Source organism: Enterobacter sp. IF2SW-B1 (assembly GCF_001743375.1).
GTDB lineage: Bacteria > Pseudomonadota > Gammaproteobacteria > Enterobacterales > Enterobacteriaceae > Enterobacter > Enterobacter bugandensis.
The window spans coordinates 114,364-229,446 of record NZ_MJAA01000003.1 but is presented as its reverse complement, the minus strand read 5'-3'; the positions used below and the strand labels follow the sequence as shown (position 1 = coordinate 229,446).

Annotated in this window: 115 protein-coding genes and 4 pseudogenes (2 of these 119 cut by a window edge); 39 read left to right on the top strand and 80 right to left on the bottom strand. The window is 52.1% G+C overall.

What is annotated here, in order from left to right:
• Both nifJ and ompC read left to right on the top strand, forming a co-directional pair.
• On the top strand, nt 1-1,079 hold the 3' end of the coding sequence (gene nifJ / locus A6013_RS08730; RefSeq protein WP_069732878.1) for a pyruvate:ferredoxin (flavodoxin) oxidoreductase. 2,446 nt of this gene lie to the left of the window's left edge; the window shows 1,079 of its 3,525 coding nt (coding positions 2,447-3,525); its start codon lies beyond the left edge, outside the window; the stop codon is at nt 1,077-1,079.
• A 389-nt stretch (nt 1,080-1,468) separates the two neighbouring features.
• Complete coding sequence (ompC, locus tag A6013_RS08725; protein ID WP_028013315.1) at nt 1,469-2,608, top strand: porin OmpC; 1,140 nt, start codon at nt 1,469-1,471, stop codon at nt 2,606-2,608.
• Between the two features lie 332 nt (nt 2,609-2,940).
• Here the strand turns inward: ompC and A6013_RS27575 are convergent, their stop codons facing one another.
• From A6013_RS27575 to A6013_RS27570, 6 genes and pseudogenes are all read right to left on the bottom strand, one after another.
• Nucleotides 2,941-3,018, bottom strand: coding sequence for a hypothetical protein (locus A6013_RS27575; RefSeq protein WP_223239581.1), 78 nt, complete (start codon nt 3,016-3,018; stop codon nt 2,941-2,943).
• 68 nt (nt 3,019-3,086) lie between these two features.
• The gene (locus A6013_RS08720; protein WP_041909734.1) at nt 3,087-3,509 is read right to left on the bottom strand and encodes a GFA family protein; all 423 of its coding nucleotides are present in this window, start codon (nt 3,507-3,509) and stop codon (nt 3,087-3,089) included.
• A gap of 3 nt (nt 3,510-3,512) precedes the next feature.
• Nucleotides 3,513-3,710, bottom strand: a complete 198-nt coding sequence (locus A6013_RS08715; RefSeq protein WP_028013317.1) for a hypothetical protein — start codon at nt 3,708-3,710, stop codon at nt 3,513-3,515.
• A 64-nt stretch (nt 3,711-3,774) separates the two neighbouring features.
• Nucleotides 3,775-4,203, bottom strand: coding sequence for a VOC family protein (locus tag A6013_RS08710; protein ID WP_028013318.1), 429 nt, complete (start codon nt 4,201-4,203; stop codon nt 3,775-3,777).
• Between the two features lie 95 nt (nt 4,204-4,298).
• Nucleotides 4,299-4,643, bottom strand: coding sequence for a DUF1294 domain-containing protein (locus tag A6013_RS08705; RefSeq protein ID WP_048999946.1), 345 nt, complete (start codon nt 4,641-4,643; stop codon nt 4,299-4,301).
• Between the two features lie 79 nt (nt 4,644-4,722).
• Nucleotides 4,723-4,860, bottom strand: a pseudogene (locus A6013_RS27570) (hypothetical protein); the annotation flags it as partial.
• On the opposite strand from A6013_RS27570, the pseudogene A6013_RS27565 reads away from it, so the two are divergent.
• Nucleotides 4,858-5,028 (top strand): annotated as a pseudogene (locus tag A6013_RS27565) (site-specific integrase); the annotation flags it as partial. The pseudogenes A6013_RS27570 and A6013_RS27565 overlap by 3 nt on opposite strands.
• A gap of 298 nt (nt 5,029-5,326) precedes the next feature.
• Entirely contained in the window at nt 5,327-6,004 is a 678-nt protein-coding gene (locus A6013_RS08700; protein WP_049136369.1) for an SOS response-associated peptidase, read from the top strand.
• Between the two features lie 26 nt (nt 6,005-6,030).
• Here the strand turns inward: A6013_RS08700 and A6013_RS08695 are convergent, their stop codons facing one another.
• The 29 genes from A6013_RS08695 to A6013_RS08565 form a co-directional block, all read right to left on the bottom strand.
• The gene (locus tag A6013_RS08695) at nt 6,031-6,705 is read right to left on the bottom strand and encodes a hypothetical protein (RefSeq protein ID WP_049136370.1); all 675 of its coding nucleotides are present in this window, start codon (nt 6,703-6,705) and stop codon (nt 6,031-6,033) included.
• Nucleotides 6,706-6,789: 84 nt separating this feature from the next.
• Entirely contained in the window at nt 6,790-8,058 is a 1,269-nt protein-coding gene (locus A6013_RS08690) for a Y-family DNA polymerase (RefSeq protein WP_049136371.1), read from the bottom strand.
• Between the two features lie 2 nt (nt 8,059-8,060).
• Nucleotides 8,061-8,480, bottom strand: coding sequence for a translesion error-prone DNA polymerase V autoproteolytic subunit (locus A6013_RS08685; RefSeq protein WP_049136372.1), 420 nt, complete (start codon nt 8,478-8,480; stop codon nt 8,061-8,063).
• A 219-nt stretch (nt 8,481-8,699) separates the two neighbouring features.
• On the bottom strand, nt 8,700-10,259 hold the full coding sequence (locus A6013_RS25165) for a tail fiber domain-containing protein (protein WP_049136373.1): 1,560 nt from the start codon (nt 10,257-10,259) through the stop codon (nt 8,700-8,702).
• A gap of 58 nt (nt 10,260-10,317) precedes the next feature.
• Complete coding sequence (locus A6013_RS27560; RefSeq protein WP_022648875.1) at nt 10,318-10,551, bottom strand: hypothetical protein; 234 nt, start codon at nt 10,549-10,551, stop codon at nt 10,318-10,320.
• Between the two features lie 111 nt (nt 10,552-10,662).
• The gene (locus A6013_RS08670) at nt 10,663-11,343 is read right to left on the bottom strand and encodes a hypothetical protein (protein WP_226857659.1); all 681 of its coding nucleotides are present in this window, start codon (nt 11,341-11,343) and stop codon (nt 10,663-10,665) included.
• Nucleotides 11,340-11,642: a hypothetical protein gene (locus tag A6013_RS08665; protein ID WP_016063576.1), complete on the bottom strand. Its 303-nt coding sequence runs from the start codon at nt 11,640-11,642 to the stop codon at nt 11,340-11,342. The genes A6013_RS08670 and A6013_RS08665 overlap by 4 nt, the downstream gene beginning before the upstream one ends.
• Nucleotides 11,642-15,091, bottom strand: coding sequence for a host specificity protein J (locus A6013_RS08660; protein ID WP_049136374.1), 3,450 nt, complete (start codon nt 15,089-15,091; stop codon nt 11,642-11,644). Before A6013_RS08660 ends, A6013_RS08665 begins: the two co-directional genes overlap by 1 nt.
• Before the next feature lie 50 nt (nt 15,092-15,141).
• On the bottom strand, nt 15,142-15,744 hold the full coding sequence (locus A6013_RS08655; protein ID WP_049136375.1) for a tail assembly protein: 603 nt from the start codon (nt 15,742-15,744) through the stop codon (nt 15,142-15,144).
• Between the two features lie 94 nt (nt 15,745-15,838).
• Nucleotides 15,839-16,450, bottom strand: a complete 612-nt coding sequence (locus tag A6013_RS26780; protein ID WP_127353563.1) for a hypothetical protein — start codon at nt 16,448-16,450, stop codon at nt 15,839-15,841.
• Between the two features lie 36 nt (nt 16,451-16,486).
• Nucleotides 16,487-17,200, bottom strand: a complete 714-nt coding sequence (locus A6013_RS08650) for a C40 family peptidase (protein WP_049136376.1) — start codon at nt 17,198-17,200, stop codon at nt 16,487-16,489.
• 1 nt (nt 17,201) lies between these two features.
• On the bottom strand, nt 17,202-17,957 hold the full coding sequence (locus A6013_RS08645) for a phage minor tail protein L (protein ID WP_049136377.1): 756 nt from the start codon (nt 17,955-17,957) through the stop codon (nt 17,202-17,204).
• Nucleotides 17,954-18,301 (bottom strand): phage tail protein, encoded by a 348-nt coding sequence (locus A6013_RS08640; protein ID WP_049136378.1) that lies wholly within the window; start codon nt 18,299-18,301, stop codon nt 17,954-17,956. Before A6013_RS08640 ends, A6013_RS08645 begins: the two co-directional genes overlap by 4 nt.
• Nucleotides 18,302-18,637: 336 nt before the next feature.
• Nucleotides 18,638-21,550: a phage tail tape measure protein gene (locus A6013_RS08635; RefSeq protein ID WP_049136379.1), complete on the bottom strand. Its 2,913-nt coding sequence runs from the start codon at nt 21,548-21,550 to the stop codon at nt 18,638-18,640.
• Entirely contained in the window at nt 21,547-21,810 is a 264-nt protein-coding gene (locus A6013_RS08630; protein ID WP_049136380.1) for a DUF1799 domain-containing protein, read from the bottom strand. Before A6013_RS08630 ends, A6013_RS08635 begins: the two co-directional genes overlap by 4 nt.
• A 47-nt stretch (nt 21,811-21,857) precedes the next feature.
• The gene (locus A6013_RS08625) at nt 21,858-22,169 is read right to left on the bottom strand and encodes a phage tail assembly chaperone (RefSeq protein ID WP_025913015.1); all 312 of its coding nucleotides are present in this window, start codon (nt 22,167-22,169) and stop codon (nt 21,858-21,860) included.
• Between the two features lie 64 nt (nt 22,170-22,233).
• Entirely contained in the window at nt 22,234-22,905 is a 672-nt protein-coding gene (locus A6013_RS08620) for a phage tail protein (protein ID WP_049136381.1), read from the bottom strand.
• 69 nt (nt 22,906-22,974) lie between these two features.
• Nucleotides 22,975-23,385 carry a DUF4128 domain-containing protein gene (locus A6013_RS08615; RefSeq protein WP_049136382.1) on the bottom strand — a complete coding sequence of 137 codons (411 nt, stop codon included), beginning with the start codon at nt 23,383-23,385 and terminating at the stop codon, nt 22,975-22,977.
• On the bottom strand, nt 23,382-23,966 hold the full coding sequence (locus A6013_RS08610; RefSeq protein ID WP_049136383.1) for a hypothetical protein: 585 nt from the start codon (nt 23,964-23,966) through the stop codon (nt 23,382-23,384). Before A6013_RS08610 ends, A6013_RS08615 begins: the two co-directional genes overlap by 4 nt.
• A gap of 1 nt (nt 23,967) precedes the next feature.
• On the bottom strand, nt 23,968-24,318 hold the full coding sequence (locus A6013_RS08605) for a hypothetical protein (RefSeq protein WP_046887755.1): 351 nt from the start codon (nt 24,316-24,318) through the stop codon (nt 23,968-23,970).
• 1 nt (nt 24,319) lies between these two features.
• On the bottom strand, nt 24,320-24,802 hold the full coding sequence (locus A6013_RS08600; RefSeq protein ID WP_062934626.1) for a DnaT-like ssDNA-binding protein: 483 nt from the start codon (nt 24,800-24,802) through the stop codon (nt 24,320-24,322).
• 36 nt (nt 24,803-24,838) lie between these two features.
• Nucleotides 24,839-25,117 carry an Ig-like domain-containing protein gene (locus A6013_RS27290; RefSeq protein WP_175437382.1) on the bottom strand — a complete coding sequence of 93 codons (279 nt, stop codon included), beginning with the start codon at nt 25,115-25,117 and terminating at the stop codon, nt 24,839-24,841.
• Between the two features lie 2 nt (nt 25,118-25,119).
• On the bottom strand, nt 25,120-26,073 hold the full coding sequence (locus A6013_RS08595; protein WP_069732877.1) for a major capsid protein: 954 nt from the start codon (nt 26,071-26,073) through the stop codon (nt 25,120-25,122).
• An 11-nt stretch (nt 26,074-26,084) separates the two neighbouring features.
• Nucleotides 26,085-26,855, bottom strand: coding sequence for a hypothetical protein (locus A6013_RS08590; RefSeq protein ID WP_069732876.1), 771 nt, complete (start codon nt 26,853-26,855; stop codon nt 26,085-26,087).
• 80 nt (nt 26,856-26,935) lie between these two features.
• Nucleotides 26,936-28,033: a phage minor head protein gene (locus A6013_RS08585; RefSeq protein ID WP_069732875.1), complete on the bottom strand. Its 1,098-nt coding sequence runs from the start codon at nt 28,031-28,033 to the stop codon at nt 26,936-26,938.
• Nucleotide 28,034: 1 nt separating this feature from the next.
• Complete coding sequence (locus tag A6013_RS08580; RefSeq protein WP_069732874.1) at nt 28,035-29,423, bottom strand: DUF4055 domain-containing protein; 1,389 nt, start codon at nt 29,421-29,423, stop codon at nt 28,035-28,037.
• 1 nt (nt 29,424) lies between these two features.
• Nucleotides 29,425-30,732 carry a terminase large subunit domain-containing protein gene (locus A6013_RS08575; RefSeq protein ID WP_045344288.1) on the bottom strand — a complete coding sequence of 436 codons (1,308 nt, stop codon included), beginning with the start codon at nt 30,730-30,732 and terminating at the stop codon, nt 29,425-29,427.
• Nucleotides 30,710-31,711, bottom strand: a complete 1,002-nt coding sequence (locus tag A6013_RS08570) for a terminase small subunit (RefSeq protein WP_069732873.1) — start codon at nt 31,709-31,711, stop codon at nt 30,710-30,712. The genes A6013_RS08575 and A6013_RS08570 overlap by 23 nt, the downstream gene beginning before the upstream one ends.
• Before the next feature lie 78 nt (nt 31,712-31,789).
• Nucleotides 31,790-31,963 (bottom strand): GnsA/GnsB family addiction module toxin, encoded by a 174-nt coding sequence (locus A6013_RS08565; RefSeq protein WP_065421364.1) that lies wholly within the window; start codon nt 31,961-31,963, stop codon nt 31,790-31,792.
• A gap of 269 nt (nt 31,964-32,232) precedes the next feature.
• Here A6013_RS08565 and A6013_RS26775 point away from each other — a divergent pair, with 269 nt between their 5' ends.
• Nucleotides 32,233-32,481, top strand: coding sequence for a hypothetical protein (locus A6013_RS26775; RefSeq protein ID WP_127353564.1), 249 nt, complete (start codon nt 32,233-32,235; stop codon nt 32,479-32,481).
• Between the two features lie 126 nt (nt 32,482-32,607).
• Here the strand turns inward: A6013_RS26775 and A6013_RS27285 are convergent, their stop codons facing one another.
• The 13 genes and pseudogenes from A6013_RS27285 to A6013_RS08515 all read right to left on the bottom strand — a co-directional run bounded on the left by A6013_RS27285 (nt 32,608) and on the right by A6013_RS08515 (nt 38,547).
• A complete protein-coding gene (locus A6013_RS27285; RefSeq protein WP_164724261.1) occupies nt 32,608-32,745 on the bottom strand; it encodes a hypothetical protein in 138 nt (45 codons plus the stop codon).
• A gap of 28 nt (nt 32,746-32,773) precedes the next feature.
• A complete protein-coding gene (locus tag A6013_RS27775) occupies nt 32,774-32,905 on the bottom strand; it encodes a hypothetical protein (RefSeq protein WP_256099411.1) in 132 nt (43 codons plus the stop codon).
• 270 nt (nt 32,906-33,175) lie between these two features.
• The gene (locus A6013_RS26770) at nt 33,176-33,373 is read right to left on the bottom strand and encodes a hypothetical protein (RefSeq protein ID WP_127353565.1); all 198 of its coding nucleotides are present in this window, start codon (nt 33,371-33,373) and stop codon (nt 33,176-33,178) included.
• Between the two features lie 409 nt (nt 33,374-33,782).
• Nucleotides 33,783-34,244 (bottom strand): lysis protein, encoded by a 462-nt coding sequence (locus tag A6013_RS08555; protein WP_049136391.1) that lies wholly within the window; start codon nt 34,242-34,244, stop codon nt 33,783-33,785.
• On the bottom strand, nt 34,241-34,735 hold the full coding sequence (locus A6013_RS08550; protein WP_049136392.1) for a lysozyme: 495 nt from the start codon (nt 34,733-34,735) through the stop codon (nt 34,241-34,243). The genes A6013_RS08555 and A6013_RS08550 overlap by 4 nt, the downstream gene beginning before the upstream one ends.
• A complete protein-coding gene (locus A6013_RS08545; protein WP_049136393.1) occupies nt 34,713-34,937 on the bottom strand; it encodes a class II holin family protein in 225 nt (74 codons plus the stop codon). Before A6013_RS08545 ends, A6013_RS08550 begins: the two co-directional genes overlap by 23 nt.
• A gap of 612 nt (nt 34,938-35,549) precedes the next feature.
• Complete coding sequence (locus A6013_RS08540) at nt 35,550-35,741, bottom strand: hypothetical protein (protein WP_049136394.1); 192 nt, start codon at nt 35,739-35,741, stop codon at nt 35,550-35,552.
• Nucleotides 35,742-35,932: 191 nt separating this feature from the next.
• Entirely contained in the window at nt 35,933-36,766 is an 834-nt protein-coding gene (locus A6013_RS08535; RefSeq protein WP_049136395.1) for an antitermination protein, read from the bottom strand.
• Complete coding sequence (gene rusA / locus A6013_RS08530) at nt 36,763-37,125, bottom strand: crossover junction endodeoxyribonuclease RusA (RefSeq protein ID WP_049136400.1); 363 nt, start codon at nt 37,123-37,125, stop codon at nt 36,763-36,765. Before rusA ends, A6013_RS08535 begins: the two co-directional genes overlap by 4 nt.
• 2 nt (nt 37,126-37,127) lie before the next feature.
• On the bottom strand, nt 37,128-37,328 hold the full coding sequence (locus A6013_RS08525; protein WP_049136396.1) for a hypothetical protein: 201 nt from the start codon (nt 37,326-37,328) through the stop codon (nt 37,128-37,130).
• Between the two features lie 4 nt (nt 37,329-37,332).
• Nucleotides 37,333-37,934: pseudogene (locus A6013_RS08520) on the bottom strand (DUF1367 family protein).
• A 39-nt stretch (nt 37,935-37,973) separates the two neighbouring features.
• Nucleotides 37,974-38,216, bottom strand: coding sequence for a hypothetical protein (locus A6013_RS27875; protein ID WP_224065701.1), 243 nt, complete (start codon nt 38,214-38,216; stop codon nt 37,974-37,976).
• A 106-nt stretch (nt 38,217-38,322) separates the two neighbouring features.
• Nucleotides 38,323-38,547: a DinI family protein gene (locus A6013_RS08515; protein ID WP_038419647.1), complete on the bottom strand. Its 225-nt coding sequence runs from the start codon at nt 38,545-38,547 to the stop codon at nt 38,323-38,325.
• Between the two features lie 352 nt (nt 38,548-38,899).
• On the opposite strand from A6013_RS08515, the gene A6013_RS27370 reads away from it, so the two are divergent.
• Complete coding sequence (locus tag A6013_RS27370; RefSeq protein ID WP_214551156.1) at nt 38,900-39,064, top strand: YnfU family zinc-binding protein; 165 nt, start codon at nt 38,900-38,902, stop codon at nt 39,062-39,064.
• Nucleotides 39,065-39,202: 138 nt separating this feature from the next.
• Nucleotides 39,203-47,785, top strand: a complete 8,583-nt coding sequence (locus tag A6013_RS08510; RefSeq protein WP_069732872.1) for a glycoside hydrolase family 94 protein — start codon at nt 39,203-39,205, stop codon at nt 47,783-47,785.
• Between the two features lie 17 nt (nt 47,786-47,802).
• Here A6013_RS08510 and A6013_RS08505 read toward each other — a convergent pair whose 3' ends face one another.
• Nucleotides 47,803-48,036: a hypothetical protein gene (locus A6013_RS08505; RefSeq protein ID WP_069732994.1), complete on the bottom strand. Its 234-nt coding sequence runs from the start codon at nt 48,034-48,036 to the stop codon at nt 47,803-47,805.
• 152 nt (nt 48,037-48,188) lie between these two features.
• Between A6013_RS08505 and A6013_RS27870 the strand changes: the two genes are divergently transcribed.
• Nucleotides 48,189-48,365 (top strand): YnfU family zinc-binding protein, encoded by a 177-nt coding sequence (locus A6013_RS27870; RefSeq protein ID WP_217498535.1) that lies wholly within the window; start codon nt 48,189-48,191, stop codon nt 48,363-48,365.
• Between the two features lie 537 nt (nt 48,366-48,902).
• The gene (lpxP, locus tag A6013_RS08500; protein ID WP_069732871.1) at nt 48,903-49,811 is read left to right on the top strand and encodes a kdo(2)-lipid IV(A) palmitoleoyltransferase; all 909 of its coding nucleotides are present in this window, start codon (nt 48,903-48,905) and stop codon (nt 49,809-49,811) included.
• A 665-nt stretch (nt 49,812-50,476) separates the two neighbouring features.
• Here the strand turns inward: lpxP and A6013_RS08490 are convergent.
• From A6013_RS08490 to A6013_RS25150, 4 genes are all read right to left on the bottom strand, one after another.
• Nucleotides 50,477-51,163, bottom strand: coding sequence for a replication protein P (locus A6013_RS08490; RefSeq protein ID WP_069732869.1), 687 nt, complete (start codon nt 51,161-51,163; stop codon nt 50,477-50,479).
• Nucleotides 51,160-52,077 (bottom strand): replication protein, encoded by a 918-nt coding sequence (locus A6013_RS08485; protein WP_069732868.1) that lies wholly within the window; start codon nt 52,075-52,077, stop codon nt 51,160-51,162. Before A6013_RS08485 ends, A6013_RS08490 begins: the two co-directional genes overlap by 4 nt.
• A gap of 84 nt (nt 52,078-52,161) precedes the next feature.
• The gene (locus A6013_RS08480; RefSeq protein ID WP_069732867.1) at nt 52,162-52,713 is read right to left on the bottom strand and encodes a toxin YdaT family protein; all 552 of its coding nucleotides are present in this window, start codon (nt 52,711-52,713) and stop codon (nt 52,162-52,164) included.
• 2 nt (nt 52,714-52,715) lie between these two features.
• On the bottom strand, nt 52,716-52,943 hold the full coding sequence (locus A6013_RS25150; RefSeq protein ID WP_083264079.1) for a YdaS family helix-turn-helix protein: 228 nt from the start codon (nt 52,941-52,943) through the stop codon (nt 52,716-52,718).
• Between the two features lie 99 nt (nt 52,944-53,042).
• Between A6013_RS25150 and A6013_RS08475 the strand changes: the two genes are divergently transcribed.
• The 9 genes and pseudogenes from A6013_RS08475 to ttcA all read left to right on the top strand — a co-directional run bounded on the left by A6013_RS08475 (nt 53,043) and on the right by ttcA (nt 61,306).
• A complete protein-coding gene (locus A6013_RS08475) occupies nt 53,043-53,435 on the top strand; it encodes a helix-turn-helix domain-containing protein (RefSeq protein ID WP_059311998.1) in 393 nt (130 codons plus the stop codon).
• A gap of 366 nt (nt 53,436-53,801) precedes the next feature.
• Nucleotides 53,802-53,957 (top strand): annotated as a pseudogene (locus A6013_RS27550) (hypothetical protein); the annotation flags it as partial.
• Nucleotides 53,950-54,114, top strand: a complete 165-nt coding sequence (locus A6013_RS27280) for a YdaE family protein (RefSeq protein ID WP_049138224.1) — start codon at nt 53,950-53,952, stop codon at nt 54,112-54,114. The pseudogene A6013_RS27550 and the gene A6013_RS27280, both read left to right, overlap by 8 nt.
• A 140-nt stretch (nt 54,115-54,254) precedes the next feature.
• Complete coding sequence (locus A6013_RS08465; RefSeq protein ID WP_069732866.1) at nt 54,255-57,428, top strand: RecE family exodeoxyribonuclease; 3,174 nt, start codon at nt 54,255-54,257, stop codon at nt 57,426-57,428.
• Between the two features lie 9 nt (nt 57,429-57,437).
• A complete protein-coding gene (locus tag A6013_RS08460) occupies nt 57,438-58,523 on the top strand; it encodes a RecT family recombinase (RefSeq protein WP_049138228.1) in 1,086 nt (361 codons plus the stop codon).
• Nucleotides 58,524-58,561: 38 nt separating this feature from the next.
• Complete coding sequence (locus tag A6013_RS08455) at nt 58,562-58,804, top strand: DUF4060 family protein (protein WP_020882485.1); 243 nt, start codon at nt 58,562-58,564, stop codon at nt 58,802-58,804.
• Between the two features lie 64 nt (nt 58,805-58,868).
• The gene (gene xisR, locus A6013_RS25145) at nt 58,869-59,081 is read left to right on the top strand and encodes an excisionase family protein (protein ID WP_014884030.1); all 213 of its coding nucleotides are present in this window, start codon (nt 58,869-58,871) and stop codon (nt 59,079-59,081) included.
• A 1-nt stretch (nt 59,082) separates the two neighbouring features.
• Nucleotides 59,083-60,321 carry a site-specific integrase gene (locus A6013_RS08450; RefSeq protein WP_049138231.1) on the top strand — a complete coding sequence of 413 codons (1,239 nt, stop codon included), beginning with the start codon at nt 59,083-59,085 and terminating at the stop codon, nt 60,319-60,321.
• 49 nt (nt 60,322-60,370) lie between these two features.
• Entirely contained in the window at nt 60,371-61,306 is a 936-nt protein-coding gene (gene ttcA / locus A6013_RS08445) for a tRNA 2-thiocytidine(32) synthetase TtcA (protein WP_028013348.1), read from the top strand.
• 42 nt (nt 61,307-61,348) lie between these two features.
• On the opposite strand, the gene dbpA is transcribed toward ttcA, so the two are convergent.
• The 4 genes from dbpA to A6013_RS08430 all read right to left on the bottom strand — a co-directional run bounded on the left by dbpA (nt 61,349) and on the right by A6013_RS08430 (nt 65,486).
• Nucleotides 61,349-62,722, bottom strand: a complete 1,374-nt coding sequence (gene dbpA, locus A6013_RS08440; protein WP_047368661.1) for an ATP-dependent RNA helicase DbpA — start codon at nt 62,720-62,722, stop codon at nt 61,349-61,351.
• 27 nt (nt 62,723-62,749) lie between these two features.
• Complete coding sequence (locus tag A6013_RS27545; RefSeq protein ID WP_305143948.1) at nt 62,750-62,914, bottom strand: hypothetical protein; 165 nt, start codon at nt 62,912-62,914, stop codon at nt 62,750-62,752.
• Between the two features lie 291 nt (nt 62,915-63,205).
• On the bottom strand, nt 63,206-64,189 hold the full coding sequence (zntB, locus tag A6013_RS08435; RefSeq protein WP_069732865.1) for a zinc transporter ZntB: 984 nt from the start codon (nt 64,187-64,189) through the stop codon (nt 63,206-63,208).
• A gap of 154 nt (nt 64,190-64,343) precedes the next feature.
• On the bottom strand, nt 64,344-65,486 hold the full coding sequence (locus tag A6013_RS08430) for a methyl-accepting chemotaxis protein (protein WP_069732864.1): 1,143 nt from the start codon (nt 65,484-65,486) through the stop codon (nt 64,344-64,346).
• A 454-nt stretch (nt 65,487-65,940) separates the two neighbouring features.
• On the opposite strand from A6013_RS08430, the gene A6013_RS08425 reads away from it, so the two are divergent.
• The 3 genes from A6013_RS08425 to A6013_RS27275 all read left to right on the top strand — a co-directional run bounded on the left by A6013_RS08425 (nt 65,941) and on the right by A6013_RS27275 (nt 69,610).
• A complete protein-coding gene (locus A6013_RS08425) occupies nt 65,941-68,070 on the top strand; it encodes a bifunctional diguanylate cyclase/phosphodiesterase (RefSeq protein WP_069732863.1) in 2,130 nt (709 codons plus the stop codon).
• Between the two features lie 92 nt (nt 68,071-68,162).
• Complete coding sequence (locus tag A6013_RS08420) at nt 68,163-69,395, top strand: sensor domain-containing diguanylate cyclase (protein WP_063942379.1); 1,233 nt, start codon at nt 68,163-68,165, stop codon at nt 69,393-69,395.
• A gap of 74 nt (nt 69,396-69,469) precedes the next feature.
• Nucleotides 69,470-69,610, top strand: coding sequence for an Ecr family regulatory small membrane protein (locus A6013_RS27275; protein WP_032644880.1), 141 nt, complete (start codon nt 69,470-69,472; stop codon nt 69,608-69,610).
• Nucleotides 69,611-69,800: 190 nt separating this feature from the next.
• Here the strand turns inward: A6013_RS27275 and A6013_RS08410 are convergent, their stop codons facing one another.
• The gene (locus tag A6013_RS08410) at nt 69,801-70,700 is read right to left on the bottom strand and encodes a LysR family transcriptional regulator (protein ID WP_069732862.1); all 900 of its coding nucleotides are present in this window, start codon (nt 70,698-70,700) and stop codon (nt 69,801-69,803) included.
• 142 nt (nt 70,701-70,842) lie between these two features.
• Between A6013_RS08410 and A6013_RS08405 the strand changes: the two genes are divergently transcribed.
• The gene (locus A6013_RS08405) at nt 70,843-71,772 is read left to right on the top strand and encodes an aromatic alcohol reductase (protein WP_069732861.1); all 930 of its coding nucleotides are present in this window, start codon (nt 70,843-70,845) and stop codon (nt 71,770-71,772) included.
• A gap of 100 nt (nt 71,773-71,872) precedes the next feature.
• Here A6013_RS08405 and A6013_RS08400 read toward each other — a convergent pair whose 3' ends face one another.
• A complete protein-coding gene (locus A6013_RS08400; RefSeq protein WP_069732860.1) occupies nt 71,873-73,489 on the bottom strand; it encodes an ABC transporter substrate-binding protein in 1,617 nt (538 codons plus the stop codon).
• A 185-nt stretch (nt 73,490-73,674) separates the two neighbouring features.
• Here A6013_RS08400 and mpaA point away from each other — a divergent pair, with 185 nt between their 5' ends.
• Complete coding sequence (gene mpaA / locus A6013_RS08395) at nt 73,675-74,388, top strand: murein tripeptide amidase MpaA (RefSeq protein WP_069732859.1); 714 nt, start codon at nt 73,675-73,677, stop codon at nt 74,386-74,388.
• Here the strand turns inward: mpaA and ycjG are convergent.
• Nucleotides 74,379-75,344 carry an L-Ala-D/L-Glu epimerase gene (ycjG, locus tag A6013_RS08390; protein ID WP_069732858.1) on the bottom strand — a complete coding sequence of 322 codons (966 nt, stop codon included), beginning with the start codon at nt 75,342-75,344 and terminating at the stop codon, nt 74,379-74,381. The two genes, mpaA and ycjG, sit on opposite strands and share 10 nt — an antisense overlap.
• A 108-nt stretch (nt 75,345-75,452) precedes the next feature.
• Between ycjG and tpx the strand changes: the two genes are divergently transcribed.
• A complete protein-coding gene (tpx, locus tag A6013_RS08385) occupies nt 75,453-75,959 on the top strand; it encodes a thiol peroxidase (RefSeq protein WP_041909703.1) in 507 nt (168 codons plus the stop codon).
• A 275-nt stretch (nt 75,960-76,234) separates the two neighbouring features.
• Complete coding sequence (locus A6013_RS08380; protein WP_069732857.1) at nt 76,235-77,443, top strand: aldose 1-epimerase family protein; 1,209 nt, start codon at nt 76,235-76,237, stop codon at nt 77,441-77,443.
• Between the two features lie 33 nt (nt 77,444-77,476).
• Here the strand turns inward: A6013_RS08380 and tyrR are convergent, their stop codons facing one another.
• The 3 genes from tyrR to A6013_RS08365 form a co-directional block, all read right to left on the bottom strand.
• The gene (gene tyrR, locus A6013_RS08375) at nt 77,477-79,018 is read right to left on the bottom strand and encodes a transcriptional regulator TyrR (RefSeq protein ID WP_028013361.1); all 1,542 of its coding nucleotides are present in this window, start codon (nt 79,016-79,018) and stop codon (nt 77,477-77,479) included.
• A 112-nt stretch (nt 79,019-79,130) separates the two neighbouring features.
• Nucleotides 79,131-80,183, bottom strand: a complete 1,053-nt coding sequence (locus A6013_RS08370) for a YcjF family protein (protein ID WP_069732856.1) — start codon at nt 80,181-80,183, stop codon at nt 79,131-79,133.
• Nucleotides 80,180-81,577, bottom strand: coding sequence for a YcjX family protein (locus A6013_RS08365; RefSeq protein ID WP_045260646.1), 1,398 nt, complete (start codon nt 81,575-81,577; stop codon nt 80,180-80,182). The genes A6013_RS08370 and A6013_RS08365 overlap by 4 nt, the downstream gene beginning before the upstream one ends.
• Nucleotides 81,578-81,732: 155 nt before the next feature.
• Here A6013_RS08365 and A6013_RS08360 point away from each other — a divergent pair, with 155 nt between their 5' ends.
• The gene (locus tag A6013_RS08360) at nt 81,733-82,743 is read left to right on the top strand and encodes a LacI family DNA-binding transcriptional regulator (RefSeq protein ID WP_041909694.1); all 1,011 of its coding nucleotides are present in this window, start codon (nt 81,733-81,735) and stop codon (nt 82,741-82,743) included.
• A 33-nt stretch (nt 82,744-82,776) separates the two neighbouring features.
• Here the strand turns inward: A6013_RS08360 and A6013_RS08355 are convergent, their stop codons facing one another.
• The 15 genes from A6013_RS08355 to pspA all read right to left on the bottom strand — a co-directional run bounded on the left by A6013_RS08355 (nt 82,777) and on the right by pspA (nt 97,203).
• Nucleotides 82,777-83,691 (bottom strand): OmpG family monomeric porin, encoded by a 915-nt coding sequence (locus A6013_RS08355; RefSeq protein WP_048959131.1) that lies wholly within the window; start codon nt 83,689-83,691, stop codon nt 82,777-82,779.
• A gap of 67 nt (nt 83,692-83,758) precedes the next feature.
• A complete protein-coding gene (locus A6013_RS08350; RefSeq protein WP_041909689.1) occupies nt 83,759-84,841 on the bottom strand; it encodes an ABC transporter ATP-binding protein in 1,083 nt (360 codons plus the stop codon).
• 13 nt (nt 84,842-84,854) lie between these two features.
• Nucleotides 84,855-85,520 carry a beta-phosphoglucomutase gene (pgmB, locus tag A6013_RS08345; protein ID WP_069732855.1) on the bottom strand — a complete coding sequence of 222 codons (666 nt, stop codon included), beginning with the start codon at nt 85,518-85,520 and terminating at the stop codon, nt 84,855-84,857.
• Entirely contained in the window at nt 85,510-87,789 is a 2,280-nt protein-coding gene (locus A6013_RS08340; RefSeq protein WP_069732854.1) for a glycoside hydrolase family 65 protein, read from the bottom strand. Before A6013_RS08340 ends, pgmB begins: the two co-directional genes overlap by 11 nt.
• Nucleotides 87,783-88,841 (bottom strand): Gfo/Idh/MocA family protein, encoded by a 1,059-nt coding sequence (locus A6013_RS08335; RefSeq protein ID WP_102863694.1) that lies wholly within the window; start codon nt 88,839-88,841, stop codon nt 87,783-87,785. Before A6013_RS08335 ends, A6013_RS08340 begins: the two co-directional genes overlap by 7 nt.
• Nucleotides 88,842-88,852: 11 nt before the next feature.
• Nucleotides 88,853-89,641, bottom strand: coding sequence for a sugar phosphate isomerase/epimerase (locus A6013_RS08330; RefSeq protein WP_045260650.1), 789 nt, complete (start codon nt 89,639-89,641; stop codon nt 88,853-88,855).
• Between the two features lie 17 nt (nt 89,642-89,658).
• Entirely contained in the window at nt 89,659-90,711 is a 1,053-nt protein-coding gene (locus A6013_RS08325) for a zinc-binding alcohol dehydrogenase (protein WP_041909681.1), read from the bottom strand.
• 29 nt (nt 90,712-90,740) lie between these two features.
• A complete protein-coding gene (locus A6013_RS08320) occupies nt 90,741-91,583 on the bottom strand; it encodes a carbohydrate ABC transporter permease (protein WP_045630526.1) in 843 nt (280 codons plus the stop codon).
• Entirely contained in the window at nt 91,570-92,451 is an 882-nt protein-coding gene (locus A6013_RS08315) for a carbohydrate ABC transporter permease (protein WP_028013373.1), read from the bottom strand. Before A6013_RS08315 ends, A6013_RS08320 begins: the two co-directional genes overlap by 14 nt.
• A 22-nt stretch (nt 92,452-92,473) precedes the next feature.
• A complete protein-coding gene (locus tag A6013_RS08310; protein WP_028013374.1) occupies nt 92,474-93,766 on the bottom strand; it encodes an ABC transporter substrate-binding protein in 1,293 nt (430 codons plus the stop codon).
• A 12-nt stretch (nt 93,767-93,778) separates the two neighbouring features.
• On the bottom strand, nt 93,779-95,476 hold the full coding sequence (locus tag A6013_RS08305; protein ID WP_069732853.1) for a sugar phosphorylase: 1,698 nt from the start codon (nt 95,474-95,476) through the stop codon (nt 93,779-93,781).
• A 184-nt stretch (nt 95,477-95,660) separates the two neighbouring features.
• Nucleotides 95,661-95,885, bottom strand: a complete 225-nt coding sequence (gene pspD / locus A6013_RS08300) for a phage shock protein PspD (RefSeq protein WP_028013376.1) — start codon at nt 95,883-95,885, stop codon at nt 95,661-95,663.
• Nucleotides 95,886-95,897: 12 nt separating this feature from the next.
• A complete protein-coding gene (gene pspC, locus A6013_RS08295) occupies nt 95,898-96,257 on the bottom strand; it encodes an envelope stress response membrane protein PspC (protein WP_028013377.1) in 360 nt (119 codons plus the stop codon).
• On the bottom strand, nt 96,257-96,481 hold the full coding sequence (gene pspB, locus A6013_RS08290; RefSeq protein WP_028013378.1) for an envelope stress response membrane protein PspB: 225 nt from the start codon (nt 96,479-96,481) through the stop codon (nt 96,257-96,259). The genes pspC and pspB overlap by 1 nt, the downstream gene beginning before the upstream one ends.
• A gap of 53 nt (nt 96,482-96,534) precedes the next feature.
• Nucleotides 96,535-97,203: a phage shock protein PspA gene (gene pspA / locus A6013_RS08285; protein WP_028013379.1), complete on the bottom strand. Its 669-nt coding sequence runs from the start codon at nt 97,201-97,203 to the stop codon at nt 96,535-96,537.
• Nucleotides 97,204-97,354: 151 nt separating this feature from the next.
• On the opposite strand from pspA, the gene pspF reads away from it, so the two are divergent.
• The 7 genes from pspF (at nt 97,355) to A6013_RS08250 (ending at nt 104,791) form a co-directional block, all read left to right on the top strand.
• Nucleotides 97,355-98,347, top strand: a complete 993-nt coding sequence (gene pspF, locus A6013_RS08280) for a phage shock protein operon transcriptional activator (RefSeq protein ID WP_162497080.1) — start codon at nt 97,355-97,357, stop codon at nt 98,345-98,347.
• A gap of 88 nt (nt 98,348-98,435) precedes the next feature.
• Nucleotides 98,436-100,076: an ABC transporter substrate-binding protein SapA gene (gene sapA / locus A6013_RS08275; protein ID WP_028013381.1), complete on the top strand. Its 1,641-nt coding sequence runs from the start codon at nt 98,436-98,438 to the stop codon at nt 100,074-100,076.
• Nucleotides 100,073-101,038 carry a putrescine export ABC transporter permease SapB gene (sapB, locus tag A6013_RS08270; RefSeq protein ID WP_041909670.1) on the top strand — a complete coding sequence of 322 codons (966 nt, stop codon included), beginning with the start codon at nt 100,073-100,075 and terminating at the stop codon, nt 101,036-101,038. The genes sapA and sapB overlap by 4 nt, the downstream gene beginning before the upstream one ends.
• The gene (gene sapC / locus A6013_RS08265) at nt 101,025-101,915 is read left to right on the top strand and encodes a putrescine export ABC transporter permease SapC (protein ID WP_028013383.1); all 891 of its coding nucleotides are present in this window, start codon (nt 101,025-101,027) and stop codon (nt 101,913-101,915) included. The genes sapB and sapC overlap by 14 nt, the downstream gene beginning before the upstream one ends.
• Nucleotides 101,915-102,907, top strand: coding sequence for a putrescine export ABC transporter ATP-binding protein SapD (sapD, locus tag A6013_RS08260; RefSeq protein WP_028013384.1), 993 nt, complete (start codon nt 101,915-101,917; stop codon nt 102,905-102,907). Before sapC ends, sapD begins: the two co-directional genes overlap by 1 nt.
• 1 nt (nt 102,908) lies before the next feature.
• Nucleotides 102,909-103,715, top strand: coding sequence for a putrescine export ABC transporter ATP-binding protein SapF (gene sapF / locus A6013_RS08255; RefSeq protein WP_028013385.1), 807 nt, complete (start codon nt 102,909-102,911; stop codon nt 103,713-103,715).
• Between the two features lie 161 nt (nt 103,716-103,876).
• Nucleotides 103,877-104,791: an ATP-grasp fold amidoligase family protein gene (locus A6013_RS08250; RefSeq protein ID WP_069732852.1), complete on the top strand. Its 915-nt coding sequence runs from the start codon at nt 103,877-103,879 to the stop codon at nt 104,789-104,791.
• Nucleotides 104,792-104,805: 14 nt separating this feature from the next.
• Here A6013_RS08250 and A6013_RS08245 read toward each other — a convergent pair whose 3' ends face one another.
• Both A6013_RS08245 and A6013_RS08240 read right to left on the bottom strand, forming a co-directional pair.
• Nucleotides 104,806-105,870, bottom strand: coding sequence for an ATP-binding protein (locus A6013_RS08245; RefSeq protein WP_069732851.1), 1,065 nt, complete (start codon nt 105,868-105,870; stop codon nt 104,806-104,808).
• On the bottom strand, nt 105,867-106,571 hold the full coding sequence (locus tag A6013_RS08240) for a response regulator (protein WP_028013388.1): 705 nt from the start codon (nt 106,569-106,571) through the stop codon (nt 105,867-105,869). Before A6013_RS08240 ends, A6013_RS08245 begins: the two co-directional genes overlap by 4 nt.
• 271 nt (nt 106,572-106,842) lie before the next feature.
• On the opposite strand from A6013_RS08240, the gene A6013_RS08235 reads away from it, so the two are divergent.
• From A6013_RS08235 to pdeR, 6 genes are all read left to right on the top strand, one after another.
• Nucleotides 106,843-107,229, top strand: coding sequence for a hypothetical protein (locus tag A6013_RS08235; protein ID WP_028013389.1), 387 nt, complete (start codon nt 106,843-106,845; stop codon nt 107,227-107,229).
• A 136-nt stretch (nt 107,230-107,365) separates the two neighbouring features.
• On the top strand, nt 107,366-110,461 hold the full coding sequence (locus tag A6013_RS08230; RefSeq protein WP_069732850.1) for a multidrug efflux RND transporter permease subunit: 3,096 nt from the start codon (nt 107,366-107,368) through the stop codon (nt 110,459-110,461).
• 270 nt (nt 110,462-110,731) lie between these two features.
• Nucleotides 110,732-111,520, top strand: coding sequence for an enoyl-ACP reductase FabI (gene fabI / locus A6013_RS08225; protein WP_003856831.1), 789 nt, complete (start codon nt 110,732-110,734; stop codon nt 111,518-111,520).
• Nucleotides 111,521-111,674: 154 nt separating this feature from the next.
• Nucleotides 111,675-112,661, top strand: coding sequence for an oxidoreductase (locus tag A6013_RS08220; protein WP_069732849.1), 987 nt, complete (start codon nt 111,675-111,677; stop codon nt 112,659-112,661).
• An 88-nt stretch (nt 112,662-112,749) separates the two neighbouring features.
• Nucleotides 112,750-114,684 carry an exoribonuclease II gene (locus A6013_RS08215; protein WP_045260657.1) on the top strand — a complete coding sequence of 645 codons (1,935 nt, stop codon included), beginning with the start codon at nt 112,750-112,752 and terminating at the stop codon, nt 114,682-114,684.
• A 320-nt stretch (nt 114,685-115,004) separates the two neighbouring features.
• Nucleotides 115,005-115,083: the start of a cyclic di-GMP phosphodiesterase gene (gene pdeR, locus A6013_RS08210; RefSeq protein WP_028013393.1), read on the top strand. Its footprint extends 1,913 nt past the window's final position; 79 of the gene's 1,992 nt are visible here — the first part of the coding sequence; its start codon is at nt 115,005-115,007; its stop codon lies off the right edge, out of view.

The window sequence follows — 115,083 nt, the reverse complement described above, 5'->3', positions numbered from 1 at the left end:
CAGGTGCCTGCTCAGGCTGCGGTGAAACGCCGTACATCAAACTACTTACCCAGCTGTATGGTGACAGGATGCTGATTGCCAACGCCACCGGCTGCTCGTCTATCTATGGCGGTAACCTGCCCTCCACGCCGTACACCACCGATGCGAATGGGCGCGGTCCGGCATGGGCAAACTCCCTGTTCGAGGATAATGCCGAGTTTGGCCTGGGCTTCCGACTCACCGTTGACCAGCACCGCGCGCGTGTGATGCGCCTGCTTGAACAATTTGCCGATAAGATCCCGGCTGAACTTAACGCGGCGCTACACGCAGAAGCCACGCCAGAGGTTCGTCGCGAGCAGGTAGCTGCACTTCGCAGCGCACTCAAGGGAATTGACGGCGCTGAACAGCTTCTGACCGACGCTGACGCCCTGGTCGAAAAATCGATCTGGCTGATTGGCGGTGACGGCTGGGCCTACGACATCGGCTTTGGCGGGCTGGATCATGTGTTAAGCCTGACCGAAAACGTTAACATTCTGGTTCTGGATACGCAATGTTATTCCAATACCGGTGGGCAGGCATCGAAAGCCACGCCGCTGGGCGCCGTCACGAAATTTGGTGAACACGGTAAACGCAAGGCACGTAAGGATCTCGGCGTGAGCATGATGATGTACGGCCACGTTTACGTCGCGCAAATCTCGCTGGGGGCGCAGCTTAACCAGACGGTGAAAGCCATTCAGGAGGCTGAAGCGTATCCGGGGCCGTCGCTGATCATTGCCTACAGCCCGTGCGAAGAGCATGGATACGACCTGGCCCTCAGCCACGATCAGATGCGTCAGCTGACGGCCACCGGCTTCTGGCCGCTCTACCGGTTCGATCCGCGCCGTGCGGACGAGGGCAAATTACCGCTGGCGCTGGATTCACGTCCACCGTCAGATGCCCTGGCAGAGACGCTGATGCAGGAACAGCGCTTCCGCCGTCTGAATGCGCAACAGCCTGAGGTGGCAGAACAGCTCTGGAAAGACGCCACCGAAGATCTGCAAAAACGGTATGACTTCCTGGCACAAATGGCGGGTAAAGCCGAAAAATCAACCAGCGACTAACTCCACTGCCCGGCTTGTCCGGGCATTTTTTTGGCATAAAAAAAGCCCGATGTCTTCACATCGGGCTAATCCAGATAATTAATGAATCTCTCTTTAGTTTCCCAAATGACATTCACGATAATTATGGATAAATAATCTTAAAGGCATATAACGGGGCAGAGATTACCTGATTCAACCGCTGATTAATAATTTTTATTTAATATGAATCATTTTCAATCATTCACCACAACAATGATCATTTCCGCGGATTTATTCATTTGAGATTTTACTCAATTAGTAACAATTATATTTTATTACTCTTTCGCAGGAGTGATTTAGCATGAGACAACTTTCTTATCCGGGAAGTTCAACAGGTAATCAAATAAAAACAACTGCAAAGGAATATCACGATGCAAAGAAAAGTACTGGCTCTGATGATTCCAGCTCTGTTAATGGCTGGCGCCGCGCATGCGGCAGAAATTTATAATAAAGACGGCAACAAATTAGATCTGTACGGAAAAGTAGATGGTCTGCACTATTTCTCCGATGATGCATCAAAAGACGGCGATCAAACCTACATGCGTCTGGGTTTCAAAGGTGAAACGCAGATTAACGACATGATGACCGGCTACGCGCAGTGGGAATATAACATTCAGGCGAATAACACCGAAGGGTCTGATAATCAGTCCTGGACGCGTCTGGCCTTCGCGGGTGTTAAAGTGGGTGACTACGGTTCCTTCGATTATGGTCGTAACTATGGCGTGCTGTACGACGTGGAAGGCTGGACCGATATGCTGCCTGAGTTTGGCGGCGACTCTTACACCTATGCGGATAACTTTATGACCGGCCGCGCCAACGGCGTGGCAACCTACCGCAACACTGACTTCTATGGTCTGGTGCAGGGTCTGAACTTCGCGCTGCAGTATCAGGGCAACAATGAAGATGCCAGCAACAATCAGGAAGGCACCAACAACGGCCGCGACATGCGTTATGAGAATGGCGACGGCTTCGGTATTTCAACCACCTATGATTTCGGCATGGGGTTCAGTGCCGGTGCCGCTTACGCCTCATCTGACCGTACAAATGACCAGGTAAGCGCAGGTACTGGCGCTGCGTCTCAATATGCGGGTGGTGATAAAGCGGATGCCTGGACTGCAGGCCTCAAATATGACGCAAATAATATCTACCTGGCGGCGATGTATTCTGAAACCCGTAATATGACGCCGTACGGTTCAGGTGATAGCAAATCAGGCGGCGGTATTGCCAACAAAACTCAGAACTTCGAAGTGACCGCACAGTACCAGTTCGATTTCGGTCTGCGTCCGGCCATTTCTTACCTGCAGTCTAAAGGGAAAGACCTGGGCAACGGTCAGGGCGATCAGGACCTGGTTAAATATGCGGACGTAGGCGCGACCTACTATTTCAACAAGAACATGTCCACCTACGTTGATTATAAAATCAACCTGCTGGATGAAGATGACAGCTTCTACAAAAACAACGGTATCAGCACCGACGATGTCGTTGCATTAGGCCTGGTTTACCAGTTCTGATGGTCAGAGCCCGCAGCGTCATGCGGGCTCTCCTTTTTTTGATGTTTGTCTCACAACAGCGCTTTATCGCGATATTGTTGAGGATAAGTTGAAAGAAAGCGGGTTAGACTGCGCCGATATCCCCCTCTTCATTAAGGATACCTGCGTTGTTTGGTCGTATATCCGTTACCATTCTGACACTTTTAGCATGCTTGTGGATGGCGTTAATCTTTGATTTTCGAGATATTGTCGGGCATCTCGGCACGCTGCTAAACCATCTGGATCACCATTAACAGTGAATCCCAGAAAAAAGCCACCAGCAGTGCCGGTGGCGGTCATACGCATTTCGAGCGTTATTTTTTCACGGGTTGAGGTTTTTTATCCCCTGATTCCGGGGCCTCACGCGGATCGTCTTTTTCTACACAGAGCATAATTTCTCCTGTTTTAGAAACCCACTTCCCACTATAGCCAGGCTGATAAAAAAAAGGCCAGGCGGTAATTAATCTTGATTGGTCTCTTTTTTGCGAAACGAGAGATAGCCAAAAACGCCGCTTTCGCCGTCGCTCGGATGGTTTACGCCATCCATCACCGTCACTTCTGGGAAATCAAACGGCGACACATTTTTAAAACAGGCCACATTGACGCCGTATTCATTTGGGTTAGAGCGACGCTGATGGAACGTGTAAATCCCGCAGACCGAGCAGAAGAAATGCCGCGCCGTCCCCGTGTTGAACCGGTACTCCGTCAGCTTATCCTCACCTCTGGTCACGGTGATACCCGACAGCGGTGCAGAGACCACAACCGCGCCCCGCATACGGCAAAAAGAGCAACTGCAGCGCCGCGCGGTATTCAAGCCGTCAGTCAGTTCGACGGTAAAAGCCACCGCACCACAGTGGCACTGTGCATGACGAATGTCAGCCATTGGCTATACCCCTTTTCTTACCAGTTCGGCAGCTTTGAGAAAAACCTCATCTTCTACACCATCGCCTTTCTGCCTGCCCAGCCTGACAAGTTCGTTGACAATGCTGTCACGATCGATCGTTTTTTGCGATGAAACCAGCCCTATAACGGCGGCCCCAATCGCCAGCCCCACTAATCCTGTTTGTTCGTCTTTGTTCTTCATACTCATGCTCCTGATACAACAAACAAGCGTAGCAGGATTTTTCAGACCGTTTTCAGGCGTTTTACTATTTCGCCTGGATCGCTGTTATTCCGACACGCTGGCCGTATGAGAGCTCTAAGGTATTACCGTCAGGATCGGCAAAAAATACATAATAACCGACGGGGTCACCCAGATCTTCCGGCGCTTTCCTCAACACCCCTTCTTTAGCGGCCATCGCAGTTTTTCTGTCAATTTCTTCGCGCGTGGCGCAGGCAATCCCAAGGTGGCCAAAATGCCCCAGCGGCGTATCGGTCACGGTGTCCGCCTGCACCAGAACCAGCGCAAAAGGACGCGTATGGTCAGTTAGCCACGCCACTTTACGGGCAGTTGGAAGATCGGGCTCACGCGAATGGATGACGTCCATCCCGGCATATCGGCGATAGAAAGCAAGGCTCTTCTCCAGATCCCTGACCATAAACGCAACATGAGTGAATCCTACATCAATGTCTTTCATTTTAAGATGTTACTCCTGTATCAACATGTCGTAGCCATCTTAAAAGCTCAAGTTAACTTGAGGTCAACGGTGAATTTGTGCGGTCCTGATGATGTTCAAAAAAGAATAAAGGGACAGAAATGATAAAGCGCCGCCGTGGCTGAAATATTCACGACGATGCTCAGCAAAAACCAGGTTTTGAAGGGTTGCTTCTGCGTTTTATGGCGAAAGAGCTGTTGGCCCAATATGGCGCCTGGCCACCCTCCCACAGTACCAAACGTCAGTAAAGTGACTTCCGGTATCCTGCGCATCGCTTTTCGTGCCGCCGTTTTGTCGACACCATAAATCGCTATCGTCAGCATATTAATCAGCAGAAACCACATGGCAAAAGGATACGAGGAAAAAAAGCTGCCGATCGCAGTGAAGATCAGCAGAATAAAACAAAAGCGATTCAATGTCATAGGGTCAGTCACAGAATATGTAAGCGTATGTCGGGAAAGCATTATACGCTATCTTATGCAAGTATCCGGTCAGGTGCTATCAGCCCGCTTTTGCATGCGGCCTCAAAATGAATGACCTCTTCGACGCACCGAATTGCATTTTGTGAAGCTTCGCATACGCGCCATCATGAGCAAGCAGTACCTTATGGCTTCCGCGTTCAACGATAACGCCAGTTTGTTTTGGTCCCCCCTCCCGAATGGCGAACAGAAAGCCGACTACGCTTTATTAGCTATTGCGCAGAGTGTAAAACGTGCTGGCATTCGCCGCCGGAATCCGTACCATACGCGGCATACTTTTGCCTGCTGGCTATTATCTGCCGGCGCTAACCCGTCTTTCGCCGCTACTGGCTCCGAAGGTAGTAATAAATGCAAGAAAATCAACAAAATACAAAGAAAGAGCAATACAACCTGAATAAGCTACGCTGATTTTGACATCCCATTGATGTCATTTAATTTATCATCTAATTCAATTAGTTATAGCATAATAACTTCTCCCTAAAGCTACCCAGAACTACATTTTTTGTGCCCTTTTTTTGCCCCTATTTCACTTTTTTGCCCCTAAATTTGCCCCTAACTTTAGCCAGTGCTCCCCCCTTCTTCTCCCTGCCCTATACTTTAATTCTGACATCTGGCTGGAGGTTTCTATGTGTGGGCGTTTTGCACAAGCTCAAACGCGTGAAGAATACCTGGCTTACCTGTCCGATGAAGCCGATCGCGACATCGCATACGACCCTGAACCTATTGGCCGATACAACGTCGCGCCCGGCACCAAAGTGCTGCTGTTGAGCGAACGCGACGAGCAGCTGTATCTTGATCCGGTTTTCTGGGGTTATGCGCCCGGGTGGTGGGATAAGCCGCCACTGATTAACGCTCGCGTCGAAACCGCGGCCGCAAGCCGAATGTTTAAACCTCTGTGGCAACATGGCCGGGCTATCTGCTTTGCTGATGGCTGGTTCGAATGGAAAAAGAAAGGAGACAAGAAACAGCCTTACTTTATTCATCGGGCCGACGGTCAGCCTATTTTTATGGCGGCGATCGGCAGCACGCCGTTCGAGCGTGGAGATGAAGCAGAAGGTTTTCTCATCGTGACGTCCGCAGCCGACAAAGGACTGGTCGACATTCATGACCGTAGGCCACTAGTTCTGTCGCCTGAAGCGGCCCGGGAGTGGATGCGTCAGAGTATAGGTGGGCAAGAAGCTGAGAAGATAGCGGCCGACGGTGCCGTGCCGGCCGACAAGTTTATCTGGCACGCCGTGTCGCGCGCCGTGGGGAATGTTAAGAATCAAACACCAGAACTGATAAACCCAATTTTAAAATCATAAGAAAAGGATTTTATTGATAAAAGTAATCAACGACCCTTTGCATCTCCAAACATCTCATAATCATGACTAGTTGAAGGAGACCATCCTTTTTTCAAACTATATGTCTCGGTGCCATCTAAATTATAAATTTTAAATAACCACCCTTCGTACATACCACTTTCAACAAGTTTAACAGCATCCCAGGAGTCTATAAAGTAATTATAGAAAACAATCACCACATCTACCTGACCTTTCAAAGGCTCATTTAGATGCAATGTGGTTTTCCCTCTTGAATAATAATCACTATATGTTTGGCCGGTGCTAATGCCATTTGCACTACGATAGTTATTGGCGAAAGCTACAACATCAGCTATCATAGTTAGCTTCTTAGTAGGCTCAATCGCTTTTACTTGAGCTCTAAAATAGTTTTTTGTTTCTTCGTCAAATTTACCAGATTTATCTGCAAGTATATCACCAACAGTGTAACTGTGTGTTTTTGCATATTCATCGATTTTCGAAGAATAGACTTTCAACTTCTCGATATAAGCTGCCTTGTCTTGGTTCTCATTATATATCAAGATGCTATAACCTACCCCACATAAAACCAATATGGCTATAATCATGCTTGCAAAAATCTTCGCAACTCTTTTCCCTGGCTTAAGGAGCTTAACAATCACGATGACAAGTAATAATGCTACTAAAAATAATACTAAGTTTAACATTTTGGCTATTTCCTTATTGAACTATTGTATCTTACCAGTACAACGCAGCTCATGTCATATAGCCCTTATGAAATATCGTGCGAATCACTTTACCCGCAGCAGATCAGATATCCTTGTTGTATAACGCGGAGAAAGCATTTCCCGCTTCATCTGCCACTGCTGCTGAACGCCCTGGCCTGCAAAGTAGAGTGTGCCTTTTCCATCTTTAGCGTTCAGGTGATCGAGTACCTCCATCAGCCGGTCACTTCCTGCGCGCGGTGCGTTTTCATCAAAAAGGTTGAGCTGAGCCACCCCTTGGCTGAAGAAGTCGCCCAGCATAATGCCAGCCTTTTGATAGCGGTGACCATCCTTCCAAATTTTGTCCAGGCACTTGACTGCAGCGTTAATGATGTCGCGGGAATCCTGTGTAGGTGTCAGAAGCTTCATTGACGCACTGTTGCCATAATAGGGCTCGTTAAGCGCAAATGGAGAGGTTTTCACGAAGGCAGAGATAAAACGGCAATACTGATGCTCGCCGCGAAGCTTTTCGGCGCCACGCGCCGCATAGCTGCAAATAGCCTGACGCATCTGTTCGTACTCGGTAACGCGTTCGCCGAATGACCTACTACAGACGATTTCCTGCTTTGCAGGCGCAAATTCCTCCAGCTCGAGACAGGGCTCGCCGCGCAGTTCCCGGACAGTTCGCTCCAGGACGACATTGAAGTGCTTTCGAATAATCCACGTACTCTGCTCTGAGAGGTCGAGAGCCGTTTTGATGCCCATGGCGTTCAGCTTCTTACTGATGCGCCTGCCGACTCCCCAGACGTCCTCCACCGGAACCAGAGCAAGCAGTCGGCGCTGGCGATCGATATTGGATAGGTCCACTACCCCGCCCGTTTGCCGCTGCCATTTTTTGGCGGCATGGTTTGCGAGCTTCGCCAGTGTCTTTGTCTGGGCAATGCCAACACCGACCGTCAGGTGCGTACGCTTCAGAACTGTAGCGCGGATCTCTTTCCCGAAGTCTGTCAGGTCACGACAATTTCGAACACCAGTCAAGTCACAAAAAGCTTCATCGATACTGTAAATTTCGACGCGGGGGCTCATTTCCTCCAACGTTGTCATCACCCGGTTGGACATGTCAGCATAGAGCTCGTAATTACTGCTGAAGCAAACAACACCAGCGCGCCGGAATAAGTCCTTTTGCTTAAAGAACGGCTCGCCCATGGTGATTCCAGCCGCCTTGGCCTCGGCGCTGCGCGCGATTACGCAGCCGTCATTATTCGAGAGAACAACCACAGGCCGCCCTTTCAAATCGGGCCGAAACACCGTCTCGCATGATGCGTAGAACGAATTCACATCACAGAGCGCGAACATGTTCAGCTCGCCGATTTAACAATGAAAGTCACGACGCCGAATACGTCGAGCGTGTCCTCACTCCCGACAATAATCGGCGGGTATGCGCTGTTCATCGGTATGAGTTGGACGGTTGGACGAAGCTGCAGACGTTTAACAGTGAATTCCCCTTCCACTGCGGCGATGACAATGTCACCGTGCTCAGCTGTGCGTGAACTGTCCACCACCAGCAGATCTCCATCGCTGATCCCGGCTTCGATCATTGAATCCCCCGCGGCTTTGACGAAATATGTAGAGCTCGGGTGAGCGACAAGTAACTCATTGAGATCGATACGCTGTTCAACGTAATCAGCTGCGGGGCTTGGGAAACCACACTGTACTAAGTCACTGAAAAGCGGAAGAGCGATAATTTCTCGCAGTTCTGTTGGCCTGATGAATTCCATTGCACACACCTCAAAATACTGTTTTTATATACAGTAGTTTTATTTGTAAGTGTCCGCAAGATACAGGCCCTATCGTCACTGCTTAAAGCTTCACCGTTTCGTTTCTAAGTTTCTATGTCGCTTCGAATTATGAGTTTTGTAAATTTTATGGCAATAGCCCTTTGCGAGCAGATTTTAGCCGCCGCCCATTCTTGCATACTATGGGCAGCGGTTTTCTCATTATGAACCAGCAAAATTATTTCTAAGGTCTGCAAGTTCTTTCTGTGTAGCTTCCAGCTGCTTAATGACGTAATTCAGCGCCAGTATCGCATCAACTAACAGGACGTTGTTATCCAGCGCCAGGGTTGATGGCTTTTGTGTCTCGGTGCCATCATCTTCAATTTCAATCCCTCCTGGCACCTCTTTCACGTAGTCCGGGTCAATCAGCATGATATCCTGGGCGATCACACCACGGCGAACGCGCTCCTTTTCATCGTTTTTGTAGATAAACGTAGTCGGTTTCATGGCTTTGATGTTTTCGACCGACGCTTTGCCGTCTGTGTAAGTGATCTCTTTTTTCAGGTTGGCATCAGATGTCGCTGATTTATTAAACACATAGTCACCAGCGAAACCGCCTGTTCCTGATACGTAGATATCGCCGGACACAAGATTAAATTGCCATGCTCGAGTACCTGCATTACCACCGTCTCCCAGAGTCATCATAACGATACTCGGCCAGGCTGATGTCCCATTCGCTACAGAACCGATTGCAGTCACAGCATGATATCCACCGGATGCACCTGAATGCCAACGCAGAGCAGGAACATATCCAGCGTCGTTGTTCTGTGTCAGGTTAGGACGGCTAAATGAAATATTGGTGTTGTCGGCGTTGGCTATATCCATATACCCCCCGCCACCGCCAACTCCAGGCGCCTGAACTGATTTACCACGGAATCGGCCATCAGCGTACCAACGATAATCGGAATTTGATGAAATGCCGTCGAAGATATTCATCTGTACGCGGTTTAAGTCTGTACCAGCTCCCCGAATAGCGCCTATTCGCCATACGCCCGCGTAATAGTTACCAGAAAGCCAATTAACATAATTCTCGGCCGGACCATCGGAGCCAACGTTTCCTAAAGTAATGGCTTTATTACCCCCACTACCAGTAGCAATACCGACCTCATTACCTGCGGTTGAGATAATGCTTCCTGTAACAGTACCGCCTAACTTTCCTTCAATTGTGTTAAGACGCGAATCATCGCCGGCAGCTACGGTACCAGCTGCCTTTCCGATGTCCTTCGTCGCTGATGTTCCTAAACCGAGGTTTGTGCGACTGCCTTCTGCCGTTGTTGCTCCGGTACCGCCCTGGACCATGGGGATAGCACCATTGGTACCTTTCTGAGCCAGTTTACCGATGCCCGGGATAGTTACGGAGGCGCCATTGATCGTAACGGTAATACTCTGATTGGCTGAGGTGGTGGCGAACGTCTCCCACGCGCCAATGTTCTCGTCATACTCTTTGATGAGCTGCGACATGGCCTGTGCCAGTCCGTCGACAGAGATATTGTCGGACACCAGGATTCCATACTTCTGGCCGCTCAACGCCGGGGAAGCAGCTGGCGTAACCGTCATTGACGTGGCGCTGTTCACGGATGAAATCTGGAACATCTGAACCGGGTTAGACATGACGATAATCGTCTGGCCAGCGCGAACCTGGCTGGCCGGTGCCGTCCAGTTCGTGCCCGTGCCGGTGGCGGTGTTTCCGTTAATGGCGATGGTGCCAGTGTTATAAAGCATATTTTCTCCAGGCAATAAAAAACCCCGCCGAGGCGAGGTTTGCATTCAAAGTCGTGAGTTATTTACATGTCGTGCTTGTGAATGTGTTCGCACTTACCCAACGCCAGTTGAAGGGATATCCGGCCCGGTATTGAGTCTGGTTGTTTTGTTTTCTAACGCCGTAAATCATAACGGTATTCTCATGGTCACCCATATATGCCGTGCCGCTGCAAATAGGTTCCTGTTTCTCAAGTACACCAGCACAACCAGACAGCATTAAAGCGATCGCCATGCTGATAATTAGCCTTTTCATTTTGAAAGTATCCAGAGGAATTCAGTAGGTTCGAAGATATCAATACAAAATCGATGGGTATAATTGATTATGTAGATCAATTATTTGTTATTGATCGCTCAAAACGATCAATCAGTCATAGGCTGCGGTGTTGATGGCCGTCAATGCTATTCCTGTGGTTGTCCCTCCCGCTGCAGAACCAGTAGCTGTTGTCGAAGGCGCGGCATTTATCCTGGTCGACGAACCGTTAAAGCGGCAGCCTGCATAGGCTGTTATATTCACGATTGTTGGAGGCTTGGTATTGTTGTTCTGTACGATTTGTGAGCCCAGAATTGCAGGTGCTACCGCATAACTACCCTGCAACGTAACATCAATGTTAATCCCTCCCGTTGAGGCTCCTGGTGTTCCGACAGTAACGAGGTCAGTAAGCACGCGGCTTTCGTTTGTCAGTACCAGCTTTCCGGCTTCATCCCAGACAGCAAATCCCCAGTCGGGCAACGTTTGTGGAAAGATGGCAAAGATGTACGCCGTCAGAGTGTGTGACTGACCATAAGCGTTGCTTGAACCAACAAGAATGTTTCCTCCTGACCGGGTTGCCCCGACTGTAGTGGGCTGGGCTGTATCACTCGTTTTGCAAAAAACCATCGCCGGATAAGAAGCATCCAGAGCTACCGTCGCAGAAGCACCGTGGTATGCCCCATTTGCCACTGAGTTAACCACTACCTTTCTGTACAGACAAAACGGCGTTGACTGAGGAGTAATAAACGGATTTCCGCTTTCCAGCGCAATCAGTGCACCATAATCTGCCATCATGCATTCTCCACGAAGACCACCAGTTCACATTCCGAGGCCGGATAATTACCAATACCAACTTCGCTGGCAGTGCTGAGAGTGATGGTGTTCCCGTTAGCGATAATGCGTCGACCCACCGAGACCGCGCCTTTATCAAGGGACACCGCAAATCCGACCTTCATCCCCGCCGGAATGGTAAAGGACCAGTTGCCCGAGGTTTGCCCCTCGGAAAGCTGAATACGCCCTACCACTGATACGGGTTTGATACCGTAGTTGTTCGGGATGCCGTTGGCGTCCCAGGTCTGAATACCCCAGGCCATTAAAACACTCCTGTAAGTTTGCCTATCTGAACACGGAGCCTGTTAGCATCCCGAATGCTGATGGTGACGTTAGTCTGCTTCATGCCTCCGGAACTGTCGCTCCCGTAGTTCTGCATCGTTCCGTCTTTACCCCAGCGCCAGCCAGCGCTTCCGGCAACATAATTATTAGACTGCAGAGAATCCGTAATTTTGCCGAACTGGATACTCGCATCACGGAAGAACGCATCATTGATGAATGTCTGCCCGTTCTGGATAACAAATGGCAAAGAAACAGTGCTGCCAGCTTGGGAGGTAACGGCAAAACGGTCGGCCAGGAAGATAACCTGTGACTGCATCCCTGATGGCGTATTCTCCACCCCGATCCCCATTCCTGCAGCGTAATACTGGCCATTACTCGTTACCCCAACTTTGATGTTGTACATCGCGCTGAGCTGGCCGTTTACGTTCGCAATGGCCTGGGCGTTCGTGGTGATAGAGGCAGTATGTCCATTGACTGTCGCCGTAATAGCATTTATCTGCGTGGCTGTAGACTGCTGATAATTCGAAACCGTATCGCTCAGGCTGTTGATGGATGCCGTATTACCGTTGACGTTCGTTTGCAGACTCAGCAATGCGCGTGCCGTTGCCTCCCTGTCATTGACGATCACCTCATCAATGCGGTCTAGCTGCGCGCTGTTACCGGCAACCGAAGCCGACAGGGTTTTACGTGTGGCCACCTGAGCGAGGTTGGCCTGGATTATCGCAATTGCCGAGTTCTTCACGCCTCCTGTCATGCCGTCCATCGAAACAGAAATCTCGTCTATCTTCACTTCGGCCTGCGCCAGCCCGTCAGCGTTCTCCTGGATGTCTTTCGCCTGCTGCTCGAGCTCGTCGGCATGCTTTTTAATGTCATCCGCCATGCCTGCAACTTTTTCGTTGCTGTCCACTGCGTTCTCGATCAGGTCTTTGAAGGTATCAGAGTCTTTCATTCCCTCCAGAATCACATCGGTGATGTCAGAAACATCGATACTTGCCTGTCCTCGCACCCATTCTGTGTACCCTGATTCGTTGCCGCTGCGGTCCACCAGCTGCGCGCGGTACCAGAAAATCTGCCCAGCCTTAAGGCCCATCTGCTGATATTTGCGCTGCGGGTAAGGCACATCGGCCAGCAGCATCGCATCTTCTTCGGTACCAGTCAGGCTGTACTGAATTTCCGTCTTCAGCGTGTCGTCGGTATTCGCCGGGAATCCCCAGTTGAGCTCGATACCGAATACCACGCTTTCAGAAGCGATGAAGCCAACCGGCTTCGGTGGATTGCCCACTTTACCCGTCAGCGTTTTCTCTTCTGAATAGCCCCAGCCTGACGAAATTTCGGCAGCATTGATGGCGCGCACGCGCACCAGGTAGCGCCCGGCATAAATCCCCGGGACGTCGAATGATGTGGTGGAGCTGCGCGGCACGTTAACCCAGTTCCCGTCGTTGCGGCGCCATTGCGCTTCATAGGCGATAGCGTTCTGCGCCTGGTCCCAGCTCACGCGCATCGTTTCGACACTGATATTTTGCTGCACCACAGAAAACGAGCTGATGACGATGTTCGCAGGCGGCGACTGGTTGCCCGGCGGGATCACGCTCACCGGCCGCTGGTCAATGATGGCTCCGGTATCAATGCGATCGAATTTATCCGGATCGTGATTTGCACCGACGATTGTGAACGTGCCGTCATTATTATCAGTTACTGTAATAACGCGATACTGCTGTGCGTAGAGCTCATCAGACTCAATGACCCATACGGCCTCGGCCTGTGGAAGCTCGCTAAAGGCGGTTGTCACGGTAACCATTCCACCTGACAGGGACTGAATCGTCCGGGATTGGGTAATACCCGACGGCAGGTTTACCATTATCCTGTCACCGGCCTTAGCACTTGGCACCCGGTCAAGTTTGAGTACACGACCATTAACCGCGGATAATCGACCGCCTAAATCTCGGCCAGAGAGATTTCGGTCAGCGACAGCAATTATGTAGCCAGGCTGAGGAATATTGCCGTCCAGACCAACGTCAAACGTTACAATCCTATCTTTATTGTTGGTCAGGATCCCCCAGCGCCCTTTCCTGTTAGCCTCAGATTGCCGGGTGCATCCGATAGCGGTGATCTCAAGCTGGTTGAAACCATAGCGCGCCACCAGAGCCTGCTCGAAGACGGGCTCCATTGCGTCAGCATAGCCATTTGCCGGATCCGACCAGGAAACAAGAGCGTTTGTGTAGCGACTTTTGGTTGTGCTGCTGGAATACACAAATTTGCCATCGACTACGTTAGCGTGCGTGTAGGTAAAATCGACATCTCTGGGCATGTCTGCAAGGGCAACAATCTGGTCGTCTCCCCAATAGGTCATGCCTCGAAAAATGGCGGCAAAGTCTCGCAGGACGGTGTAAGCGTCATTTCGATCCTGAATGTATACGTTGCAGGTGTAACGAGGTTCAGTTCCGCTACCACCCTTACCATCCGGTACCGGTTGATCACAATATTGAGCGACCTGATAAAGCGTCCATTTGTCGATATTGGCTGCCGTTAGCCGATTACCAAGGCCGAAGCGGTCTGTGACCACCAGATCGTAAAATATCCACGCAGGGTTATCCGTCCATGCCCACTTAAATGCTCCCGTCCAGGTGCCGCTGTACGTTCGTGTTTCTGGGTCATAGGTATCGGGCACACGAATAACACGCCCGCGGGGCTCGCAAGAAATTTGCGGAATTGAGCCATTGAACTGGCTCGAATCAAATTCGATGTACAGTAGCGCGGTGTTCGGATAGCGCAATTTGGCGTCGATTACTTCTGTGAAGCTTTGCAGCGTCATCGTGTCGCCAATCTTAGCGCTATTTGCGTCTGCGGTAATCTTGCGCAGCTTGATGGTCCAGGTGCTGCCCGCCTGAGGTAAATCAATACGGTGGCTGCGTTCATAACCAGAGGTGGTTTTCCCGGTCACGCTGGTATTTAGCACCGTCTGCCAGGTACCGCCATCTGTCTGCAGGTCAAATGCGTAGTTGACCGAATAGCCAACCAGATCGCCATCGTCCTCCTGTTTGAAGAGAGAAGGCCATTTTAGACGCAGGCGAACAGCTGAAAGCTGCGTATTGGTGAACGTGCGCGTCCACGCTGTAGAGCTGGAAACTTCGGAACCTACATTGATTTCATTTTCGGTACCTGGGATCCCTTGAATGTATTTTTGCGCCTGAGTTCCAGAACGAAACTCCCACGCCACGCCGCTGAAGTTCTGTGAACCATCTGCGTTCTCAAGTGCGGTGCCATCGAGATAAATATCGCGCGCAGTAAGTCCACCAGCAAACTCCCCCTCTCCCAGCGCGAGAAGGATTTTTGCCTTGGCAACTGACTGCAGGTCGTCTGGCTGTTCTGTAGGAGTTCTTGAGCTTGAACTGCCGCCCTTGCGGCCTTTAATAGCGGTTGCTATAGCCATATTGCGCCCATAAAAAAAGCCACCGGGAGGTGGCTTGTTGATAAATCTATTTACTGTTGGTCTTCTACATAGATACCGGCGGAGATGATCGCGCCACCTATACGGCGCCGTCCGTACAAGAGTGGTACCGGATTGCCCTGAGCTGTCGTATTTGTTACTCCACCAAAGGCATAACTGGCCTTGTTGTCTGCCGATTGCTTGCTGGCAAGTCCGGTTGTTTGTGGAGAAAGCATTTGAACGACACCGCCAAGGGCCATCGCAGCGCCAAATTGCATTAGAGGAACGCCGACAGCACCACCGCCAAAGTATGACGCCACAGCACCAACTGCGACCAAAGCCACACCTAAGATGGTCTGGAATACTCCACCACGTTTACTCCCGAGGATAACCGGCGCGATACGGATATCAGCGGTACTCTGATCCATAGAGAGTTCATCATCGTTCAGGTTACGCTTACCGCTGAATACAGCGTAAGTAAGCCCACGCTGCTTGCTGGTATTCAAAAACCGCTCGAAGCCTGGCACTATAACGCACAATGCACGGATGGCTTCTTTAGGCGAAGCAACAGAAAGTTTGAATTCACGACCAAATGTTGAGCCAAGTATTCCATAGAGGCGTATGGTTCTCATCGGCTGACCAGTTAAAAATGTCATACATGCCTCCAAAGTCTCTCTTGACTAAGAGAGACTATTAATGTTGATAGACTTTTTGATGTTTTTAACACGCAATCCAAGAATTCAAATCAACTTACTTATTTTTGGCTGACGGATTAGCAACTTCTGGGTGTTTTTTATTGAATTCTATAAAGCTACTTGGACATTCCTTTGAAAGTAAATAATAATTTACTAAACATGCATCCGCCTTAGCTTCATCGCTCGAATGATACACACCATCTGCCAAAGATAATGTCGGAGCTAAATACCTGGCTTTAATCAACTCTTGCCCCAACGCCAAAGCATCCTTAGAAGTAGCTGCTGAACAAGACGTAACAGCACCGTCAAATAACGTCTTATTACCTTTGCAATTTAAGGACGCATCTAAGAAGGACTCGTGTAAATCGGTGCGCACTTGAATAAATGCAGGATCAGTAATATTTGAACCAGCCAAGATCCCTATCAGACCTAACCCACCTCCGATTGTAGCAATGGCTGAACCATTGGCGAGGTTCAAATCTCCCCATACCAACCATCGCAACAGGAAAAAACTCACTGCTACGGACGTTATCAAATATCCAAACCCAGTCCATAGATTGTGACTGTGCCCGAAGAAACTCAAGCATGCAAGCCCGACCCCAACGACAAATGGAACGCAGACAACGACCATTTTAATATAAAAAGTATTCAAGTTGACAAATGCCACATTAATATCCGTTAATGAAGTACGTTGGGCTCATTATTATATAAACTTCGATTGATGGCGAAGGATTTTGTTTGTCCTCTCACGCCAATACCCACCATAGGGTACTCGCTGGCTAAGATGTCCATATAGATGATGCAGAAGCATGTTCCCCTCCAGTAAGATTCCTGAATGGTTCCACTTATTCGATTCCACCTGCATGATGATCAGATCGCCCGACATCGGTGATCCACTGAATTCACGGAAACCACACTCGTACCAGCAATCCTGATAGAAGTTGTCCGGGTAGTCGTTCTCCCACCAAGGATAATCTACACGGTAATCCTTAAGCTCGATCCCATGCTCCTGCCGGAAATAGCTCATCACTAGGCCCCAACAGTCGTAGTGTCCGAGCACAAACGGGCGCCCGAGCAACGGTAATTCACCGCGGGGAGTAATGGTGCGAAAGTCTCCTTCAGGCCAACTGACAATATGCCAGGGCAGCAACGTTGCATCGCATTGAGCCTTGTCCAGTTCGCTTGGTTGGGTCGTCGCGTCGGGGTGGCTATGTACGATTCCCGTTATCGTCCCCCAGTCTTCAGCAGCAGCGTAATCCTCTGGCGAAAGGTGAAACTGTTCCGTTGGTTCGGCAGCCAGATTACGGCATGGGAAATAGCGTTCCACCCGACTTTTCTGCGCTATTACACCACAGCATTCGCGGGGATATTCTTTCGCGGCATGCACCAGGATGTCCTGAATTGTTTTCTGACGCATGTTAACTCCTGATCAAAGATGTTCCAGGAAAACCACCGAAAGGAAGTTCATTGTGTTCACCAAACCGAAGCTTGCAGGCGGTGAGCGTGCCGTTACATTCATCCAATGAGGGATCGCTTACCGGATTGTTGTTTTTGTCGAAGTAAAGCGTGCCCGTATAATCGCACCCATCGCCGGTGCGGTACTTATTCCGGATGCACCAGGTACACAGGGAATGAAGCTGCCTGGTCGGGATCATCAACCCCTGCAGATCCATCGGGCTGGTAAGAACAAACTCGATACTTTCACCGGAAAGCTCGCTATTTTTACCGTCGATATAGAAAACCCGCTTTCTCACCTGCAAGGGATCTGCTGTTGGATTTCCATCCGGGAAATTGCGCTCATCCAGGTAATGCGCAAAAGTGTCATGAATCGTAACTTTGGCCTGCAGCATATCGTCATAGGCCAGACAGAGCGCAGTGATAGAACTGTCAATGTTGGCAACGGTGAGCGTCGGCTGGGCGCTACTGCCATCGGTTGAAGCTTCCAGTCCCTCGAGCTTATATGGCCAGGCACCATACTCTTCGCCCTGCCACCAGATACTCTTCGCCTTTAACTTTGATTCGTCGCCACCAGCAGCCGCAATCTCTTCTTCAGTATGCGGGAGGTTATAAGCGTGAAAGCGCAGAACGTCGTCCAGACCAAACGCAGAACCGTCTACTTCAAGAAGACGTATTTTTTCACCCGGTTCGAGGCGTTGATAATCTTCAGTAATCATGGTGCGTATGCCTGTTTGAAGGTTGCTTTTATGGTCATCACTTTGCTGGATAGCGGCTGGGCTTTAATGGAATCAGCTTCAATCCGGTATAAACCGGTTTCGCCAACAGGAGACGTCCAGATAAAGGATTTTGTGATGTGCTTGCGGCAAAAACTCAGCGCATCGAGCATCTCAGCTTTTTTTCCCGTTAAGGTCATCGGCCATGACTGTTTTTCAGGGTTGATACCTTCACCGGCGATCTGTTCAAAGCCGTCTCCAAAGGATGCAGAGCGTGTTGTGTAAGTGAACTCCCCTTCCATACCCGCTTGAATCTGGGTTCGCCAGGTAAATGTTTCGATCGTCACTTTTTCTCCGGGCATAAAAAAACCCGCCGAAGCGGGTATAATTCGATTAGTCGCTGAAAGAAATTTCATCTCCAATTGTCGATTCATTACGTATATTTGAATGGCTATTACACAATTTCACTACACAGCGAGTTCTCATGAAAACACTACTAATCGCAGCTCTTTCTTTAGCGCTTGTGGCGCCCTCGATCACTTATGCAAAAGGTTCTCGTGGTCATTACACCAACGGGAAAGGCTCCTCACACAAGGGTGGGACATATACAACCCATAAGTATCTGCCCCGTAAATAATTAATCTTGTGATAGCAGGCTCAAACAAGGGACTGCTATCAGTTTATCAACGGCTTTTCATAGCGTTCCAAATCAACCTTCCGGGTTGCAACTCCTTAGCAATTCCAGCACGAACAGACTGATCGATGGTCTGTTTGTAAGCCTGAGAAATAGCATCGTTATTGCCGGAAGTTTGCTGCTGAGAGTTCTGGTTTTGAACTATCACAGACGTTTGAACTGTTACGCCACCAGCTGCATGCGATTGCAGCCCATACCTTGGGGCAGAGCCAACATAACCGCCGTTAGCATATCCCGGAGCTCCACGCATAAGCGCATACAGATTGCCGACACCCAGTGCACGAGTCGCTTCTTTCGTAAACACAAACTCACCGCCGTGTACAACGCCTTTCGGTTGGTACTTACCCCCATCTCCCGTGTAGCCGCCTCCATCAAAACCGGGGACCAAACCACCACCTGAGAAACCAAAGAACGCACCGATACCAGTTCCACCAAACGCTGACTTCATTCCATTAACCAGAGCCAGTTGGGTCAGCATCTGGGCGATGCCCTTGAGGAAAGTGGAAAGGAAATCTGAGAAGTTAGATTTACCTATTGTGAAGAAATCAGTCAGGGTGCTGGCCATGCCAGTGAACGCGTTACTGGTAACCGTCTGCACCTGGGAGTACACATTGGTCGCGCTGTCTTCGAAATCAGCCCAGCCCTTTTTCGCGCCGGTCAGCCAGTCACCGCGCAGCTGATCTTCAGCATCATAGTAATCATTAGCTGCCTTAAGCTGTTTCTGATATCCGTCATCATCCAGCGAACCACCTGAATTTTTCCAGCCAGCGGCGAGCTGACTTTTCGAGAGTTCACGTTGTGCCTGACGGTCACTCATCCCGGCACCGATCACTAATGCAGCCTGCTTCTCTGCCATCTGTGTGACGTATTTCTGCGAGGTATCCATTCGCTTGTTCAGCTGTTCCTGTGCGGTAATCTGATCACCTAACAGGGCTTTCTGCCGTGCCAACTGAAGCACCTGGTATTTACTCGTCAGCAGGGATTTCTCCTGCTTTGTCAGTGAACGTGAACGCGAGGCCTCCTCCAGCACCTGAAATTTCGCTTCAGTCGTCCACAGATCTTTGCGCTGCTGGCTGATAGTGTCGTTCAGCCCTTTATGCTGCTGCAGCGCGCGTAACTGAGACTGAAGCGCCAGCAACTCGGCCTGGGCAGCATCCGTGCTGAGATCGCCAGCCGATAAAGTGCCCTGCTTTCCGGTTTTGGTTTTTTTGCCAAAAGCAGCGACTCCTTCCCGATCCTTCTGGGTGGTTGCGGCACTTATCTTTCTGGTCGTATCGAGGTATTTACCTGCACTGATATCAGCCGCATCCCAGTCTTTTTTCAGCTGAGAGACGCTGTCACCATATGCGCCGGCCATTTGTTCGTTGTAGTCCTGCCATCCCTGCAAAGTATCTGTTTTCGCCCAGTCAGGAACGAGGTTAATCGCGGCAGCGATAGAGGAAGAAATGATCTGGTTCAGCTTCTGGAAAACGATCGCAACGCTGTAATAAATTGCGTTGAATTCCTTCAGTGTGTTTGATGCCAGCTCAGCTACCCACTGACCGATACTCTGCATGGCCTCAGACGCCCAGCCCTTGATATCCAGCCACAGGCGACCAAACGGTGTCAGCGAGTCGTAAGCCTGCTCTCCACGTTCTGCCATCGTATCGCCAAACAGGTCCATAGCCTGCGTAACGGCCGCTGTCTGGTCCTTTTGCTTCACCAGTTCATCAATGTGCTTAAGCTGTGAAACGGTCAGGAAATTATATTGTTCGTTGAGACTCTGCAGCGCTTTAACAGGGTCTTTTTCGATGTCCTTATAGGCTTTGGTGATGTCCTGCGCCGAGACTATACCGGTCTGAACCGCCAACGCCGTGGAGCCCGCTGCTTTTTCAAGTTGCTGCTGTGTCAGCGATCCCATGCCAACCAGCTCAGTCATCAAGCTCTGAACGGTACCTACAGTAGCGCCAGTAGAGGCAGCAATAGACTGGGAGGAAGCCATGATCTTGAGCGCTGACGTGCCGGCAATGTTGCCAGTCCTGATAATGGCCTTGTTGATTTCGTCGTAGGCGGTGAAGTAGTCCGATCCCGCTTTGGCCGCAATCAGTACAGCACCGGCCAGGCCACCAATGGCCACTCGGGCAGGAGTCACCATCGACAACATCGCTTTCAGAGCATTGCCTACACCGCCAAACGAATCGCGCAGCTGGCCGCCCTGCTGAATGGCTACCATATAAACCGGCATACCGGACGCTAATGAAGTTACGATGTCGGTCATTTGCATTGGAAGATAACGCATCGCGTTGCGGTATTGCCCCGCGCTGATCGCTCCTGACTTCCACGCTTCTTCCTGCTCTTTCAGTCGGGCGATCATCGGTGCAGCACGATCGGACACGCCAAGTTGGGCTGCTTTTAGCTCTAACAGTTCTGCGCGCGTTTTCCCGATTGCTGTGACCTGCTCTTCCAGCGAATCGATAAAGGTTTTGCCCGCTGCAGCTGCCCGCTGCGCTGCCTGTGCCTGTTCAATGCGAGCCCGCCCCTCTGCGGTCTCAGACTCCATGACCTGCGCCAGTTTAGCTCGGGTCGTCTCAAGCACGCTGTTGTAGCGAGTAAAGTCTTCATCCCCTACAAGCCCTTTACCGCGAAACTTCGCCAGGCTCTCCTGGATCGTGTCCAGTTCATCCAGCGCCTTGTTTACGGGGCTGATTTTATTCAGTAGGTTCTGCAGTTCCTGCCGCTGTTGCTTGAGGCTTTCGCTGTTTTTCTTCTGGTTATCGATACCGGTGCGGAACGTACTATTCAGGTCATCCGCTTTACCTGCCGCGGCGGACGCGGTCTCCTGAAAGCGATCCAGTGCCTGATTACCGCGCTCCAGCTCACTGGTATTTACACGCAGGGAAATCGTGGCGATATCGTTACTCATTCCGCCCTCTCTTTATGCATAATTTTTAGCGCAGCACTTTCCATCACCCGGATGTCCGAAAGCGCGGTTGCCTCGTCGTCGACGTTGTGCAAACGCATCACCCAGGGCAAAACGTTATAGTCGAGCCCGGACGCGCCCCCCATTCCCGTTCGCCATTGCGTGCTGACAGTCTGAAACACCAGGAATGAAGTCCATACATCTGGCCAGACGTCGACGTAATGATCGTCGTAATCATCCGGCGTAAGCCCGTATGGTGCCAGGTCTGCCGCTGTGGGTTCAGGCGTATAGAACGCAGAGGCAACCGCTATCAGTTTTTTTCGCGCTGCCCCATCAGCTCGCGGTAGTAGGTTTCCGGGATGGCCTTCATCGCCGCCGGATAGTTTTCCAGCAGCACCGACAGGTTTTCCGCGTTGAATGCATCGGGAAGTGCCCAGCCAGCAATGATTTCCATCAGAAAATCAGTGGCGGTTTTGCCTTCCAGTTTTTCCAGATTAGCCAGCTCTTTGAGTGGCTTATGATTAAACGTGAAGGTCAGCACGCCATCCTCATCGCCGGCGCGCGGGATCGAGACGTTGGCCTTAAATGTAGGTTTTGGCTGAAGGGTGAATTTGGTCGCCATCGATACCTCTTAACGGAAAAAAGCCTCCACAATGAGAGGCATGAAATAGTGAAAGCTCTGACGGCTAGGCGGCAGCGTCAGTCACCTTGTAGAACGTCATCGCCGGTGACTGCAGGTTCAGCACCACACTTACTGTCTCTACCTCGTTAACCGCAGTAGTTGGCGTATCGTCAAAGGACGCCGTGGCCGCCCAGTAACGGTTTTCCTTCGCCTTCGGCACGTACATGTAAGCCGCAACCGTCTCTTCGTCTTCGTCCAGTTGGCGCAGCAACGGATATACCGGGAGAGTTGAGTCGTGAGCGATCGAGTAGGTCTGAGAGACTGCGGATTTATAGGTATTCAGGTTGCGCTGGCGATCATCGCTGAGGAACTGAATCTGCGTGGTGTTCTGATCACCACCGGATTTCGATACCTCTGTGATTTGTGGCAGTTCGGTCCATTCTTCAATTTTGCGAATAGAGCCGGAACCGCCGCCCGCCGCGTATTTGTTTTTGTTGGTGGTATTGATGTTGCGAAGAGTGACAGCATTCTCCGCAATCGCGTCGATTTTCGCGATAACGTTATCAATACCCGACCAGTTGCAGTTCACGTGAACGATATCGCCGACCGCAATATCGTCCGCGGCGCTGACGGTGATCACCGCGTGCTCAGCATTCGTCGCGCCGGTGAAAGTAATGGCCGGGCCGTAGCCCGACGCCAGATAAACATGAGCGCCGTTAGGCAGTGCAAAGCCCATAATGGTTACTCCTTTAGAAACGGGAAAACCGGCTCAAGGCCGGTCAGTTGTGGGACATCACAGAGGGAATCAGCTGGTAATGTCTGTCCGATAATTCAGGCTGACAGGAACGGTGTAGGACACAGGTGTAGGGACGCCGCGGAATATGACAGGCGCGCTGGTAATCCAGCAGGTAAAGTCTTTGCCTGCAATTTCCAGCCCCTCGGGGAACAATTCCGCTACTCTGCCCGCCATGGCAACGACGGAGGTACGGCCGGAGCCGGCTGGCGCTACGACATTAATCTGGTACACGCCTGAATAAGTCCGGCAGCGTAATCCGAGATCGATTGTTCGAGGCGTAACGGGCATATCGTGAACGGCCAGGTACATCTCGTTAGCAGGAGGTGTGAACGGCACGTTCTCCCATGCAACCGAAATGCCCTCGGCATCGGCCCAGGCACCCAGTCTGGCGGCCAGTGCAGATGCAATATCAGGAATCACTTAGTCACCTCCCTGACAGCTTCCTCAAAGAAGCGTTGAAACTCAGCTGCAGTTATGCGGACCATACCGCCCGGAGCCTGTGTGGAATGCCCCATTTCAAGCGGGTAGGCATAGGGCACGTTGTTGCAGAAATAAATGGCCTTCATCCCGACTTTGAAGAGCGACAGCGTGTAGTTCCCGGCCGCTTTTGTCAGGTCGCCGGTCTTGTCTATTCGCCCTGTCTCGTCAGTAGTTGGCGCATCAAAGGACACCTGCCAGTTACCGCGAAAGCGTCCGCCCGTATACCCCGGCGGTGCTTTGATATCCATCCCATCCACCACCTGGGCTTTTTTCTTCAGTCGCCCGGTTTTGGTCAGGTTGTCGGGATTGGCGCGCTGCGCCTCGTTGTGGTCGTAAACAGCGCGATTATAGGAAACGGCTGCCTGGTTGACTTCCCATAACTCCGGGTTGCCCACTGGGGACATCATCACCAGTTGATTAAGGATCCGAATGCCGACTGCGCGTACGACTGCTTCCTGATTCGCTTTGGCTTTGTCCACAAATGCGGTGATGGCAGCCGTGAACGCCTTATTATCGCCCATTTTATGCCCTCAACTGAGCTTTGTAGCAGAGCACCACAGCGCCCGGTTTCACCGGGTTAGGTTTAACAATACGGTAGGCTGTGCCGTCAATATCAACCACATCACCGATTTTAATTTCCTGCTCTGCCGTAAAAACGATCTGCACGTCGCCGTTAACGATGACCGTTCCATCAATTTCACCTGGCGCGTATTCAGTCTTCACGCCCACAGCAGTAAAACGGACCGCTTCAGTTTTATGCTCAACGCCACCAATAACCGCTACCGAACCTTTACGGGTGATGTTGTACGCCACGCCGTTCTGCCTGAGCATGCGGGTCGTTCTGGCCTGCACACGTTGGTAATCAATCGCCATATCAGGCCCTCTCTGCAAATGCATTAATGGCGTAACCACGACCACCAGCGAGGTCGCCCAGCAGCGCCATAACGGCAGGATAGGACGGCGTGAAAACCTCACCATCTGCGACCGCATAGGTCATGGTGACAGCACCTTCCACACGTTCAGTTTTCACAGCGGCTTCGCGCACGCTGGAGAGTAAATCCCCGTCGATTGCCTCTACCGCCAGCATGCACTGCGCGGTTATAACCTGCCGTGGAACTTCATCCGGCGGGAAATCATGTTCATCCAGAATGACATTCGCCCGTGGCCAGGCCAGCGGCTGTCGAGGGTCTGCTTTTGAGCCAACCCAGTCCAGCCCCTCCAGGTAATCCATTGCTTTAATCAGCAAAGGTGTGAGCTTGTCAGATAGTTCAATGCCGCGTATTTCCGCAAATGAGGCAAGATCCTCTTCACTGGCGTAGCTGTTGGCATCTGGAGAGGTGATATCCGTATTAATCATCTGAGCATCCTGTTTATGGGGCTTTCGCCCCATTCGTTATTCTCCGGCAGGTGCAGTGAAGGTGATCTCATCAGTGGTTTTCGCCACTCCTTCAACCGTGCCGGTTACCGTGAAGGTGCCAGCAACGTCTGATGTGAGTTTCACCGTTGCACCACCAGCAGAGCCTGTTTGAGAACTGGCCGTGCTGAGTGTGCCACCTGTGGACGTCCACACGACGGTTTTACCGGATACACCGGAGCCATTCAGCATGTACTTCAGAGAAACAGTTACCGCGTCTGTGCTGTCAGCGGTTGCGGAGGTTTTATCCGCTGACAGCGTTACTCCCCCACTGCGGAGCCCAGCTTAATCAGCACGCCTGCCGTAGATTTGTTGCTGGTGAAGTGTTTCTTCCAGTTGCCCGCAGTGCCGATGGCGGTCAGGTCAGGGTTATCACCTTTGGCGGTATCCCAGCTGTAGCCCAACAGGTCAACGTTCACCACACCTTCAGCACGATAGCCAACCGCAAGGTTTTCCTGATCGTTGATGTCGTAGGAACGGAACCCCGGCGCCTGCGACTCGGTGACGGTAACCGCTCCGGCTACCAGCCCAAGGATCGCATCAGCGTCCATGGTGTCGGTCACAAGCACAGGTTTACCCAACGTACCCGGCTGCCCGCCGTAAACCACCACGCCAGCTTCTTCGTAGATTTTGTTGGCGATCGCCTCATCCACGATGTCGAAGTAAGTAGCGGAGTGCATAACGAAGAGCACGACACGGTTGAACTTGTCGCCGTACTTACGCAGGCCACGTGTCAGGGTCTTCTTACCGTCGGTCTCAATGTCGGCAGTGACCACCATGTCCGCGTTTGCGCCAATAGCAGCCGTAAGCGCTTTCAAGCCATATTTCACATAGCCTTCCAGCGTCGCGTCAGCAACATCAGTGCCGATCACTTCTGAGAACTCGTCAACCGAGCGGCCGCGGCGTTTGAACGCTTCTTCAGTAGTTTCGTATGGACCGTATTTCCACGGCGCTTTGACGGATACGGCTTCACCAGCGCCAATCTTCTTACCCGTCACCTTTTCGGTGGAGTTAACGTCACGCGATTCGATTGAGCCGCCCACCTTGTAGAAGGCACGCTTGCGGAAGTCGCCTTCAATCAGTTCGTTATCCAGCAGGATCGCGCCGTTGGAGGACGCGTTGAAAATTGCCAGGTTGTCCTGGCGACGCTCGAGGAAAGCGGTCTGCGCCAGATCGTCATAAATAATCAGGTCACTATTAATAGTGGTAGACATGGGTTAATCCCTTATTTCGGAAGTTTGAGGAAGGCCTGCTGGCCATGCTTGCGGATGTAGTCCGCTTTGTCGCTGGCGCTCATTTCGGAACGTTTCAGGCTGCCACCGCCGTTTGGTTTGTGTCCGCCCGCGCCGGTGCCTTCTGCGCGTGGAAACAGATGCGGAGCCGTCTCCTTAAGAGACTCCGCCCATTCGAGTGGACTCAGTGGCGTTTTGCCGTCTTTACCGAACAGAACATCGCCATTTGCATCAACTGCTACGGCCTCGCCTTCGTCGTTGAGCTGGAACGTGCCTTTGGCACGCAGAATCAGATCGTCGGATGCTTCCGGCAGCGCGCCAGCTTTTGAGGCTGCTGCACGGATTGCATCGCCCAGAACTCGATCCCGGAATTTGTTGGAGAACGCTTCGGCTTTGTCGGCGCGTTCATTTGCGGCTTTAATCTGCTTATCAACGTCAGCGCGCAGACGCTCGGTGCGCTTATCTAGCACCTCATCAATTTTCCCGGCGGCAATCAGCTTTGCCTCTTCGTCGTCGGAAAAACGTTGGAGGATCCCACGTACAGCATCAGGATCGATACCATCGAAGCGCGACAGGGTTTCTTTTTGCTGCTTGATGGTGCCCAGCAGCTCAGAGTTTTTTGATTTCAAGCCAGTGACTTCGCTGGTCACACGCTCATCAATCAGCTTCTGGATTTCTGGGGTGATTTCGATACCACCGCCACCGCTGCCCTCTCCGCCGCTTTCAGGTGCGTAATATTTCAGAAGCATGTTTCGAATTAACATAATTTCCCCTTGGGATTTTGCCGGGCCTCGCCCATAAAAAAGCCCCGACGGATGCCAGGGCGTGAAGAAAGTAATGGTTGTTAGTAGTCAGTACCTGAGAGCTGTTTCAGACGTTCCAGGCTGATCCATTCGCCTTTGTCAGTGAACATATCCGCCAGGTCGATTTCACCCGCGCGGAACAAACGGCCACGCTCGGCACCCAGAACTTGATCCTGGCGTTGTGCTGGCTGGCGTGCGAGCCATTCCAGATACGAGGTTTTCCCCGGTACCTGTCCATCCATGCTGGCACGAGTCCCCTCGTCCATCTCGTCGATATCGATGCCGAGTTCTCGCCATGACTTGAGGATCAGGGTTTCAGTAGAACGGCAGCAGAAATGAATCTTCCCAGGTCCCTGCAGGTAAGGCACCTTATGCCCAACCGGTTTGTTATCAAGGGTGTAGCGCAGCAGGTCACGAATAATGCAGTCATGACTTGTTTTATTGTCCAGCGTAGACAGCCACTGTTTGCCTTTCACGATATCGCTGTTGGCACTGGTGAAGCTGTTGCGTGCTGTGGCAGCCAGATGATTTACAGCTGTTTTAGCGATGCTGGCGGCATTTGCCCTGCTCATCTGCAGCGCGCCGTCGCGATAGTCTTTGTTGGCGTGGCCGCGAACACTGCGTGCGATTGTTTCTACCGTGTCGCCGGCAAGATAACCCCTGCGGACAGCGTTCACGATACGCGCCAGCCTGTCCGATTCCAGATTCTCCGCCCATTCACTCAAAAGTCGTCCCTGAAAGGGTTGCGCCATTGCTGCTGCATACACCATATCGGCGGTGATGCCCTGCAGCGAATAGTGAGACAGGACCTGTGATGGCAGAAGGGAATCGAACAGGCTCAGCTGATAACTGGCTTCGTTCTTGGCCAGCGCCACCAGCTCACCCTTGAGCCCTGCCTGCATGGTAGCTACGGCCTGATGATTAAGTTCGCGTACGCTGCCCAGTAAACTCTGCAGACGGCTAACGGTGAAGCTCTCAGGAGGCAATCTGTCCAGCGCATCCAGTAGACGTGCCGACAGGTCAGCATCCGTCTCGTTAAGCAACTTCACCATCCGGTTTGCCACGCCGGTGGCGTAGCGGCTTAACCAGACGGAATGTGCGATCGACTCATCGCGCAGGCTTTCGTTTACGGTTGCCATATCAGCCCCCGGTCAACGTGGGTGCCTGATTGCGAAGCGCATCAATAACCTCGTCCGGGCTGTCTGCCGGGTCAATAAGATCGAGCTTCTGCAGCGCGCGAATCATATCGCTGTCGCGCAGCGCACCGGACTGCCAGGCGTTGACGATCGCCGTCACCATGCCCGACTCAGCAACCTTCGCAATGAATTCCTGATTGATGGTGTAACTCGTCGTTTCGCCCTTGATGCCGAGGTATTTCGCACACCAGCCAAGCGCCAGCGTATAGGCTTCAGAAACGTTTGAAACGCAGATACCGAGCACCGATGTTGAGGATGTTTGCTCACCGCTCGCCTGGGTAGCAGTCTTCGCCGTGGCGTTCTGCTCAATCAGCCGGGCGCCAAGCTGCACCATGTAATCGCGCTTGCTGTCCATGGCCTCTTTAGCCAGCATGTTCGGCTGTGCCTGGGCATAACCAAACGAGCCTTCTTTGGGAAGCAAAAGCGGTGATCGGGAACCAATTTTCACGCCCTTCTTCTCGAGGTGATCGCGCCAGCCTGTATCGAGCCCAGTCATGTACGGCTGCACCTGGCCACAGAACCACACGCTGTCCTCATAGTCAGCACTGTTACGATAATGACCGTGATTTATCTCCACCAGCGCAGCTAGCGGTGAATCATCGATAGTGGGATCGTTATTCTGAGCACCGACAAAGGTGAACGGGATTTCGTCCCAGTAGTCCTTTCCTTTCGGCTTAGGGTGGTACTCACTGTCAACGGTGTAGGTACCGCTTGCGGTGCCACCTGCCCGGCGCCATACCCGGCAGATAAACTTCCCTTCCTGCAACGCCAGCTCGCGGTACTGGATTTCATCCTTGTAAGCGTAACCATCCGGCTCTTCTACGCATTCACGCAGTACCACCAGTACCAGCTGATCGCGCCCGTTAATTCGCTTTGTACGCCAGTTGATAATGTTCTCTGCCGGATAGCGAAGGATGATCGCCTCATCGGAGGCTTCTGCGTAATCGACATAAAGCCCCTCTCGCGCCACCTCCAGCACGTTCTCGGTCACCAGTTGCGACTGCTGATAGATGCTGGTTCCGGCCCCGTCAGCATTGTCCAACAGGTAATTGAGCTTTTCAGGGCCGTTAAACGTGGGATCCTTGCGATACGCCATCCCAAGCATGCCGATTTTCGTATTACCGGCAATGGCATAGAACACCGCGCGGCTCAGATAGTCCTCATTGCGCTTGCGATTGCGTGTGGATTTATCGGCTGGGTCGAGATAAGGCAGATACTTATTACCTGCCGCTTTTACGGCCTCAGCTCCTTTGCAAAAGTCCCTGTATTTCCGCCAGGCAGCAGAAGCCGCCCGGTGTTCTGGTCGAACCCAGGTGATGTCGTCGTTTGCCATATCAGAAAGTGGTGTCCATGGTGATTGAGTATGCCGGTTTCACGATCGGGTAATCCTTCACGATGAAGTACCCACCAGCATCATTGGGGTGATCGTTATCTGCTGATTTGTCCGGTTCGCCATTGGCCGCCCAGATTTGCTGCTCGAGGCTCTCGGTGTAAACCGGGCAGTTCTGAACGTTAACCAGATAGCGGCGTTCGCCATTGGCGTTGCAGAACATGGCGTTCATCGAGTTGATGCGGTCCTTAACAGGAGGGTTGGCATCATCAACGATGACGCTGAATCCGGCATCGTTGAGCTGGGCGATGTCGGTCTTGCTGGCGTTCTGCGATTTGCGGGAGTCGCCTGACGCATCCGGATAGATATAAATCTCCCGGCTTTTAACGTATCGGCCATCCTCGTAGCGCCAGAACTCTTCCTGGATGCGCTTAATCATCGCCGGAGTATCGTAAACCTTCACCAGTTCACGTACCGCACGCGGCAGGCCATTACGCTTTACGTGAACGATCGCGGCCATTTTTCCAACGTTGAAGTCCATACCGATAAACAGCGGATCCCCATCCTGAATCTCATCAGAACAATTGTTCAGCTTACGGTTAAAGGTGTGGTAAATGGTCCCGCTGTTGAGGTTCGTGAACTTCCCCCGCAGGTATGCCTGAATCAATTCATCAGGATAAGAACTCAGCAGCGAGGGTATGTAATCCGGGGGAAGGTTCTTCGCGTTGTCGAACGTGCTGGCCTGAATCAGCCCGTACAGAGCAGAAAGCTCAGGTTTTTCACGCACCGCTTTTACGAACTGCTGGTAAACGAATTTGAAGCCTTCCGGCGTTGTCGTGACATCGATGCCGTTACGCAACCCATCGACCTTGTAACGCATACGGGCGATGATTTTTCGCCAGGCCTGCTGTGCTTTAGCAGCCGCCATGACGTCCAGTTCATCCACCATCGCATTACCGATTTTAAAGCCGACTATCGAACCTGGCTTCTCCATCGAGCGGCAGATTGTTGTCCCGCGGTACCGTCGCCCCTCGTAGAAGTGAACCTCTTTATTCCCCTCATTGATTTTGACGCTCAGCCCCCAGTCAAAGGCCACCTCTTCGATCGTCGGATAGAAGATGTCACGAATCTGCGGGTAAGTTGGCGCGAAGTAGCCCTGGTTGATTTTCGGATGCTCCCACATGCCCTTACAGATGCCGCCACAACCCACCCACGTCTTACCGGACCCGAACCCAGCAACGTAGGCTTTGAATTTGTGCTGCATCGCGAGGAAACGCGCCTGAGGAATGTTAAGTGTCGGGCTGATCCCCATCTTCCGCCCTCGCGTCCACTACGTTGATATTGATCTGCACTGGAGTCGGTTCGTCATCATCACCATCACCGGCCAGCTCTTTGCGGAGTTTTTCCACCTCCAGCTGCCGGCGGTCGATTTCGATTTGCTGGAGACGCTGCGCGAATTCGCTATCCGCCAGGCCAAGCCGCTTCATTACCGCTTCGAACATTCGCTCACGGCTGATAGTGGTTATCTCGACGCCATTCTTGCCGATCTTTACGCCGGAGTAAGCGAGCCTGGAAGCAGCCGGGAGTTTGCGCGTATCAGGGAAATAAGGCTGGCCGATTCCGTCACCATTACAGCGCGGACAGCCAGGGTTAGGCTCTCTGGTGTGATCGTAGCCATAGCCGCCTGTATCTTGCGGCAGCCTTGCCCCTTCCCTTCCCTCCGCCTTTGCTGTTTCCTCTTCGAACTCTACAGCGTCACGCCACTGATAGTGGTGGCCGAAGCCCCAGCAGTAACGACACGCACCGCGGCGATACTGCGAAAGTTGGTTTGCATCGAAGGTGGCGAGCTGCCACATCTGCGCGAGAACCTCATCGGCACTGCCAAGCGTGCGCGCAATTGAGGCCTTTTGCTGTTGCGCAATAGCCTGCGCAACTGGAGTTTTCTGAAGGAGTTGATAGCCGATTTGTTCAGCTGATTTTTTACTGTAGCCAGCCCGGATAGTTGCCTGTGTAGCATTGCCATCCTTCAGGTATTCTGCGACAAAGCGTCTTTGCTGTGCCGTTAATCCATCATCATCCACCAGATCATCTGCGCTTTTATCTTTCTGCGCAGTGCGCAATTTTTGCTGCGCAGTTTTTTGCGCAATTTGCGCAGATGGTTTCTTGATGTATCGGCGGGCAGTAGCGTAATTCAGTTCCTGCGCTTCACACCATTCCTTCGGTGATACGCCGGTTGCGGCATGTTCGGACAGGAACCGTTGCTGAAGCGCGCCCCAGTCCGGTTTTGCCATTGTTTACTCCAATAAAAAAGCCACCAGCGAATGCCAGTGACTTAGGATTGTTGTGGTGCCGAGTACTTACTGCAAACCTTATATAAGCTTGATTTTTATACTATAACCCTGGAGGCCAGACATAGTTTCTATAGGAATAAACTCAACATCAGAGACTTCCTTCCCTGTTTTTTTTCTCAACTCAACCATTTTTTTTGAGATGAAAGACGAAATCTCTTTTTCGATTTCACTCTTGATGTTATCAGAATTCATTTTACCTCCTATAAATAACTCATTAACACTCAACCAAACACAAATCGTTAATGAGCGAATCAGATACTTATGTATAGATGATTCATGACACTATGGCAAATATGCACCCTACTATATGTACAGACCCACTAAAACATCATATAGCAAAAGCAACTAAAAACCACTATTTAAGGCATATTAAAGTCTATAAAAGCATTACTTGCACACCTTTACAACTAAATACTTATTTCCTGCTATGATTAATGTACCAAACAATCCCAGGAGTATTTATGTTCACTAAATCCGCAGATAAAAACCAAGAGAAACTTGGTGATATGGAAGGCAGTTTTGGTGGAGCAATTAATCCATCAGAACATCCTGTAATAGAAACCGCAAAAAAATACGCAACACAAACCAACGATGCCATACGAAGCCACTCTGACGATATAAAATCAAAAATAAAATCAAACCCTCGAACATGCATTGCAATATTAACCAGCGCAGCTTTTGCATTAGGTTTTTTATTGGGGCGTAGATAATAATAAGCATTCAGCCCAAACGTCAAAACCTTTTTAAATACGTATTCAATCATTCAATCAAGCGTTGAGATGACCAATAAATAATCATTATATTAAACCGCCCTTAGGCGGTTTAATTATTTTATACTAATTCTGTAAATCTCTTTTATCATCGGGTTCAAGTGGACTTGATGGTTGTCCCTCTCCAGGAAGGTCAAGCGGTTCCTCTTGAGGAGAAGGTTCTAAATCAGGGGCAGGATCATCAAAATCAGGACGTCCGGACATATATACTCCTTAATAATTCACGTGTTTTTTATTTCCGATCTCTTTTGGCCGATTTTTTATCCTGCTCATCATTGTTTCGATCTTTCCCTTTTTCATTTTCTTTCCCATTATTCCTGTCCTGGGACCGCTCATTAGAGATGTTCATATGTTTAGCTTTCATGGGTAACTCCAGTGATAATGACAGCAAATTGCTGTATATTTATTATAGTAGCAATATCGAAAATGAATCACATATTTGATGTTACTAAAAATATCCTGAACCCATATCATTAATTACTGGGCATATTAAATAAAATACTTACAAATAAATTACAAATAGAGCATCCACTCAGGGAGGTAAACTATTGGCCGCCACCTAAAGTTTTGCATCTCCTAAACGAAACAGCATTCAATTGGCCCTAAGAAAGAACCACCATATTTATGTTTTTTCTTAAGACTTCATATGCCTAGCCTTGCCACCAGAAAGTGGGGCGGTTTCCTCATTTTCTTCATCATTCTTATAAACTTCTATGAATTCATCAGCATGAACAGGAGCGCCACCCTCATCTTCCCATTCATTTAACGAGTGTAGCCATTCCTCCTGCGTTATGACTTTACCTGTTTTGGTACTACGTAGATGAATATTCACAACACGCTCCCATTCTTTTACTCAACGAAGAGTATAGCTCAACGCAGTTAATCATCAGTTCGAAAATTCAATTAACCGCGTCTAATATTTGGTTATTTTTTATGGGGATATACCAAAAATCATCTATTATTCGAGAAAATAATTGTCATCGGCAGCCTGAGACTATTCCTATTACAACCGCTTACGCTTGTTGATTACTGGTTAACTGCCAGGCTATCCAAGACTCTGATGCGGAGAATGCCAACTCTAGGGAATCATCGATAAAAAGAGCAAGTGAAACTGAGACTCCTTTAGCTCTCCTTGCGAGGGCTTTTTTTTGGCATCACCCAACCTATCAGATTGCGCTTAAAATATATGCTAATGCTAGTGTCCAAGAGCGAGATAGTGGCAGAACCTTGCGGATGAGGTTCTATTTCAGACACTGCTCTTTGATGTAGTCCTGCAGGTAGCCAATTTGCTTTCTCACTGTGACGATTCGCTTTCTGAGGGTGAAATAATCCCGTTCAGCGGGGTCAGTAAGTCTGGGGCTGGTAGCATCGCCCATGCCGCCGGTGCTGGTCGCTCCGTTCGCGGGACATCTGGCGTTGACGTGCAGCCCACACTTACCAGTGCTAACGCAACGCTGCAGATCTTCAAGCTGAGATTTCGCATCGGCTAATTCCTTCGTGTATTTAGCATCCAGTGCCGCTGCGTCACGCTGGCGGGTCTGCATGTCTTTGATGGTGGCGATCGACAGGCTGAGTTTCTCAGTGGCTTTATCGCGTTGGTCTTTATAAGCGATGGCGTTGTCGCGGTAGTGGTTAATCGCCCAAGCCATGGAAACTAGCAGGCTGATAACGACAGTGAAGATGATGGCTGTTAATCGGCTCATTTCTGGCCCCACTCGCATACTTCCCGCTCAATCTCACGACGGGTTATCAGCCCCTTCCACTGTTTGCCACCGGCATACGTCCAGCGCTGCAGCTCTTTGCATGCTCCCGGAACATCACCGGCATTCAGTTTCTTCAGAAGAGTTGATCTGCTGAATGCGCCAGAGCCAACGTTATAGGTGAAAGAGTAAAGTGCGGCCCGAGTGGTTTCGGGAACATGGACCTTAATCAGCGGGTCGATGGCGTTTGCCACCTTTCGCAGATCAGACTGCAGCAGGTTGTCACACTCTTTGTCGCTGTAACGGTGGCCGCGGCGAATATCAGCGCCGGTGTGCCCATCGCAAACAGTCCAGACACCTACGACATCCTGATAAGCGTAATATCGTCGCCCTTCCAGACCATCAGCATTACCCAGCATGATCGCTGCTATAGAGATTGCACCGGATCCGCCAACAATAATGCCCACCAGCTTATTTCTGAGTGTCGGGTTCATCTCGACTCCTGCTACGGCGGTTGTCTTCGCGGATTTTGAAATAGAGATTTGTCAGGTACGTCATCACTGCAATGATGATGCCCACCAGCACGCCGATAGCGTTCCACTGTTCGGGACTGTAGGCATTCAGCATGCCGTTCAAAATGCTGCCGGCTGAAGCGCCGTATGCAGCGCCGGTGGTTAATTTGTCCATGCGATACATGCTCTCACCTCGCTCTGTGCGGGTGCTAAATTTGGGAATAAAAAAAGCCCGCTCTTTCGAAGCGGGCCAATGAGTTGACTATTTATAAGGTAGGTGTGAGTGAGACCTATGCTCAGGAGTGAAGCTGTATCGGCTGATTCACTATAGGCTCAGGAGAACCACCAGAGAGGTAGGCGCATCTCACAACTCAAAGCGTAGCAGCAGATTACAAAACCATAAAAAAATGGCCTGCTTTTTATTACAGGCTCTCAAGGAATTTGAAACTTGTATTGTTGTTGTCATGGTGCCGGGTGCCTCCCGGTGACTCTACCCCAGTCAGCAAAGACGCGCGCATACCTGCAGACAGCAGTTGACTGGAACGCCCTTTCGCTTAGAAAGTGATTCACCACTGAAATAATTTACGCGCCATCTATTCCTGTGGTCAATGCTTTATCTATGAACAAAAAAAAGCCTACTTAACGAGTAGGCAATCTGAGACTAACAGCATGCACGCTGTTAGTGAAAAGCACTAAGTACAAGCACTTCCATATCCATTCCACCGGATATTTAGAAGAGTAGCTCGAAAAAGATGAAGTGCAAGAAATACAGTACAATATCGTGCGATAAATCTTCTTAACTAATTGGTGGAGAAAGTGGGCCGGAGAGAATTTCTGCTTCTCCGTTATGACAAATATCATCTCCCTGCGTCAGATGCCAGACACCAGTTATAGTCTGGCCAGTTTCAAGATCCTCGGTTACACCATTGGTGTAGTAGGCGACCTGAATCCTGCCGTTGTGCTGTACCCAGTAGAAACCTTCTTTCATTTTCCCTCCTGCTTGGTTGGGAAAATTATAAATCACCGCGGGGTTGGTTGGTTTTAGAAATTCTTAAATCGCTATTAAGCAAAAGCCCCACGGGGTTAACCGCAGGGCTTTAAACGAAGGCAATAACCCATCGTTAGAGCAAAATTACCACAGTTTCGGGAAAAGTAAATAGCTCACGATAAAATAATGCCCTACTTTGTTATCTGCTTCAGCTGCGCATCAGCCCACGCCTCTTCGATATCAAACTTAGTGATTAGCTGATCGTAAAATGGTTTAACAGACTTCTTCCATGTATCGAGACTAATTTCATCCGTAATCTGGCACACCGCGGCGTAAGCCTCAGTTGATGGGATTCGCTCATATCCGCGCCCGCTGCAGCGCTTACAGTCAGCCAGAACCGGCACACCCTGCTGTTCAGTAAGAACCTGATTAACGGCTTTCCCGCGTCCATGGCAATCTCTACAGGCACAACTAACAACCTTCTTACCCTTACACTGAGGGCATAGCACGCGCGCTACCTCCCTGACGTCTCTGCGCACCTCATACTCAGAAGGACGAATATTTTCGACGCCCATATTCAGGGACATCTTCACGAATTTCTTCTCTTTTGCCGGAGTGTGAGACTTCATGCTGAAAACCTCAGCGTCAATAAACCCTGCCCCTTTGCAGCCATCGCACGGCTTCACGCTGGCCGCACTACGGGAATAGTCCTCGAACGCGAAGATGGCCAGCTGATGCATCACTAATGGCTTAACCCTGGCATCCAGTTTGCGAAGCGCAGCGACCCGGTCGCACTTGGTCAGCGCGTAATGGGCCAGCAACTCAATCGCCCTCTTCCGGTCATTGTTGCTGATGCCCATTTTCCCGAGAAAAGCACTGTAACCCAATGCTGCCCGTTCCTGCGTCATACCCATAGCGGCCATGATATCCGTTCCACTTAATGAGTCTGACGCCGTAGAGCGCGGAGAGTCGCTAATCATTGTCGATTTGGCGAAGTGATATTTGAGGATATTTTCAAGATTCATGCGGTCTCCAGCTCGGTAATGGTGAGTTCTAATTTCCCGCCCTCAACGACAGGCATTTTCACAACGCGATAGTCGACAACCTGGCAGTCATCCAGCCAGAATCCCGCCTTGGTTAAAGCGTCGAATGCAGCTTTCTGCAGGTTATCCAGATCGCGGCGCCGGTGGTCGGGCATGTGACATTCAATACGGATTTTGAGTGGTGCGGCCGTGCGGATATTAAGTCGGGCGCTTCGAATGACACTTGCGACCGCATAACGGTACGCGACGCCATCAGCGCTAATGTGTGTCCGCCCGCGGTTGTGCCGGTAATACCGGTTATTGCTCGGCGGCCAGGGCAAAGTGATTTGATATGTCTTCACGTTCACCCCCACATCCGGTTTCGCCAGCGACTGTCCGGGCGCGCTGGTGTATTTGAGGTCGGCAGGTATGCACTGACAGTCCAGGTTACGTAATCCTGGTTTAGGCTGCGCTCAACGCGCACGCCGCGCGCTTTGTAACGCTTGACCAGCTCGTCGGCCTGTTCGGTGCTGCAATCGGTGTGGTGGAACCAGGTCTTCTTCATTCCATCACCCCGCAAAGCCAAGCAGCTGCGCGGCGACGTTTTCGGCCTCGTCACGGCTGCGGAATGAACGGGACAGGACCCAGCGCCAGAGAACATCGAGCGCAGCTTTATAGAGTTGCTGAAACTCGAGTTCGTCCATGTTGGCAAACGAGATGCTGCGAGGATGCTTTTTGAGCGTTCCGTCAGGTAGCTGAATGGCATCAAAGTGCCCTGCCTCGACAATCACCCAGGAGCGGTAGCATCGAAGGACTTGCACAGGCTAATGCCATTCGTGACGCGCCGATAAGCAACCTGTTCCAGGTATAGTTCGGTAGCATCGATCAGAGCCCCCTCGTTCCCGCCATATGAAGCCAGGTACTTGGCGTAGCCGGTGATCAGCTTCCGCTCGTTGCTCGAGATAGCCCCGCCGGTTGGTTCCCAGTATTCAAAACCGAGATTGAGAAGCGCGAAAAAGCGCCGGTGAAATGCCGGGTTTCGTACCCGCCTGAACTCGGCAACAAGAATATCGCCGAGCCGGTTTTTTGATTGCAGGATATCCCTGGTCTCGGGCGTAGCCGGGATCAGTATTCCTGAATGATGTTTGATAAGTTGTAATTCTAGCGCCATGGTTCTCTCCGTGGCGCATCAGGTATAGGTTGTTCAGGCCTATGAAAGAATAATATCAGACGGTGGTGTAACTCGGTACCCCAGTCGTTTTGCAAATTGCATAAACCCGTTGAGAGTGAATATTTCTTCCTCTTCGAGCAACGGTCGTAATGAAACTATTCCATTTACTCGATAAACCAGATATCTGCCCTCAGCCGGGAAGCTATAGATAACTGCTTTATCGGCCCTTCTGACCACGTCGTACCATTGATCATCTGCATTAAAGGCATCTGCACTACACACTATTTCCCCCAGAGCGACTTATTGACGCGGTAAACAGTAATCGGGAACAGCCAGGGGAACGCAAACAGCGATACTCTTTGAAACTGCTCCAGTGAAATTCACGCGATTAATAAAACCACTCGTCGGCGCTTTCCCAGGTCTCCTGCACGATTTGCTCAACCTCTTTCTTGTCGCCCCCGAAAACACTCAGACCATCATTGCTGGCACGCTTAATCGTAAGCTGGCATTCATAAAACTGTTTACTGAGCCTTTTGAGCAGTTCTGACTCGAGTGCAGGTATAGCTCCATCAGGAAGTTTCTTCATGCGATCAATGGCTAACTCGATTTTCACTTTCCCCTCCGCAATGAATTACTGTATGCATGTACAGTATATTTATAAACTTATGTAACGGATTTTGCAACGTTTTCAGAACATCGAATGTGAATCAACCGATTTTTCTTGTAGAAAAAAATCAAGCGTTCAATCCAGGCGGTAACCTAGATAAAACTCATCTTGCGTTGCAAAATAGCATAAGGATTTTTAAAAGGTTGGAATTCATTCGCTTCAAAAACGGACATGAAAGCGATGAGTTAGAAAAGAGAAGAAAACCTCACTTATGTTAAAAAATTGGGTGATTATTAAATTGGTTTAATTTTAGCCAAATGTGATAGAGTGAAATACATTCATTGAGAGGCTAATAATCATGTCCGTTATCGATTACACAATGAAACTTTTTGGAAGCGTATTAACCACAACTGTCACCTGCCCTGTTTGCGGCTTAAAATCCGCTCAGCCTTCCTCTAAACTGCGTCTAAAAAGCCCCATGCTTTGTCCGGGGTGTAAAGCACTTTTTATCTCTCCGCGCTAGCTTCACAGCCGATGTTCTACACTTAATATAATATCAGCAGTTGTCAAATCCCCGATGCCTTACGCCCATCCTGAGAGAACGTTTCTGAACTGATTTCGCATCTGCTCCTGCGCGTTAACGTAGCAAAAGAGCAACCCAATGAAAATGAAACCTATTGCGTGGTTTAAGCGTTCTCGTATTCTGCCCGAAGGCAGCGCACACATATCAGCCCCAGCCAACGATTCGGGAGGAGAAAACTATTTACGTTCGGAACTGTTTTCTACCCCTCAGTTGGAACGCTTTGGAAGAAAACTGGCTCGTACGCACAAATTGTCTCCGGAAATACTCCCGTACTACCTTCTTAAACGACTAACTGACAATGAAACGATAATTACGCGATGTTGCTATCTACTCAATGCAGGAAAAAAAACGAGTATCATGCCAGCAGGTGAGTGGCTGCTGGACAACTATTACCTGATTGAAGAGCAGATTCGCATGGTACGCCAGCACTTACCGAAAAGCTTTGGTAAGGGTCTTCCGGTACTAGCCTATCCACATAGATGTCCCAGAATTTATGACTTAGCCTCAGAGGCCATAGCGCATGGCGACGGACACTGGGACAGCAGCAGCCTTACCAGTTATATTTCCGCCTATCAAGAGGTGACACCTCTGACGTTGGGGGAGATATGGGCTTTGCCAGGAATGCTGCGTCTAGCGCTGATAGAAAACCTGCGTCGTGTGAGCAACGAAGTGACCCAGGCCCAGCAGGAGCGAAATCTTGCAGATATGTGGATAACGCGGATTTTTGATTGTGCAGAGAATGCTCCCGCCGACCTAATTTTGATTGTTGCCGATATGGCGCGTGATCATCCTCCACTGAGCAGTGCCTTTGTTGCTGAAATGGTTCGTCGTCTGCAGGGACATGGCAATGCTCTTGCACTCCCTCTGAATTGGATTGAACAACGTCTTGCAGAGCAAGGTGTTACAACTGAGATCCTGATTCATCGCTTCAATCAGCAGCTTGCCGCCAGCCAGCTTTCCGTCAGTAACAGTATTTCGGGTTTACGTCTGCTGAGTGAAACGAACTGGTCTGATTTTGCAGAGACCATCAGCGTAGTCGAGCAAACTTTACGCCTTGACCCAGCTGGTATATATCCTCGCATGCACTTCGACACCCGAGATCATTATCGCCATGTGATTGAAACGCTTGCCAGGGATGCGAGCTTGAGTGAACCGGAAGTTGCAAACCGCGTGTTGGCAATGTCTTGCGAACCGAGTCTAGATCCTGAGCACCGGCATATCGGTTATTTTCTGCTTGGGGGTGGAAGGCCACAACTCGAACAACTTTTGTCAGTTGAAAGGTCTCTATTGAAATGGCTGCGGCAGAGTATGAATAAATCGCCCCTTCTGTCATGGCTTGGTAGCCTGAGTCTCTTGACCACGGCCGCTACGGCTACCATATTGTATGAAACTGCACTACAGGGTATATTCTGGCTGCTCATCCCCCTAGCACTCCCCCTTATTGTTGCCATTAGTCAACTCGCCAGCGATATGCTTAGCGAAGCAACGACACGCTTTCGTATTCCCAGACCTCTGCCGCGGATGGACTTTTCAAGTGGGATACCAGTTGAATATGCCACAATGGTTGCGATCCCTTGCATGCTGACAAGCTATGAAAGCCTCAGCAAACTTCTCTCTCGCCTGGAAGTCTGCAGCCTTGGCAATCAGGATGAAAATCTCTGCTTTGCACTTCTTACCGATTTTCCGGATTCATCAACTGAGGATACCGAGGAAAACACTGTCCTTTTAAGGCAAGCGATTGCTGAGACGCAGAGACTTAATCGGCGCAACCCTAGCGGCCGATCTCGATTTTATCTACTGCACCGCCGGCCGGTGTGGAACGATTCGCAGAGAATCTGGATGGGATATGAACGCAAGCGGGGCAAACTAGCTCTTCTTAACAGCTGGTTACGCCAACCGGGAGCCCAGTTTTCGAGCGTTGCAGGCTTTCCCTCGCAGGCTTTGCCCGGACGGATTAAATACGTCATCACTCTTGACAGTGATACGCTCCTTCCTCGCGATACCGCCCATAAACTGGTGGCCACAATGGCGCATCCGCTGAATAAACCAGAATATGATCCAACGTTCCAACGAGTCGTTAAAGGGTACGGAATTTTACAGCCAGGCTTAGCAGAGGAAATGCCTCTTTACGGTCAGGGGCACTACGCCGCCATGCGTAGCAGCGTCCCGGGTAATAATCCCTATTCGATGATGTCTTCAGATATATATCAGGATCTTTTTGGCGAGGGATCGTTCGTAGGCAAAGGTATCTATGATGTAGATATTTTTGTCCAGTCCACTGCCAACGTCTGTCCGGAAAATCTTGTACTCAGTCACGACCTGCTCGAAGGATGTTACGCCCGCTCTGGTCTGCTGAGCGACGTTTTACTTTACGAACAATATCCAACTAATTATATCTCAGACGTCGCACGTCGTACGCGCTGGATCCGCGGAGATTGGCAACTGCTCAATTGGTTAAGGGTTCGGGTCAGAAAAGCTGACGGAAGCAGGGAAAAAAATCCATTGTCCATCCTTTCTCGTTGGAAATTATTGGATAATCTCCGACGCAGCCTGGTAGCGCCGTCGATCATGCTGCTTGTATTGAGCACGCTGCTCTGGCTCCCCAACCCTTTATACTGGTTTAGCGTGCTTACGCTAATATGGTTTCTTCCTGCGGCGCTTAGCATAGCATGGGATCTCGGTCATAAACCGCACCGCCGTCCCCTTAAACAACATCTGCAACTGGTCTCAGCTGGAGCCTTGAAGCGCATTTCACGTATCGGTCTCACGATTATGATACTACCCCACGAGGCCGGTTACTCATTATACGCTATTGGAGTTACGCTTTGGCGACTTGGTGTAAGCCAGCGTAACCTCAACCAATGGGTAAGCTATAACCCAGATAACTACCAATCCAGTATATCTGTTTTAGGTTTTTATAGGGAAATGTGGCTTAATGTTGCCTGCGGTCTGAGTCTCACATCACTAGCATTGGTGTTTGATCCGCTGATGCTGTTCATCGCATTGCCCATTAGCGTCGGGTGGTGCATAGCTCCCATTATTATGGCTTGGCTGAGCCGCCAACCCGCGCGTAAGCCCTTTTTGCCAGATCATAAGCAGAAACTTCTGCTGAGACAGACAAGCCGAGAAATATGGTCTTTTTTTGAGACCTTCGCCACAGCGAAAGAAAATTGGCTCCCCCCCGATAATTATCAGGAAATACCGCAGCCGACGATCGCGCACCGTACATCCCCTACCAACATTGGGTTATCACTACTGGCTAACCTTACTGCCTGGGATTTTGGCTATTTGCCAGGCGGCAGCGTCTTACAACGCATAACGCTCACGCTCGACTCTCTTGATAATATGGAACATTTTCGTGGTCATTTATATAACTGGTATGACACTCGAACACTTGCGCCGCTCAGTCCGCGTTACGTATCAAGCGTGGATAGCGGTAATATGGCTGGACATCTATTGACTCTGCGTGAAGGGTTATTAGCCATGCGAAACCAGCCGATTTTGAATGGCGAAAGAATACTTGCAGGGTTAAACGATACATTATTACTTCTTGAAAAACACTGGGGGCCGGAGGCACCGGATACACTTAAAGAGCTTCAAAAGCAGTGTTTCAGCTCAGTGGAACTTCCTTCGGGAGCTCTTTACAGCGAACTTAAAAAAATGCGTACTCAGTGCAAACATCTTACCGCTGCGAGTCAGCAGGAAGGTGATCTTGTGGTGCGCTGGGCCGAGCATCTGGAGCATCAGTTGGTTGAATTATGCCACGAATGGTCACATCTGCTCGCGTGGTTACCCCCTACATACCCAAGCGAGACATTGCCAACACTAAGCTGGTTGGCGCAGAGTACCGATACCGGAGAAGGAACGCCTCCTGCATCAGTTATTACTCACGCCCGTTTGCGGCTGGATATCATCAGCGAACTCGAAAAGAGGTTAAATGACCATGCGCGAATGGATTTTGCCTTTCTCTTCAGCGAAGCTACCAGCCTGCTCAGTGTCGGATATAACTGCGACACAAATACCGCCGATAAAAGCCACTATGACCTTCTGCCCTCTGAAATCAGGCTGACAAGTTATCTCGCTATCGCGACAAATCAGCTTCCGATGAAAAGCTGGTATGCGTTGGGAAGGTTGTTCACCAATATCAACAATGAAACCTCGTTAATGTCATGGAGCGGCTCGATGTTTGAATACCTGATGCCGAATCTAGTGATGCCAAACTGGCGTGGCAGTTTGCTTGATGAAATGGGCAAATCCGCGGTGACACGTCAGATTAACTGGGGCAAGGAACGTGGCGTACCATGGGGCGTTTCTGAGTCCGGCTATCATGCATTTGATCTCCAGCGTAATTATCAGTATCAGGCATTTGGGGTACCTGGACTCGGTCTTCGCCGAGGACTTGCGGACGATATGGTAGTCGCGCCGTATGCAACACTACTAGCTCTGCTCGTTTACCCCCAGAAGGCCTGCGAAAACTTACTTAGACTGGAGCAGAGCGGTGCACATGGCGAATACGGGTTTTATGAAGCGCTGGACTACACGCCATCACGGCTTGCTACCGGGCAACTGTACGCGGTTGTACAGTCCTGGATGGCACACCACCAAGGGATGGGATTCCAGGCGCTAGCGAATATCCTGCTTGATGCCCCAATGATCGAGCGATTTATGGCAAGCCCCACCTTTATGTCGGCGAATCTCCTATTGCAGGAACGCGTCCCGGATGCAGTCGATCTTTATAGCCCTCGCCGTCATTTTGAATCCCATGAAGGAAGGGTTAAACCGGTGCGATATGAACCGAGAGTTTTCAGTCATGTAGACAGCCCTACTCCGCAAATACAGCTGCTCTCAAATGGGCATTACCACTTGATGCTGACGCCAGGTGGTGGAGGATACAGCCGCTGGAATTCGATTTCAGTTACCCGCTGGCGCAGCGATACAACCCGTGATAACTGGGGATCGTTCTGTTATATCCGTGATCCGCATACGAATGAGGTATGGAGCAATACTTGGCAGCCCATGGGCGGAAATGCGAATAGCAGCGATGAGATAATCTTCACCGACGCAGGCGCAGAATTCAGGCGTACCTTCGGAGCCCTTAGCGTTAGGACACAGGTTGTGGTTTCCCCGGAGGATGATATAGAGCTGCGGCGTGTCACCCTGGTACACCATGGCCGTCTACCGCGAACGCTCGAGCTAACAACGTATGCTGAAGTGGTGATTGCTCCAGAAACCAGTGATCTAGCGCATCCGGCATTCAGTAATTTGTTCATCGAAACTGAGATTGATCACAGTCGGGACGCTATTCTTTGCCATCGACGACCGCGTTCTCCAGATGAACCGAGCCCATTTCTGTTTCACATGATGGTGGTGCATAGCAATGATCATAATGAAGCCTCGTTTGAAACAGACCGAGCTAAGTTTATTGGAAGGGGCAGAAGTCCGGCTGATGCCGCTGCTATCTATGCTAACGGGCCGCTCAGCAATACTTCCGGTGCCGTGCTGGATCCTGTCCTAGCGATCCGACAAGTTGTGAGACTCATGCCAGGCATTCCGATAACGATTGATATCGTTTATGGCATCAGTGAGAGCCGTCAGCAAAGCAAGGCATTATTGGAAAAATACCGTGATTACCCAATCGCTGAGCGTGTTTTTGAGCTTGCCTGGTCGCACAGTCTGGTAGTGCTAAGGCAGATAAATGCCAGCGAAGATGACGCAACGCTGTTTAACCGACTCGCTAGTGCTGTGCTCTATCCCTGTCACGAACTACGCGCCGACGATCAAGTCATAAGCCGTAACCGCCGCGGTCAGTCCGGACTGTGGGGCTGGGGTATTTCAGGTGATTTACCGATTGTACTGCATAGCGTGACCAGCGATGAGAGTATGACCTCTATCACTACACTGATTCAGGCTCATCGTTACTGGCGACTAAAAGGGCTTGAAGTGGATCTTGTTATCCTCAATAACAGAGCAGGTGGCTATCAGCAGGCCCTTCAAACACTGATTATGGATTTAATCTATGCCGGTTCAGAAGCCAGCCTGCTGGATAAACCGGGCGGCATTTTTGTCCGTAACGGGGAGCATTTGTCTTCTGAAGATAAGCAATTGTTGATGAGCGTTGCATGTATGTATCTTGACGATCGCGCCGGCGGGCTAAACGAGCAACTTAATCAGCGGCTCCACTCGCCAATTAAACCGCAAAGGCCATTTGTATCTTTTGTCACTGAGGGAAGCAATCGACAGGAAGACTGGACGCCGCATATAGAACATCTGTTCAACTTCAATGGGCATGGAGGGTTTTCAGAGGATGGACGGGAGTATCAGATTATCCTGAAGGAAAATGTTCCAACGCCGGCCCCTTGGTCAAATGTGCTTGCAAACTCCTGTTTTGGTAGCGTCATTTCAGAAGCCGGACAGGCTTACAGTTGGTATGAGAACGCTCATGAATATCGTTTAACCCCCTGGGAAAACGATCCAGTAAGCGACCGTAGCGGTGAGGCTTATTATATTCGTGATGAAGAGAGCGGAACGGTATGGTCACCCACGACGTTACCTGTTCGTGGCCACGGGGATTATATAACCCGTCATGGTTTTGGCTACAGCGTATTCGCGCACCGCGATAGTGGTATAGATAGCGAGTTGACAATACTGGTTGGAGAACACGATCCTGTTAAGTTGGCACTTCTGACGCTTAGTAACAATTCGGGCCGCACGCGCAAATTATCGGTCACAGGGTACGTAGAGTGGACGCTTGGGGAATCACGCTCGCGTTCTGCTCCCCATATCGTTACACATACGGTGGTCGTGCCGGGTGGTAGTGGAGTTACAGCAAATAACTTTTACGGAGCTAACGGCGAAGGACGCATTGCATTTTTCGCTGTCAACGATCCTAATTGTTCGTTGACAGGTGATCGCCGAGAGTTTATTGGCCGCAATGGCTCTTTGCAAAAACCGGCCGCAATGAAGCTTCGCAGTTTATCGGGAAATACGGGCGCTGGTTTGGATCCATGCGGTGCAGTTCAGTCAGTTACCACCCTAATTGACGGTGATCAGAAGACCTTCATTTTTGTACTCGGCAGCGAGGAAAACTCCGCCCGGGCTCAGACTATACTCGATCATTATTTGGATGAAAATATCGTTCGACAGGAGTTGGAAAATGTCCATCGTCACTGGCACCGCATGCTGGATAAGATAGTGGTCAAAACACCAGACCATTCAGTTGATAAGCTAGTTAACGGTTGGCTTCTATATCAGACAATGGCCTGTCGTCTCATGGCGCGCAGTGGTTATTATCAATCGGGTGGCGCATTTGGTTTTCGCGATCAACTCCAGGATACATTAGCACTGACCCACGCTGCACCGGAACGCCTGCGCGACCAAATAGTACTATGTGCGTCAAGACAGTTTATTGAAGGCGATGTGCAGCACTGGTGGCATCCACCTCACGGTAGCGGCGTACGCACGCGATGTTCAGATGATTTTCTCTGGCTCCCGCTCGCCGTCTGTCACTACGTCGACACTTCTGGGGATATCGGAATACTAGAGCAGATGATTCCTTATCTGGAAGGGCGTCAGCTCCAGCCTGGAGAAGAGTCCGTTTACGATACACCACTAATCAGCCACACCGAAGAGACGCTATGGCAACACTGCGTTAAAGCCATTAAGCATGGGCTTCGTTTTGGACAACATGGTCTGCCGCTTATGGGCGCTGGCGACTGGAACGATGGGATGAACCGGGTCGGCATCGAAGGAAAAGGTGAAAGCGTTTGGCTCGGGTTCTTCCTATTCGACATTTTAAAGCGTTTCGCGACGCTCGCTGATCGTCAGCAAGATAAGCTTGTAGCATCGCTGTGTCGCACGGAGGCGGAACACTTGCAAAAAAATCTGAATGCGACAGCCTGGGACGGGGAATGGTTTCGGCGTGGATATTTTGACGATGGAACGCCTTTAGGATCCAAAAGTTCTCAAGACTGCCGGATTGATGCAATAGCTCAAAGTTGGTCCGTTTTATCCGGTGCGACAGACTGTGGACGTGCCGGTAAATCAATGCAGGCACTGGACAAGCATTTGGTAAACTCCGAATCCAGGTTGATAAAGCTACTTTCGCCTCCATTCGATGGACACGGACCGAATCCCGGTTACATTCAGGGTTATGTGCCTGGTGTGCGTGAAAATGGCGGGCAATATACTCATGGTGCTATCTGGGCAGTGATGGCATTTGCCCGAATGGGAAATGCAGAGCGTGCGTGGCAACTCTGGTCACTGATCAATCCAATAAACCACGCGTCTACTGACGAAGAAGTTGCGATTTACAGAGCAGAACCATACGTAATGAGTGCAGATGTTTACAGCATCGCGCCACATACTGGACGTGCAGGTTGGAGTTGGTACACCGGATCAGCGGGTTGGGCCTATCGTCTTCTTACAGAAGAATTGATGGGCATAAAACGTTCCGGTGATGTCTTGACCATACATGCCCTGTTACCAGCAGAGTGGGAGTCTTTTTCTCTGACATATCAACATGACGAAAGTTATTACGAGATTACCATTACACGTGGCAACGGGGAGTACCAGGTCATACTAGATGGTATCGAACTGTCTGATGACCGAATACCTTTAAAGCAGGATGGTCAAAGACACATAGTAGAGATCACTCAGAACTAAGGGATCTTAAAAGCGCATTAACGCCTACCGTTAATGCGCTGATTGTCTCTAAGCACTTCAATCGCAGTCTGCATAGCAACTTTATCATCACGTCTTTTTTGCTTACCTTGTATGACTTGAAGATACTCGAGCAAGGTCCGTGTATTAATCGGCCTTCCCTGTTTACCCACAGCAAGCACTGCTTCACCTAAAATAATTTTTACTGGCGGCAACTGCGCTGGGTACCAGTCAAGAGTGTCTTCTGATTTCATCATAAATTTCTCATGGAAGGATATTGTAACATAAATCAAACTGTTGTTTTCTAAAAGCTCATATTTTATTCAGCAATAAATATTCATAACTTAACCCGACAATTTATATTTTAAAGCGTATAATAAATATTATATTTTCCAGAGGTTAATTTATGTCATTTACAGAAGGACTTAGACATTTTAAAGAAAGACCGGTCCATGTTGCTTGCCCGGTATGCGCATACAGAGCCAATCAGAAAGCAGGTAAACTAAGAAAAAATGCTATTCTGGAATGTCCTGCCTGCGGACTGTTGTTCAGGCCATCAGAATGCTGGTGCATCGGCGGCTGAACAGTTCCTGCAACTTAACTGATATCTGTAAAAGCCAACATTCCTTTTATAGTATAGTGGTAGAGGGCATTATGATGAAAGATAAAAAATCTGTTTTCATTGAAGGAGATATACTTTCGAACAGCTGTCATGGACAGATCGGTCAACATTTCTATATCCACAGAGTGAAATTTAGCAATGGCAAATATGCAATTGTTCGGGAAGCATCAGGGATATGTTTCAAACCAGGCGAAGTTATTCAACGAAATGATTGCAATTGGTTTTATAACTTAATCCCAATTCGTCTTCTATCTTTTGAGTATGTTGGGGAGGATGAATCCAGAAGGCAATTCCTCGAATATCATTAATAACCTACTGAGTATTATAGAAAAAGAATTTTTTCGCCTAACCAAACCATTTAGTAGGCATCCACTCCCACACGCAATCTGCCCCCTGAATTCAGATAAAACTCAATTATCTAAATGAAATGTTCCGCTGAAAAACAAATTCTTCAAATTATCCATGTGCATTACAACCTTCATTAGCTTAGGGAAATTTATGTCACAACTCTTTACATACAAATTACTTCATCCCCGCCACTGGTTTTCCTGGGCAGGCTTGGCACTTCTGTGGGTTATAGTCCTACTTCCTTATCCGGTTTTATATACTCTTGGTTCCGGTCTTGGAAAAATCTCCAGGCCCTTTTTAAAACGTAGAGAAAGTATAGCAGTTAGGAATATTGAACTCTGTTTTCCCGATATGACTCCGATTGCCCGAAGCCAGATGATAAATAATAACTTTGTTTCTCTCGGGCTGGGACTGATGGAAACTGGCATGGCCTGGTTCTGGAGCGATGCGAGAGTCAAAAAGTGGTTTGACGTAGAAGGGATTGAAAACTTGGCTAACGCAACCGGAGGGGTAATGGTTGTCGGGATTCATTTCATGTCCCTTGAACTATGCGGAAGAGTAATGGGGTTATGCCATCCAATGATGGCAACGTATCGGCCGCACAACAATCCATTGATGGAATGGGTTCAGACAAAAGGACGTATGCGTTCAAATAAAGCTATGATTGATCGACGTAATCTATCTCGATTAGTTCATGCACTCAAGGCGGGTGAAGCTGTGTGGTTTGCACCAGATCAGGATTACGGGCCTAAGGGGAGCGTTTTCGCACCCTTTTTCTCGGTAAAAAAAGCAGCCACAACGAACGGAACGTACGCACTTTCAAAACTCGCTGGAGCAAATTTGATCACACTTAGCATGATTCGACGGAGCGATAAAAAAGGTTATCATATGTATATCAGTAATCCATTGTTAGGATATCCTGAGGACGATAATATCGCTGCAGCTGCTTATATGAATAAAATCATCGAGCGTGAAATCCTCCGCGCCCCTGAACAATACCTGTGGATGCATCGAAGGTTCAAAACGCGCCCAGAAGGAGAAGACTCTTTATACAAATGAGTTTTTTACAGAATTATTCAAATGATTGTCCAGTGGACCTTTCTCAACACCACTCGCACCTCATGCTAGCTTTCATCCGTTCATATTCCGTCCTTAGCAATTCAGAGGTGTAGGATCCAATAGAGCGGCCAAAGCTAGGATTTCGTACTGCCTAATCCTCAAGATAAAAAAGGTACCATGGGAAAAGTGATTAATATGATTGAGTTATTAGACAACTATTTCTCCGCGCATCACTCAGTCAGCATCAGTCACTTCAGCTACGCTTTATGTGTTCAGCAATGAGCATGTGGTATAAAAAATCTCTTTCGGCTCAATAGCAGTAGCGCTCACGCTTGCATCCCCTTTCCCCTTGCCAGGTTGATTCTGTCAACGCATTCCCTCAATGCTTTGACTTGCTCCGAAGAGAGTTCAGTTTCATCAATGGTGGCCAGAAGAGCGTTGAGGGAGCGCTCAATATCGTTTTTAATTAGCCGTAAACAGATAGTCTTAACCCAACGTGGCGAGAATTTGCTGAGGCCGATTGCTCTCGTGATTCTTAATCTCATTTTGATACCTCTTTGTCGCCAGAGGAGGCGACTTGTTACTCGGTTATAACACTCGATGGAGATAAAGCCTTTAACTCATTCGTTGTGCGGTACGAGTCTTCAGAATCTTTGCTGGCACACTTACCCCCTCCCACCAGCCTTCATCCGGTCATATTTAGCCTTCAAAAGCTCCGCTGGCGTTGGCCCCTTCTGAACAACTGGCGGGGCCAACGCGCGCCGAACAGGCGGGATTGGCTTCCCGGCCAGCACCCGCTTTTCCCACATACCCAGAATCTCGCCAGCCTCACGCTCGAGCTCTTTATGGCTCAACTGCCCATCAGTTCCCCGGCGCCGCAGTTCGAGGCATATATGGTAATAAACTGGCTTCGGCCACGGATAATGCTCACTGCTCGGGTACCGAAACACCAGCTTGCGCCACTTCCAGTACTCAGCCATAACGTCAGCAGTGGTGATCCCCAGCACGCATCGCCCTTCCCTGCACCACTTGATGAACTGGCCCGGCGAAGGCAGGAATGGGCGTTCCTGACGGCGTACAATGCGCATCCCGGCTTCAACCTGGTCCAAGGTGTTGATCCCGTTTTCTTTGAAGGCCAGCACCCACTGACGGCGGATCTCGTTCACGTCTTCCTGGCTGCGATTAACCAGGCTTGCCGGGAACGCAGCCGTCAGCTGTACGAACAGCCCGTTGATAATCTGCGCCACCTGCTGCGTTTGTTCGCGTTCGGTGTACTGCTCGGGTAGGTTGTGCGCCACGCGGCGAGCCTGTTCCCGGCCAAAATTGCGAATGCTTTCGGCTAGATTTTTCATTCCAGCACTCCGTCAATCCAGTCGGTGTTATGCAGGTCAATGCCACCCCAGGATGGTTTTACCATTCCGGTTGCGCGCAGCCGTTTGGTGGTGAGCTGATCCCAGTGCTTGCGGAGACTTGAAGGGCTCAGGATGTTGTCTTTCCAGAACTCGTCCCGATTAGCCCACTGGAACAGGTCACAGATTTCGTAGTGAGTACGCTTGTCCTGGACACGCATCAGCCTGATGGTGTTTGCCCATTCAACCCAGTTGGGTTCGGATAGCGATGCGTTGACGGTGAGAAGCCTGTCGTAAATCCAGCGAGCGGCCTTGATGTCGTCAGCGGATCCCCATGATTTACCTGCCGGGGTGTATATCCCAGCGGCTGCTTCAGGATGGCGAGAGAGAAACTTTTGAGTTTTCTGGTTTCGGGATTCGTCAGAATTCCGAGACGAGGATATTTTAATATTGTTCTTGTTATAGTCTTGGGTGTCTACCGTTTCAGGGAAGGTTTTTCCCGTTTTCGGTAACACTTTTCCCGATTTCGGGAAGATTTTTCCCGTTTTCGGTTTGTCTAAAATCCAGGCGGAAAGATCAGTATTTATACCAACTATTTTCATCACGCCCTGCTTTTGACTGAAGATAATTTTGCGTTCTGCGAGTGATTTGAGCGCATCAGAAACATGCGAATCACTCAAACCTGTAAGCTCAGCGATCACCGTGTTCGTAACGCGGTCCTGTTTCTTGTTCCAGCCGTAGGTAAGCCAGATCACCGCTTCAAAACACTGCCACTCCCGGCCTGACAATCTCAGGCGTGGCTTAAGCAGCTGGATCTCGTTAGCGACCTTGGTATATCCATTCGACAGGTCGGCCATACGACCTCCCGGTTGTTCGGTTCTGTGGGGGAAATTGATAATTTCAGCTGTGTTTGACATACTTTGCTCCGCAATTACACTCCGTTTTTGCACCTGAAAGCCGTTGGTGTTCGAGCACCGCGGCTTTCGCCTTTTCTGAAGTCTTCACATTACCCCCAGCATGGTTGTGACCATCGCCAGCAGCGGTGCCGTAAGGTCAGGATCGACTCTGAACATTTCGAAAATCCCCTCGCCTAACTCCTTCAGCTTTTCCTTCTTCGGTGCATCGAGCATCAAAGCTTGCTTCGCCTCACTCACCTCTTTTTCCAGCCGGGCCATTCGGTAAGCAAACGAGTCGTTCTTTACGACACGGTCGCGGTATCGAAGCGGTAATACGGACATGATCGCTGGCACCAGCTGTTCAACGTTCTTTCGGTACGATGCGGAGTCTTCTTTGTTGTCGAGCCAGCGGAACAGCTTCACGTTCCAGACATCGGCCTGGCCAGAAAAATCTACGCCATCAAGTTGAAGTTCTTCCGCCGCTTCTTGGATTTGAAGCGCAACAGCTACGCGCCCTTCTGCCGCTGCCCACGCCCTGACTGCAGAACAAATATCTCGATGATCAAGATCCTGCTCTGCCGATTCGCTTTGATGACACGGGAATATCATTGGATTAGAGGAAGCTCTGCTACTCTGTTGAAATGAAACAGTTTGCATAGTTAAGGATCCTGTTTAGGTAAACCGTCTGTTGGGTTTGGGTAGAGATCTGGGCGCAGCTCGTGCGGAGTTACGCCGGTAACCCCATAAATTTGCAAAACTCGATCTGCCGGTACGACGCCCTGATATCGATTTCGCCAATGACTAACAGTCATGGCGCTTACGGTTAGCAGTTGGGCTAAGCGCGTAGCAGTTCCTGCTTTGGTAATTGCTTTATCAATTGCTTTCATAAATAGCTCCTGTAACAACAACGCAATTAAACATATTGTTTATGTTTGTGTCAACATTTTGAATATTGAGCTAATAAACATTTGGTTTAGAATTCGTCCATGAAAGAAAAAACTCATCAAATTAACCACCCCCAAGTTCAGCGGCTTAACGAGGTTCTTGAGCTCAAGAAGTTGACCAAATCAGACATGGCCCGTATATGCGGCGTCAGTGCTCAGTCGGTCAATAACTGGTTCGTTCGTGGGACGATTGGTAAAAGTTCAGCGATTAAGCTGGCGGATGCGCTTGGGGTGAGCCTTGAGTGGCTGCTTGGCCAAGATGTTGGCAAAAAAGATGGACTGAAGCCGGACGAACAACGCCTGTTGGAACTTTACCGTCAGCTTCCCGAAGAAGAGCAACAGAACATGCTTCGCATCTTCGCACTTCGCCTGAAAGAGCTGGACGAACTATATGATAAGTATATGAAAGGCCGGATTCGTTCGCAGGATGATTGAGTAATCCTTTCAGCAATGAATCGTAAAGACCCACCATAAGAAATGGCCATGAAGTGGCCTTTTTTTTATACCCCTCTAATAACTAGCACATCTTTTGTACTAAGCGACCATTCCGCGGACTTCCAGCACGTACCATTTCGTCGAATTTTTTTCCTCCAAAGGACAAAATTTCACTCTCCATAAGCACCACATAAACATTTTGTTTATCTAAAATTACTCATTTTGTTGACTACAACTTAAACTTTGTGTTTAATCTAACTCACCAAGACGCACTACGAACCACCAAGGCAGGACGCCCACGAAGTAGCCGCCGACGGCATACGAATAGTCGGATGAGGTGGAGAGATTAACGCGCATCAGGTGTAAACGTTCCGCTGGCCGGCGATAAGGCAAACGAGGGTGAGAATGATTGATTTCGCACGCAAACCAGGACGGCAGCAGGCCGTAAAGCTGAACTTCTTCGAGGTGATTATTCGCCGCCTGTGCTACCTGCTGGCGCAAAAGGGGAATCCAGATGTGTAACTCAATGAAATGCGGGTACTGCCACAAGCCGGTTGAACCGGAGGAAGTAGTCAAAAGTACCCTTCTCTATCGCAACGGCGCACAGCTGGCGCGCAAAGAGAAAGAATACTGCTCTGAACGTTGTGCTTCGTACGACCAGATGGCACACGAGGCATAACGTAAAAGCCGCGCAAGGCGGCCCGTACGTCCGGTGCTCCCGACCAAAGTTACACCGGAAAACTACTTAAAAAACCAAATTTCACCCAATGGGCGCTATCTCTGGCCCGGGGATCTTACATCCAAAAAAGAGGATCTCACATGGAATTTTTCTATGTAGTTAAGGCTACGCAGAAATCTGGCAAAGAAGACGCAGTGATTTGGTTCACTGCGAAATCTGAAGCCCGTGCCAACCTGCAGCTCGATGTTGAGCTGGAAGATGCTTGTATTGAAACCGGACGCGGGAAGGATTACGCCAAACCGGTTCGCACCGATTTCCCTGTTTACAACGATCTGCCTGAAGAAAGCACCGTGGATTACACCTGGTGCAAACGCTACGAACTGCAGGACGATGGACGCACCTGGCTGCCAAAGGCTGGTGCTCAGTCGACTGGTGACGTGGACAGCACTGCCGCACCGGAAACGACCATTAAAGTCGAAACTTCCGTCGAGAGTGTCCCGCTTGAAAACCGCACTCCAGCGGTCCGTTTTGCCGTCCACCTGGCCAGCGACAAATACCAGTCGCACATCACTAAAGAGCAGCAGCTGGCTGCCAGCGAAATGTCACTGGATGAAGGCAACACCTATCTCCAGAACCTGCTGCTGGCGAAGAACGACATCCCTGAAATTGCCGAACTCAGCCTGAACGCTGAGTGGAAACTCGTTCAGGCGATAAAGCAGGTCTTCGCGCAAGATGAAACGCACGAAGCTGAAGTTATCGCTGCATTCATGGCTGACTGGGCGAGAGCAGATGTCAGCGATCGCAATCAGTTAATTGAAGAGTGGAGAAGCGGAAAGCTTTCTCTTCTCAAATCAGAAAGCACCAGCGACACCGATGTTACAGCCGTTCAGGTTCCAGAACCTGAAAACGGTATTCAGATTGACGAGAATGATGACGAAACCACTCGTTATCCAGTCGTTCGTATGCCCTTCCGCAAGCAGCTACTCGCCCAGTTCACCGCCGACGAACTGCGCCACCACTTAACCCGCGAAGAATACGAAGGTATCTGCGCGCTGGAGATGGACACTGACAACAGCTATGTCCAGAACCTGTTGCTGGCGGCAGAAAACTGCGAAGTGGTTAAGGGTTACGATACCAAAGACCTGTGGCGCTACACCGACGCCATTCGCAAGGTGTTCAGCCAGGAGAAGCGTCATGAACTCGCTTTGGTTCTCCGATTCACCCGAATCTGGGCAGCGACTGATTATATTGACCGCGGCACCCTGGTGCGCGAATGGACGGATGGTAATCGCATTTCTGAAGTAGGCTCTCCTGCACCTTTAAAACCAGCAAAGCCAGAAACTACAGAATCCTATAAACGAGCTGTTGCCCAGAACATGGCGAACCTGAGCATTGAGATCGCGATTGCTCTGCTGTACCCAGATGCAGTACCGGGACAAATCAACCGTACGCAACTCCTGGCCGCCAAAGAACTCGCTGACAAAAAAGATGAGTCGCACACCAAGGCTCTCAAGGTTCTTGGTAAAACTAACGACATCCTCGACTACGACGCCAACAGTATTTTTGGAGTTACCCGCGCTATTTCATGGTCTGGAGAAGAAAGCACAACCGAACTGCGTAGCCAGGTGCGTGAGTGGTTCACGGCGAACGGCATCTATGAAAACGGTGAGCGCTCTAAAGGCTATCCAGAATGGAGCGAAGACTCCCGCGCGGTTCGTCATTCCACAGTGGAAGAACCAAGTACTCCAAGCCAGCCAAAGGTCGCAAGCCTTGGCAGCGGCGTGTTCTCCATCGATGGTCTGATGCTTGGAAATACCGCCCCGGTCATCGATATCCCCTCAAATGAAGTCGAAAAAACGGAAAACACAGCGGAGACCACCAGCGATGTGCAGATGGAAACGACTCAGCCAGAGAAAGTCGAAAATACTGATCCGGTACAACCAGGCGAAGGCGCTGATGCAGCTAATACGCAAGCAGTTACCGTAGCGCCGGAAGAACAGCAGTCAGAGCCAGTAATCGAATACCCGGCTTACTTCGAGCCTGGCCGCTACGAAGGTCTGCCGAATGAGGTTTATCACGCAGCAAACGGTATTAGCTCAACCCAGGTAAAAGATGCCCGCGTCAGCCTGATGTACTTCAACGCGCGCCATGTGGCTAAAACTATCCCGCGCACAGCATCCAAAGTGCTGGACATGGGAAACCTGGTGCACGCCCTTGCATTGCAGCCGGAAAACCTTGAAGCAGAGTTCAGCGTAGAACCTGAGATCCCGGAGGGTGCTTTCACCACCACAGTAACTCTGCGCGAGTTCATAGATGCTTACAACGCCAGCCTGCCGGCGCAGCTGAGTGCAGACGATATTAAAGCGTTGCTTGAAGAACATAACGCATCCCTTCCCGCTCCAGTGCCGCCTGGCGCCAGCCTGGAAGAAACGGCTCAAAGCTATATGGCTCTCCCTGCTGAGTACCAGCGTATTGAAGAAGGCCAGAAGCAGACAGCAACGGCAATGAAGGCTTGCATCAAAGAGTACAACGCCACCCTGCCCGTGCCGGTTAAAACCAGCGGCAGCCGTGATGCGCTACTCGAGCAATTAGCGATCATCAATCCTGATTTGGTAGCACAGGAAGCGCAGAAACCGACGCCGCTGAAAGTGTCCGGCACCAAAGCAGACATGATCCAGGCAGTTAAATCAGTTAAGCCCGATGCCGTGTTCGTAGACGAGCTGTTAGATGCCTGGCGCGACAACCCTGGTGAAAAGATTCTGGTTACTCGCCAGCAGTTGGCCACAGCGCGAGCAATTCAGTCTGCACTCCTGGCGCACCCGACCGCCGGCATGCTGCTGACACATCCAAGCCGCGCCGTTGAAGTGAGCTATTTCGGTTTTGACGACGAAACAGGTTTAGAAGTGCGTGTACGTCCGGACCTCGAAATTGAACTGGACGGCGTGCGCATCGGTGCGGACCTGAAAACCATCAGCATGTGGAATGTGAAGCAAGAAAGCCTGCGCGCAAGACTGCATCGGGAAATCATTGACCGGGACTACCACCTCAGCGCGGCTATGTATTGCGAGACCGCGGCGCTGGACCAGTTCTTCTGGATTTTCGTCAACAAAGACGAGAACTACCACTGGATCGCCATCATTGAGGCATCCACCGAACTGCTGGAACTGGGCATGCTCGAGTACCGCAAAACGATGCGCGCCATCGCCACTGGCTTCGATACGGGCGAGTGGCCAGCGCCGATCACTACCGATTACACCGATGAACTGAACGACTTCGACCTGCGCCGCCTCGAAGCGCTGCGCGCTCAGGCTTAAGGGGGATTTATGCATAACACAAACGTTACCGTTGCTGACCAGAACACCGTTATTAACTCTAATGTGGCTCTGTTTGATTCCCAGTATCTGAATGCAATCAGCACGTTTGCGCAGATCATGGCGCAGGGCACCGCTACAGTTCCTAAGCATCTGCAGGGCAATCAGGCCGACTGCATGGCTGTCGCGATGCAAGCGGCACAGTGGCAGATGAATCCCTTTGCCGTAGCGCAGAAAACGCACCTGATTAACGGTGTGCTCGGGTATGAAGCGCAGCTGGTTAATGCCGTAATTTCACGCAGCGGCGTGCTGGCCAGTCGTTTTGAATATGAGTGGTTTGGGCCATGGGAAAAGGTCGTTGGAAAATTCCACATCCGTAAAAGCGATAAAGGCGAGTACCGCGTCCCGGGCTGGACCCTCGCTGACGAAGCCGGGATTGGCATCATTATCAGCGCAACCCTGAAAGGCGAGGATAAACCGAGAGAACTCGATTTACTGCTGGCTCAGGCCAGAACCCGAAACTCTACCCTATGGGCTGACGACCCTCGCCAGCAGCTGGCGTACTTGGCCGTCAAACGCTGGGCGAGACTGTTCTGCCCGGATGTGATTCTGGGCGTTTACACCCCGGATGAGCTCGATGATCGCCGTGAAGAACGAGAGGTAAACCCCGCACCAGCGCAGCACGTTAGCCTCGCTGATATTTCAGGTGACAACGTCACTACTACTCAAACGGCTCATGAATCGGCACAAAACATCGATGCTCTAGCTGATGATTTCCGCGACCGCATCGAGGCGGCTCAGGATGTGGATAGCGCTAAAGCTCTGCGCGCAGATATTGAAACCGTGAAAGCAACGCTGGGTTCTGCCCTGTTCACTGAGCTGAAAAACAAGGCCGTGAAGCGTTATTACCTGGTTGATGCACGGAACAAAGTCGAAGCAGCCATCAATTCCTTGCCACCTTCAGATGAACCCGATGCAGCTGCGCGGTTCGCAGAGGTAGAGCGCGTTCTTGCGTCGTCTAAACGTCATCTGGGCGATGAATTGCATGGTCAGTTCAGCATCACTCTGGCGGATATGAAACCGGAATACGTGGACTAACGAGATCGGGAGGGGAAACCCTCCCTCAAGGAGAAGAAATGCGACTGATTAATCGAGGCAGTAAGCAATCCCCTTTGGCTCGCCAGGCATGTGAAATCGCACTCGCAGCCCACCAGCAGAGATATGGTGACTACGGGCGCAGCAAGATGAAAGAGACCTATACGGTGAGAGTGGAAGGCGTGAAGGTCTGGGTCGAGGTAGTGAACTGCAAGGCAAGCTACGTGGCCACAGCAATGACTGGCATGCGCCGACTACGCTCCCTGCCCGGCCAGGCAAACTGAAACTGAAATATCAACAACTACGGACCGGCATATCTATACTCATGCCGGTTACCTGAGGTGAACCATGTCGCAGGTAATTTTTAACGAAGAATGGGTTGTTGGCGCAAGACTCACAGAAAAAACAGGCCTGACCGAACGACAGATTGAGAAGTATCGACAGGGCTGTTGGGTGGAAGGTGTCCATTTTAAACGGGTTTCTCCTTCCGGAGAAAAAACCTTGCGTGGCACAACCTGGTACAACTATCCGAGAATTAATCAGTTAATAAGGGATGCGTAAGATGGCAGCTTTGCCTACAGGTGTCGAAATCAGAAACAATAAGATTTGTATCTGGTTTATGTACCGGGGAAAGCGTTGCCGCGAAATTCTCAAAGGTTGGATTAACACCCCGGCGAACATCAAAAAAGCCGGGAACCTTCGGGCTGTGATCGTTAGCGAAATTAACCTTGGAGAGTTTGATTACAACCAGCGCTTTCCTTCATCATCCAGAGCAAAAAAAACCGTAACCACTGTTTCAGTTCAAACCTTTTCAGAGCTGTGTGAACTGTGGACGAGCATTAAAGAAACCGAAATTAGCGCGAATACGATGCGTAAGACACGCTCACAACTCGGTACGTTAATGCACATCATTAACGGAGATACGCCTGTTTCAACTATACGCCACAGCGACATTCTTAAATACAGAAAGGAGCTGTTGAACGGTGAGACACTTTACCTGGCAAATCCCAGAAGTAACAAACAGGGGCGCACTGTGCGTACCGTGAACAACTATATATCGCTTCTTTGCTCGCTTCTTCGGTTTGCACACAAATCTGGCTTTATCAGTGGCAAACCCTTTGAAGGGATCAAGAAACTACATAAAGGGAAAGTAAAACCGGATCCTTTAACGAAGCAGGAGTTTAGTTTGCTTGCCGAATCCGAGCGTGGCCAAAGCCTCAATATGTGGACGTTCGCAGTTTATACTGGTGTCCGTCATGGAGAGCTTGCAGCTCTTGCCTGGGAAGATATCGACTGGGAAAAAGGTACGGCTCATATACAGCGCAACCTTAATGCGCTAGGAATGTTCGTCCCACCAAAAACCGATGCAGGTGATCGAGTTATCACGCTATTAGAGCCAGCACTAGAGGCCTTGAAGGCACAGCGTACGCTGACTTCGTTACAGCCCAAAACCGAGATTGTTTTCCATCACCGCGAGTATGGTGCGATGGAATATCAAAACCTGCGATTTGTTTTCATGCCCAGGATGCGCAAGGGCAAACAGAAAGCCTACTACTCTTTATCGAGTATCGGCTCCAGATTTAACGCAGCTGTAAAACGTGCTGGTATTCGCCGCCGGAATCCGTACCATACGCGGCATACTTTTGCCTGCTGGCTTTTATCTGCCGGCGCTAACCCGTCTTTCATAGCCAGCCAGATGGGGCATGAAAACGCGCAAATGGTTTATGAAGTCTACGGTGCGTGGATTGAAGAAATGAATGGCGAACAGGTGCTGATGCTTAACGATAAGCTGGCACGCTGAAAAATTTTTGCCCCTATTATGCCCCTATTGGCTCCGAAGGTAGTAATAAATGCAAGAAAATCAATCAAATACAAAGAAAGAGCAATACAACCTGAATAAACTGCAAAAGCGCCTGCGCCGTAACGTGGGCGAGGCCATTGCGGACTTCAACATGATTGAAGAAGGCGACCGCATCATGGTTTGCCTGTCAGGGGGTAAAGACAGCTACACAATGCTGGAGATCCTGCGTAATCTTCAGCAAAGCGCGCCAGTGAATTTTTCCCTGGTGGCGGTCAACCTTGACCAGAAACAGCCGGGTTTCCCGGAGCACATTCTGCCGGAATATCTGGAGCAGCTGGGCGTTGAGTACAAAATCGTCGAAGAAAACACCTACGGCATCGTGAAAGAGAAGATCCCGGAAGGGAAAACCACCTGCTCGCTTTGCTCCCGTCTGCGCCGCGGCATTCTCTATCGTACCGCAACGGAACTGGGCGCGACCAAAATTGCGCTGGGCCATCACCGCGATGATATCCTGCAAACGCTGTTCCTGAACATGTTCTACGGCGGCAAGATGAAAGGCATGCCGCCTAAGCTGATGAGCGATGACGGCAAGCATATTGTGATCCGTCCTCTTGCCTACTGCCGGGAAAAAGACATTGAGCGTTTTTCTCAGGCGAAAGGGTTCCCGATCATTCCATGCAATCTGTGCGGCTCACAGCCTAACCTGCAGCGTCAGGTGATCGGCGACATGCTGCGCGACTGGGACAAACGTTATCCGGGCCGTATTGAGACCATGTTCAGCGCGATGCAGAACGTGGTTCCTTCCCACCTCGCGGACGTAGAGCTGTTCGACTTCAAAGGTATCAACCACGGCTCGGAGGTGGTGAATGGTGGCGATTTGGCGTTTGACCGGGAAGAGATCCCAATGCAGCCTGCGGGCTGGCAGCCGGAAGACGAAGACAATCAGTTCGAAGAGTTGCGTCTGAACGTGCTTGAAGTGAAATAAGCGATGGGCGTCTCAGAAAGACCTTCTGAGACGCTTTATGCCTTATTTCAGCAGATGTACGCGGCAGGTTTTGCCTTTAATCTTGCCGTTTTGCAGCTGCTTCCACGCCTTATGCGCAACCGCCTGGCGAACCGCCACGTACACGTGTGCCGGATGAACGGCAATTTTCCCGATATCCGCTCCTTCCAGCCCCACATCTCCGGTCAGTGCGCCCAGCACATCCCCCGGTCGCATCTTGGCTTTTTTGCCGCCATCAATGCACAGCGTCGCCATTTCGGCCTCCAGCGGCACGAGCCTGACGTTCCCCGGCGCGTTCACCCAGTTCAGTTTGATCTGCAACATTTCTGAGAGAATATTGGCGCGCTGCGCCTCTTCCGGCGCGCAGAAGCTGATGGCCAGCCCGCTGTTTCCGGCGCGAGCAGTGCGACCAATACGGTGGACGTGCACTTCGGGATCCCATGCCAGCTCATAGTTGACCACCAGTTCAAGGGATTTGATATCCAGGCCGCGTGCGGCCACGTCGGTCGCCACCAGCACGCGCGCGCTGCCGTTAGCAAAGCGCACCAGCGTCCGATCGCGATCGCGCTGTTCAAGGTCGCCGTGCAGCGACAGCGCGCTCTGCCCCGCCGCATTCAGGGCATCACAAACCGCCTGGCAGTCTTTTTTGGTATTACAGAACACCACGCATGACGCAGGCTGGTGCTGGCTCAGCAGTTTCTGCAGGAGCGGGATTTTTCCCTGCTGCGAGGTTTCAAAGAACTGCTGTTCGATGGCCGGCAGAGCATCGACGCTGTCGATCTCAATGGTGAGCGGATTATTCTGCACGCGACCGCTGATCGCGGCGATGGCTTCAGGCCAGGTCGCAGAGAACAGCAGCGTCTGCCTCCCGGCCGGCGCGAAGCGGATCACTTCATCAATGGCATCGCTGAAGCCCATATCCAGCATCCTGTCCGCCTCGTCCATCACCAGCGTGCTTAAGGCATCGAGCGAAACGGTGCCTTTTTGCAGGTGATCAAGCAGGCGGCCGGGCGTGGCGACAATAATGTGCGGCGCGTGCTGGAGCGAATCGCGCTGTGCGCCAAACGGCTGCCCACCGCAGAGGGTTAAGATCTTGGTATTGGGCAGGAAGCGCGCCAGGCGACGCAGTTCACCCGCGACCTGGTCTGCCAGCTCGCGGGTCGGGCACAGGACAAGTGACTGGGTCTGAAACAGCGACGCGTCAATATGCTGCAGCAGACCAAGACCGAAAGCGGCCGTTTTCCCACTGCCCGTTTTCGCCTGCACACGCACGTCCCGGCCTTCAAGGATAGCGGGCAGCGCGGCCGCCTGAACAGGCGTCATCGTGAGGTATCCCAACTCGTTGAGGTTGTCGAGTTGGGCGGCAGGCAGAACATTCAGGGTAGAAAAAGCGGTCACAATAATCTCTCGTGGTCATCTTTACGGTCAGATGGCGCGTATCCTCGCAGATCTCGGGGTTCGATGCGACAATTTAATCGGTTCTTCGTCCGGCGGCGGGTCTGGCATCGGCTGCGGACGCGGAATGGGATCGGGCATCGGCACGGGATCGGTGGGGACAGGATCGGACTGACGCGCATGTTGCAGTAGCAGAGCGAGTGAAATGCTCATCTTTCCCTCCAGGATTTGCTGTCATCCCTTTTAGGGTAGACGCTGAGAAACAGGAGGCAAAAAAAAGCCGACTATAAAGTCGGCGTCGTACGAATCAATTGTGCTATGCAGTAATTCAAAAAAGGAAGTAAGACAATATGGAGCGCAACGCCCATCGCTTGACGTTGCATTCACCTGCGGGAGTAATATTGCACCTTACGGGGGTGATGTTTATTGACTTCGCTCAATTAAAAGAGCGTTTTAATCCTCGAAAAAGGTGAAAAAAACGTAAATTTACAGCCATTTACTACGATGCAACCACCATGCAACACCACCAATCAAAACAACTAACATGACGCAAAACGCGGTGAAGCCGTACCGATATTCGCCGCCGGGTATACCGCCCAGATTGACGCCAAAAAGCCCTGTCAGAAATGTGCTGGGTAAAAAGACCATCGCCATCAGGGACATCGTGTAGGTTCTTCTCGCCAGCGACTCCTGCATCACCTGCGCGATTTCATCCGCCATCACCGCCGTTCGGGCGATACAGGAATCAATCTCATCCAGCCCACGGCCCAGCCTGTCAGCAATGTCCTGCATCCGGCGGCGCTGATCGTCATTCATCCAGTTGAGTCTTTCACTGGCCAAACGGGCATACACATCCCGTTGTGGCGTCATATACCGACGCATCACGATCAGCTGCTTGCGCAATAGCGCCAGAAAGCCGCGCGGCGGGATCTGCAGATCGAGCAGATTATCTTCCAGGTCGATGATTTTATCGTGCAGCTCTTCAATAAATTCGCTCGCATGATCGGTCAGGGCGTCACAGACGTCCACCAGCCAGCTGCCGCAGTCAACCGGTCCGGTCCCCTCTTTGAGGTCGTTCACAATGTCATCCAGCGCCAGAACCTTACGCTGACGTGTGGAAACAATCAGCCCATCGTCCATATAAACGCGCATCGCAACCAGCTGATCGGGACGTTCATCCGTGCTGCCGTTTATACAGCGCAGGGTGATAAGCGTCCCGTCACCCATCCTGCTTACGCGAGGCCGCAGGCTTTCCCCCGCCAGCGCATCACGTACATTGTTAGGCAACAGCGGAGTCGAGGCCAGCCAGTCAGCGCTGTCCGGGTGGGTATAGTTCAGATGTAGCCAGCAGGGATGCTCTTTATCAATGACATCATCATCTTCCAGCGGTCGGGCGCCGCCGCGACCGTCCAGCACCCACGCAAAAACTGCGTCAGGAACGTTAAGTTCGGATCCTTTAATGCTCTCCACAGCGCCTCCCCTGTTTGGCTCTTTCGATGTCAGTCTAGCTTCCATCAGGGGTTAAGCAACAACTATGTTTCGCATCGCGCTGAAATCGCTCAGGAATTGTACACGCTATATTTTGAGAATAAAAAAGCCTGGCATGCCAGGCTTCGGGAAGCTGTCAATGAGAGTGCTCGGGGAGCTGATGGTACGAAACAGGGCTGGCTACTGGTGACGGGGGGTGCCCCTGGTCCAGCCTGAAATTTCGGGTCCGCGTCTGCAGTTCGATCACCTGATTACGCAGCACATCAGAGGAACCGTTGAGCTCCTCCGCCATCGCCACGTTGCTTTGCGTGACCCGCTCCAGTTCGGACAGCGCCAGCGTGATCTGGGAAATGCCCTTCTCCTGCTCTGCGGTTGAGGTAGAAATTTCGTCCATTAACCGGCTGACGTTGCCGGAGCCGGTCACGATGTCACGCATATTCTTCTCCGCTTCCGACACAACGCTGGCACCCTGGGTGACATTACTGCTGGTAACGTCAATCAGCGTTTTGATGTTTTTCGCCGCCTCAGCGCTGCGGTGAGCCAGGTTTCGGACTTCCTCTGCGACCACGGAGAACCCTTTCCCGTGATCGCCCGCCCGCGCGGCCTCGACGGCCGCGTTAAGCGCCAGAATATTCGTCTGGAATGCAATCCCGTCGATCAGGGAGATAATTTCCGTCATCTGCTTCGCGCACTCGGTAATGGATTGCATATTGCTGGCAACCTGTTCCATCAGATCTCCGCCCTTGCGCGCCTGCAACGTCGCGGCATTCGCCTGCTCGCTCGCCAGCCGGGTATTATCGGCATTGTTTCGGGTACTTGCCGCCATCTGCTCCATGCTTGCCGCAGTTTGCACCAGAGACGCAGACTGCTGCTCTGTTTTCACCGAGAGCTGGGCACTGCGGGAAGAGAGCTGATCCGACAAGGCCATGGCGTTTTGTGATGATGCCCTGATCTCACGCACCAGCGTAGCGATGTTGCTGGAAAGAGTATTAATCCCGGGAATTAATCGCCCCGCGCAGTTATTGCCAAACTCGGGGATAGAGACGCCTAAGTTGCCTGCGGTCACTTCTTCAATACTTTTTTTCACAGTATTGATCGGCGTCACAAGAAACTTCGTCATATAACTCCAGAGCAAAAATAATCCAACGAAATTGACCAGATTAATCGAAACGAAAAGAGGAAGATTGCTGGAAAATAGAACAACGATGCCTGCATTCACTAAAAACAGGCACAGCAAGAACCAGGCAATGAAGGTCCTGACACTAATATTTCTTAGCATGATTTTACCCACAACTTATATTTTGGTCGGCATTTAGATTTATAGCATTCACTTTTGCGTTTGTCCTCACATAATACGCTGGTTTCTCGTTTCGCCGTTACCAACCCTGTATTTAACTTAAGTCAGATAAAAAAGAGGTTTTAGTAGAAATGTCATGCCCCATCTGCTGTATTGCTGGTCCAAAGCCTCCTGAAGCGATACCATTATCTGCGGTAAAACGGTCCATATGCACACATATTTAAGACGCTTTGCTACAATCTATCGACTATGTTTAGCAGTACTTAATGCATTAACATAAAGAATATATTTTATATTGCGGGTAAGTTTGACCTTTTATATTAGTGGCTATTTTCCACGATAAATAACTAATATGGTTTGAATGCGCATGTTCGTTGCCAGATAAAGACGTGCCGGCAGGCAAAATCGGTAACCCTCTCAGGCGTGGGATTGCATAATGCTCAATATATCGTGGGACCCTGTGTTGATCGCTGTCTCTTATCTGGTGGCGTTTATCGCCTCCTTTGTGGCCCTGGACAGCGCCGGGAAAATTCCCCTTTCCAGCCGTAAAGCGGCTCTGTTCTGGCGCATTGCCGGCGGGATCACGCTGGGCATCGGGATCTGGTCAATGCACTTCATCGGTATGCTGTCGATGCAAATGCCGATGATGATGAGCTATGACCTATGGCTAACCCTTGCGTCTCTCGGCGTGGCGATCGTTGCCTCCACGATAGCAATAAATATTGCCGTTACGGGCAAACACCTCTCTCCCTCTCGGCTGTTCTTCGCCACGGTTATCCTCAGCGCTGGCGTGGTCGCTATGCACTATATCGGCATGGCCGCGTTGATGCTGGAAGGAAGCATCCTCTGGGATCGGCGCATTGTGGGTGTGTCCGTGATGATTGCCGTGGTCGCCTCCGGTGTGGCGCTGTGGCTGGCTTTTCGCCTTAGAGATAAGCACAAAGGGGTCTTTGTGACTCGCATTCTCGCCGCGTTAGTCATGGGCGCCGCCATTTGCGCGATGCACTATACAGGCATGAGCGCCGCGCATTTCAATGAGATGGCGCATACGCTCCCCGGCGGGGTCAGCGAGCTGGGGTTATCCATCTGGGTTTCCGTCACCACGCTCGCCCTGCTCGGCATGATGTTAATTATTTCGCTTATCGATTCGCACTGGCGGACCAGCCGGCTGACGGACAATCTGCGCCAACTCAACCGTCAGCTTGAGCTACAGGTTCGCTTTGACGCTCTCACCGGCCTCGCAAACCGCCAGCAGATGGATATCCGAATGCAGGATTGTCTGCACAGCGCCTTGTTGAGTAACAAACAATTTGCCGTGATTTTTCTGAATGTCGATCGCTTCAGACGCGTGAATGATACCTGGGGTCACAGCGTCGGTGATGAGTTATTAATTACCATTGCCCAACGCATCACCTCCCTACTTACCCGTGAGATGACGCTGGCCAGGCTGGGTGGGGATGCCTTTATCCTGCTGGTTCCCGAATGCGACGAAGAAAAGCTCACTACCCTGCTCACGACGCTGCTCGCGGATATGCGCCGTCCGCTATCCCTTTGCGGACATACGCTGAGTACCACCCTCAGCGCGGGTGTAAGCCTTTATCCTCAGGATGGCGAAACGCTGCATGAACTGAAGTTTAAGGCGGATGCCGCCTTACACCACGTTAAGCAAGATGGTCGTAACGGCTGGGCGTTTTACCGCCCTGAGATGTCAACGGCGGTTCCGGCGCAGCCGGGTTTTCTGCAGGAACTTTATCAGTCGCTGGAAAGCGATCGGTTTGAACTGTGGTATCAGCCAACCTGGCATGCTAAAGATAAGACGATCCACGGTTTTGAGGCTCTTCTGCGCTGGCGGCATCCGGAGCAAGGCGTTTTGCTGCCAGGTCTGTTTTTACCCACTCTGGAACAAACGGGTTTGATTATTCCGGTTGGCAACTGGGCTATTGAAGCCGCGTGTCGGCAGCTTCATTTCTGGACTGAACAAGGTTTCAGCCAGTGGACATTATCGCTCAATTTATCCCCTATTCAGTTCGAACAGCCGGATATCTTTCACATCGTGTCGTCCATGCTGGATAAATATAAACTGTCGCCCTCAAGGCTGATCCTGGAGGTCACGGAGAGTACCGCGCTAAAAAATCTCGACCGCAGCATCGAGCTGCTCAACGCCTTTAACCATGCGGGGATCACCGTCTCTATTGATGATTTTGGCACGGGCTATTCCAACCTGCTGATGCTGAGCGTTCTTCCGGCAAAAGAGCTTAAAATCGACAAGAGTTTTGTATCCTCTATGCTGGGAAATGAAAAAAGCCGCAAGCTGGTGGAAACCATTATTAATATTGCCCGCACCATGGAGATGACTGTCGTTGCCGAGGGGATTGAAACGGACGAACAGCAGGCAATACTGACCAGCCTCGGCTGTGACTATCTCCAGGGCTACCTTTTCTCCCGCCCCTTGCCCGCTGAACAGGTTCCGTGGCTGCTGCTACAAAAAAACTCAAACAAACAAATTACACCCTTAAGTAAAATTCAAACGGACCCCGAATTTATTTCACAAAAAAATCATGCCTGACGGGATTGAGTAGAGTATGTTTCAAGGGAGTACATGCGGGTCAGTTCTGCCATGATTGCCAGGCGTATCGTGCCGATGAACAGGAAAATACTATGTCGCAAAATAGTTTTGATGCGCTTAATGCAATTAAAACGCCCGTGTGGCTCATTTCTCCTGTTTCGGAACAGATTATTTTTGCAAATGTGGCCGCAATACAGCTAACGGGTAATAAAACGCTGAATGACCTGCGTAAAGGGTCCTGTTCTGCAAGTGCACAAACCGTACTGTCGATGTATGTTCCCGAACTGAGGAACGATCACGATATTGTCGAGATCTGGACAGTTAGCCGGGGCGGGCAGGACGTACCGATAAGCTGTCGCCTCTCCCTCACCCACGTCACGCCGGATGGTGATGTTATCGTTTTCGAAGGAATCTCTTCGCACGCCCCCTCAGGCCTGAAAGCCAGCCGTTCCGCAACCTATCAACGCAAAAAACAGGGGTTTTACGCCCGCTTTTTCCTGACCAACAGCGCACCAATGTTGCTAATCGATCCTGCCCGTGACGGGCAAATTGTCGATGCAAACCTGGCCGCGCTCAGCTTTTACGGTTATTCACATGATGAGATGTGCCGGAAGCACACCTGGGAAATTAATACGCTTGGCAGAGGCGTCATGCCCATCATGACGGAGATCGCCGCGCTGCCCGGCGGACATAAGCCCCTCAATTTTATTCACCGCCTTGCCGATGGCACCACCCGCCACGTCCAGACCTACGCGGGGCCCATTGAGATCTACGGCGACAAACTGATGCTGTGCATAATCCATGATATTACTGAGCAAAAGAGGCTTGAGCAGGAGCTGGAAAATGCTGCATTACGTGACTCGATGACGGGGTTACTCAACCGACGTCAGTTTTATAACGTTATCGACCAAACCAACCTGAGCCACCTCTCCGCCCAGCAGCAATTTAGCCTGCTGCTGGTGGATACCGATCATTTTAAAAATATTAACGACCTCTTTGGTCACCTGAAGGGTGATGAGGTGCTCATCGCCCTCTCCCGAACGCTGGAAGCCTGCAGCAGACAAGATGACCTGGTGTTTCGCTGGGGCGGTGAAGAGTTTGTCATCCTGTTGCCGCGTACGTCTCTCGAAACGGCGCTGAAGATTGCCGAATCCGTCCGGGCGGCGGTCGCCCATATTACCCTCCCAGGCTTACCGCGCTTTACCGTCAGTATTGGCGTGGCTCGGCATGACCCGGAAGAGAGTATTGACGCGCTGTTTAAACGTGTCGACGATGCGCTCTATCGCGCCAAAAACGATGGGCGTAATAAAGTCCTTGCGGCATGAAACTGGAGTATCGTGAAAAGCCCCGCTACAATGCCCAGCTTAAGTAAATTAACGACGGGTGGGTTGTGGCAACAATGGGAAAGACAGAAATAATACTCACCTTAATTATTTTATTGCTTATTATATTTGGCTTATGGTTTATTTTCAGCGGTGAGATTTGGTTTTTCGTTGAATATCTGGAAAATAGTCTCTACCCCACTTTTGACGCACTGTAGTGCACGTTTAATTTATTGTTTCACCTACCGAATTTGTCAGGTATCTGCATTGCCCTCAGCCACGTAAGATACGCGGCGTTATCCTCCAACAATGTTGATAACGAATCACTAAATCATTTGCTTATTTCGCCCGTTCTCTGACGGGCTTTTTTTATTTCCGGCTATTAAGCAAAATCAGGTTTTTCGCCCGTCAGTCACCATGTTGGTGTAGCACCGCTCTGCTCCAGTCATAAAAGGCGCGTACCGAAGGTGGGAGATAGCGGTTTTGTGGATAGACAAGCGAAAGCGGTAAATCGAAAGAGACGTCCTCCATACAGCGGACCAACGCCCCGCTCTTCAGATACGGTTCAGCCAGATAGCTGGCCACGCGAATTAATCCGAGCCCTTGAATTCCGGCCTGGATATAGGCGTCGGTGTCATCGACGATCAGCGTCTCTTTCATGCGGATTGCACAATCGCCGTCATCACGGGTAAAAAACCAGTCAATGGTACGCCCGGTGCGGTGGTTCAGGTAGCCGACTGCGTAATGCTTTTCCAGTTGGTCGAGATTTTCCGGTTTACCACAGGTGGCTATATAGCCCGGAGAAGCCAGAACAACCCATCTGAAGTTCGCCAGAGGGCGCGCGACCAGCGTCGTTGAATCTTCTATCCTCCCGGTGCGGATCACGCAGTCATACCCTTCCTGAATAATGTCCTCCACGTTATCGCTGGAACAGAGTATCAGCTCCAGCTCGGGATACTGGTGGAGAAATTCAGGGAGACTGGGAAGGATGCAATGTCGGGCGAGAGACTGCGGCATCCCGACTTTAAAACGGCCTCTTGGCTGCGCGGATCTGCCGGGAAAGGAAGACTCCATTGTCGCAATATCCGTCAGCAGCCGTTTGCTCTCGTCATAGTAACGTCGGCCTTCTGCGGTCACGCTGAGTTTCCGGGTGGTGCGCTGTAAAAGCTGAATGCCCAGGTATGTCTCCAGCTCCTTAACGACCCGCGATACGGTTGAGCGCGGTAGCCCCAGCACTTCTGCCGCCCTGGCGAAGCTATGGGTTTCGACCACACAAACGTATACCCGCATTGATTCCAGTTTATCCATATTCCCACCGCGCCTGAAAAGATCGATTATCCCATTTTTACGAACAGTCTAACTTATGCTTGTCGTCTTATCGAATGCAGCCATCTGACATAACCTTGCTCAAGTTGAAGTAATCAAGCGATTTAACAAAGAGAGGCTCAGTATGAAAGAACGTCATATCACGACAGGCGAAAAAGTATTAGTGCTTGGTGCAGGACAATTGGGCGCTGCCGTGCTGGAGTATCTGGTTCCGGCAGTCACGCAGCGCGACGGCGCTGTCTCCGTTATCGTATCGCCCGGCTCCAGGGACAGCCGGGGTAAGCTTCAGTCCGAAACGCATCAAAAACTGGCTGATGCAGGGGCCAAATTTATCTCTGTCGATGTCGCTGCCAGCACGATTGACGCGTTAAAAAACCACTTCGCGGATTTTGATACTGTTATCAACTGCATGGGGTTTGTCGCTGGCGCAGGAACACAGATAAAGATTACTCGCGCGGTACTGGAGGCTGGCGTTAAACGCTATTTTCCCTGGCAGTTTGGCGTGAATTACGATGTGGTAGGCAAAGGGAGCGGTCAGCCCGTCTGGGACGAGCAGTATGATGTCAGGACGCTACTGCGGGAACAGAACGCGACGGAATGGGTGATTGTTTCAACCGGTATGTTTACCAGCTTTCTCTTCGAACCGGCATTTGATGTGGTGAATTTATCCGAAAAAACCATTAATGCGCTCGGGGGATGGGAAACACAGGTTACCGTGACATCACCTGCGGATATTGGCCGACTCACCACCGAAATTTATTTGCATCAGCCGCGGATCGTAAATGAAGTGATATTTGTCGCAGGTGAAACAACCTCATACGGAAAACTGGCAGAAACCGTTGAACGTGTGACCGGCCAAACGTTCACTAAAGACGTATTACCCCTCTCTGCGTTACTGGATGAGCTGCGTTTGAAACCGGATGATACGATGACAGGCTATCGCACGGCCTTCGCCAGGGGAGACGGTGTATGGTGGCCGATGAAAGATACCTGGAATGTACAGAATAACCTGCCGACCCAGGATATAGCGTCATGGCTAAAAACCGTCATTTGAGGACATCTCTTTTCAGGACGCTAATGAAAACTGGCGCTGTCGGCCGCGCCAGCTCTGGTTTATCCGTGGTTACCTTGCATTAACAGGAAGCCAGTACCGATTAGTGCTTTTCAATATATATCGTCCGGCTATATGCCACGTCTTCCGGGTTATTGATGGGGTAGCCCTTCACCCAGGGCTTAATCAGGCGACCGTTAGTGTACTGATAAATTGGCGCGATGGGCGCCTTCTCCATAAGGATTTTCTCCGCCATGTTGTAGTCCGCATTTCGCGCCTTCGCGGTGGTTTCCAGCGTCGCCTGCTGGACGATCTTATCGTAGGCAGGGTCATTAAAGCGGGAGATATTGCCGCTGTGAGTGGAGGTCAGCAATGACAGGAACGTTGATGGCTCGTTGTAATCGCCCACCCATGAGGCGCGGATCACATCAAAGTTACCGGTGTTACGGCTATCAATGTAGGTTTTCCACTCCTGGTTTTGCAGTTTGACATCCACACCGAGATTTTTCTTCCACATGGAGGCCACCGCAATCGCGATTTTCTGGTGGTTTTCCGAAGTGTTATACAGCAGGTTCAGCTTTAGCGGGCGCTGAGGACCGTATCCTGCAGCCTGCAGCAAGGTTTTGGCCTGGGCGTTCAGCTCCTGCTGCGACATCTGCTCAAACGGCGAGGCGTCCGGAGTGAACCCTGCCGTCACGTCTGGGGTGAAGTGCCAGGCGGGCTTCTCCCCCGTCCCTAACACCTTTTCTGCCATGATACGACGGTCGATGCTCATACTCAGCGCCAGACGAACCCGTGCATCCGCCGTCGGGCCTTTTTGGGTGTTAAAGGCATAGTAATACGTTCCCAACTGAGGCGGCGTATAAACCTGCCCCGGAATGTCCTTCATGAGCTTCTGATACATGTTTTTTGGGAACGATTCGGTAATATCAATATCCCCTGCCAGGTAGCGTTTGGTCGCCGACGATTCCTGATTAATCGGCACGAAGGTCACCTTCTGCAGTACCGTTTTGGCATTGTCCCAGTAGTGCGTATTGGGCACCACAACCAGTTTTTCATTCACCACGCGGTCCTTCAGAACGTAAGCCCCGTTCCCCACCAGCGCGCCCGGTCGCGTCCACTCTTTACCGCTTTCGACGTTAGTTTTTTGTACTGGATAGAAGGCAAAGTTCGCCGTCAGGTTGCTGAACCACGGCAGCGGTTTGTCCAGCTGAACGCGTAACGTTCTGGCGTCCACCGCCGTCACACCCAGCGTATCGGGCGCGGCTTTGCCGTCAATAATGGCCTGCGCGTTATTAATTCCCGCCAGCGCGGCAAACCAGGCAAACGGAGAGGTGGTTTTCGGGTCAACCAGACGCTGCCAGCTGTAGACAAAATCCTGGGCGGTGACAGGGGAGCCGTCGGACCATTTCGCGTCATCGCGTAAGGTAAACGTCCAGACGCGGTTATCGTTGCTCTGCCAGCGTGTCGCCACGCCCGGCGTCAGCTCCCCTTTCTCATTCTGATTAACCAGGCCTTCAAAGAGATCGCGAATCACCTGAATCTCTGGCAACCCCACGGCTTTCGCCGGGTCCAGCGAAGCCGGCTCGTCTTTAATATGCCTGACCAGCTCCTGTTTTTGCGCCAGCGCAGTGCCCTGCGGCACGTCAGCTGCGAAAGAAAGTGAAGAGAGCCCGCACAGGCACAGTGCGGCAAAAAGACGCGAAACAGGATGCTTCATAAGATCCCCTTTAATGAATTCAGGTATTAAGCAGATGCGTAATTATTTGTTTCGACAAAGAGAAATGCAAATAACTTACGCCTGAATAGTGATTTAAGGCAATTCTTTGCCATTACGGAAACTATTTGATTAACAGCGGGTTTTGCACAACACTGCCAGTAGTGACTTCTTTATCAGGATTTCGTATGGTAACCACCCGACCGAGAGCGGAACGCGGCGCCTTTCCGCCGGGCGCTGAGCAATATGGCCGCTCCTTTTTAGGCGCATCGCTGATCTGGTTCCCCGCCCCCGACGCAGACCGCGAAAGCGGCTTGATTCTTGCCGGCACGCACGGGGATGAAAACTCCTCCATCGTGACGCTTTCATGTGCGCTGCGGACGCTGACGCCGTCATTACGGCGTCATCACGTGATTCTGGCGGTTAACCCGGACGGCTGCCAGCTGGGTCTTCGCGCCAATGCGCGAGGCGTTGACTTAAACCGTAATTTTCCATCAGCAAACTGGCGCGCCGGGGAAACGGTGTATCGCTGGAACAGCTCCGCCGAGGAGCGTGATGTGGTTCTGCTAACGGGAGATAAGCCGGGCTCAGAGCCGGAAACCCAGGCGCTGTGCCAGCTTATCCATAAGATCCACCCCGCGTGGGTGGTCTCCTTCCACGATCCGCTGGCCTGTATTGAAGATCCGCGTCACTCCGAGCTTGGCGCGTGGCTGGCAGACGCTTTCGCCCTGCCGCTCGTGACCAGCGTGGGCTATGAAACGCCAGGCTCCTTCGGTAGCTGGTGCGCCGATTTGAGCCTGCCCTGCATAACCGCTGAATTCCCGCCGATCTCCTCCGACGAGGCCAGCGAAAAATACTTAAAAGCCATGGTGGATCTTTTACGCTGGCAGCCTCAGAGATGAAGCACGCCGCTGGTAAAATGGAGCGCGGGAGAGACGTCAACCGCCAGCCACGTCGGGCCGTCCAGATCGGCGAAACGGACCTGATTGACCAGCGGTAGCGCCGCGCCGATTGCCCGGGACGTACAGAGCATACAGCCCAGCATCAGTGAAAAACCTTGCGCCCGGGCTTCTGCCGCCAGGGCCAGCGCCTCTGTCAGCCCGCCGGTCTTGTCGAGCTTAATATTAATCATCTCGTAGCGGCCCTGCAGCTCGCTCAAGCTCGCGCGGGTATGACAGCTTTCATCCGCACAAACGGGCAACGGATGGATAAAGTTCTTCAGCGCCGCGTCATCTTTTGCTGGCAGAGGCTGCTCCAGCATGGCCACCCCCAGGTCGGCCAGCAGCTGACAGCGGGCGGCCAGCCCTTCTGGATGCCATGATTCATTTGCATCAACAATCAGCGTGGCTGAGGGTACCGCCGCGCGAATGGCGACCATCCGCTCGCTAATCAGTCGATCGTCGAGCTTCACCTTCAGCAGCCGGGCCCCGGCGTCATAAAGCGCTTTGGCGCTGGCGGCCATCTGTTCCGGCTCGCCAATCACTACCGTTTGCGCGGTAGCCACCGATTCCGGCAGCGCCACGCCCAGTAATGCTGTCAGGGTTTGCTGCTGTTTCGCCGCCTCGAGACTCCAGAGCGCACTATCAATGGCGTTACGTGCGGCCCCGGCGGGCAAACGATGCTGTAATGCCTCGCGCATGAGCCCGGTTTGCAGGTCTGGCACCAGCGTCATGATATGCGCCATCACTGACGCGAGGCTTTCACCATAGCGCGGGTAAGGCGTACACTCCCCTACGCCTTTAAAACCGTCCTCTTCGATTTCAACGACCACCACGCTGGCTTCGCTTCGGCTGCCGCGGGAGATCACAAACGGGGTATGCAATGGCCAGGCTTCTTCATAGACCTTAACGCTTCTCATCACTGACTCCTTGCAGCCCGGAAAGGCGAAAAAATTTGGTTTGCCGTGTTATCCGCGGATGGCATACACTAGCCCCGACGTTAACTATATGTAAACAGGAAGATATCTATGTCACAACTCGTTCATTTCCAGGGCAACCCGGTTGCTGTTGCAGGTTCCATTCCGCAGGCTGGCAGCAAAGCGCAGGCTTTTACTCTGGTGGCTAAAGATCTGTCTGACGTCACACTGGCTCAGTTTGCGGGCAAACGCAAAGTGCTGAACATTTTCCCGAGCATTGATACCGGTGTTTGCGCCGCATCCGTGCGTAAGTTCAACCAGCTGGCAACTGAAATGGATAACACCGTTGTGCTGTGCATTTCTGCTGACCTGCCGTTCGCCCAGTCTCGCTTCTGCGGTGCTGAAGGCCTGAGCAACGTTATCACCCTCTCCACCCTGCGCAGCCCGGATTTCCTCGAAAACTACGGCGTCAGCATCGCTGAAGGCCCTCTGAAAGGCCTGGCAGCACGCGCGGTACTGGTTCTTGATGAAAACGACACTGTCGTCTTCAGCGAACTGGTTAATGAAATCACTACCGAGCCGGATTACACCGCCGCGCTGGAAAAGCTGAAAGCATAATCATTACTTAGCATTCTATACCGCTTTTTCAAAACCTCGCTATGGCGGGGTTTTTTATTAATTACTCGCTGAATCGTTAAATCAACAATGAGCTTGCGTCACAAAATTAACGCAATTCAGTTTCAATAATTCAGCAAAATAGCGATCAGACCCGCATATTGATCGTTAAACCACCCTGAATTTACCCTCAGTGAGGCGCATCACATTTCCCTTATCGCCAAAACATTAGATTTGCTTACGAAGTTAAATAATCGTTTCAGCAAAAAGGGATAAATATGAAAATAAAACTGGCTTTAACGCTCCTTACGATACTGTTTTCGGGCCATGCCGCAGCAAAAACCTGGGTGCTGACAAGCACTGAAAGCAGCGTGGAAAAAGGAAACTGGAAGATATCCAGCGATGAGCTGAAAATTAACGATCGAACGTTCAGCATCGAGCAAAAAGTGTTGCACGGCGGCAAGCAGGAAGGTAGTAAAGTGATCGTTATTAGCAGTAAAAACGGCCTGACCATCACCTTAAGCCCGACGCGCGGGATGAACCTTCTGCATGTGGAGGGCTTTGGCACCAGGCTGGGCTGGAACTCCCCCGTTAAAGAGGTCGTTAATCCGGCGTATATCAATCTGGAAAGCCGAAACGGGCTTGGCTGGCTGGAAGGTTTCAACGAGATGATGGTCCGCTGTGGCTACGAATGGACGGGGCACCCGGTCACCGCTGACGGCCAGATTTACACCCTGCATGGCAAGGCGGGGAATACGCCGGCTTCCCAGGTGGAGGTAGAAATTGCGGATGCTGCCCCGCATGAAATTCGTATTCGCGGTCTCATCAAAGAAAGCACCTTTAAAAAAGCGGATCTGCAAACCATGACCGAACTGCGTTACGTTCCAGGAACCAACCAGTTCAGCCTGCATGACGTTCTGACGAACCATACCGATTACCCTCATGACTATCAGATCATCTACCATAGCAACTTCGGGGCGCCTGTCCTCGAAGAAGGCGCGCGCTTCCTTGCCCCGGCGGCAAGCGTGAGCCCGTTCAATGATTACGCGAAAGCGGGCGTTAACGACTGGCAAACCTACGCCGGGCCGACAAAAGGCTTTGATGAGATGGTCTTTAACATCAAACCGCTTGCGGACAGCAACCATGAAACCCTCGCGGCGGTGGTGAATAAAGCCGGTGACAAAGGCGCGTCAATTCAGTTTGATACCCGCCAGCTGCCCGTGCTGACCCTGTGGAAAAATACCGATACGCCAAAACAGGGCTATGTCACGGGGATTGAGCCAGGCACCAGCTACGCCTACCCCGTCACCATTGAACGCGAGCAGAAGCGGGTTAAGCAGCTGCAACCAGGCGCCAGCGCTCAATTTGACCTGACCTATACCCTGCTACACAGCGCGCAGCAGGTGAAGGACGTCGAAAGCAGGATTGCGTCGATTCAGGGCGAGACAAAAACAGAGATCGTGACCACGCCGCTGGCGAAGGAATAAGCATTAAAAAAGCCTCTTTACAGAGGCTTTTTGTTATTCGTCACCTTTCTTATGATTCAATCCATACTCACGTAGCTTATTCGCAATCGCGGTATGCGAGACGCCAAGCCGTTTTGCCAGTTTGCGGGTGCTGGGGTAGCTGCGGTACAGCTGCGTCAGCACGGAGCGCTCGAAGCGGCTGGTGATATCATCCAGCGAGCCTTCCATCGCTTCTTCGCCTACCGATACCGTCCCGGCGTCGTAATCCGGCAACAGAATGTCCTGAGGGCGCAGTTCATACCCTTCCAGCTGGGTCAGCGCGCGATAAACGGCGTTTTTAAGCTGACGAATGTTGCCCGGCCAGCCGTAGCGCATTAACACCGTGCCGAGATCTGCAGACAGTTTCGGACGTGGAACACCCTGCTCGTCGGCAAAGCGGGCCACAAACAGTTCCGTTAGCGGCATGATGTCCTGCGGACAATCGCGCAGCGGTGGAATGTTCAGCGTCAGGACGTTGAGACGGTAGTAGAGATCTTCGCGGAAAATCCCCTTTTGCACCAGCTCCACCAGGTTTTTCTGGGTGGCGCAAATGACGCGCACGTCCACATGCACTTCGTGATCCTCACCGACGCGGCGGAAGGTGCCGTCGTTCAGGAAACGCAGCAGTTTAGCCTGCATACGCGGCGACATTTCGCCGATCTCGTCCAGCAGCACGGAGCCGCCGTTGGCCTGCTCGAAGAACCCTTTCTTGCCTTCCGGCGCGTGTCCAAACAGCTCGCTTTCGACGGCATCTTCTGGAATTGAAGCGCAGTTAAGCGCCAGATACGGTTTTGCCGCACGCGGGCTTGCCAGGTGCACGGCGTGCGCCAGCAGATCTTTCCCGGTACCGGTATCGCCGGTAATCAGCAGCGGCGCGGTCAGGCTGGCAAGCTTGCGCGCCTGGTCAACCACGTGGCGCATTTTCGGGCTGACGGCAATAATCTGGCTGAATGCGCCAACGTCCTGGCTGGAGAGGTTTTGCAGCTGGCGCCCCATGCGTAGCGTCGAGCGCAGCATGATCACCGCCCCGGTCAATACGCGACTATTTCCTTCTCCTTTCAGATAGACCGGCGTGATCTCCATCAGGAAATTCTGCCCGTTAATCACCACATGCTCGCTGTGCGTATTCTGCGGGTTGCTGTCCAGCCAGCGCTGGAAGTTAAAACCGGGGATCAGCTGCGCGGCGTGGTGGCTGCTGAGCTTCTCCTGGCTCTGCGCGAAAAGCTGGCAGCTCGCATGGTTAACGCGCTCGACTTTACTTTTCAGATCCAAAGAGAGGAACGGTTCGGGCATCGCTTCAAGCAGCGCACTCAGGGCAAGGTGCTCACGTTCGGAGGGCATCCAGGGGATGGTGCGTACATCCGTAACGCCAGCGATACGGCGGATTTCCGCCATCAGGCTGCTGAAGGTGTTAAATTCAATTTCGGCAAAATTGAGGTAAATTCGCCCGACAGGATCGATCTCAATGCCACGTAAATCAATGCTACGTAAAACAAGAAGATCGAGTAATTCGCGGGTAAGACCGAGGCGGTCTTCACAGAAGACTTCAAGACGCATGGGAAATTCACCGTTTTAAGCCAATAACGTTAAAATGATATGTCAGAACTCGGTGAACCGGAAGATGGCTGTCAACAAATATTGACAGCCAGCACGATTAGTGAACAAAGCCTCAAGGAGACGGTTTTTTATTGAGCGTTTCTTTCATCTGACCGATCAGTTCACGCCTGAAATCCCCCAGCCGCGGCTTATCGCCATCAATCCACGGCAGCGGACGGCACACCTCCATCGCTTTGATACCCAATCGCGCCGTCAGCAAGCCCGCGCCAATGCCCTGGGCTGCACGGGCTGAAAGACGCGCCGCCAGATCCTGCGACATCCAGTCCATTCCTACTTCGCGCACCAGTTCGCTCGCGCCCGCAAACGCGATATTGAGCAGGACCAGTTTGAACAGCCTGAGCCGGCTGTAGTAACCCAGCTCTATGCCGTAAAGGTTCGCGATACGGTTGATGAGGCGCAGGTTACGCCAGGCGATAAAGGCCATATCCACCAGCGCCAGCGGGCTGACGGCAATCATCAGCGTGGATTCCGCCGCCGAGCGGCTAATCTCACGCCGCGCCTGGGCATCCAGCACCGGCTGAACCATATGGGAATAGAGCGTGACCACCTCCCGGTCGTTCTGGGTTTCATGGATGGCGGCATACCAGCGCTGGAGCGCCGGATGCGACTGATCGATACCGGCCTGGCTGGCCAGTTTTTCACAGAAGGCACGGCCTTTGCCGGTGCCGTGGCTGTGGAGGAGATCCCGCGCTTCATCGCGCTCGTGCGCGCGCTGTCGCAAACGCCAGAGGCGGCGCCACTCGGTGGCAACCGACCCGACGCCCGCTCCCACGATGAGCGCGCCCGCGGCACATCCTCCCAGCGCAACCCAGTCCTGGGTTTGCCAGGCGTTCATCGCCCACTGCACGCCCTGCCCGACCACGCTGACGCCAAACAGCGCCAGACCAGCGGTGACCATCTTGCGCCACAGGCTGCGTTTAGGACGCAGAGCGGCTTCCACGACCGCCTCCGCCGGACCGTCTTCGACGGTGGGATCCTCCGGCAGCGCCGGGGCGAAGTTCTCCGCCTGCGCGCCGCTGAACGTCTGCGCCGTTTTAAAGGCGTCCTGACGCTCGGGCTCAAGCGTTCCGGTAAAGTCTATGCGCGGTTTTAAGGGTTCCGTCATCGCAGTTTATCTCCAATCAAAAACTCCAGCGCCGCATCCAGACGGATGTGCGGTAACGGCCGATCGACGCTCATGGTCTGAGGGCGGAAGGCTTCAAACTGGAAGCCCTGACTCTGCCAGAAGGCCTGACCCGGCAGCCGCGCGGGGACTTCGCCGGGATAGACGGTAAGCGGCTCGCCGTCACTGAGTCGATTCCCGCGTAATGCTGGTATTTTCTCGCCGTTAAGGTCAATCAGGCCGCTTTGGGTCGCCTGCACCGATGCGAGCCCAAGACAATCCATACTGATGCCTTCAAACGCGGCGTTTTGCCAGGCGTCCTGCACCAGCTGCTGCAGCAGAGAAACCATGTTGGCGTGCTGATCGACCGTAACGTGATCGGCTTTTGTGGCCGCAAACAGTAGCTTGTCGATCACCGGTGAGAACAGACGACGAAACAGCGTCCGCTGCCCGTAGTGGAAACTCTGCATCAGCTGCGTCAGCGCGAGGCGCATATCGTTAAATGCCTGCGGCCCGCTGTTGAGCGGCTGCAGGCAATCCACCAGCACAATCTGGCGGTCGAAACGTAAAAAGTGGTTTTTATAAAAACCTTTGACCACCTTTTCGCAGTAGTAATTGTAACGCTCGCGCAGCATGCCGGCATTCGTGTGTTTGTCGGCCTGTGCCAGCTTCGACTCGCCTGCGCCGTCCACATCCGGCCACGGGAAGAACTGCAGCGCGGGCGCGCCTGCTAAATCACCCGGCAAGACAAAACGGCCCGGCTGGATGAAGTGTAGCCCTTCCTGTTTGCACTGATGCAGATAGTCCGTCCAGGCTTCAGCAATGGTCGCCAGACGGTTTTCGTCCGCAGGCGCCAGCGGATCAAGGCCCTCGCACAGCTGTCGCCATTTCGTTGACCACTCTGCGCGTTGCCCTTGCAACAAGCCCGTCATCTGGCGGGACCAGCTGAGGTAGTCCTGCGCCAGCATCGGCAGGTCAAGCAGCCATTCGCCTGGATAATCGACGATTTCCAGATACAGGGTTGAGGTATCCTTAAAGTGACGTATCAACGATTCATTAGAACGAAAGCGCAGCGCAAGGCGAATTTCACTGACGCCTCGCGTTGGCGTCGGCCACGCGGGCGGATCGCCGTAAAGCTGCGCCAGCCCTTCGTCGTAGGTAAAACGCGGTATGCCAAAATCACGCTGAGGGACGCGCTTAACGCCCAGCAGACGCTCTTCGCGCACGGCGCTGAGCAACGGCAGCCGCGCGCCGGCGTGCAGGTTCAGCAACTGGTTTACCATCGCGGTGATGAACGCCGTCTTACCGCTGCGGCTCAGGCCGGTGACGGCCAGACGCAGATGTCGATCAACGCCGCGGTTCACCAGTGAATTGAGTTCGTTCTTAAATCGCTTCATCGCCATCCTTCATTGCCCGGAAGCCAGGAATGTATGGCTTCAGAATACAATAAATGGGGGCAGATCGTTGATTATCAATTCTTATTTATTGCTATTGCCGTTTTCTCTCCAGTAAGATGAACGACATTGCTGTCAGTCCGGAGTGAGTAAGGTGTATGTCACCCACCATCTATGATATCGCACGGGTTGCGGGCGTATCGAAATCAACCGTTTCCCGCGTTCTGAATAAACAAACGAATATTTCCCCTGAAGCGCGAGACAAAGTGCTTAAGGCGATAGACGAATTAAATTATCAGCCCAACAAACTGGCCCGTGCCCTGACCTCTTCTGGCTTTGATGCCATTATGGTTATTTCGACCCGCTCGACCAAAACTACTGCCGGTAACCCTTTTTTCTCCGATGTTCTTCACGCCATTACGGCAAAAGCGGAAGAGGAAGGGTTTGACGTTATTTTACAAACCTCGAAAAGCAGTGAGGACGATCTGCAGAAGTGCGTGGGAAAAATAAAGCAGAAGATGATCAAAGGGATCATCATGCTGAGTTCACCCGCAAACGAATCTTTTTTTACCACGCTGGACGAATACGGTGTGCCCGTAGTGGTTATTGGAAAAGTAGAAGGTAAATTCCAGAATATTTATTCTGTTGATACGGACAATTTTCACGACAGCGCTATTCTGGTCGATTCGTTTATTAAACATGGGCGAACTAAAATTGCCTGTCTGCATGCCCCGCTCGATTATCACGTTTCTATCGATCGCCTTGCGGGTTATAAATCCAGCCTTGAGAAGCAGGGTATCGCCATTAACCCGGACTGGGTCATTGATGGCGGATATACCCATGAAAGCGCGCTCCAGGCAGCCTGCAAATTACTCTCGTCTGACAACCCGCCCAATGCCGTTTTTGCTACTGACAGTATGAAATTGTTGGGTCTTTATCGTGCTGCGGATGAGTTAAATCTGATGGTTCCCGAGCAGGTTGTTATGGCAGGCTACAGCGATCCGATGCTGTCTCTCGTTTTAACCCCTGCGCCAGGCGGGTTTGATATTCCGACGAGAAAGCTCGGTGAAGAGAGCTGCAACGTGTTGTTTAAGCGTATTGCGGGTAAACCTGCGCCGCATAAGATTTTGGTTGATACGCATTTTTCGGATGCGGCGTCCTTGCGCTAATAACCAGGGGCAATCGCCCCTGGTAAATCATGATCAGAACGCGTAGTTCACGCCGACACCCGCATAGTGGAAGCGATCGCTCTCACCTTCGTCATGGTTTTCCCATTCGTAGGCATATTCCAGCGTCATGGATAAACCGTTGTTAAAATCATAGGCGTACAGCATACCCAGACGGTTGAAATCATGTCCTTCACGCGTCGGATCGTCCTGCCAGTCCCAGTTTGACCAGCGATCGAGTCCCAGACGGGTATAAGGCGTTAACGTCGTCTGGCCTAACGAAATCGGCAGGTAGGCACGAATTTCCTGGGTAGAAAACTCGCCGTTATTACGTGAGCTGTCCATATTGAAGCCGCGCTCTAAATAATAATTTACTTTCGCAGAGAACGTTTCGTTGATGGTCCAGGTAAAACCGGTTTCGGTCTCGACGCGGCTGTCAGAATAACCGGTTTTTTCCAGATCGTTGGCAAACTGATACATGGCAAACCAGCCGCCAAAGCGCCAGTCGTCGGTTAATTTAATATCCCAGTCAGGCTGAACTTTATAGCGCTGCATATTAGCGCTGCCGTCTTTGGCACCGTGTTCATCTTTAAAATGATAACCATAATTGCGGAAGCCACCGGTCAGACCGAACGTAAAATCATCGGTGCCGATAAAGCGATAGCGCAATTCAAATTCCGGGCGATCGAAATAGGTGCCACGCGTCATGCTGCTATAATCAACCGGCCCTTCCTGATACATTGCCAGAGAGATTGTCCAGGCATCCCATGTTGCATTAAACCATACGGAGGGTTCATATAATCCATCTTTATCGTCGCTCTGACCTTCAACGTTTTCAATTTCATACATGGCACCGATATTAAACGCCCACTGCTTTGCGGATTCTGTTGCTTGCGCGCAGCTAACCCCTGCGCACAGAACGAGCGCAGCACTTCTTAGTAGAGTACTCATAAAATATTCCCTTTATAATTAACAAACAAAAAAAACCGGAAATTTGCATTTCCGGCAAACACCTTTCTTATCTAATAGCCGCTTCGGTATCGGCGTCGAAGAAATGGCACTTATTCATATCGAACTGAATGCCGATAGTATCTCCGGCTACGTAGTCATTGGCCGCGCCTGCGCGGACAACCAGTTCATGTCCGCCCACGGTGGCATAAAGCATAAATTCGGCACCGGTAAGCTCAGCGACGCTGACTTTCGCCGCGATATCTTCTCCGCTGCTCTGCAGGGTAAGAATGTCTTCCGGACGGATCCCGAAGACGACCGCTTTACGCTGGTAACCTTGCGCATTCAACTCGGCCAGCTTGTCCTCAGGGATCTCCAGACGCAGCGTTTCCGTTACGAAATAGCGATCGTCGATAGCGCCACGAATGAAGTTCATTGCCGGAGAGCCAATGAACCCTGCGACAAACATATTGGCCGGCTCGTTGTATACCTGCTTCGGCGCACCCACCTGCTGAATGATGCCGTCTTTCAGGATCACGATGCGGGTCGCCATCGTCATGGCTTCCGTCTGGTCGTGCGTAACATAGATCATGGTGGTGTTAAGCTTCTGGTGAAGCTTGCTGATTTCGGCACGCATCTGCACGCGAAGCTTGGCATCGAGGTTGGATAACGGCTCATCCATCAGGAAGACACCCGCTTCGCGAACGATCGCCCTGCCCAGCGCCACGCGCTGGCGCTGACCACCCGATAAAGCGCCAGGTTTACGCTTCAGATATTCGCGTAACCCTAAAATCTGAGCCGCCCAGTTCACGCGTTCTTCAATCACCGCGGGCGCTATTTTTTGCATTTTCAGGCCAAAGGCCATGTTGTCGTAGACCGTCATATGCGGATAAAGCGCATAGTTCTGGAATACCATCGCGATATCACGCGATTTGGCAGGCACGTCATTCATGCACACGCCGTCGATAATCAGTTCACCCGCGCTGATCTCCTCAAGACCGGCAATCATTCGCAGCGTCGTGGATTTACCGCAGCCCGACGGACCGACGAAAACAATAAACTCTTTGTCTTCAATTTCGAGGTTGAAATCCTTAACCACGTGGACCTGGTTATCATAGATTTTCTGAATATGTTTCAGAGAAAGTTGAGCCATAATTTATTCCTTATCAATACGCCCGGGACGCCCAGAATTCTGTCAGGCATTTCCAGGTCAGTTCCCGCGTTGAATGAAGTTGTAATCCCGCATGGTTAAGGCCAGGCCCAATCCCGACCGACAGCATTCCTGCGGCGTTGATTGCTTCAACACCCGCAGCGGCATCTTCAATGCCAATCGCCTCTTCAGGACGCACGTTCAGCCCCGCACAGGCCGCAAGGAAGATCTCCGGGTCCGGCTTTGAACGGCAAATGCGGGAAGCATCAGCGCAAAAATCGAAGGCCTGATGAATGCCCAGCGCGTGCAAAATACCTGGGGCATTGAGCGATACGGATGCCAGCCCAATCTTGACCTTCGCGGCACGGATCTCCGCCAGCACGTCGCGGATCCCCGGCAGCAGAGAATCCTGCGTCAGTGATGCCAGCGACTGGACGTAAAGCGCATTTTTTTTCGTCGCAAACACCAGGCACTGCTCCTCACTAAACATCCCCTCTTTTCCGCCGTGCTTCAGAATGCGCTGGAGGGAATCCATGCGGCTTATCCCCTTAAGCTGTTCGTTAAACACTTCGTCGAAGGTAATGCCAATTTCCTCCGCCACGGCACGCCAGGCCAGAAAGTGAAGATGCGCGGTATCGGTGATCACACCGTCCAAATCGAATACAACAGCCTTAAGCGTCATGTTGCCCCTCCGTGGTAGCGGTCCCATTCACGGACGCAAGAAAATCCTTATACGCGAAGACTTCTCGCTCCGGGATATGTAGCGTTTTGCCCCACAGCGTCAGCGTGGCAGGCGCCGTGGTTTCAATGGTTAACACCTCGTTTTCATACGTGAAGTGCATTGCTGCGTTCCGCCACCGCAGCGGGAAAGCGAGTTTCTGCCAGTGAGCAGGCAGTTTTGGCGCGAGATGCAGTTCCCCTTCAATGATTTGCAGGCCAGCAAATCCCTGAATTGCGCCAGACCAGATCGCACCGGTTGCCGCGGCATGAATGCCCTCATCGCTGCTGTGCGGATCCTCGCCCAAATCAATGGCGATGCCATCGCGCCAGAAGGCATAGGCCCCCTGCGTATCACCGCAGCGCGCGAGCACAATCCCGTGAATGGCCTTGCTCAGGGACGAATCATGGATCGTGCGTGGCTCATAGAACGCCAGATTGGCGGCGCATTGCTGTGGCGTAAACCGTTCTGGCAGCAGGTAGTTAAGCATCACCACATCGGCCTGCTTCAGGATCTGCATCTCGTTCACTTCCGCGCGGGAATAATCGAGCAGAATCGTCTGTTTACCCGCTTTGGCTTTGTAGCGGCTCAGATCGATGGCAGGTTTTGCCATGAAGGAATCATCCTGCGGGATCACACCGTCTGCATCGGCCTCCGGTAGCCATAAGCGCGCCAGGAACTGCGCGGCATTCTCCGTAAAACGCTCATCCTCACGCCCAAACATCGCCATAAACTGGCGCGCGCAGGCAACGTTGTGCCAGGCCAGATAGTTGGTGTAGGCGTTGTTGTTCACGTGCTCGGTATATTCGTCCGGTCCGATCACATCATGGATTTCCAGACGACCATTGACGTCCGTTGCGCGTCCCATCCAGAACAAAGCCGTTTCCATCAGCAGCGTCAGGCCTTCGTTACGCATAAAGGCGTCATCATGCGTCGCCTGCCAGTACGCAACGACGGCCCAGGCAATATCAGCCACGATGTGATGCTCAGCAAGTGCGGAAGCCACCTTCTGGCGTACCCCGGTGCGGATGTTGATTGCCGCGAACTCCGGCGTCTCTTCCTCTCCGCTTGCGGCGCTTTCCCATGGGAACAACGCGCCCGGCCAGCCGTTACGACGGGCTTTTTCCCGTGCGCCAGCCAGATTAAGCCAGCGATAACGCAGCAGGCTGCGGGCAACCTGCGGGCGGGTAAACAGATGGAAAGGCAGCAGGAAAATTTCGGTATCCCAGAAGACGTGGCCTTTATACCCCTCTCCCGTCAGCCCCTTCGCAGCGATACTGCTTCGCTCATCATGGGCAGGCGTCATCGTGGTGAGATGCCAGACGGCATAATCCAGCGCCATCTGATCCTGTTGCTCTGCGGAAGTCACTTCCACCCGGGCATCACGCCAGACCTCTTTCCAGGCATACGCTGAGCTTTCAAGCAATGCGTCGTAACCTCTTGCGGCAGAAACTTTGAGATCGGCCAGCGCGTTGCGCGCAAAAGACTCCTGCGACAGCGCTTTATCGCTGCGATGTGTCACCCAGACGATCTTTTCAAGCGTGACAGTGTCACCCTGAGCAATGGTCAGTGAATGATGTACGCTGAGACGCCGATTTTTGGCGGTGAAACAGCTGTCGCTCTTAGCGGAGAGCTGACAAAACGCCGAAACAACAACTTCAGACGCTCGGTCCTGCGTTTCATACACGCCCTGCATGTAGTGCTGGTCAAAGACCCTGACCGAGATTTCATCCAGATGCTGTCTGCCGCTGTTCGTTTGCGTTGCATCAATGCCGGTTTTCATCACGGCATGCGTGGCGGCATCAAGAGGCGTGATCGCGAGCTGCATAGCCACTAATGGCAACTGGTCCAGCGACACAAAACGACGACTCTCCAGCCGATAGCGCTTGCCGTCGGGCGAACGCCAGACAACGTTACGATGCAGTTCGCCGTTAGCGAAGGCCAGCTCGCGCTGCCACTCAAGAATTTCCCCGGCCAGGAGGGTGAAATTGACGCCGTCCAGCTCTACATCAATACCGGTGATATCCGGCAGATTGACCAGCTCGGTGGTCTCGTTGCGCCCCGCGCGATGATACAGCCCAGCGAGATACATGCCTCTGGTCTGCTGGGTGTACTCTTCTTCATGCGCGGCGCGAATGCCCATGTTGCCATTGCCGCATGCCATGATGGAGGCGTATTTATTCAGGCTGTGTGGACAAAAGCCCGGATCGGTTAATACAGAGACGTTCAGCATAGTGTTACGCTTTCCCCTGTTTCTGCGGATTCATAAAGCGCGCCAACAAGCTGCTGAATTACCAGTCCCTGTTCTGCATCGGCAATCATCACGGGCTCTCCCAGCACGTGACGTACGAAGGCATCCATGCTGCGCAGATGGCGCTGATCGTCCGCCTCTTCGCGCTGGGTAAGGGTTTCTAAAACACCGGCTTCGTCGTTGTAGATGTGCGCCGGGAACAGCGTTGCCCCCGCCTTTTCACCGCAGAAAGAGACGTTCATGATTGACTGCTCGCGAATGTTAAGCGCAAAGGAGGTGTCCAGACGCAAAATGCCGCCGTTGCAGAATTCAATCGTGCCAAACAGCGCATCTTCCACGGTAAATTGCGCAGGATCCCACTCGCCAAACTGACCGGTGCTTTTACGGTTTCCCAGCCTCTGGAAGCTGTGCGCAGTCACCCGTTTTACCGCCGGGAAACCCAGGACATACATTGCGGCGTCGAGCATATGAATGCCGATATCAATAAGCGGTCCACCGCCCTGTAGCGATTTGTTGGTAAAAACGCCCCACCCCGGCACACCGCAGCGACGCAGCGCCTGCGCTGAGGTAAAGTAAACTTCACCGAGCGTTCCGTTCATTACCGCATCGCGCAGGAGTTGGGTATCCAGGGCAAAGCGATGGTGAAAATCATAGGCCAGGACTTTTCCTGCCTTGCGCGCCGCGATGCGCATCTCATCAGCCTGCTGCGGCGTCATCGCCGGGGGCTTTTCGCACATCACATGGCAACCCGCCTCGAGCGACGCCATCACGTGTTCAAAATGGAACCGGTTGGGCGAACAGACGCTCACCACATCCGGTTTTACTGCCTGCAACATCTCGTGAGCGTCCTGCCATGCCGATGGAATAGCATAACGTTCCGCGAACGCCTGTGCCTGCTCAAGGCGGCTGTCCATGACAGCCACCATTTGAACATCACTGCGCGTGGCGTAATACGAGGCATGCACTTTGTCCGCGACCTGCCCGGCGCCAATAATGGCGACGCGCAGAGGCGAAGGTGTAGAAGCACTCATCACGCTCGTCATCCTTAGCATTCACGCAAATAAGTGAGAGAGTCCTGATAAGCCTTAGCCGGATCCTCGGCGCGAACACGGCATTCATACACCACGTATCCCTGATAGTTATCGGCACGCAGCTGATCGAACAGGCTGGCGAAATCGAGGCTGCCGCTGCCCGGCTGATAGCGGTGGTTATCTGCAATGTGAACATGACCCAGCAGATCGCGGTTCTGATGCAGCGCGTCCGTCAGTGAGTCTTCTTCAATGTTCATGTGATAGAAATCACCGATGATCTGCACGTGCTTCAGGCCGTTCTCTTCGATATAACGACGCGCGTCTGCCAGGGTGTTGATCATATGATCCTGGTAACGGTTCAGCGGCTCCAGGTAGACGGTGGTGCCGGTGCGCGCGGCCACCTCATCCAGCCAGCGCAGCGAGGCGCTTACGGCTTTGCGGTCACCGTCCAGGCTGCGTGGAGAGGTCATTGGCGGCAGACGGAAGGTAAACATGCCCCAGGCCGCAGGCACGATAATGCCCTTTCCGCCAACTTCCGCCAGCGCTTCCAGAATGCGTTCGATCTGCTGTAATCCGTTCAGACGGCGTTCTTCGATGAAATCACCGATCCAGCCATCGTACCCGCCACATGCTGTCGTCACCGGCAGGCCCGTGGCTTTGATAGCAGCTTTCACTTCGTCGAGATTTTCCACCAGCAGACGGCCGTCAATTTCGTAGCCATCAAAACCCATCGCTTTGATGTACTCGAATTTTTCCATGATGTTGGTCGGGAAAAAGGCCTGGTTTTGTGTTGCGATCTTCATGATTTGCTGTCCTTAGCTTAAAAAGTGACGCCCATTTTGATACTGAGTTCCGGATGCTGATCGACATACTTCATATAGCTTTCCGGGCTGGTGGTGAAGGTGACGACCGGGTCGATCAGATCTTCACAGTTCAGATAACCGTTCATCAGCAATTCCCAGCAGGTCTCTTCGATACGCTTGCGGCTCCAGCGCGGATAGTCCGGGTTCGGTTCACTGCAGGCGCGGGAGAAGACAATCTTCGCGTTGTTAAAGTGCGCTTCGCGGCCCAGGTTGAAGCCTGCCGCAAACGGTTTGGCGAAGGCCACGTAGGAGATGGTGCCGCCGTAGGCGAGCCCGCGCAGCGCGGACTGCAATGCATCTGCAAAGCCGCTGGTTTCTATGATCACGTCCGCGCCCTGCTTGCCGGTCAGCTTTTTAATTTCCAGACCGACATCGGTACCGATTGGATTCAGGCAGTGGTCCGCGCCGTGACGGCGAGCGATCTCACAGCGGTGTTCAATCGGATCAACGCCGATAACCACTGACGCACCGGCTTTTTTCGCCAGCTGAATCGCAATCTGTCCGATGGCTCCCAGACCGACCACGACAACAAAGTCACCCACACGGACGTTGGCATCTCGCACGCCGCTCATGGCGAACTGCGCCGGATCGTAGCAAACGGCATTCTTCCAGGACGCGCCCTGCGGCATTTTACGCAGCTTATAGTTGTTCACCGCGTTAACGATGACCGTCTCCTGCAGCGGGCCGTAGCAGCAGACGCTGTCGCCGATCTGGTATTCCGTTACGTCTGCACCGCATTCAATAATGTCGCCAACGATCATGTTGCCCAGCTGGAACTTACCGAATTCGATACCGCGTGCAGCGCCCTCTTCACGCGGCGTGAACATCTGCCACTCTGCGTTGAACTCTTCATCAATAAACGGGCTTGCCGCGCGGAAATCCACGACTTCCGTTCCGTGCTTCGGGGCGCCAAAGCGGGCGCGAATTTTCACTTCATGTGCTTCCACAGCACGGTCTTCATACTCCACCAGCGCCGCTACGCGTGGCGCTGTCGCAACTAACTTCTTCATAACTTGCTCCTGATAAAAAATTGGCCGCCTTAGCCCTTGACGCCACCGGCGGTCAAACCACTTTTAATAAAACGTTCAGAGAGTGCGTACATGATGACCACCGGAAGCGCCGTCACCAGCGATGCCGCCATCATGCGACCCCAGATATAATCTGGCGTACTAAAGAGCGTGTTCAGCCCGACCGGCAGGGTAAAGTTGCTGGCGCTGGACAGGAAAATGGAGGCAAACAGGTAGTCGTTCCATGCCACCATGAAGCAGTAAACAAACACCGACACGAGACCGGAAATGGCCAGCGGCACGGTAATGCGGAAGATGATTTGCAGGCGGTTCAGACCATCCATCATCGCGGCCTCTTCTATTTCGTCCGGAATGGTGTCGAAATAGCTGCGCAGCATGAATACCGCCGTAGGCAACGTCTGGGTCACCATGGTGATGATCAGCGCCAGTTCAGTGTCGTAAATGCCGAGCGCAGTGATGATTTTGAACAGCGGCACCACCAGCAAAATCCCGGAGAACATATAGACGGTGTAGAAGCTCGCGTTGATCGTCGCGCGTCCTTTAAAACGCAGCTTGGACAAGGCGTAAGCGCCCAGCGTGCCGAGAAACACCGCAATTACCGATGACGTCAGCGACACCACCATGCTGTTGCGGAAATAATCCACGAAAGGGAAAATTAGCGGGTTAAAGATGTCAACGTAATGCTGAAGCGTCCACGCCTGCGGCAGAATAGTCGGATTCAGCGATATGGCCTCTTTCGCGCTCTTGAATGACGTCATCAGCATCACGAAGAACGGGAACAGCGTGATAATCAGAAATACCACCAGCCCCAGATAGAAACCAATACGGCCCAGTATGCGTTTATTTGTTGCCATTGAGGTTTACCCTTTTTCTGGTCAGCAGAATGACGGCGAAGATGATCACAAACAGCACAACAGAAATGGCGGCTGCTTTGCCCAGATCGTTGAATGCAAAGGCAGTTTTATAGAGATACACGCCCAGAATATCGACCTTCGTGGTCAGCAGATAAACATCCGCAAACATGTAGAACATCCAGATGGTTCGCAGCGTCACCACCGTTGCCAGTACAGGCATGATGGCGGGCAACGTGACGATACGGAAACGCTGCCAGGCGTTGGCTCCGTCCATCTCTGCCGCTTCATACAGCGATTTATCAATGGTCTGCAAAATTGCCAGGAATGAGATAAAGGCATACGGGAAGTAGCGCCAGATGGCGAACAGCACCACCAGCACGAAGCTGCTGCCAGGGTTGTCGAACCAGAGCGGCGCCTGGTCATACAGATGCAGCAGATCGACGCCCAGATAGTTCACAATGCCGTAGCCGTTGTTGAACATGTATTTCCAGGCAAATACCAGGGAAATAGAGGGCGTCACGTAGGATAAAATCACCAGCGAACGCGCCGTCTTCCGGAGACGAAACTCACGGTTAAAGAAGATGGCGACGGCAAGCCCCAGCCCGGTGCTGCCGAGCACGACCAGCGCCGTATACCAGAACGTCATCCACAGCGAGTGCCAGAACGCAGCATCCCCCAGAATGCGGATGTAGTTATCCAGGCCAACAAACACCGCATCAATACGCGGGTTAAGCGGCAGACGTAAGAAACTGATTTCAATATTGGAAATCATTGGCCAGGCCACCAGGCCCCCCAGCAAAATCAGGCTGGGGGCCAACAGCAGCATGGCGAAAGGCATATCTGAACGACCAGAAAACAACGTCTTCATAATTTCCTTCCGCAGAGCGCTCCTATCGTTGTGAAATCAGGTCAGTCAGTCGCGTCTGGCTCTTGCTAAGCGTTGCGCTGAGATCTTGTTTACCCACGGTGACGTTATGCACCATGGAGCTGATAATGCCGGACCCTGTCACATCGCCCATGCGCGTGAAGTTTTTGTCGCCGACAGCACCAAACACCTGTACGTTCGGGAATTGGGCGATCAGTTCATAAGGCAGTTGCCCAAACGCTTTAATCACCTCGTTGTTTTTCCAGGTATCCGTTCCTACGACCAGCGTGTTCACCGGCAGCGCCGCGCCCGGCGACATCATGACCCAGTCGGTTGCGTTTTGAGCCTGCTCCATCCACGTCACAAACTTTTCAGCCGCTTGCGTTTCTTCTTCGGTTTGTCCGCTGGTGATCGTCAACGAGGTGACCATGCCATAAACGGCAGAGGACTTTTCTGTCGGGACAACGAAGCCAAGGTTGGCAGGGTTACCATCCTGGAATACCGCCGGCAGGATGTAGGTGGAATAGACGGCCATCGGTGCAGAACCGTTCATGAAGGCATCTTTGATCTCCATGACGTCGTTCGAGCCCGGCATGGTGGTCGCGGCCAGCGCTTTATAGAACTCAAGCGCTTTCGCCATTTCAGGGGTGTCAATTTCAACGTTTCCGTTGGCATCAAAAACGTTCGCGCCGCCGGAAAGCGCAAACTGGGAGAACGCCTGCTCGGTCATGACGCTTTCCGCGGTGGGCAGCGCAATACCGTAATGTTTGTTGGCCGGGTCGTTAAGCTTCTGGCTGGCTTTCAGCAGCTGTTCCCAGTTATGCGGTTCCTGAATACCCGCAGCGGCAAGCACATCTTTGTGATACCAGACGCCGGACAGCCAGGCGCTCATCGGCACCCCTGTCCAGGCTGTGCCGTCTTCAGTACGCACAACGCGCAGGATCCCATCATAGAAGGTCTTTTCGCCTACCGCTTCAATGGCTTCACCGATAGCCTTGCGATCCAGCAGTTGTTCCTTATCCATGACTTTCGCGTAATCATGGCTGACTTCAATCACTTCAGGCAGCGCGCCCGTTCTGGCGAGCGTAATCACTTTGGTGTTGTAGGCATCTTCTTCCACCGGCACCTGCTTCACCGTAATGCCGGGGTTTTCTTTCTCGAATTTTTCGATCAGTTTCGTAATAACCGCCTGGCGCTCCTGCTCTACTGACGAGTGCATGAACTCAATGGTCACAGCAGACGCTTTATCATCTTTACAGCCTGATAACAGGGCGCACGAAACCAGTGCTGATAACAGCACAATTTTGGGCATTTTCATTTTAGGGTCCTTTTATTTTTCTTTAATCCACATAACCTGCCATGGATTGAGGGTCAGCTCTTTAGCGCTAACAGCTTGTCCTGATAGTAATTCCATACCAGTAAGCGTGTCCCCATAAACGGTATGAACGTTATTACTAAAATTAAACAGGGCTGTAATTCTCTCACCGTTTTCAGCCACGCGAACAATTTTAAGAATTTGTTCATCCAGTGATTCAAAAAATGCCTGGGCATCAGGGTGAAACGCACTTTCCCCACGACGAATCGCAATAAACTCGCTTAAACGGGAATAAATTTTATGACGAATGCTATTTTTATTATTAAGTTCGAGATCAACCTGACCTGCGGTATATTTCTTGCGGTTTATCGCGCGGTTATAGCCGAGGCGCTCGACCCCTTCATAATCGTTACGGGAGCCAAGAATACTTTGAATATACACGGCAGGTACACCTGGGAAACTTAACAGCACCGCATGCGCCAGAATAAAGCGCGCAATGCGCTCATCATCTGAACTGTTTTGCGCGCTTAACGCGTCAAGATAGGTCACATTAATTTCGTAAGGACTGCGCGTACCGTCAGGATTATTTTTCCAGTTGACCAGCGCCCCTTCCTGCTGAAGTTTCTCAACCAGTGCGAGGATTTCTGATTCCGGCAGAATGCCGCGCAGTGGGTTCAGACCGATACCGTCATGAGACGCCAGGAAATTGAACCAGGTTGTTTTTGTTGAAGGCAGCGCCAGCGATCCCGCCCACTGACAGAGAGCGTTAACATCCTGACGGTGCACTGCATGCAGCACCAGCGGCGGCAAGGAGAACTGGTAGACCATCTGGGCTTCATTTTCACCGTCACCGAAATAAGAGATATTGTCCTTATGCGGAACGTTCGTCTCAGTAATGATCACGGTACCCGGCGCCACGGCCTCGGTAATAGCACGGAAAAGCTGGATAAGGCAGTGAGTCTGTTCCAGATGGATACAGCTTGTTCCAGGGATCTTCCACATAAATCCGACGGCGTCCAGACGGATATAACGCGCCCCTTTCGCCAGGTAATGGAGCAGCACGTCAACCATCGCAATCAGCACCTGAGGCGAGGCGAAGTTGAGATCGATCTGGTCATCGCTGAAGGTGGTCCAAAGATGACGCACGCTGCCATCATGCAGCGTAAACGGCGTCAACAACGGTAATGCGCGAGGACGCGTCACCGCAGATAAATCAGTTTCAGGATCGACAGCAATAAAGAAATCTTCGTAGCCAGGTTTCTGCGCAAGATAATTAGCAAACCATTCACTTTTTGCTGACATATGGTTGCAGACGAAATCAAACATTAAGCTGGCAGACTGTTTTAAATCACCAACGTCTTGCCAGGTCCCGGTTTCAGGCGCAACGTTGTGGTAATCAATAACGGAAAATCCGTCATCAGAGGACCACGGATAAAAAGGTAAAAGGTGGACATGGGAAAACGTGCGAGCAAGCCACTCATTATAAAAGCGGGTAAATACCGGCAACGCTTTCTCCCCTTTCGCGGAGAACTGATCGGCGTAAGTGATCAGAACGACATCTTTTTCATCCCATCCTGATTTACGCTTTTCTGTAATATCAACAGCAGCTTGTTCAAGCTTTGTTAATAACACTTTAAAATGTGCTTCAGAAAATGATTCACCGTAAATATGATTGATAAGTTTTTTAATTTTTGCGTTCACATTATTTTCCATGGTAGCGGTCCCACGAAGGGCAATCTACTCCCCTGAAAAATATCTGTCAACGAACCGGGAGGCTGAAAAACGCAATTACAAAGCAGCTCTGTGCAGTAATGTGAGCTGCCGCAAAGAAAGTGAGGGAAAGGGATGAAATGTCGTTAGCCCTTCCGGGGAGAGAAAGGGCTAACGCGAGCGTGAATTATCGGGATAAGTAACGGCGTGACAGCCGCTTTGCCGCTTTTTGCAACAGAGGTTCAAGCGCCACGGCCAGCAACATTCTGACCGGCTTACGGGCAACAGATTTGATCGCCCAGCCCGCCACACCTGCCGGGCCGTAACGTAACGCCGTCATCAGAACCAGTTTACCTGCGATTTTCAGGCCGGGTTTTACCTTCTGACCGGCCTGTTGCCAGTTTTTCTTCATGTATATTCTCTCTTAAAGCTGACGAAAACGACTTCTCAGCGTAAAGGTATCGGATGTGACATAGCGTTCCATTTCACGTAACCGCTTCTCCCCTTCAGCCAGCCGATCGTCAACCGCATTGAGAAGATCGTTACTGGTAGGCGCGCCTTCCGCAGCCAGTTCGCCTTCCGGCATCGGGTCAAGTACAAACGACAGCACGATGTAGGCCACGAAAGTGATAAACGCCAGGCCGAAAAATATCGACAGCACCGTGACCACACGAACCAGCTTTACCGGAACGTCGAGATAATGGGCCAGCCCGGCGCAAACGCCGCGCACCATGCCCTGCTGTGGAATTCGCCACAATTTTTTGTTCAGATTCAGTCCTGACATTAACGGTCCCTCCAGTTAGGATGTTCTGCATCCAGGATTGCTTCCAGCGCCTGAATGCGATCGCGCATCTTGTTAGCCTGGTCGGTAAGCTGCGCAAGACGTTGTTGTTCACTCTGGGATAAATCGTTCCCTGAAGAACGGTTGCTGTAGTGCAGCCATAGCCAAATCGGCAAAACAAACAGCACGAAAATCGTCAGGGGAATGGCCAGGAAAAGCGCGCTCATGTGTACTCCTTGTCGTCGGATGCTTAGCGGCACGCTCAGGTGCCGCAACATTATTATTGGTTATCTTGCTTCATTTTGGCTTTCAATGCCGCCAGCTGCTCGCTGATTTCATCGTCCGCTTTCAGATCGGCAAACTGTTGATCCAGCGACTTTTGCTTACCGATGCCGTGGCTCTCTGCTTCCGCTTCCATCTGGTCGATACGACGCTCGAATGACTCAAAACGCGCCATGGCCTCATCCAGCTTGCCACTGTCCAGCTGACGACGCACGTCGCGGGAAGAGCTTGCCGCCTGATGACGCAGGGTTAGCGCCTGCTGACGCGCGCGGGTTTCGCTCAGTTTATTTTCGAGCTCACCAATCTCTTTTTTCATGCGGGTGAGCGTGTCTTCCACCAGCGTGACTTCATGCTCCAGCGTAGCGATCATGTCCGCCAGCTTCTGCTTTTCAATTAACGCTGCGCGAGCAAGATCTTCTTTATCTTTGCGTAGGGCGAGTTCCGCCTTTTCCTGCCATTCATTGAGCTGAGCGGTGGCCTGCTCGATACGGCGCGTTAACTGCTTTTTCTCAGCCAGCGCACGGGCGGAGGTAGAACGCACTTCAACCAGCGTGTCTTCCATCTCCTGAATCATCAGGCGCACCAGCTTCTGCGGATCTTCTGCTTTCTCCAGCAGTGAGTTGATGTTGGCGTTCACGATGTCGGCAAAACGAGAAAAAATACCCATAATCAAATCCTCATAGTTCTGTTATCGGGCTATGCCCTGCTGTACTGATAATACAATTCCCGTGCCAGTTTTTTATCTTATTGATTTTACACGATGTGATTGATTTTTATTCACCACAGAACTATGCTGACCTGGTGAATATCGCTAAGGAGTGGTTAATTTCATCATGGCTCAATACAAAGATAACTTACTCGGCGAAGCCAACAGCTTTCTTGAGGTACTGGAACAGGTTTCTCGCCTTGCGCCGCTCAACAAACCGGTACTCATTATCGGCGAGCGCGGCACGGGTAAGGAACTGATTGCTAACCGTCTGCACTATTTATCCGGACGCTGGGACGGCCCCTTCATTTCTCTAAACTGTGCGGCGCTGAATGAAAACCTGCTCGATACCGAGCTGTTCGGCCACGAGGCGGGCGCGTTTACCGGCGCTCAGAAGCGCCATCCGGGACGTTTTGAGCGCGCCGACGGCGGCACCCTGTTCCTTGATGAACTCGCCACCGCGCCGATGCTGGTGCAGGAAAAGCTGCTACGCGTGATTGAGTATGGTGAACTGGAGCGCGTCGGCGGCAGCCAGCCGCTGCAGGTTAACGTGCGCCTGGTCTGCGCCACCAACGCCAATCTGCCGGAGATGGTCGCGGAGGAGAAATTCCGTGCCGATCTGCTTGACCGCCTGGCCTTTGACGTCGTTCAGCTTCCGCCCCTGCGCGACAGGAGAAGCGACATCATGTTGCTTGCTCAACAATTTGCGATTCAGATGTGCCGCGAGCTCGGTCTCCCTCTTTTCCCCGGCTTCAGCGATCATGCGCGGGAGACGCTTCTGGCCTACCGCTGGCCGGGAAATATCCGCGAACTGAAGAACGTTGTGGAGCGTTCTGTTTACCGCCACGGCAGCAGCGAGACGGAGCTGGATAATATCATTATCGATCCTTTTCAGCGCAATGCGCCGCCGGTTTCCTCCCCGTCATCGTCAGGCGATACTCCCGCGCTGCCCCTTGATTTGCGCCAGTTCCAGCACGAGCAGGAGCAACAGCTGCTGGAGCAAAGCCTGAAGGCGGCGAAATATAACCAGAAACGCGCGGCCGAACTCCTGGGCCTGACCTACCATCAGTTACGGGCATTGCTTAAAAAACATCAAATGCGCTGACAATATCGGCACTTACCCGCAGACATTTTTACGAAGCAGGCGTAAGTGCGATACACTTTGCAGATCGAACCTAAAAACCTTAAAAATTATGCGTCTGGTTTTATCGTCCTTTTTTGCACTCGGTCTGTTCAGCGGCCTGGCGTTTGCTGCGCCCGGGCAGTCAACGCAGCCTGACATTCGTGACAGCGGCTTCGTCTATTGCGTCAGTGGCCAGGTGGACACCTTCAACCCGCAAAAAGCGGGCAGCGGCCTGATTGTGGATACGCTCGCCGCGCAGCTTTACGACCGTCTGCTTGATGTCGACCCGTACACCTATCGCCTGGTGCCTGAACTTGCGGAAAGCTGGGAAGTCCTGGATAACGGTGCAACCTACCGTTTTCGCCTGCGCGATGATGTCGCGTTTCAGCGTACGCCGTGGTTTACCCCTACGCGCAAGCTGAACGCGGATGACGTGGTCTTCACCTTCCAGCGTATCTTTAACCGTAACCACCCGTGGCATAACGTTAACGGGGATAATTTCCCCTATTTCGACAGCCTGCAGTTTGCCGACACCGTTAAAAGCGTGCGCAAGCTGGACAGCCGGACGGTTGAATTTACGCTGACGCGCCCGGATGCCTCCTTCCTCTGGCACCTGGCGACCCACTATGCGTCCGTTATGTCCGCCGAATACGCGGCGAAGCTGACGAAAAAAGATCGTCAGGAGCTGCTCGACCGCCAGCCGGTGGGTACCGGTCCATTCCAGCTGGCCGAATACCGCGCGGGGCAATATATTCGCCTGCAGCGCCACGAACATTTCTGGCGCGGTACGCCGCTGATGCCGCAGGTGGTGGTCGATCTCGGGTCTGGCGGAACGGGACGGCTCTCGAAACTGCTCACAGGGGAATGCGACGTGCTCGCCTGGCCCGCTGCCAGCCAGCTCACCATTTTGCGCGACGATCCGCGTCTGCGTCTGACGTTACGCCCGGGGATGAACATCGCTTATCTGGCCTTTAACACCGATAAGCCGCCGCTGAACAACCCTGCCGTACGTCACGCTCTGGCGCTGGCGATCAACAACCAGCGTCTGATGCAGTCGATCTACTACGGCACGGCGGAAACCGCCGCCTCAATTTTACCGCGCGCCTCGTGGGCCTACGACGGTGAGGCTAAAATTACGGAATACAATCCGGCAAAAGCGCGTGAACAACTGAAAGCGCTGGGCGCGGAAAACCTGACGCTCCAGCTTTGGGTGCCCACCAGCTCCCAGGCGTGGAACCCGAGCCCGCTGAAAACCGCTGAACTGCTGCAGGCGGATATGGCGCAGGTGGGCGTCAAGGTGATCATCGTACCGGTTGAGGGCCGTTTCCAGGAGGCGCGCCTGATGGATATGAATCACGACCTCACCCTGACAGGCTGGGCTACCGACAGTAACGATCCGGACAGCTTCTTCCGGCCACTGCTGAGCTGTGCTGCGATAAATTCGCAGACCAACTACGCCCACTGGTGTAACCGGGAGTTCGACGCCGTGCTGCAAAAAGCGCTCTCTTCCCAACAGCTGGCCTCGCGCATTGACGCTTACGATGAAGCGCAAAAGATACTCGCTCAGGAACTGCCGGTGCTTCCGCTGGCCTCTTCCCTGCGCCTTCAGGCCTACCGCTATGATATTAAAGGCCTGGTGCTGAGCCCGTTCGGCAACGCCTCGTTCGCCGGCGTATCGCGTGAAAAAGAACAAGAGGTGAAAAAACCATGATTATTTTTACCTTGCGTCGGCTCCTTTTACTGCTGGTGACGCTCTTTTTCCTGAACTTTGTCGGCTTCAGCCTGAGCTATTTCACGCCGCATGCCCCGCTACAGGGCTCATCGCTGTGGGATGCCTGGCTGTTCTGGTTTAACGGTCTGCTGCACTGGGATTTCGGCGTGTCGAGCATAAACGGGCAGCTTATCTCCGAGCAGCTGAAGGAGGTTTTCCCGGCCACGATGGAGCTGTGCATTCTGGCCTTCGGCTTTGCCCTGATGGTAGGTATTCCCGTGGGCATGCTGGCCGGGATCTACCGCAACAAATGGCAGGATAAGTTTATCAGCGCCCTTGCCCTGCTCGGCTTCTCTATCCCGGTATTCTGGCTGGCGCTGCTACTGACGCTGTTCTTCTCGCTGACGATGGGTTGGCTACCGGTCTCTGGCCGTTTTGACCTGCTCTATACGGTTAAAACGGTAACGGGTTTTGCCATCATTGACGCCTGGCTGTCCGATTCCGTCTGGCGCCATGAGATGATCGTCAGCGCCCTGCGTCATATGGTACTGCCGGTGCTGACGCTGGCGGTTGCGCCGACAACCGAGGTGATCCGCCTGATGCGCCTGAGCACCATCGAGGTGTTTGAGCAGAACTATGTCAAAGCTGCCGCCACGCGCGGATTGTCGCGCCTGACCATATTGCGCCGCAACGTCCTGCACAACGCTCTGCCGCCGGTAATTCCGCGCCTGGGGCTGCAGTTTTCCACCATGCTTACGCTGGCTATGATCACCGAGATGGTCTTTAGCTGGCCCGGGCTGGGACGCTGGCTGATTAACGCCATCCGTCAGCAGGATTATGCTGCTATCTCAGCGGGTGTGATGGTGATTGGTTCGCTGGTCATTATTGTTAACGTGTTGTCCGATATTTTGGGTGCGATGGCTAACCCATTGAAGCATAAGGAATGGTATGCCTTACGATAACGTTTACAGTGAAAAGCGCACGCCCGGTGCGCTGCGTACCGTGTGGCGTAAGTTCTATGGTGACACCACGGCAATGATCGGCCTTTATGGCTGCGCCGGTCTGGTATTGCTTTGCCTCTTTGGTTCGTGGTTTGCGCCTTATGGCATCGATCAGCAGTTCCTTGGCTATCAGCTGCTGCCGCCTTCCTGGTCACGCTACGGCGAAGTCTCATTCTTCCTCGGCACTGACGATCTCGGACGCGACGTATTGAGCCGTCTGTTAAGCGGGGCTGCCCCGACGGTGGGCGGCGCGTTTGTCGTGACGCTCGCGGCGACGCTCTGTGGACTGGCGCTCGGTATTTTCGCGGGCTCCACGCATGGCCTGCGCTCGGCGGTGCTGAACCACATTCTGGACACGCTGCTGTCGATTCCGTCCCTGCTGCTGGCAATCATTGTGGTTGCCTTTGCCGGTCCGCATCTGTCGCATGCCATGTTCGCCGTCTGGCTGGCTATCCTCCCCCGCATCGTGCGCTCGGTTTACAGCATGGTGCATGACGAGCTGGAAAAAGAGTATGTCGTTGCGGCCCGTCTGGACGGCGCGACGACCTTCAATATTCTGTGGTTTGCCGTTCTGCCAAACATCGCCGCCGGGCTGGTCACCGAGATCACCCGTGCGCTGTCGATGGCGATCCTGGACATCGCTGCGCTCGGGTTCCTCGACCTCGGTGCGCAGCTGCCGTCCCCTGAATGGGGTGCGATGCTCGGTGACGCGCTGGAATTGATCTACGTGGCGCCGTGGACGGTTATGCTGCCGGGGGCGGCGATTATGGTAAGCGTGTTGCTGATCAACCTGCTGGGCGATGGTATTCGCCGTGCAATTAACGCGGGGGTGCAATAATGCCGCTTCTTGATATTCGCAACCTCACCATTGAATTCAAAACCGGTGAAGGCTGGGTTAAAGCCGTCGATCGCATCAGCATTACTCTCGCCGAGGGCGAGATTCGCGGGCTGGTGGGTGAATCTGGTTCAGGAAAAAGCCTGATCGCCAAAGCGATCTGCGGCGTGGCGAAAGACAACTGGCGCGTGACCGCTGACCGCATGCGGTTCGACGATATAGACCTGCTGCGCCTCTCTCCGCGCGAGCGTCGCAAGCTGGTCGGCCATAACGTCTCGATGATTTTCCAGGAGCCACAGTCCTGCCTCGATCCGTCCGAGCGCGTAGGCAAACAGCTGATGCAGAACATTCCCGGCTGGACTTATAAAGGCCGCTGGTGGCAGCGTTTCGGCTGGCGCAAGCGCCGCGCCATTGAGCTATTACACCGCGTCGGGATCAAAGACCATAAAGACGCGATGCGCAGCTTCCCGTATGAGCTGACCGACGGTGAATGCCAGAAGGTGATGATTGCCATCGCCCTGGCTAATCAGCCGCGTTTGCTGATTGCGGATGAACCCACCAACGCGATGGAGCCGACCACCCAGGCACAAATTTTCCGCCTGCTGTCGCGCCTGAACCAGAACAATAACACCACCATTTTGCTGATCAGCCATGACCTGCAAATGCTCAGCAAATGGGCGGATAAAATTGACGTAATGTACTGCGGGCAAACGGTCGAAACTGCCCCGAGTGAGGAGCTGATCGCCGCGCCGCACCATCCATATACGCAGGCGCTTATCCGCGCCATTCCTGATTTTGGCAGCGCCATGCCGCACAAGAGCCGTCTGAATACCCTGCCCGGAGCGATTCCGCTGCTGGAATCGTTGCCGATAGGCTGTCGTCTGGGGCCGCGTTGTCCGTATGCTCAGCGTAAATGTATCGAGACGCCGCGCCTGACCGGCGCCAAAAATCATCTTTACGCCTGTCATTTCCCGCTGAACATGGAGAGAGAGTGAAATGGTCGAAACCTTGCTGGAAGTCCGCAATCTGAGTAAGACCTTTCGCTATCGCACGGGGCTGTTTCATCGTCAGACTGTCGAAGCGGTTAAGCCGCTGAGTTTTACCCTGCGTGAAAAACAGACGCTGGCGATCATCGGCGAAAACGGCTCCGGTAAATCCACGCTGGCGAAAATGCTTGCCGGCATGGTCGAGCCCACTGCTGGAGAAGTGTTGATTGACGATCATCCTCTGCAGTTTGGCGATTACTCTTTCCGCAGCCAGCGCATCCGCATGATCTTTCAGGATCCGTCTACCTCGCTTAATCCACGCCAGCGCATTTCGCAGATCCTTGATTTCCCTCTGCGTCTGAATACCGAACTGGAGCCAGAGGCGCGCCGCAAGCGTATCTTCGAAACGCTGCGTATGGTTGGGTTGTTACCGGATCACGAAAGCTACTACCCGCATATGCTGGCTCCCGGTCAGAAACAGCGTCTGGGTCTGGCCCGCGCGTTGATTCTGCGCCCGAAAGTGATCGTTGCAGACGAAGCGCTTGCCTCGCTGGATATGTCGATGCGCTCGCAGCTGATTAACCTGATGCTCGAATTACAGGAAAAGCAGGGTATCTCCTACATCTACGTCACCCAGCATCTGGGGATGATGAAGCACATCAGCGATCAGGTAATGGTCATGCACCAGGGGGAAGTCGTCGAGCGCGGCAGCACGGCGGATGTGATGGCCTCCCCGCTTCATGAGCTGACGAAAAGGCTGATTGCCGGGCATTTCGGTGAAGCATTGACCGCCGATGCGTGGAGAAAAGACCGTTAAGCGCGGCGGTAAACACGGATTGCTCCGCTCAAATAAGGATTAAATAGCCTGCGTGCGCTATTTAATCCTTTTATTTTTTGTCTCCATCCCTGCTCCATATTTTTAGCAATATCCATCAATAGTTCTTCTCCAGAATAACGGAACATTACGGAGGAGAAGAAATGAACACCACCACATATGTTCTAAAATATACGGAGTATCTCATCAGAAAATGCCGTTCATATTTCATGACGGACCTCAATTTTCATACTGCAAAACTCAAAAAGACATCAGGCATAACCCCTGACATTAAATCACCCACTACGTTGAGTGAAAAAATATGTCATCGCCTGGTCTATGACCATAATAATCTCTACACAATGCTTGCCGATAAACTCGCCGTCCGCGAATACGTTGCGTCCAGAACAACGCGAGTAAAGGTGGTGCCTTTGATTGGTGTATACCGCAGGTTTTCGCATATCGATTTTTCAATACTGCCCGATCAATTCGTCCTTAAGTGCAATCATGACAGTGGAAGCACAATAATCTGTACAAACAAAAACCAGTTCAATTACCGACAGGCCCGTAAAAAGCTCACTCTCGCATTAAAGAAGAATTTGTATTACACCACGCGCGAGTGGCAGTACAAAAATATTACACCCGTTATACTGTGTGAGCCCTATGTCGATCTTTTCAATAATGCGGACAGGAACAGCACGCCGGAAATGCTGCGAATTCACTGTTTTCACGGCGTCGCACACTATGTTGAGGCCGATTTTACAGATGACCGCGGCAGAGAATTTATCAACGTTTACGACCGACACTGGAATTTACAGCCCTTCCAGATGGAATATCCTAATACGCCGGTCGCGCCCGGCGAGCCGAAATTGTTCCGTGAGGCTCTGCTGGCCGCTCAGGAGCTGGCGAAGGGTCTTGACTACTGCCGCGTTGACCTTATGTTGAAAAGCGATGAAATTTACTTCAGTGAAATAACCTTAAGCCCAAAACGGGGCAAACTGCGAATTACCCCTCTGGAATGGGATACAAAGTTAGGCGATATATGGCAGTTGCCGCTATCGGCGGGCAGGCCAGGCTGACCTGCCGCCAGGGCTCAGGCATCGGGCCAGGTCAGTTTGAACAGGGAGTGGTTTTGCTTCGATAAGGTATACGTTACATCGCCACCATGAGCCAGCATGATGGCTTTTACCACCGATAAGCCTAAACCACATCCTTCAGGATTCACATCTCTGGCACCATTATCCCGCTGGAAGGGTTGAAATAAGAAATCATGAAATTCCCTGGGGATGCCCGGCCCGCCATCCTCAATAAGGATATAATTGCCTTTATCAGAGATGCCATTTTTTACGATGAGTTTCCGCGAAGTTGAATAATGTAATGCGTTGTCAAACAGAACGGCCAGACACTGATTGATGCGCAACGGATCGAACACGCATCGCTGTTCCCTCAACTCTGTTTTAATTACAAACTGATTGTGCTTGAACTCGGGCATGAAAGTATCAAGCGCATCCTGGATTGTGCGTTTGAGGTCCGTTCTGGATTTATACAGCGTATAACCCGCCCCGCCGTCAGAGCTGATCACCCGAAGATCTTCAATCAAACGGGTTAACCCCTCAGTCTGCTTGAGAAGATTATTAAAAAGCAGCGGATCCGGCTCAAAAACGCCGTCAACCAGCCCCTGAAGCCGCCCGCGTAAAATCGTGACCGGGGTTCTCAGCTCATGGGCAATCGCGGCGTTCCAGGATTTCCTCTGAATATCCAGCGTCTGGAGTTTTTCCGCCATTTCATTGAAATCCGTGACCAGATGATTGACCTCTCCCAGACGGGAGCTGGCGCAATAAGCACGGGCATCCAGCTGGCCCTGAGAAATTTTTCTCAGGCTGGACGCTACCGCATTTAACGGGGTGAGTATTCGTGAAGAAAGTTTTATCGTTAAAAATATCGCGATTATCAGACTGATTGTTGTCGCGGTCCCGATCCACACCCAGTCCCACATCGTCATTTGCTCGTCATCGCCCTCAACGGCACCGCCGGGGAGGTGATCGAGAATAAAAGAGTAAAAAAACCAGGAGCCCAGTACCGCAATGGCAATGATCATAAACGTCAGCAGCAGCATATACGTTAAGATCTGCCGACTCAGGACAGAATCTCTGTTCATTTTTTCTCCCCGAGTCGATAGCCCATCCCCCTGATGCTCTCAGGAACGCCATAAAGGCCTGCAAGCTCCAGCTTTTTACGCAGCTTGCTCATATGGCTGTCTACCGTTCTGTCGAGCGTATCGCCTTCCGGCAGACACGCGTTAAGTAACTCTTCCCGGGAACAGACCTTTCGCGGGTATCTCACCAGGTAAGTAAGAAGTTTAAATTCCGTCGTCGTTAATACTGGGGAGACTACCTCTTCGCCCACGGTGACCTCAACGTAGAAATCGTCCGGGTAGACCGTAATAAAAGGCGTCCTGAGAGGCACGGCACCCGCCTGCTGAAGAGCGGGTCTGGTTCTGCGCAGCACGGCTTCAACCCGCGCGACCACTTCGGAAGGGTTGAAAGGTTTGATGACGTAATCATCCGCGCCAAGCCTAAGCCCCATCAGCTTATCCACGTCCTGATCGAGTGCGGACACCATAATGACGGGCACAGAACTTTCCTGACGGAGCGTCGTGAGTACGCTCCAGCCATCGCATACGGGCAGATGGATATCCAGCAAGATAAGATCCGGTTTATGGAGCCGATTAAGCGCTATCGCCTGCTCGCCCTGCCGGGCTCTCAGCGTTTTCATCCCAGAACGCTCTAAGTAACTCATCAGTATATCGGCAATTTCGTTTTCATCTTCAACAACAAGGATTAGAGTATTTTTGTTCATTTTATCTCCGCGGGTGAAATCCCTTTGAGCACGCTATCAGATATCTTTAGCACAATAAGACACAGGCTCCGGGAAAAAGTGCCGTGGCCGCGAAAATTTCCTGGGTTAATTTAAGTTCCCGGCAATTTCTCCATACAGCCTACACATTCAGTCAATAAAGACTCGACAATGTCAGTCCACAATAGTTATTCGGAGTTAAACCGTCTTTCGTTTAACGTGGTAAATACCCCTGTCGCTTAAAGGCTTTCTGAATTTGGCTGAGATAATGAGCATGGAACTTTCGAAATACTTCTCTCCTAAAAAAATCGGCATATTTTCTCTCTTCCTGCTGCTATCGTGGGGATTACTTTATACCTGGCTGGTATTGATGCATATAATGGATGAGAAAGTCGCCGCAACGCTACTCTCTTCCCCCATGATCTATGGCTGCATTGCCTTGTCGGTTGTCTCTCTGATAATACAAAACAAAGCAGGCGCGTTTACTGAATTACTTCTCATCGCCTTCTGGCTAATGGTGATTTTTGTTTATCTCATTATTACGTTCACTGTGCTGCTGAACGCTACGCCAGATTTTAACGATTTGGTGTTTTACTATGAGTGTTATTTAATTCTCTTTTTTGGCGGTTCACCGTTGTACCTCATCGTGAGAATGATTTAAACAACCGCGTTGTTTCGCTCCATATTCTCTCCATAAACCGCCCATGTCCGCTAAACAGGCGAGTTGTAGACTCTCTATCACACCATCTTGAACAAAATAACTCACTGAAATAGTCACGTATCTGGAAGTTAAATTAATGCCTCATTTCTTTATTGAACGTCCCATTTTCGCCTGGGTCGTGGCGCTTTTTATCGTCCTGGCGGGTGTATTGTCTATCCCCCGGCTGCCGGTTGCGCAGTATCCGGCGGTGGCACCGCCTGGGATTATTATTTCTGTCACCTACCCGGGCGCCAGCCCCGATATTATGAATACGTCGGTGGTGTCGTTACTTGAGCGCGAAATATCTGGCGTCGATAATTTGCTTTACTTCGAATCATCCAGTGACACAACCGGTTCTGCGTCTATTACCGTGACGTTTAAGCCCGGCACGGACATCAAGCTGGCGCAGATGGACCTTCAGAACCAGATTAAAATTGTGGAGCCGCGTTTGCCACAGGCGGTCAGGCAAAATGGCATCAACGTCGAGGCGGCCAATTCCGGTTTTTTAATGATGGTGGGGCTGAAGTCCGCAACCGGTAAATTTGAGGAAGCCGATTTAAGCGATTACTTTGCCCGGCATGTCAGCGACGAGCTTCGCCGCGTACCTGGAGTAGGGAAAATTCAGCTGTTTGGTGGCGAAAAAGCGCTGCGCATCTGGCTGGACCCGATGAAGCTTCATAGCTACGGACTTTCGGTGAGCGATGTGCTTACCGCCGTTGGCCAGCAAAATGCCCTGGTTTCGCCCGGAAAAACGGGAGATGAACCGGCATCTGAAGGGCAAGGCGTAACGTATCCGATCACCGTGAAGGGGCAACTCACTTCCGTAGAGGCTTTCAGTAATATAACTCTGAAATCAGAGGCGTCCGGCGCAAGGCTGAAGCTGTCCGACGTCGCGCGCATTGAGTCCGGCCTGCAAAGCTACGCTTTCGGTATCCGCGAAAATGGAGTTCCCGCAACGGCTGCGGCGGTCCAGCTATCGCCTGGCGCCAATGCGATGAGCACGGCTGCAGGCGTACGCGCACGCATCGACGAACTTTCTCAGGTGTTGCCGGAAGGAATGACGTTTACGGTTCCCTTCGATACCGCGCCTTTTGTGAAGCTCTCCATCATGAAGGTGGTGCAGACATTTGTGGAAGCGATGGTTCTGGTCTTCCTCGTAATGCTGCTGTTTCTGCATAAGATACGCTGTACGCTTATCCCGGCGATTGTTGCCCCCGTCGCACTGCTTGGCACCTTCACGGTGATGCTATTGAGTGGATACTCCATCAATATTCTGACCATGTTCGGCATGGTTCTGGCGATAGGGATTATCGTAGATGACGCTATTGTGGTCGTGGAGAACGTTGAGCGCCTGATGGAAGAAAAACAACTCTCTCCGCGCGACGCGACCCGGGAGGCCATGAAAGAAATCACGCCGGCAATTATCGGGATCACGCTGGTGCTTACCGCCGTCTTTATTCCCATGGGTTTCGCCGAAGGATCCGTCGGGATTATTTATCGACAATTTTGTATTTCCATGGCGGTATCCATACTGTTGTCGGCATTTCTTGCCCTCACGCTTACCCCCGCGCTATGCGCAACGCTACTTAAGCCTCACAGCGCAGCAAAGCACGTTGGTGGCAGGTTCGCGGCAGGGTTTAACGCCCGCTTTCGTACCCTCACGACGTGGTACGAATCCTGGCTGGGCGCGGTGCTGAGACGTACCGGGCGAATGCTGCTGTTGTATGTTGCGCTATGTGCTGCCCTATGTTTGGGGCTTTCTTCGCTGCCCTCGTCCTTTCTTCCGGATGAAGATCAGGGCTATTTTATGTCCTCAATTCAGCTGCCTTCCGATGCCACAATGCAGCGCACCCTGAGAGTGGTTAAAAAATTTGAAGAGGAAATTGCGGCCCGGCCGGATATTGAAAGCAACATTATGATTCTGGGATTTGGGTTTTCAGGCTCGGGACCGAATTCGGCCATGGCCTTCACCACGCTGAAGGACTGGAAAGATCGGCAGGGTACGACCGCACAGAATGAAGCCGACCATATACAGGCCAGCATGGCTAACGTCTCTGATGCCGTCACGATGAGCCTTCTCCCGCCGGCCATTTCGAATATGGGCACCTCCTCGGGCTTCACCTGGTACGTGCAGGACAGGGCGGGACTGGGCTACGAGGCGTTAAAGAGAGCGGCCGATGCGCTGGTTATGAAAGCTAATCAACGTCCTGAACTGAGTGACGTGTATATAGACGGTCTGCCGGAAGGAACAAGCCTGGCCCTTCAAATTGACCGGGAAAAAGCGGAAGCGCTGGGCGTTTCATTTGATGAAATCAACCAGACGCTCTCGGTCACCATGGGGTCGAACTACGTTAATGACTACACGAACAAGGGCCGCGTTCAGCAGGTCATTATTCAGGCCGACGCCCCTTACCGCATGCAGCCTGAGCAGATCCTGAAATTATCGGTAAAAAACCGTATGGGGCAGATGGTGCCAGTATCTACGTTTGCGACGCTTTCCTGGAACGTTGCGCCGCAGCAGTTGACGCGTTATCAGGGATATTCTGCTATCCGCATTACCGGCAGTGCGGCCCCGGGCAAATCCAGCGGCACTGCAATGAAAGCCATGGAGATGTTGTCACGGGATTTACCGCAGGGGATGGCCGGCGAGTGGGCCGGGAGCTCATTGCAGGAGAGAAAATCCGAATCTCAGCTCCCGGGTCTGATCGTTCTGTCGATACTGGTCGTGTTCATGGTGCTCGCCGCCCTGTATGAGAGCTGGTCAATTCCCTTTGCGGTCATGCTGGTCGTTCCCCTGGGGCTTATCGGTGCGGTGGTTGCCGTCTCCGTTGCGGGCATGACGAATGATGTTTTCTTTAAGGTCGGTCTTATCACCCTGATAGGCCTTTCCGCCAAGAACGCCATTCTGATTGTCGAGTTTGCAAGGCAACTCCACCGGGAAGGACAACCCCTGCTGGCGGCAACAATACAGGCCGCAAGCCAGCGTCTGCGCCCTATTCTGATGACATCGTTAGCCTTTACGTTAGGCGTGGTGCCACTGATGCTGGCGCGTGGCGCGAGTGACAGCACGCAGCACGCTATCGGCACCGGGGTGTTTGGCGGCATGATCAGCGGCACGCTTCTCGCGATCTTTTTCGTCCCGGTATTCTTTATTGTCGTTGCGCGTTTCGTTGAAAACGCCAGGAAAGTGTGAATACCGCTGATGGATCGCGGAACCTTGCTGGTTGGATGAGGCGAAGCTGCTGCCGGGTGATATACTGGACGAATGCTGAAATTTTGAGCCCCCGCCAGCCCGCGCCTCGCCTTTTGGGGCATTCCTCTTCGGAGATCGACGAGAAATATCGTGACACAAGGGGCCGTGAGTGGGCTATAATTTCGAGCTAATTTCGAATGATTTTGAAATACTGCCTGTAACGCTATGAATTACAAGGCAAAATAAGCAATGAATATAAGGATTAAAGCTATGGGTTTTCTTTCCGGTAAGCGCATTCTGGTGACTGGCGTTGCCAGCAAACTGTCCATCGCATACGGCATCGCACAGGCAATGCATCGCGAAGGCGCTGAGCTGGCGTTCACCTACCAGAACGACAAGCTGAAAGGCCGTGTTGAAGAGTTTGCCGCGCAGCTGGGTTCCAGCATTGTTCTGGAATGTGACGTTGCACAAGACGAAAGCATCGACGGCATGTTTGCTGAACTGGCAAAAGCATGGCCGAAATTCGACGGTTTCGTTCACTCCATCGGCTTCGCTCCTGGCGACCAGCTGGACGGCGACTACGTGAACGCGGTAACCCGTGATGGCTTTAAAATCGCGCACGACATCAGCTCCTACAGCTTCGTTGCAATGGCGAAATCTTGCCGCGCAATGCTGAACCCGGGCGCAGCGCTGCTGACCCTGTCCTACCTGGGCGCAGAGCGTGCTATCCCTAACTACAACGTTATGGGCCTGGCGAAAGCATCTCTGGAAGCCAACGTCCGCTACATGGCGAACGCAATGGGTCCAGAAGGCGTGCGCGTTAACGCCATCTCTGCTGGCCCTATCCGCACCCTGGCGGCGTCCGGCATCAAAGATTTCCGTAAAATGCTGGCACACTGCGAAGCGGTTACCCCGATTCGTCGTACCGTTACCATTGAAGATGTGGGTAACTCTGCTGCATTCCTGTGCTCTGACCTTTCCGCAGGTATCTCCGGCGAAGTGGTTCACGTTGACGGCGGCTTCAACATCGCTGCAATGAACGAGCTGGAAATTAAATAAGCTGTGGCTCTCTTCCCGCACGGGAAGAGAGCTTTCCCCCTCCGCACTCCCCTTCGTTATTCCGTTCTGCTATTTGTTATCACCTAACAATATTTTTCCCTTTATCTGCCTTACGCCAGGATATTGATCGCCATTTTGAGATCAAGGAACGCCCATGGAACAACGCCGTTTTTCCGGCAAAGGCCACTGGTATCACGAAACCCAGTCAAACCACGCGCAGCCGGATGTGCTGCCCCTGGTGCCCGAAGCCGCTAACGTCGACGATCGTTTTTTGCTCGATTTAGCCCTGCCAGATGAGATTGTCGCCGCCTGTACCGGCTGGCTTGCTCCTGCCAGATCCTTATGTCACCAGCTGTTCCCGCTCTCACTTCCCGTAAACCGCCTGCGAACGCTTAGCGCCTACGATCGGTTAAGTACCGCGCTGACGGTGGCGCAGGCCTGCGGCGTTCAGCGGCTGTGCAACCACTACGCCGCCCTCCTCGCCCCGCTGCCGGGCCCTGACTCCTCCCGCGAAAGTAACCGACGGCTGGCGCAAATCACGCAGTACGCCCGCCAGCTCGCCAGCTCACCTGACGTCATTGATGATAAGGCGCGAAACCAGCTTGATGAGGTAGGTCTGTCTATCTATGACGTTGTGGTAATTAACCAGATAATCGGCTTTATCGGTTTTCAGGCGCGCGTGGTCGCCGTCTTTCAGGCACTGCTCGGCCATCCCGTCCGCTGGCTGCCGGGCCATCATATTCAGCCGCACACCCTGCCAACGTCCTCCGACGCGTGGATCTCGCTTCTGCCCGTGGTCGAGCTTCGCTATGCCAGTGCACATCAGCTTGAGTCCCTCTCCCGCTGGCAGGCAGAGCCCACGCTTGAGGCACTGACGCCGGTCCTGTGCCATGAACCGACCTTGCTCGATCTGATGGGGGAGATCCTGATAAACAGCCGGGAAACGGTTTCGCTGCCTCCTCCGGCGCTTTCGGCAGCAGCCGAATTGCTGACACGCTCGCCGGACCGCTTCAGCGCCGCACAATTTACCCCGCTCACGGAAGAAGGACTTACTGCCGTTCAGGCGATCAACCTGCTCAGCCAATGCGCGCTGGAGGGCTGGCTCAATCGACTAAAAGTCGCGTCCGGCAAAGCGGAATAACCACACTCTTTCCCCAAAGAGCGCTTGCTGTAGCAGTGAGAATCGCGTAAAACTGTCAGCCGCTCAATGGCTACGAAAATAGAACATTATGTTTCAGGACAACCCGCTGCTAGCGCAGCTTAAACAGCAACTGCATTCCCAGACGCCGCGTGCAGAAGGGGTCGTGAAAGCCACGGAAAAGGGCTTTGGCTTCCTTGAAGTTGACGCGCAGAAAAGCTACTTCATTCCGCCACCGCAGATGAAGAAAGTGATGCATGGCGATCGCGTCATGGCCGTCATCCATACCGAGAAGGAACGTGAATCCGCCGAGCCGGAAGAACTGATCGAGCCGTTCCTGACCCGCTTTGTGGGCAAAGTGCAGAGAAAGGACGATCGTCTTTCTGTCGTGCCGGATCACCCCCTGCTGAAAGATGCCATTCCCTGCCGCGCCGCCCGCGGCGTTGAGCATGATTTTAAAGAAGGTGACTGGGCCGTGGCAGAAATGCGCCGTCATCCTCTGAAAGGCGACCGCGGTTTCTATGCTGAACTGACCCAGTTCATCACCTTTGGCGACGACCATTTCGTCCCGTGGTGGGTCACGCTGGCGCGCCATAATCTTGAAAAAGAAGCGCCGAACGGCGTGGCAACTGAGATGCAGGATGAAGGCCTGGCGCGCCGCGATCTTACCGCGCTGGAGTTTGTCACCATCGACAGCGCCAGCACAGAAGATATGGACGATGCGCTCTACGCTGAAGAGAGCGCCGATGGCAAACTGCATTTGACCGTCGCCATTGCCGATCCAACCGCCTGGATTGTGGAAGGCAGCAAGCTGGACGAAACGGCGAAAATCCGCGCGTTCACCAACTACCTGCCGGGCTTTAACATCCCGATGCTGCCGCGCGAACTGTCTGACGACCTCTGCTCGCTGCGCCCAAATGAGGTGCGCCCGGTTCTCGCCTGCCGCATGACCATTGCCGCAGATGGCACGATTGAAGACGATATCGAATTCTTTGCCGCCACCATCGAATCCAAAGCCAAGCTGGCCTATGACAATGTCTCCGACTGGCTGGAAAACACCGGCAGCTGGAAACCTGAATCCGATGCTATCGCGGCACAGATTCGTCTGCTGCACCGCATCTGCCTGAACCGCGGCGAGTGGCGTAAGACTCACGCCCTGGTCTTCAAAGATCGTCCGGATTATCGTTTTGTTCTCGGTGAAAAAGGCGAAGTGCTGGATATCGTGGCCGAGCCGCGACGCATTGCTAACCGCATCGTCGAAGAAGCGATGATTTCCGCCAACATCTGTGCCGCGCGCGTGCTGCGCGACAGGCTGGGCTTCGGTATTTACAACGTTCATACCGGATTCGATCCGGCCAATACCGAAGCGCTCGCGGCCCTGCTGAAGAATCACGATGTGCATGTTGATCCGGAAGAAGTGCTGACACTGCCGGGCTTCTGCAAGCTTCGCCGCGAGCTGGACGCTCAGCCGTCCGGTTTCCTGGATAGCCGTATTCGCCGCTTCCAGTCCTTCGCGGAAATCAGCACCGAGCCAGGCCCGCACTTTGGCCTCGGTCTGGAAGCCTACGCCACCTGGACCTCCCCGATCCGTAAGTATGGCGATATGGTTAACCACCGCCTGCTGAAAGCGATTATTAAGGGCGAAACCATTGCCCGTCCTCAGGACGACACGACCCTACAGATGGCCGAGCGACGCCGTCTGAACCGCATGGCGGAACGTGACGTCGGAGACTGGCTATACGCGCGCTTCCTGCAGGATAAAGCCGGTACCGATACCCGCTTCGCGGCAGAAATTATTGATATCAGCCGCGGGGGAATGCGCGTACGTCTGGTGGATAACGGTGCGGTCGCCTTTATCCCTGCCCCGTTCCTGCACGCCGTTCGTGACGAACTGGTCTGCAGTCAGGAAAGCGGCACCGTGCAAATTAAAGGCGAGACGGTTTACAAAGTCACTGACGTGATTGATGTAACTATCGCTGAAGTTCGCATGGAAACCCGCAGTATTATTGCGCGCCCTGTCGCCTGATAACCTGCTCAATTGTCGGTCATTTCCGTTCAGAAAGGCCGACAATTTTCTCCCTGTCTTTCCCCTCGCAAAAGCATCATTTTTCTTACTTTTTCGGCCCCAGCCCGCCCAAAACAGCCATAATTATCTACAGTTAAAGAGTGCTGTCCTGTTCGGGCACGTGGATTTTATACGCTCAGCATTTTTATCTGCCTGATGCGTTTTATTATAAAAAAGCTCAGAAAAACAATACTTTCACTGCGGCTTTGCCGCTATTTTCAACGGAAAAGTCGACGACTAATGAATAATTTGTTCGCTAATGCGTCGCGGCGGGAGAAATCATGATCGACGAACTTGAGCAAAATTTGCTGTTTCGTTACATGGGTACTCACAGCCCGTGGTGGCGATTGTCGGCTGACA

Bases quoted from the DNA above. Each gene is read 5' to 3' on its own strand.
- xisR (WP_014884030.1), top strand. From the start codon at position 58,869: ATGTCGCAGGTAATTTTTAACGAAGAATGGGTTGTTGGCGCAAGACTC.
- A6013_RS08360 (WP_041909694.1), top strand. From the start codon at position 81,733: ATGTCACCCACCATCTATGATATCGCACGGGTTGCGGGCGTATCGAAA.
- A6013_RS08430 (WP_069732864.1), bottom strand. From the start codon at position 65,486: ATGCTAAGAAATATTAGTGTCAGGACCTTCATTGCCTGGTTCTTGCTG.
- A6013_RS08320 (WP_045630526.1), bottom strand. From the start codon at position 91,583: ATGGCAACAAATAAACGCATACTGGGCCGTATTGGTTTCTATCTGGGG.
- A6013_RS27280 (WP_049138224.1), top strand. From the start codon at position 53,950: ATGTGTAACTCAATGAAATGCGGGTACTGCCACAAGCCGGTTGAACCG.
- A6013_RS27275 (WP_032644880.1), top strand. From the start codon at position 69,470: ATGGGAAAGACAGAAATAATACTCACCTTAATTATTTTATTGCTTATT.
- A6013_RS08305 (WP_069732853.1), bottom strand. From the start codon at position 95,476: ATGGAAAATAATGTGAACGCAAAAATTAAAAAACTTATCAATCATATT.
- A6013_RS08550 (WP_049136392.1), bottom strand. From the start codon at position 34,735: ATGAACCCGACACTCAGAAATAAGCTGGTGGGCATTATTGTTGGCGGA.
- A6013_RS08325 (WP_041909681.1), bottom strand. From the start codon at position 90,711: ATGAAGAAGTTAGTTGCGACAGCGCCACGCGTAGCGGCGCTGGTGGAG.
- A6013_RS08665 (WP_016063576.1), bottom strand. From the start codon at position 11,642: ATGGCCTGGGGTATTCAGACCTGGGACGCCAACGGCATCCCGAACAAC.
- A6013_RS08220 (WP_069732849.1), top strand. From the start codon at position 111,675: ATGGAACAACGCCGTTTTTCCGGCAAAGGCCACTGGTATCACGAAACC.
- A6013_RS08720 (WP_041909734.1), bottom strand. From the start codon at position 3,509: ATGGCTGACATTCGTCATGCACAGTGCCACTGTGGTGCGGTGGCTTTT.
- A6013_RS08485 (WP_069732868.1), bottom strand. From the start codon at position 52,077: ATGTCAAACACAGCTGAAATTATCAATTTCCCCCACAGAACCGAACAA.
- A6013_RS08315 (WP_028013373.1), bottom strand. From the start codon at position 92,451: ATGAAGACGTTGTTTTCTGGTCGTTCAGATATGCCTTTCGCCATGCTG.
- A6013_RS08505 (WP_069732994.1), bottom strand. From the start codon at position 48,036: ATGAAATCAGAAGACACTCTTGACTGGTACCCAGCGCAGTTGCCGCCA.
- A6013_RS08350 (WP_041909689.1), bottom strand. From the start codon at position 84,841: ATGGCTCAACTTTCTCTGAAACATATTCAGAAAATCTATGATAACCAG.
- A6013_RS08465 (WP_069732866.1), top strand. From the start codon at position 54,255: ATGGAATTTTTCTATGTAGTTAAGGCTACGCAGAAATCTGGCAAAGAA.
- A6013_RS08330 (WP_045260650.1), bottom strand. From the start codon at position 89,641: ATGAAGATCGCAACACAAAACCAGGCCTTTTTCCCGACCAACATCATG.
- A6013_RS08575 (WP_045344288.1), bottom strand. From the start codon at position 30,732: ATGGGGATCAGCCCGACACTTAACATTCCTCAGGCGCGTTTCCTCGCG.
- A6013_RS08715 (WP_028013317.1), bottom strand. From the start codon at position 3,710: ATGAAGAACAAAGACGAACAAACAGGATTAGTGGGGCTGGCGATTGGG.
- A6013_RS08595 (WP_069732877.1), bottom strand. From the start codon at position 26,073: ATGTCTACCACTATTAATAGTGACCTGATTATTTATGACGATCTGGCG.
- ompC (WP_028013315.1), top strand. From the start codon at position 1,469: ATGCAAAGAAAAGTACTGGCTCTGATGATTCCAGCTCTGTTAATGGCT.
- pspA (WP_028013379.1), bottom strand. From the start codon at position 97,203: ATGGGTATTTTTTCTCGTTTTGCCGACATCGTGAACGCCAACATCAAC.
- A6013_RS08580 (WP_069732874.1), bottom strand. From the start codon at position 29,423: ATGGCAAACGACGACATCACCTGGGTTCGACCAGAACACCGGGCGGCT.
- A6013_RS08230 (WP_069732850.1), top strand. From the start codon at position 107,366: ATGCCTCATTTCTTTATTGAACGTCCCATTTTCGCCTGGGTCGTGGCG.
- A6013_RS08535 (WP_049136395.1), bottom strand. From the start codon at position 36,766: ATGAATCTTGAAAATATCCTCAAATATCACTTCGCCAAATCGACAATG.
- A6013_RS08365 (WP_045260646.1), bottom strand. From the start codon at position 81,577: ATGAAGCGATTTAAGAACGAACTCAATTCACTGGTGAACCGCGGCGTT.
- A6013_RS08690 (WP_049136371.1), bottom strand. From the start codon at position 8,058: ATGTTCGCGCTCTGTGATGTGAATTCGTTCTACGCATCATGCGAGACG.
- A6013_RS08240 (WP_028013388.1), bottom strand. From the start codon at position 106,571: ATGAACAAAAATACTCTAATCCTTGTTGTTGAAGATGAAAACGAAATT.
- ycjG (WP_069732858.1), bottom strand. From the start codon at position 75,344: ATGAGAAGCGTTAAGGTCTATGAAGAAGCCTGGCCATTGCATACCCCG.
- A6013_RS08685 (WP_049136372.1), bottom strand. From the start codon at position 8,480: ATGGAATTCATCAGGCCAACAGAACTGCGAGAAATTATCGCTCTTCCG.
- A6013_RS08510 (WP_069732872.1), top strand. From the start codon at position 39,203: ATGAAAATGAAACCTATTGCGTGGTTTAAGCGTTCTCGTATTCTGCCC.
- A6013_RS25165 (WP_049136373.1), bottom strand. From the start codon at position 10,259: ATGCTTTATAACACTGGCACCATCGCCATTAACGGAAACACCGCCACC.
- pspC (WP_028013377.1), bottom strand. From the start codon at position 96,257: ATGTCAGGACTGAATCTGAACAAAAAATTGTGGCGAATTCCACAGCAG.
- A6013_RS08650 (WP_049136376.1), bottom strand. From the start codon at position 17,200: ATGCGTCAGAAAACAATTCAGGACATCCTGGTGCATGCCGCGAAAGAA.
- A6013_RS08695 (WP_049136370.1), bottom strand. From the start codon at position 6,705: ATGTTAAACTTAGTATTATTTTTAGTAGCATTATTACTTGTCATCGTG.
- sapA (WP_028013381.1), top strand. From the start codon at position 98,436: ATGCGTCTGGTTTTATCGTCCTTTTTTGCACTCGGTCTGTTCAGCGGC.
- A6013_RS08540 (WP_049136394.1), bottom strand. From the start codon at position 35,741: ATGAAAGAAGGTTTCTACTGGGTACAGCACAACGGCAGGATTCAGGTC.
- A6013_RS08450 (WP_049138231.1), top strand. From the start codon at position 59,083: ATGGCAGCTTTGCCTACAGGTGTCGAAATCAGAAACAATAAGATTTGT.
- A6013_RS08340 (WP_069732854.1), bottom strand. From the start codon at position 87,789: ATGCTGAACGTCTCTGTATTAACCGATCCGGGCTTTTGTCCACACAGC.
- A6013_RS08610 (WP_049136383.1), bottom strand. From the start codon at position 23,966: ATGGGCGATAATAAGGCGTTCACGGCTGCCATCACCGCATTTGTGGAC.
- sapC (WP_028013383.1), top strand. From the start codon at position 101,025: ATGCCTTACGATAACGTTTACAGTGAAAAGCGCACGCCCGGTGCGCTG.
- A6013_RS27370 (WP_214551156.1), top strand. From the start codon at position 38,900: ATGTCCGTTATCGATTACACAATGAAACTTTTTGGAAGCGTATTAACC.
- A6013_RS08425 (WP_069732863.1), top strand. From the start codon at position 65,941: ATGCTCAATATATCGTGGGACCCTGTGTTGATCGCTGTCTCTTATCTG.
- A6013_RS08625 (WP_025913015.1), bottom strand. From the start codon at position 22,169: ATGGCGACCAAATTCACCCTTCAGCCAAAACCTACATTTAAGGCCAAC.
- A6013_RS08475 (WP_059311998.1), top strand. From the start codon at position 53,043: ATGAAAGAAAAAACTCATCAAATTAACCACCCCCAAGTTCAGCGGCTT.
- A6013_RS08600 (WP_062934626.1), bottom strand. From the start codon at position 24,802: ATGATTAATACGGATATCACCTCTCCAGATGCCAACAGCTACGCCAGT.
- A6013_RS08700 (WP_049136369.1), top strand. From the start codon at position 5,327: ATGTGTGGGCGTTTTGCACAAGCTCAAACGCGTGAAGAATACCTGGCT.
- A6013_RS08660 (WP_049136374.1), bottom strand. From the start codon at position 15,091: ATGGCTATAGCAACCGCTATTAAAGGCCGCAAGGGCGGCAGTTCAAGC.
- A6013_RS08400 (WP_069732860.1), bottom strand. From the start codon at position 73,489: ATGAAGCATCCTGTTTCGCGTCTTTTTGCCGCACTGTGCCTGTGCGGG.
- A6013_RS08670 (WP_226857659.1), bottom strand. From the start codon at position 11,343: ATGATGGCAGATTATGGTGCACTGATTGCGCTGGAAAGCGGAAATCCG.
- A6013_RS08620 (WP_049136381.1), bottom strand. From the start codon at position 22,905: ATGGGCTTTGCACTGCCTAACGGCGCTCATGTTTATCTGGCGTCGGGC.
- A6013_RS08455 (WP_020882485.1), top strand. From the start codon at position 58,562: ATGCGACTGATTAATCGAGGCAGTAAGCAATCCCCTTTGGCTCGCCAG.
- ttcA (WP_028013348.1), top strand. From the start codon at position 60,371: ATGCAAGAAAATCAATCAAATACAAAGAAAGAGCAATACAACCTGAAT.
- A6013_RS08710 (WP_028013318.1), bottom strand. From the start codon at position 4,203: ATGAAAGACATTGATGTAGGATTCACTCATGTTGCGTTTATGGTCAGG.
- A6013_RS26775 (WP_127353564.1), top strand. From the start codon at position 32,233: ATGTTCACTAAATCCGCAGATAAAAACCAAGAGAAACTTGGTGATATG.
- A6013_RS08410 (WP_069732862.1), bottom strand. From the start codon at position 70,700: ATGGATAAACTGGAATCAATGCGGGTATACGTTTGTGTGGTCGAAACC.
- A6013_RS08565 (WP_065421364.1), bottom strand. From the start codon at position 31,963: ATGAATTCTGATAACATCAAGAGTGAAATCGAAAAAGAGATTTCGTCT.
- A6013_RS08655 (WP_049136375.1), bottom strand. From the start codon at position 15,744: ATGACATTTTTAACTGGTCAGCCGATGAGAACCATACGCCTCTATGGA.
- A6013_RS08420 (WP_063942379.1), top strand. From the start codon at position 68,163: ATGTCGCAAAATAGTTTTGATGCGCTTAATGCAATTAAAACGCCCGTG.
- A6013_RS08460 (WP_049138228.1), top strand. From the start codon at position 57,438: ATGCATAACACAAACGTTACCGTTGCTGACCAGAACACCGTTATTAAC.
- pgmB (WP_069732855.1), bottom strand. From the start codon at position 85,520: ATGACGCTTAAGGCTGTTGTATTCGATTTGGACGGTGTGATCACCGAT.
- A6013_RS08405 (WP_069732861.1), top strand. From the start codon at position 70,843: ATGAAAGAACGTCATATCACGACAGGCGAAAAAGTATTAGTGCTTGGT.
- A6013_RS08245 (WP_069732851.1), bottom strand. From the start codon at position 105,870: ATGAACAGAGATTCTGTCCTGAGTCGGCAGATCTTAACGTATATGCTG.
- A6013_RS08250 (WP_069732852.1), top strand. From the start codon at position 103,877: ATGAACACCACCACATATGTTCTAAAATATACGGAGTATCTCATCAGA.
- sapD (WP_028013384.1), top strand. From the start codon at position 101,915: ATGCCGCTTCTTGATATTCGCAACCTCACCATTGAATTCAAAACCGGT.
- A6013_RS08370 (WP_069732856.1), bottom strand. From the start codon at position 80,183: ATGACGGAACCCTTAAAACCGCGCATAGACTTTACCGGAACGCTTGAG.
- sapB (WP_041909670.1), top strand. From the start codon at position 100,073: ATGATTATTTTTACCTTGCGTCGGCTCCTTTTACTGCTGGTGACGCTC.
- A6013_RS27775 (WP_256099411.1), bottom strand. From the start codon at position 32,905: ATGAAAGCTAAACATATGAACATCTCTAATGAGCGGTCCCAGGACAGG.
- A6013_RS08525 (WP_049136396.1), bottom strand. From the start codon at position 37,328: ATGAAGAAGACCTGGTTCCACCACACCGATTGCAGCACCGAACAGGCC.
- fabI (WP_003856831.1), top strand. From the start codon at position 110,732: ATGGGTTTTCTTTCCGGTAAGCGCATTCTGGTGACTGGCGTTGCCAGC.
- A6013_RS25150 (WP_083264079.1), bottom strand. From the start codon at position 52,943: ATGAAAGCAATTGATAAAGCAATTACCAAAGCAGGAACTGCTACGCGC.
- A6013_RS27560 (WP_022648875.1), bottom strand. From the start codon at position 10,551: ATGAAAAGGCTAATTATCAGCATGGCGATCGCTTTAATGCTGTCTGGT.
- A6013_RS08590 (WP_069732876.1), bottom strand. From the start codon at position 26,855: ATGTTAATTCGAAACATGCTTCTGAAATATTACGCACCTGAAAGCGGC.
- A6013_RS08215 (WP_045260657.1), top strand. From the start codon at position 112,750: ATGTTTCAGGACAACCCGCTGCTAGCGCAGCTTAAACAGCAACTGCAT.
- A6013_RS08235 (WP_028013389.1), top strand. From the start codon at position 106,843: ATGGAACTTTCGAAATACTTCTCTCCTAAAAAAATCGGCATATTTTCT.
- tyrR (WP_028013361.1), bottom strand. From the start codon at position 79,018: ATGCGTCTTGAAGTCTTCTGTGAAGACCGCCTCGGTCTTACCCGCGAA.
- A6013_RS08605 (WP_046887755.1), bottom strand. From the start codon at position 24,318: ATGGCGATTGATTACCAACGTGTGCAGGCCAGAACGACCCGCATGCTC.
- A6013_RS08570 (WP_069732873.1), bottom strand. From the start codon at position 31,711: ATGGCAAAACCGGACTGGGGCGCGCTTCAGCAACGGTTCCTGTCCGAA.
- A6013_RS08310 (WP_028013374.1), bottom strand. From the start codon at position 93,766: ATGAAAATGCCCAAAATTGTGCTGTTATCAGCACTGGTTTCGTGCGCC.
- A6013_RS08555 (WP_049136391.1), bottom strand. From the start codon at position 34,244: ATGAGCCGATTAACAGCCATCATCTTCACTGTCGTTATCAGCCTGCTA.
- pspD (WP_028013376.1), bottom strand. From the start codon at position 95,885: ATGAAGAAAAACTGGCAACAGGCCGGTCAGAAGGTAAAACCCGGCCTG.
- sapF (WP_028013385.1), top strand. From the start codon at position 102,909: ATGGTCGAAACCTTGCTGGAAGTCCGCAATCTGAGTAAGACCTTTCGC.
- pspB (WP_028013378.1), bottom strand. From the start codon at position 96,481: ATGAGCGCGCTTTTCCTGGCCATTCCCCTGACGATTTTCGTGCTGTTT.
- A6013_RS08635 (WP_049136379.1), bottom strand. From the start codon at position 21,550: ATGAGTAACGATATCGCCACGATTTCCCTGCGTGTAAATACCAGTGAG.
- A6013_RS08545 (WP_049136393.1), bottom strand. From the start codon at position 34,937: ATGTATCGCATGGACAAATTAACCACCGGCGCTGCATACGGCGCTTCA.
- lpxP (WP_069732871.1), top strand. From the start codon at position 48,903: ATGTCACAACTCTTTACATACAAATTACTTCATCCCCGCCACTGGTTT.
- A6013_RS08705 (WP_048999946.1), bottom strand. From the start codon at position 4,643: ATGACATTGAATCGCTTTTGTTTTATTCTGCTGATCTTCACTGCGATC.
- A6013_RS08355 (WP_048959131.1), bottom strand. From the start codon at position 83,691: ATGAGTACTCTACTAAGAAGTGCTGCGCTCGTTCTGTGCGCAGGGGTT.
- A6013_RS08380 (WP_069732857.1), top strand. From the start codon at position 76,235: ATGAAAATAAAACTGGCTTTAACGCTCCTTACGATACTGTTTTCGGGC.
- tpx (WP_041909703.1), top strand. From the start codon at position 75,453: ATGTCACAACTCGTTCATTTCCAGGGCAACCCGGTTGCTGTTGCAGGT.
- A6013_RS08645 (WP_049136377.1), bottom strand. From the start codon at position 17,957: ATGATTACTGAAGATTATCAACGCCTCGAACCGGGTGAAAAAATACGT.
- A6013_RS27575 (WP_223239581.1), bottom strand. From the start codon at position 3,018: ATGCTCTGTGTAGAAAAAGACGATCCGCGTGAGGCCCCGGAATCAGGG.
- A6013_RS08585 (WP_069732875.1), bottom strand. From the start codon at position 28,033: ATGGCAACCGTAAACGAAAGCCTGCGCGATGAGTCGATCGCACATTCC.
- A6013_RS08490 (WP_069732869.1), bottom strand. From the start codon at position 51,163: ATGAAAAATCTAGCCGAAAGCATTCGCAATTTTGGCCGGGAACAGGCT.
- A6013_RS08480 (WP_069732867.1), bottom strand. From the start codon at position 52,713: ATGCAAACTGTTTCATTTCAACAGAGTAGCAGAGCTTCCTCTAATCCA.
- A6013_RS27285 (WP_164724261.1), bottom strand. From the start codon at position 32,745: ATGTCCGGACGTCCTGATTTTGATGATCCTGCCCCTGATTTAGAACCT.
- mpaA (WP_069732859.1), top strand. From the start codon at position 73,675: ATGGTAACCACCCGACCGAGAGCGGAACGCGGCGCCTTTCCGCCGGGC.
- A6013_RS27870 (WP_217498535.1), top strand. From the start codon at position 48,189: ATGTCATTTACAGAAGGACTTAGACATTTTAAAGAAAGACCGGTCCAT.